This window comes from Gordonibacter pamelaeae (genome assembly GCF_003340385.1).
Lineage (GTDB): Bacteria > Actinomycetota > Coriobacteriia > Coriobacteriales > Eggerthellaceae > Gordonibacter > Gordonibacter pamelaeae.
On sequence record NZ_PPTS01000006.1, the window covers coordinates 57,672 to 173,014 of the forward strand.

The 115,343-nt window shown below is 63.6% G+C and carries 101 protein-coding genes (2 of these 101 cut by a window edge); 22 read left to right on the forward strand and 79 right to left on the reverse strand.

The features are described 5' to 3' along the window. From C1877_RS10110 to C1877_RS10165, 12 genes are all read right to left on the reverse strand, one after another. Positions 1-236, reverse strand: partial view of a hypothetical protein gene (locus C1877_RS10110; protein WP_015539595.1) — the 5' portion only. The gene continues 118 nt to the left of window position 1, outside the view; only the first 236 of its 354 coding nucleotides appear in the window; the start codon lies at positions 234-236; its stop codon lies beyond the left edge, outside the window. Next, positions 233-1,519, reverse strand: a complete 1,287-nt coding sequence (locus tag C1877_RS10115; protein ID WP_114569096.1) for a radical SAM protein — start codon at positions 1,517-1,519, stop codon at positions 233-235. The genes C1877_RS10110 and C1877_RS10115 overlap by 4 nt, the downstream gene beginning before the upstream one ends. A 120-nt stretch (positions 1,520-1,639) precedes the next feature. Next, positions 1,640-2,866: an NrfD/PsrC family molybdoenzyme membrane anchor subunit gene (gene nrfD / locus C1877_RS10120; RefSeq protein ID WP_114569097.1), complete on the reverse strand. Its 1,227-nt coding sequence runs from the start codon at positions 2,864-2,866 to the stop codon at positions 1,640-1,642. A gap of 15 nt (positions 2,867-2,881) precedes the next feature. Then, on the reverse strand, positions 2,882-3,502 hold the full coding sequence (locus C1877_RS10125; protein WP_041239333.1) for a 4Fe-4S dicluster domain-containing protein: 621 nt from the start codon (positions 3,500-3,502) through the stop codon (positions 2,882-2,884). Positions 3,503-3,514: 12 nt separating this feature from the next. After that, complete coding sequence (locus tag C1877_RS10130) at positions 3,515-5,977, reverse strand: molybdopterin-containing oxidoreductase family protein (RefSeq protein WP_114569098.1); 2,463 nt, start codon at positions 5,975-5,977, stop codon at positions 3,515-3,517. Positions 5,978-6,299: 322 nt separating this feature from the next. Further along, complete coding sequence (locus C1877_RS10135) at positions 6,300-7,223, reverse strand: slipin family protein (protein WP_390624769.1); 924 nt, start codon at positions 7,221-7,223, stop codon at positions 6,300-6,302. Positions 7,224-7,311: 88 nt separating this feature from the next. Further along, complete coding sequence (locus tag C1877_RS10140; RefSeq protein WP_015539591.1) at positions 7,312-7,734, reverse strand: GntR family transcriptional regulator; 423 nt, start codon at positions 7,732-7,734, stop codon at positions 7,312-7,314. Positions 7,735-7,736: 2 nt separating this feature from the next. Beyond that, positions 7,737-8,705 (reverse strand): NrfD/PsrC family molybdoenzyme membrane anchor subunit, encoded by a 969-nt coding sequence (gene nrfD, locus C1877_RS10145; RefSeq protein WP_114569100.1) that lies wholly within the window; start codon positions 8,703-8,705, stop codon positions 7,737-7,739. 295 nt (positions 8,706-9,000) lie between these two features. Continuing rightward, positions 9,001-10,197, reverse strand: coding sequence for a molybdopterin molybdotransferase MoeA (locus C1877_RS10150; RefSeq protein WP_181813833.1), 1,197 nt, complete (start codon positions 10,195-10,197; stop codon positions 9,001-9,003). Between the two features lie 41 nt (positions 10,198-10,238). Next, complete coding sequence (locus C1877_RS10155) at positions 10,239-11,570, reverse strand: nitrogenase component 1 (protein WP_114569102.1); 1,332 nt, start codon at positions 11,568-11,570, stop codon at positions 10,239-10,241. Positions 11,571-11,576: 6 nt separating this feature from the next. After that, positions 11,577-12,863, reverse strand: a complete 1,287-nt coding sequence (locus tag C1877_RS10160; RefSeq protein WP_181813834.1) for a nitrogenase component 1 — start codon at positions 12,861-12,863, stop codon at positions 11,577-11,579. Next, the gene (locus tag C1877_RS10165; protein ID WP_015539589.1) at positions 12,853-13,734 is read right to left on the reverse strand and encodes a nucleotide-binding protein; all 882 of its coding nucleotides are present in this window, start codon (positions 13,732-13,734) and stop codon (positions 12,853-12,855) included. The genes C1877_RS10160 and C1877_RS10165 overlap by 11 nt, the downstream gene beginning before the upstream one ends. Positions 13,735-13,874: 140 nt before the next feature. Between C1877_RS10165 and C1877_RS10170 the strand changes: the two genes are divergently transcribed. Further along, on the forward strand, positions 13,875-14,543 hold the full coding sequence (locus C1877_RS10170; RefSeq protein ID WP_041239329.1) for a Crp/Fnr family transcriptional regulator: 669 nt from the start codon (positions 13,875-13,877) through the stop codon (positions 14,541-14,543). Between the two features lie 90 nt (positions 14,544-14,633). Here the strand turns inward: C1877_RS10170 and C1877_RS10175 are convergent, their stop codons facing one another. From C1877_RS10175 to C1877_RS10190, 4 genes are read right to left on the reverse strand one after another with little or no spacing between them, the layout of a single operon-like run. Next, the gene (locus tag C1877_RS10175; RefSeq protein WP_114569104.1) at positions 14,634-15,713 is read right to left on the reverse strand and encodes an ABC transporter substrate-binding protein; all 1,080 of its coding nucleotides are present in this window, start codon (positions 15,711-15,713) and stop codon (positions 14,634-14,636) included. Between the two features lie 54 nt (positions 15,714-15,767). Further along, positions 15,768-16,709, reverse strand: a complete 942-nt coding sequence (locus C1877_RS10180; RefSeq protein ID WP_015539587.1) for a Rossmann-like domain-containing protein — start codon at positions 16,707-16,709, stop codon at positions 15,768-15,770. Then, entirely contained in the window at positions 16,709-17,560 is an 852-nt protein-coding gene (locus C1877_RS10185) for an ABC transporter ATP-binding protein (RefSeq protein WP_114569105.1), read from the reverse strand. The genes C1877_RS10180 and C1877_RS10185 overlap by 1 nt, the downstream gene beginning before the upstream one ends. Further along, on the reverse strand, positions 17,557-18,579 hold the full coding sequence (locus C1877_RS10190; protein ID WP_015539585.1) for a FecCD family ABC transporter permease: 1,023 nt from the start codon (positions 18,577-18,579) through the stop codon (positions 17,557-17,559). Before C1877_RS10190 ends, C1877_RS10185 begins: the two co-directional genes overlap by 4 nt. Positions 18,580-18,940: 361 nt before the next feature. Here C1877_RS10190 and C1877_RS10195 point away from each other — a divergent pair, with 361 nt between their 5' ends. The 3 genes from C1877_RS10195 (at position 18,941) to C1877_RS10205 (ending at position 22,372) form a co-directional block, all read left to right on the forward strand. Next, positions 18,941-20,533 (forward strand): DEAD/DEAH box helicase, encoded by a 1,593-nt coding sequence (locus C1877_RS10195; protein WP_015539584.1) that lies wholly within the window; start codon positions 18,941-18,943, stop codon positions 20,531-20,533. Between the two features lie 193 nt (positions 20,534-20,726). Continuing rightward, positions 20,727-21,095, forward strand: a complete 369-nt coding sequence (locus C1877_RS10200) for a helix-turn-helix transcriptional regulator (RefSeq protein WP_015539583.1) — start codon at positions 20,727-20,729, stop codon at positions 21,093-21,095. 5 nt (positions 21,096-21,100) lie between these two features. After that, a complete protein-coding gene (locus C1877_RS10205) occupies positions 21,101-22,372 on the forward strand; it encodes a type II toxin-antitoxin system HipA family toxin (protein WP_041240289.1) in 1,272 nt (423 codons plus the stop codon). Between the two features lie 26 nt (positions 22,373-22,398). Here the strand turns inward: C1877_RS10205 and fdhD are convergent, their stop codons facing one another. From fdhD to C1877_RS10285, 16 genes are all read right to left on the reverse strand, one after another. Next, positions 22,399-23,223, reverse strand: a complete 825-nt coding sequence (fdhD, locus tag C1877_RS10210; RefSeq protein ID WP_114569106.1) for a formate dehydrogenase accessory sulfurtransferase FdhD — start codon at positions 23,221-23,223, stop codon at positions 22,399-22,401. Positions 23,224-23,324: 101 nt separating this feature from the next. Continuing rightward, the gene (locus C1877_RS10215) at positions 23,325-23,936 is read right to left on the reverse strand and encodes a 4Fe-4S dicluster domain-containing protein (RefSeq protein WP_041239328.1); all 612 of its coding nucleotides are present in this window, start codon (positions 23,934-23,936) and stop codon (positions 23,325-23,327) included. A 14-nt stretch (positions 23,937-23,950) separates the two neighbouring features. Beyond that, positions 23,951-26,680: a molybdopterin-dependent oxidoreductase gene (locus tag C1877_RS10220; protein WP_114569185.1), complete on the reverse strand. Its 2,730-nt coding sequence runs from the start codon at positions 26,678-26,680 to the stop codon at positions 23,951-23,953. 475 nt (positions 26,681-27,155) lie between these two features. Further along, positions 27,156-28,079, reverse strand: a complete 924-nt coding sequence (locus C1877_RS10225; RefSeq protein ID WP_015539580.1) for a slipin family protein — start codon at positions 28,077-28,079, stop codon at positions 27,156-27,158. 45 nt (positions 28,080-28,124) lie between these two features. Beyond that, the gene (locus tag C1877_RS10230; RefSeq protein WP_114569107.1) at positions 28,125-28,556 is read right to left on the reverse strand and encodes a GntR family transcriptional regulator; all 432 of its coding nucleotides are present in this window, start codon (positions 28,554-28,556) and stop codon (positions 28,125-28,127) included. A 47-nt stretch (positions 28,557-28,603) separates the two neighbouring features. Further along, on the reverse strand, positions 28,604-29,506 hold the full coding sequence (gene nrfD / locus C1877_RS10235; RefSeq protein WP_041239326.1) for an NrfD/PsrC family molybdoenzyme membrane anchor subunit: 903 nt from the start codon (positions 29,504-29,506) through the stop codon (positions 28,604-28,606). Between the two features lie 131 nt (positions 29,507-29,637). Beyond that, positions 29,638-30,561, reverse strand: coding sequence for a slipin family protein (locus C1877_RS10240; protein ID WP_015539578.1), 924 nt, complete (start codon positions 30,559-30,561; stop codon positions 29,638-29,640). 23 nt (positions 30,562-30,584) lie between these two features. Next, positions 30,585-31,013, reverse strand: coding sequence for a GntR family transcriptional regulator (locus C1877_RS10245; RefSeq protein WP_244909848.1), 429 nt, complete (start codon positions 31,011-31,013; stop codon positions 30,585-30,587). Between the two features lie 153 nt (positions 31,014-31,166). Beyond that, the gene (locus C1877_RS10250) at positions 31,167-31,793 is read right to left on the reverse strand and encodes a TorD/DmsD family molecular chaperone (RefSeq protein ID WP_227155457.1); all 627 of its coding nucleotides are present in this window, start codon (positions 31,791-31,793) and stop codon (positions 31,167-31,169) included. Between the two features lie 58 nt (positions 31,794-31,851). Next, positions 31,852-32,829 (reverse strand): NrfD/PsrC family molybdoenzyme membrane anchor subunit, encoded by a 978-nt coding sequence (gene nrfD / locus C1877_RS10255; RefSeq protein ID WP_015539577.1) that lies wholly within the window; start codon positions 32,827-32,829, stop codon positions 31,852-31,854. Between the two features lie 75 nt (positions 32,830-32,904). Then, positions 32,905-33,429, reverse strand: a complete 525-nt coding sequence (locus C1877_RS10260; protein ID WP_015539576.1) for a 4Fe-4S dicluster domain-containing protein — start codon at positions 33,427-33,429, stop codon at positions 32,905-32,907. Next, positions 33,429-35,849, reverse strand: a complete 2,421-nt coding sequence (locus tag C1877_RS10265) for a molybdopterin-containing oxidoreductase family protein (RefSeq protein ID WP_049784073.1) — start codon at positions 35,847-35,849, stop codon at positions 33,429-33,431. The genes C1877_RS10260 and C1877_RS10265 overlap by 1 nt, the downstream gene beginning before the upstream one ends. 468 nt (positions 35,850-36,317) lie before the next feature. Beyond that, positions 36,318-37,580, reverse strand: a complete 1,263-nt coding sequence (locus tag C1877_RS10270; RefSeq protein ID WP_114569109.1) for a helix-turn-helix domain-containing protein — start codon at positions 37,578-37,580, stop codon at positions 36,318-36,320. Between the two features lie 159 nt (positions 37,581-37,739). Further along, the gene (locus C1877_RS10275) at positions 37,740-39,392 is read right to left on the reverse strand and encodes an ABC1 kinase family protein (protein ID WP_041240279.1); all 1,653 of its coding nucleotides are present in this window, start codon (positions 39,390-39,392) and stop codon (positions 37,740-37,742) included. A 42-nt stretch (positions 39,393-39,434) separates the two neighbouring features. Next, on the reverse strand, positions 39,435-39,875 hold the full coding sequence (locus C1877_RS10280; RefSeq protein WP_015539573.1) for a phasin family protein: 441 nt from the start codon (positions 39,873-39,875) through the stop codon (positions 39,435-39,437). Between the two features lie 243 nt (positions 39,876-40,118). Continuing rightward, a complete protein-coding gene (locus tag C1877_RS10285; RefSeq protein WP_227155431.1) occupies positions 40,119-41,186 on the reverse strand; it encodes a DMT family transporter in 1,068 nt (355 codons plus the stop codon). Between the two features lie 203 nt (positions 41,187-41,389). Between C1877_RS10285 and C1877_RS10290 the strand changes: the two genes are divergently transcribed. The 3 genes from C1877_RS10290 to C1877_RS10300 all read left to right on the forward strand — a co-directional run bounded on the left by C1877_RS10290 (position 41,390) and on the right by C1877_RS10300 (position 44,027). Then, the gene (locus C1877_RS10290) at positions 41,390-42,292 is read left to right on the forward strand and encodes a LysR family transcriptional regulator (protein ID WP_015539572.1); all 903 of its coding nucleotides are present in this window, start codon (positions 41,390-41,392) and stop codon (positions 42,290-42,292) included. 119 nt (positions 42,293-42,411) lie between these two features. Next, positions 42,412-42,642 carry a helix-turn-helix domain-containing protein gene (locus C1877_RS10295; protein ID WP_114569110.1) on the forward strand — a complete coding sequence of 77 codons (231 nt, stop codon included), beginning with the start codon at positions 42,412-42,414 and terminating at the stop codon, positions 42,640-42,642. A gap of 389 nt (positions 42,643-43,031) precedes the next feature. Then, the gene (locus tag C1877_RS10300) at positions 43,032-44,027 is read left to right on the forward strand and encodes an HNH endonuclease (RefSeq protein ID WP_041239323.1); all 996 of its coding nucleotides are present in this window, start codon (positions 43,032-43,034) and stop codon (positions 44,025-44,027) included. Positions 44,028-44,108: 81 nt separating this feature from the next. On the opposite strand, the gene C1877_RS10305 is transcribed toward C1877_RS10300, so the two are convergent. From C1877_RS10305 to C1877_RS15180, 15 genes are all read right to left on the reverse strand, one after another. Then, positions 44,109-45,317, reverse strand: coding sequence for a nucleotide sugar dehydrogenase (locus tag C1877_RS10305; protein ID WP_114569111.1), 1,209 nt, complete (start codon positions 45,315-45,317; stop codon positions 44,109-44,111). 47 nt (positions 45,318-45,364) lie between these two features. Beyond that, on the reverse strand, positions 45,365-45,736 hold the full coding sequence (locus tag C1877_RS10310) for a serine O-acetyltransferase (protein ID WP_114569187.1): 372 nt from the start codon (positions 45,734-45,736) through the stop codon (positions 45,365-45,367). Positions 45,737-45,819: 83 nt separating this feature from the next. Further along, entirely contained in the window at positions 45,820-46,980 is a 1,161-nt protein-coding gene (locus C1877_RS10315; RefSeq protein ID WP_272867748.1) for an NAD-dependent epimerase/dehydratase family protein, read from the reverse strand. A gap of 554 nt (positions 46,981-47,534) precedes the next feature. Next, positions 47,535-48,941 carry an O-unit flippase-like protein gene (gene wzx, locus C1877_RS15175; protein WP_147274546.1) on the reverse strand — a complete coding sequence of 469 codons (1,407 nt, stop codon included), beginning with the start codon at positions 48,939-48,941 and terminating at the stop codon, positions 47,535-47,537. Further along, complete coding sequence (locus tag C1877_RS10325) at positions 48,941-49,717, reverse strand: DUF2334 domain-containing protein (protein ID WP_181813835.1); 777 nt, start codon at positions 49,715-49,717, stop codon at positions 48,941-48,943. The genes wzx and C1877_RS10325 overlap by 1 nt, the downstream gene beginning before the upstream one ends. Then, positions 49,710-50,852 carry a glycosyltransferase gene (locus C1877_RS10330; protein ID WP_114569114.1) on the reverse strand — a complete coding sequence of 381 codons (1,143 nt, stop codon included), beginning with the start codon at positions 50,850-50,852 and terminating at the stop codon, positions 49,710-49,712. Before C1877_RS10330 ends, C1877_RS10325 begins: the two co-directional genes overlap by 8 nt. Continuing rightward, entirely contained in the window at positions 50,852-51,757 is a 906-nt protein-coding gene (locus C1877_RS10335; protein ID WP_041239320.1) for an ATP-grasp fold amidoligase family protein, read from the reverse strand. Before C1877_RS10335 ends, C1877_RS10330 begins: the two co-directional genes overlap by 1 nt. Positions 51,758-51,893: 136 nt before the next feature. After that, positions 51,894-53,009, reverse strand: a complete 1,116-nt coding sequence (locus C1877_RS10340) for a glycosyltransferase (RefSeq protein ID WP_083808997.1) — start codon at positions 53,007-53,009, stop codon at positions 51,894-51,896. Positions 53,010-53,025: 16 nt separating this feature from the next. Beyond that, entirely contained in the window at positions 53,026-53,901 is an 876-nt protein-coding gene (locus C1877_RS10345; RefSeq protein ID WP_114569115.1) for an ATP-grasp fold amidoligase family protein, read from the reverse strand. Positions 53,902-53,904: 3 nt separating this feature from the next. Then, positions 53,905-55,026, reverse strand: a complete 1,122-nt coding sequence (locus C1877_RS10350) for a glycosyltransferase (protein WP_114569116.1) — start codon at positions 55,024-55,026, stop codon at positions 53,905-53,907. Next, the gene (locus C1877_RS10355; protein WP_114569117.1) at positions 54,977-56,065 is read right to left on the reverse strand and encodes an EpsG family protein; all 1,089 of its coding nucleotides are present in this window, start codon (positions 56,063-56,065) and stop codon (positions 54,977-54,979) included. The genes C1877_RS10350 and C1877_RS10355 overlap by 50 nt, the downstream gene beginning before the upstream one ends. 3 nt (positions 56,066-56,068) lie before the next feature. Continuing rightward, entirely contained in the window at positions 56,069-56,887 is an 819-nt protein-coding gene (locus tag C1877_RS10360; RefSeq protein ID WP_114569118.1) for a glycosyltransferase family 2 protein, read from the reverse strand. After that, positions 56,884-57,606 carry a sugar transferase gene (locus C1877_RS10365; RefSeq protein WP_220149911.1) on the reverse strand — a complete coding sequence of 241 codons (723 nt, stop codon included), beginning with the start codon at positions 57,604-57,606 and terminating at the stop codon, positions 56,884-56,886. The genes C1877_RS10360 and C1877_RS10365 overlap by 4 nt, the downstream gene beginning before the upstream one ends. A gap of 16 nt (positions 57,607-57,622) precedes the next feature. Further along, entirely contained in the window at positions 57,623-58,147 is a 525-nt protein-coding gene (loaP, locus tag C1877_RS10370) for an antiterminator LoaP (protein ID WP_114569120.1), read from the reverse strand. A gap of 324 nt (positions 58,148-58,471) precedes the next feature. Next, on the reverse strand, positions 58,472-58,744 hold the full coding sequence (locus C1877_RS15180) for a hypothetical protein (protein WP_147274547.1): 273 nt from the start codon (positions 58,742-58,744) through the stop codon (positions 58,472-58,474). Positions 58,745-58,921: 177 nt separating this feature from the next. On the opposite strand from C1877_RS15180, the gene C1877_RS10375 reads away from it, so the two are divergent. The 6 genes from C1877_RS10375 to C1877_RS10400 all read left to right on the forward strand — a co-directional run bounded on the left by C1877_RS10375 (position 58,922) and on the right by C1877_RS10400 (position 63,965). Beyond that, complete coding sequence (locus tag C1877_RS10375; RefSeq protein WP_015539562.1) at positions 58,922-59,479, forward strand: hypothetical protein; 558 nt, start codon at positions 58,922-58,924, stop codon at positions 59,477-59,479. Between the two features lie 160 nt (positions 59,480-59,639). Further along, positions 59,640-60,482: a class B sortase gene (locus C1877_RS10380; RefSeq protein WP_227115055.1), complete on the forward strand. Its 843-nt coding sequence runs from the start codon at positions 59,640-59,642 to the stop codon at positions 60,480-60,482. A gap of 142 nt (positions 60,483-60,624) precedes the next feature. Continuing rightward, complete coding sequence (locus tag C1877_RS10385) at positions 60,625-61,668, forward strand: LCP family protein (RefSeq protein WP_041239314.1); 1,044 nt, start codon at positions 60,625-60,627, stop codon at positions 61,666-61,668. A gap of 48 nt (positions 61,669-61,716) precedes the next feature. Next, positions 61,717-62,379 carry a YveK family protein gene (locus C1877_RS10390; protein WP_041239312.1) on the forward strand — a complete coding sequence of 221 codons (663 nt, stop codon included), beginning with the start codon at positions 61,717-61,719 and terminating at the stop codon, positions 62,377-62,379. Position 62,380: 1 nt separating this feature from the next. Beyond that, entirely contained in the window at positions 62,381-63,307 is a 927-nt protein-coding gene (locus C1877_RS10395; RefSeq protein ID WP_114569121.1) for a CpsD/CapB family tyrosine-protein kinase, read from the forward strand. 25 nt (positions 63,308-63,332) lie between these two features. Beyond that, on the forward strand, positions 63,333-63,965 hold the full coding sequence (locus C1877_RS10400) for a tyrosine-protein phosphatase (protein WP_015539559.1): 633 nt from the start codon (positions 63,333-63,335) through the stop codon (positions 63,963-63,965). Positions 63,966-64,080: 115 nt separating this feature from the next. Here C1877_RS10400 and efp read toward each other — a convergent pair whose 3' ends face one another. The 20 genes from efp to C1877_RS10500 form a co-directional block, all read right to left on the reverse strand. Further along, positions 64,081-64,641: an elongation factor P gene (efp, locus tag C1877_RS10405; RefSeq protein ID WP_015539558.1), complete on the reverse strand. Its 561-nt coding sequence runs from the start codon at positions 64,639-64,641 to the stop codon at positions 64,081-64,083. A 79-nt stretch (positions 64,642-64,720) separates the two neighbouring features. Beyond that, a complete protein-coding gene (locus tag C1877_RS10410) occupies positions 64,721-65,902 on the reverse strand; it encodes a M24 family metallopeptidase (RefSeq protein WP_114569122.1) in 1,182 nt (393 codons plus the stop codon). Beyond that, a complete protein-coding gene (gene aroQ / locus C1877_RS10415) occupies positions 65,883-66,311 on the reverse strand; it encodes a type II 3-dehydroquinate dehydratase (protein ID WP_041239309.1) in 429 nt (142 codons plus the stop codon). Before aroQ ends, C1877_RS10410 begins: the two co-directional genes overlap by 20 nt. Continuing rightward, a complete protein-coding gene (aroB, locus tag C1877_RS10420) occupies positions 66,308-67,426 on the reverse strand; it encodes a 3-dehydroquinate synthase (protein WP_114569123.1) in 1,119 nt (372 codons plus the stop codon). Before aroB ends, aroQ begins: the two co-directional genes overlap by 4 nt. Then, the gene (locus tag C1877_RS10425) at positions 67,411-67,989 is read right to left on the reverse strand and encodes a shikimate kinase (protein WP_231847605.1); all 579 of its coding nucleotides are present in this window, start codon (positions 67,987-67,989) and stop codon (positions 67,411-67,413) included. Before C1877_RS10425 ends, aroB begins: the two co-directional genes overlap by 16 nt. 5 nt (positions 67,990-67,994) lie before the next feature. Beyond that, positions 67,995-69,167, reverse strand: coding sequence for a chorismate synthase (aroC, locus tag C1877_RS10430; protein WP_114569124.1), 1,173 nt, complete (start codon positions 69,165-69,167; stop codon positions 67,995-67,997). A gap of 375 nt (positions 69,168-69,542) precedes the next feature. Continuing rightward, positions 69,543-70,475 (reverse strand): shikimate dehydrogenase family protein, encoded by a 933-nt coding sequence (locus C1877_RS10435; protein WP_114569125.1) that lies wholly within the window; start codon positions 70,473-70,475, stop codon positions 69,543-69,545. Next, positions 70,472-71,209, reverse strand: a complete 738-nt coding sequence (locus tag C1877_RS10440) for a YqeG family HAD IIIA-type phosphatase (RefSeq protein WP_015539552.1) — start codon at positions 71,207-71,209, stop codon at positions 70,472-70,474. Before C1877_RS10440 ends, C1877_RS10435 begins: the two co-directional genes overlap by 4 nt. A gap of 54 nt (positions 71,210-71,263) precedes the next feature. Continuing rightward, complete coding sequence (gene mltG, locus C1877_RS10445) at positions 71,264-72,418, reverse strand: endolytic transglycosylase MltG (protein ID WP_015539551.1); 1,155 nt, start codon at positions 72,416-72,418, stop codon at positions 71,264-71,266. Between the two features lie 26 nt (positions 72,419-72,444). Continuing rightward, positions 72,445-72,855, reverse strand: a complete 411-nt coding sequence (ruvX, locus tag C1877_RS10450) for a Holliday junction resolvase RuvX (protein WP_015539550.1) — start codon at positions 72,853-72,855, stop codon at positions 72,445-72,447. Between the two features lie 109 nt (positions 72,856-72,964). Next, complete coding sequence (alaS, locus tag C1877_RS10455; protein ID WP_114569126.1) at positions 72,965-75,613, reverse strand: alanine--tRNA ligase; 2,649 nt, start codon at positions 75,611-75,613, stop codon at positions 72,965-72,967. A gap of 126 nt (positions 75,614-75,739) precedes the next feature. Further along, entirely contained in the window at positions 75,740-77,035 is a 1,296-nt protein-coding gene (locus C1877_RS10460; protein ID WP_181813836.1) for an AI-2E family transporter, read from the reverse strand. Positions 77,036-77,050: 15 nt separating this feature from the next. Then, complete coding sequence (locus tag C1877_RS10465) at positions 77,051-77,815, reverse strand: DUF948 domain-containing protein (protein WP_227154885.1); 765 nt, start codon at positions 77,813-77,815, stop codon at positions 77,051-77,053. Between the two features lie 109 nt (positions 77,816-77,924). Further along, positions 77,925-79,271 (reverse strand): replication-associated recombination protein A, encoded by a 1,347-nt coding sequence (locus tag C1877_RS10470; RefSeq protein ID WP_114569188.1) that lies wholly within the window; start codon positions 79,269-79,271, stop codon positions 77,925-77,927. Positions 79,272-79,739: 468 nt separating this feature from the next. Next, the gene (locus C1877_RS10475; protein WP_114569127.1) at positions 79,740-81,158 is read right to left on the reverse strand and encodes a sensor histidine kinase; all 1,419 of its coding nucleotides are present in this window, start codon (positions 81,156-81,158) and stop codon (positions 79,740-79,742) included. Between the two features lie 52 nt (positions 81,159-81,210). Beyond that, positions 81,211-81,900, reverse strand: coding sequence for a response regulator transcription factor (locus tag C1877_RS10480; protein ID WP_015539548.1), 690 nt, complete (start codon positions 81,898-81,900; stop codon positions 81,211-81,213). 119 nt (positions 81,901-82,019) lie between these two features. Then, on the reverse strand, positions 82,020-82,889 hold the full coding sequence (pstB, locus tag C1877_RS10485) for a phosphate ABC transporter ATP-binding protein PstB (protein ID WP_114569128.1): 870 nt from the start codon (positions 82,887-82,889) through the stop codon (positions 82,020-82,022). Further along, a complete protein-coding gene (gene pstA / locus C1877_RS10490) occupies positions 82,882-83,859 on the reverse strand; it encodes a phosphate ABC transporter permease PstA (RefSeq protein ID WP_220149912.1) in 978 nt (325 codons plus the stop codon). The genes pstB and pstA overlap by 8 nt, the downstream gene beginning before the upstream one ends. After that, on the reverse strand, positions 83,856-84,716 hold the full coding sequence (pstC, locus tag C1877_RS10495; protein ID WP_114569129.1) for a phosphate ABC transporter permease subunit PstC: 861 nt from the start codon (positions 84,714-84,716) through the stop codon (positions 83,856-83,858). Before pstC ends, pstA begins: the two co-directional genes overlap by 4 nt. A gap of 31 nt (positions 84,717-84,747) precedes the next feature. Further along, positions 84,748-85,656 carry a substrate-binding domain-containing protein gene (locus tag C1877_RS10500; RefSeq protein WP_015539546.1) on the reverse strand — a complete coding sequence of 303 codons (909 nt, stop codon included), beginning with the start codon at positions 85,654-85,656 and terminating at the stop codon, positions 84,748-84,750. Positions 85,657-85,920: 264 nt separating this feature from the next. Between C1877_RS10500 and C1877_RS10505 the strand changes: the two genes are divergently transcribed. Then, positions 85,921-86,133 (forward strand): TOBE domain-containing protein, encoded by a 213-nt coding sequence (locus tag C1877_RS10505; RefSeq protein WP_015539545.1) that lies wholly within the window; start codon positions 85,921-85,923, stop codon positions 86,131-86,133. Between the two features lie 91 nt (positions 86,134-86,224). Here C1877_RS10505 and C1877_RS10510 read toward each other — a convergent pair whose 3' ends face one another. Beyond that, the gene (locus C1877_RS10510) at positions 86,225-86,818 is read right to left on the reverse strand and encodes a hypothetical protein (RefSeq protein ID WP_015539544.1); all 594 of its coding nucleotides are present in this window, start codon (positions 86,816-86,818) and stop codon (positions 86,225-86,227) included. Further along, positions 86,815-97,425, reverse strand: coding sequence for an InlB B-repeat-containing protein (locus C1877_RS10515; protein WP_114569130.1), 10,611 nt, complete (start codon positions 97,423-97,425; stop codon positions 86,815-86,817). The genes C1877_RS10510 and C1877_RS10515 overlap by 4 nt, the downstream gene beginning before the upstream one ends. 551 nt (positions 97,426-97,976) lie before the next feature. On the opposite strand from C1877_RS10515, the gene C1877_RS10520 reads away from it, so the two are divergent. The 7 genes from C1877_RS10520 (at position 97,977) to C1877_RS10550 (ending at position 102,995) form a co-directional block, all read left to right on the forward strand. Then, positions 97,977-98,984 (forward strand): transglutaminase-like domain-containing protein, encoded by a 1,008-nt coding sequence (locus tag C1877_RS10520; protein ID WP_114569131.1) that lies wholly within the window; start codon positions 97,977-97,979, stop codon positions 98,982-98,984. Positions 98,985-99,049: 65 nt separating this feature from the next. Next, complete coding sequence (locus C1877_RS10525) at positions 99,050-100,102, forward strand: type II secretion system F family protein (RefSeq protein WP_015539542.1); 1,053 nt, start codon at positions 99,050-99,052, stop codon at positions 100,100-100,102. A gap of 10 nt (positions 100,103-100,112) precedes the next feature. Next, complete coding sequence (locus C1877_RS10530; RefSeq protein WP_015539541.1) at positions 100,113-100,439, forward strand: hypothetical protein; 327 nt, start codon at positions 100,113-100,115, stop codon at positions 100,437-100,439. 38 nt (positions 100,440-100,477) lie between these two features. After that, positions 100,478-100,978, forward strand: a complete 501-nt coding sequence (locus C1877_RS10535) for a DUF4860 domain-containing protein (RefSeq protein WP_114569132.1) — start codon at positions 100,478-100,480, stop codon at positions 100,976-100,978. 1 nt (position 100,979) lies between these two features. Next, positions 100,980-101,447 (forward strand): hypothetical protein, encoded by a 468-nt coding sequence (locus tag C1877_RS10540; RefSeq protein ID WP_015539539.1) that lies wholly within the window; start codon positions 100,980-100,982, stop codon positions 101,445-101,447. After that, the gene (locus C1877_RS10545) at positions 101,444-101,911 is read left to right on the forward strand and encodes a S4A5 electrogenic sodium bicarbonate cotransporter 4 (protein ID WP_114569133.1); all 468 of its coding nucleotides are present in this window, start codon (positions 101,444-101,446) and stop codon (positions 101,909-101,911) included. The genes C1877_RS10540 and C1877_RS10545 overlap by 4 nt, the downstream gene beginning before the upstream one ends. 10 nt (positions 101,912-101,921) lie before the next feature. After that, positions 101,922-102,995, forward strand: coding sequence for a type IV pilus twitching motility protein PilT (locus C1877_RS10550; protein WP_015539538.1), 1,074 nt, complete (start codon positions 101,922-101,924; stop codon positions 102,993-102,995). Between the two features lie 172 nt (positions 102,996-103,167). Here C1877_RS10550 and C1877_RS10555 read toward each other — a convergent pair whose 3' ends face one another. From C1877_RS10555 to C1877_RS10590, 8 genes are all read right to left on the reverse strand, one after another. Then, positions 103,168-104,253 carry a DUF2804 domain-containing protein gene (locus C1877_RS10555; RefSeq protein WP_181813837.1) on the reverse strand — a complete coding sequence of 362 codons (1,086 nt, stop codon included), beginning with the start codon at positions 104,251-104,253 and terminating at the stop codon, positions 103,168-103,170. Continuing rightward, positions 104,250-105,215 (reverse strand): mechanosensitive ion channel family protein, encoded by a 966-nt coding sequence (locus C1877_RS10560; RefSeq protein WP_114569134.1) that lies wholly within the window; start codon positions 105,213-105,215, stop codon positions 104,250-104,252. Before C1877_RS10560 ends, C1877_RS10555 begins: the two co-directional genes overlap by 4 nt. A gap of 222 nt (positions 105,216-105,437) precedes the next feature. Next, complete coding sequence (locus C1877_RS10565; RefSeq protein WP_015539537.1) at positions 105,438-106,235, reverse strand: zeta toxin family protein; 798 nt, start codon at positions 106,233-106,235, stop codon at positions 105,438-105,440. Beyond that, a complete protein-coding gene (locus tag C1877_RS10570; protein WP_114569135.1) occupies positions 106,232-106,801 on the reverse strand; it encodes a helix-turn-helix domain-containing protein in 570 nt (189 codons plus the stop codon). The genes C1877_RS10565 and C1877_RS10570 overlap by 4 nt, the downstream gene beginning before the upstream one ends. Before the next feature lie 83 nt (positions 106,802-106,884). Continuing rightward, a complete protein-coding gene (nrdG, locus tag C1877_RS10575) occupies positions 106,885-107,430 on the reverse strand; it encodes an anaerobic ribonucleoside-triphosphate reductase activating protein (protein ID WP_015539535.1) in 546 nt (181 codons plus the stop codon). A gap of 177 nt (positions 107,431-107,607) precedes the next feature. Then, entirely contained in the window at positions 107,608-109,959 is a 2,352-nt protein-coding gene (locus C1877_RS10580; RefSeq protein WP_015539534.1) for an anaerobic ribonucleoside triphosphate reductase, read from the reverse strand. A gap of 273 nt (positions 109,960-110,232) precedes the next feature. Beyond that, the gene (locus C1877_RS10585) at positions 110,233-110,502 is read right to left on the reverse strand and encodes a hypothetical protein (protein WP_015539533.1); all 270 of its coding nucleotides are present in this window, start codon (positions 110,500-110,502) and stop codon (positions 110,233-110,235) included. A 4-nt stretch (positions 110,503-110,506) separates the two neighbouring features. Beyond that, positions 110,507-111,463 (reverse strand): homocysteine S-methyltransferase family protein, encoded by a 957-nt coding sequence (locus C1877_RS10590; RefSeq protein ID WP_244909849.1) that lies wholly within the window; start codon positions 111,461-111,463, stop codon positions 110,507-110,509. A 1,151-nt stretch (positions 111,464-112,614) separates the two neighbouring features. Between C1877_RS10590 and C1877_RS10595 the strand changes: the two genes are divergently transcribed. Then, positions 112,615-113,577: a D-2-hydroxyacid dehydrogenase gene (locus C1877_RS10595; RefSeq protein ID WP_114569136.1), complete on the forward strand. Its 963-nt coding sequence runs from the start codon at positions 112,615-112,617 to the stop codon at positions 113,575-113,577. A 67-nt stretch (positions 113,578-113,644) separates the two neighbouring features. Here the strand turns inward: C1877_RS10595 and hisS are convergent, their stop codons facing one another. After that, positions 113,645-115,006: a histidine--tRNA ligase gene (gene hisS, locus C1877_RS10600; RefSeq protein WP_114569137.1), complete on the reverse strand. Its 1,362-nt coding sequence runs from the start codon at positions 115,004-115,006 to the stop codon at positions 113,645-113,647. 135 nt (positions 115,007-115,141) lie between these two features. Then, positions 115,142-115,343, reverse strand: the 3' end of a protein-coding gene (locus C1877_RS10605; protein ID WP_114569138.1) for a cobyrinic acid a,c-diamide synthase CobB. It continues 1,226 nt past the right edge of the window; the window shows 202 of its 1,428 coding nt (coding positions 1,227-1,428); the start codon falls outside the window, past its right edge; it ends in the stop codon at positions 115,142-115,144.

Here is a 115,343-nt window from a genome sequence, read left to right on the forward strand (position 1 = left end):
GCATGGCACTCGACGCTCGCGCAGCCCGCCTCGGGGCACATCATCTCGGCCACGCCGTCGGGCTCCGGCACGTCGTCGAACCCGTGGCACGCACCGCTCGCGCACGCCGCCACCGGGCAGGGCGACTCGGCCGTCACCGCCTGCACCCCCGTCGCCGGCTCGACCGCTTTGCCCGCAGCCAGCACCAGGCCGCCGGCGAGCGCGAACACCGCGAGCGTCATCAGGAGCTTCCTCATCGCAGGTGCCCCGATTCGTCAACCACCTGGAGCTTCAGTTCGCGAATATACGCATCGGCGCCCTGTCCCTCGACCACGTTCCACGAGAGAACGGGAAGGACGCCCAGTCCGACCGCCTCGGCAACGCGCGCGGGATGAAACGACACGCAGTCTTCCTCCACGCCGTAGCGCGCACCGATCCCGTCCAGGTAGGCGCTGACCTTTTCCTTGTCGCCGTCGAACGCCTTCGCCGTGCGGTAGAAGCAGTCGTCGCCCAACTCGTAGACCTCGGGGTCCAGCGCAACGGCGCGGTTTCTCTGCAGCACCTGGTCGCGGTTCTTGTTGTCCAGCGTGCAGCAATGCACGCCCAGGGAAAGCCCCTCGTCAAGAGCGAACAGCACGAGCTCCAGGCACGCCTCCTCGCTGCCGGCCACGGCCATGCCGCCCGCGTAGCCGTAGTCGTAGAGCACCTCGAAGGGCGGGTTCTTCAACGCAAGCCCGCGCCGGGCGAAGTCGCCCCAGTTGCGGTGCGGATAGCACAACTCCAACAGGTTGATGCCGCGCACGCCCAGATCGTCCAGCTGCCGCAGCAGCAGCTTCATGCGCTCAAGCTCGGCGGGAACGACCGGCATCTCCACCATGGCATCGAAGGGGAACCGACGCGCGAGCGCGATGGCCGCGAGAGCCTCCTCGACCGCGCCCTCCCCTTCGTCCAGCTTCACGCTGAAGCGGATCTCGTTCAGCCCGCACTCGGCTGCCTTAGCGCAAAAAGCCTCGTCAAGACCCATGCCCGATGTATAGAGACGCAGATGCGCGTCCGGATAGAGCTCGCGGGCGCGGGCGAAGAACGCCAGCGCCTCGTCGCTGCAAAGCAGGGGTTCGCCACCCGTCAGGCCGACATGGGTGACCTCCGCCACCTCGCGGCCGAACGCCTCCAGCTCCTCCCTCCACGGGGTGTCGCGGGCGCAGTGCTCTTCGAAGTCGGCCTGGTTGGGATTGAAGCAGAAGTAGCAGTTTCGATTGCACCGCAGGTTGATGTAGAACGTGCGGCTTCCACAGCCTCCCACGCATGCGGCGCACGCGCTCGACAGGAACCCGGTCGACACGCTGGCCCCGCCGTTCATGAAGCGCGCACCCCGCTCGCGCAGGGTTTCCCGCAGCTCGTCGGCACGCGGGCGCCCGGCGGCGCGCGGCGCGAAGACCGGCCCCTCCGCGGCCATCGCGGCGACGAACTCGCGCTCGATGGCGGCGTACTCCTCAAGCCATGCGGCCAACGTGGGACGGGCGGAAACCATATCGTCCATGAGCTCCCCCTCCAAGGAACGAGCCGTGTATCCGACAGGCGGATGCGGCCGCCACCAGCCGCATCCGCCTGTCGGAGCCCGCCTCGGGGCGGGCTCCTGTTCGCTGCCTGCGGAGCGAACCTAGTGCGACTTCTCCGTCGGCTTGAGCGGCAGGTACTTCAACCCCACCAGCAGCAGGAGCGCGCCCAGGCCGATAACACCCAGCGTCACGCCGAACTCGAGCGGGGTCGGGAAGTACACCATGCCCTGATAGGCCGCGGTCATGCCGGATTCCCAACCCGTCACCGTGTACGGCGACACGGGACCGGCATAGTCAAGATTCGGCAGCTGGAAGCCGCCCACCAGCAGCTGCACGCGCTTGCAGAAGATGCCGACGATGGCCAGGAGGCCGGCGGCCACGATGAGCGGGTTGGTACGCAGCTTAGGCGTGAAGCACACGATGGCAGTCAGCGCACAGCCCACGACCTCGATCCAGAAGAACGGGGCGAGCGGACCGGTCGTCAGCATGGACACAACCTCCACGCCATGCCCGCCGGGGAAGCCCTCGGTCAAAAGATCGCAGGCGAAGAAATACAGGTCGACGCACACGAACACGCCCAAAAGCTTGGCCATCTTCACGACGAAGGACTGGTCGAGCTCAAGGTAGCCCGCCTTGCGCAGAGCGATGACCACCACGAGCACGAGGGCCACGCCGCACACGAGCGCCGACGACACGAACCAGGGGCCCAAGAGCGCGGTGTGCCACATCTCGCGGCCCTGCTGCAGACCGAAGATCCACGCGGTCACGGAATGGACCAGGATGGCGCAGACGAGCGCGATGGCGCTGATCACGCGCAGGGACGTGGCCGAGCCCTTGCCGCCCTCGAAACGCAGCGTGGCCCACAGGTACACGATGGACAAGATGAGATACGTGCCCAGCACGATGATGTCCCACATCAAGGGAGAGCCCAGGTTCGAGTACGCGAACAGTTCCCACAGGCGAAGCGGCTGGCCCAGGTCGACCACCACGAACCCGATGGCGAGCACCGTGCAGCAGATGGATGTCCAGACGGCGATCTTCGAGATGCCGCCGAAGCCCTCCACCCCGAACACGCGCGGCGCGCTCGAGATGATGAGGCCGCCAGCGGAAAGGCCCACGAGGAACATGAACATGGTGATGTAGAGCCCCCAGGAATCAAGGTTGCGCATGCCGGTCTGGACCATGCCGCCGGACAGCTGCATGACCCACAGGGCCAGGCCCATGATGGTCAGCAGGGCCGCGACCACGATACCGATATTGATGCCTTTGCCCCCAAACTTGGCGGCGGGAGCCTTGGGCGACTTCGTCGCCGAGGTGTTCTCAGTCATGATTCTCCTTTCGCCTTATACGAGATAGTAGACGGAGGGCTTGGTTCCCTCGCTCGGCAGCAGCTGCTCGTACGAGCGTTCCTTGAGGAGCTTCGACACCTCGGAGTCCGGGTCGTCCAAGTCCCCGAAGTGGCGAGCGCGGGCAGGGCACAAGTCCATGCACGCGGGGGTTTCACCGCGTGCAAGCCGCTGATAGCAGAAGATGCACTTCTCCACTACGTGCTTTTGGTGCTTGGGAGCATCCGCGTCGCCGAGGGCGAAGTCCATGGGGTAGCGTGGCTCTTCCCAGTTGAACGAGCGCACGCCCGTATAGGGGCAGGCCGACATGCACATGCGGCAGCCGATGCACTTGTCGTAGTCCTGGCGCACGACACCCGTTTCCGGGTCCTTGTAGGTGGCGCCCACCGGGCACACTTTCGCGCAAGCGGGGTTTTCGCAGTGCTGGCAGGAGACCGTGATGTAGCGCAGGGAGACATCGGGGAACTCGCCCGCCGGCGTGTCCATCATCTCACCGCCGTCGGTAAGCGCGCGCGTCCAGAATATATCCTGGGGCACGTTGTTCGCCATCTTGCACGCCACCGTGCACGCGTTGCAGCCAACGCAGCGCTTGGTGTCAATAACCATTCCGTAATGCATGCTTGCACCCCCTTAGTACTTCTCGACTTCGCACAGGAAGTCGTAGAATGCGCTGTTCGAGCAGAAATCGTTCATGAACACGTTCGTGAGGTCCTGCGTATGGCCCTCGACGTACTGGGCAGCCTGGAAGCCATGCGGGATCGAAACCACGCCGGGCATGATACCCTCGGTTACCAGCGCCTTCACGACCGCATAGCCATGGTCGTTATACGCGCGCACCAGATCGCCCTGTTCGATGCCGCGGGCAGCCGCGTCGGCTGCGTTGATCTTGATCATGGGCTCGGGCTCGAGCTCGCGGACAACCGGCGTCACGGCGAGCTGGGAGTGCACATGGTACTTGTTGTGCTCGCTGCAGCCCAGGAGCGGGTACTTTTCGCGCAGCGGATTGTCCAGATACGCCTCGTTCGCATGCTCGTAATAGGGAAGCTTCTCGAAATCGGCGATCTCCTGGCCGAAGCTGTTGCGAGGGGTCGGCTTCTCGATGTAGTACTTCAAGCGCGTACCCTCGGAGGGGCCGTACGTCGGAACGAGGTTCTCCGGCTTGGTCATCGGGTTGCGCACGAACTCACCCGTGGCGAAGTCATCGTAGCTGACGCCGGCCTTCTTGTTGGTCTCCGTGTTGTACACATCGCGCAGGAAGTCCTGGTCGCTCTTCGCATAGATCTTGCCCATTCCCATCTTCTCGGACAGGAGGCGCATGATCTCGACGTCGGTCTTGCACTCGTACAGAGGCTCGAGGCCCTTCTCGTAATAGGCAGGGAACGGCGTGGAGCCAACCGGATCGATATCCTCCATCTCGAAGGCATGCGGCACGGGGAGCACGATATCGGCCCACTGTGCCGAGTCGTTCATGTTCACGTCAGCACACACTACGAGATCAATCTTCTTCACGGCCTCGATGAGGTCCAGACGCCCGGACTCGCAGGAGAGCACGTTTCCGTTATGGATCCACAGCACCTGCAAGTCGATGTCGTCTTTGCCGAACTTCTTGTTCGCCACAATCTCGGGAAGGTACATGCCGCAGATGCGCGGCCCGGGCATGCCGGCCATGAACGCCTTCGTGTTATAGGGGATCATGCTGAACGGGGCGGGATTGCCGCAGATGGCTGCTCCCGGCTTGCCGGCATTGCCGGTCAAGGCCGCCAGGAACGCAAGGTTCTTGTAATTGTGGTGCGAGTTCGCGTGGTGGCCCAGGCCTTGGAACGTCATGACGTAGACAGGGCCCTCCGTGGCGTAGATGCGCGCAAGCTCCTCGATCGTGCTCTCGGGAACGCCGCAAATGCCCGAAGCCTTGGCGACGGTGTAATCCTTGATGTGGTCCTTAACCGTTTGGTACACGGTCCGGTAAGTCGTACCGTCGATCTCGAACGAGCCCTCGATGGCGGGGTCGACGGCCTTCGGAAGCGGCGCCTTGTCGCCCGCGGCCTCGTCCCATACCATAACCGGATCGATCATGGTCGGCTGACCGGTCTGCGGATTTACCGGGCCTTCCGTAGGGGCAACGCCGAAGTCGCTCAAGCGCAGGTAGGTGCCATCTTCCTTCACCAGGAAAGGAGACACCGTGCTGCTTTTCATATACGCCACGTCCACCAGGTCGTTCTCGATGATGTAGTTGGCCATGGCCAGCATCATAGCGCCATCGGTGCCGGGGGTGATGGCCACGTAGGTGTCGGAATGCGCGGCGGAAGCCGTGAACTGCGGATCGATGGTGATGAGCTTCGCGCCCTTCTCGCGCGCCTGGCACACGTACTGCCACGCGTGCACGTATGCCTCGGCCGGATTGCCGCCCCAGGTGATGATGGTCTTGGCGTTGACCGCATCGGCGAAGTCGTTTCCCTTGTTGCCCAGCAGCGTGGATTGCACGTGCTGCTGTGCCGTATCGGCGCCTGCACCGAAGATGACTGCGCCCGTAGCCGTGCAGAACCGGCCGTAGGCGATCGACATGAAGCCGCCCATAGCGCCGTTCAGGGATCCGTACGAGCCGTACGAGGACCAGAAGCCCAGCGACGTGCCGCCGTGCTCGGCCAGGGCCGTCTTCATCTTTCCGGCAATGATCTCGAGCGCCTCGTCCCATTCGATGCGCTCCCACTCGCCTGCGCCTCGTTCGCCGACGCGCTTCAAGGGGTACTTCAAACGGTCGGCATCGTAGACGCGCTGCGGCTGGCTGAAGCCCTTCACGCACAGGCGGCGGCGATGAGCGTCCTCGCCCGGATATTCCATAGCCGTGACCTTCACCGCACGGCCCTCGCGCACAGTCACCTTCAGCGGACAACGGCTGCCGCAGTTGCCGCGACACTGGCTTCTGAACGTGCTCTCGGCCTGGGCTGCCTCGTCCGCTGCCGCCTCGCCCGCCTCGGCAAGGCCGACCAGAGTCGCGCCCGAGCCCACCGCTGCGGTTGCTGCTGCAACGGCGCCGGTCGTCTTCAGGAAGCTCCTGCGCGTGAGTCCGCCGTGCGGGCTCTTCGTTTCCGACATGTCTCCTCCTCCATTCTTGATGCAGAATGCCTAGGGGCGCATCGGACGAAGGCGAGCGTTCTGCGAACGGCAGTCCCCTTCGGTCACATGGCGGGCGCAGGCGCGCCCGGTGCGTTTTCCGAGATGTCCCCCTCATATCAGAAATCGGCCGATTCCCTCTGTGTCATAGTCTGCCATACGTCACTATGATTATCAACAAGGAAGTATGACAGACTATGACAATATATTATTCTATTTATAGAATAATATTAGCTGAACAGGGATTTTACACCATGATATGATCAGTCATGATATCGGGGGGCATATGACAGCGAACGATTATCTACGCTTGATGGCCATCCCTGGCTGCCTTCTCGGCCCCGCCCTCCACGAATCCCTCGCTGAAGGCGCTCGGCACCACGAGCGTGCCGCCGGACTTCTCCACGCTCTCGTAGGCCAGGTGCATGGTGCGCAGCTTCATGGCGTCGGCGTCGCCGGCGTACACCTCGGATGCATCCATGAGCATCTCGGAGATGTCCTTCTCGGCCTCGGCCAGCACCATGCGGGCGTTCTTCTTGCGCTCGGCCACGGCTTCCTGCGCCATGGCCTCCTGCAGCTCCTTCGGCAGCACGATGTCGCGGATCTCCACGTCGATGATGGTGATGCCCCACGGGTTGAGCTTCTCCTCGATGGCCTCTTTCAGCTCCTCGTCCAGTTGGTCGCGGCGCGTGGCCACCTCCGCCACCGTGGCCCGGCCGATGGCCTTGCGCATGGCCGTCTGCGCGATCCACGACACGGCCGACGCATAGTCCTCCACCTCCACGGCAGCGCTCTTCGCGCTCCACACCATCCAGAACACGACGGCGTCCACGTTGATGGGCACAAGGTCGCTCGTGAGCGTCTCCTCGGCACCGAAGTACGTGGCCGACACGCGCTGGTCCACCCGCAGCGTGTAGAACTCCACGATGGGCAAGGTGAACACGATGCCCGGCCCCGCCACGCGGTTGAACTTGCCCAGGCGCAGCACCACGGCCTTCTCCCACTCCAGCACGATGTGCACGGATGACGAGGCCAGCCATCCCACGATGGCCGCCGCCACGAGCGCACCCAGGCCGATGCCGCCGAGCAGGACCTGTGTCGCGGCCAGCACCAGACCGAACGCGACGGCGAACACCACGATGGCGAACACGACGGCGCCGTTGCGCGAGGCGCGGCGCTTTCCCGTGTCGATGTGCCCGGCCGTGGAGAACTGCGTGCCCGTCGCCATCGACGGCGCGCTGGCCGCCGCTCCCTGCGCCCCGCCGTGCGACGCGCTTGCGCGCTTGCTGCGTCCCATGCTTGCTCCCTTTCCGTTCTCAGGCCCGCGCGCCAACGGCCGCGTCCCGCTTGCTCTTCTCGTCGCTCATGCTCTGCGCGAACTGCTCTTCGATATCCTCCAGCGACATGCCCAGCTCGAAGCAGCGCTTGAGGTACTCCTGCGTCACGATCTCGGCCGTGGTGGATATGCTCACGCCCGGCTTGCCGCTCACGTCCAGCACGAACGCGCCCTGGCGGCGCTTCGACTGGATGTAGCCGTCCTGCTCCAGGCTCATGTACACCTTGCTCACGGTGTTGTAGTTCACCTCGACGTCGGCGGCCAGGCCCCGCACCGTGGGCAGCTGGTCGCCCGGCTTGTAGTACCCCGAGGTGATGAGGTAGATGAACCGGTTCTTCAGCTGCAGCCAGATGGGGATGCTGCTCTTCTCGTTGATCTCGAACAGGGCCACGTCGTCCGCCATTTCTATTCCAATCTAAGCGCCTGCGCGCTCGGCTCTTCAAGCTCCAGGTCGCGGTGCATGCCCGCATCCACGATGGCACTGCGCATGCTGAACCCGCCCACCAGCACGAGCACCGCCGCCACGGCCAGGGCCGTCCGCAGGGCCGGCGGCAAGGCCCGCGCCTGCGACCGTTCGCGAACGGCGAATGCCAGCTCAACGGCGAGGGGCACCGCCAGGCCGCACAGGACGAAGCCGCCCCACCACGCCGGCGCCCCGCTGCCGTCCACCAGCTGGACCGCCGAGGCCGCAGCGCCCGGATGGCCGCCTGCAAGCGCCAGCCCCGCGAACAGCGCAGCCGCCGCGGCCTCCAGCACGATAAGCGCGGCGTCTGCCCGCACGAGCGGGCGCACGATGCGGCCCGCCTCCCCCTCCGGGTCGGCGAAGAACGCCGCCACCAGCACCACGGCGATGCCGCACGACAGCGACGACAGCGTGAACAGCACCGGCACGAACGGCGACCTCCACAACGCCACCGCTCCCAGCCCCTGCAGCAGCAGGCCGGTGTACACCATGACCACCAAGCCCACCGCCACGGCGACCGCCTCGACGGCAACCGCCGCCGCACGCGGCACGGACGGCAGGTACGCGAGCCGCACAAGCGTCAGGAACGCCCCGCACGCGGCCAGCACGGCCAGGGCGAAGGAGCCGACGGTCAGATACGTAGGCGACGGCCGCAGGAACAGGTCGAGCACCCGGTCGATGCGCCCCAAATCGAACAGCAGGCACAGCACGCCCAGCGCGAGCGCGGCGAAGCCGGCAAGCAGCGCGAAAGCCGCCACCCGCTCGCACGGCGGCGCCTCGTCCACGGACACGCGGGCATCCGTCCCGAAGGGCGCACGCACGAGGGCCAGGTCGAGCCCGGACGCGACCACGATCGCCCCGGCCCCGGCACCGCCGAGGAACAGGTAGCCCACCGCCAACGTTCCGAGCACATCCCCTCCCCTCATCGCAGCCGCAGGACGCTCCGCTAGGCGGCGGCGCATCCAGACACGGGAGCCACGTTGCTTTTGCAGATCGCACGCTTCCCTCTGCATCCCCGTCAGTATCCCACAAAACAGGCGTGCTGCATATGACAGGGTGTCATATGCGCAACAGCGACACGATCCGGGACGCCACGCGTGACGCCGGAGCAGCACGGAGAACATCGCACATGGGGAACAGGAAAAGGCTGGGGTCCTCAACGACCTCCAGCCTTTTCTTAATGAGCGGCGCTCGTCGGCCTGCGCCCTACCCTGCCTTCGTGCCCAGCAGCTCTATGTCGGCCTTATCGCCAACCTCGTAGCGCACGCCGGCTGGGACGGCCAAGAAGGCGTTCGCCGAGCGAATGTTCTCGGCCAACGTTGCCGAGTTCGGAACCGGCGCCGCATGCAGCACGCCGTCCATGTCACGAGCCACGAGACGCGCCAGGTGCTCGAAACCGGGGCGGGCGCCCAGCGGCGCATCAAGCACGGCGGGCACCTTCACGCGCTGCGGCACCGGCTGGCCATAGTAGTGGCACACCAGGCCCCTCACCAGCCAGTCGGCCGCCAGGTAGGCCGCAATCATGGGTCCGGGAACGTTGATGGCCGGCTTGCCTTCGATAACTGCCAGGCCGATGGGACGTCCGGGAACCGCCTTCACGCCGTGCGAGAACCACGACGCGCGCTCCTGCAGAAGCTCCGAGTTGAAATCTTCCGAGCCGCGCGACGAACCCCCGTTGACCAGCACCACGTCGGCCTCGGCCAGCGCACGGTCGATGGCGATGCCCAGGGCCGCGCGATCGTCCGCCACAATGTCATAGGCAACCATCTCCGCGCCCCATTGCGCGAAATAGGCGCCCAGCATAAGCGAGTTCGTCTGCACGTTCTGCCCACGCTCGGGCACCGTGCCCACAGGCACCAGCTCCGTGCCGGTAGGAAGGTAGGCCACCTTCAAGCGCGCAACCACGGGCGCCTCGGCCCAGCCGTCGGCCGCCAGAATAGCCAGGGCCTCGGGCCCGAGCAGCGTGCCCGCCTCGTAGAGCAGCTCGCCCTTGCCCATCGTGGCGCCCGCGCGCTTGATAGCGTTGCCCGCCTTGACCTCGAGGGCAGGATCGAGCATGAGCCGCCCCGCCTCGTCGTATCCCACGTCCTCCGCCGCTATGATCGTGTCGAACTCGTCGGGGAAGTCATCGCCGGTATCGGCCTGGGCGAAGTGCATGCCACGCACCCATTCGCCGGTGTCGGGGACGCCCTGCGCAAAGTCGGCCGCCCGCACGGCGATGCCGTCGAACGACGAAACGCGATGTCGCGGCAGATCGTAAGCCGCATGGCAATCCTGCGCAAGCACGCGCCCGCATGCCTCGCCCACCGGCACGTGCTCGGTACGCTTCTCGAACTCCCAGCGCGCTTTCAGCGCCTCCAGCGCCTCCGCGCGCGTCAGCGCCTTCCCATGATCGAATTTCATCATCGTCCTCCTTGTTGTCTGCCGGTATGCGGGTGCAGGGCCTAGAACCTCCGCACGATATCGTCAACGAAGTAGCGTGGCACCTCCTTGGCGAAAAGATTGCTGGATACGGCCGGGTGCGCCGTCCTCACGTGACGCGCACCCGGCACGCCGGGGATGCGGGCGAGCAGCGGGTCCCCCACCACAACGGAGAACCCGCCGCGTGCCACGAGGGCTGCTAGGTCGGCATCGCCCGCCAAGGCAACGTCGCCCGGCTCGGCGAAGCCGGGACGCTGCCCGCACAGGCTCGCCACCGTCACAGGACCGCTCCAGCCGGAAAGGCGCAGCGCCGAGCGCACCGAGGCGGCGCACACCCAGTCGCCCACCACGAGTACCGCCTCGCCCCCTGCGCCGGACGCATCCATCCGCGCGTCGAATACGGTTCGCGAAGACTCTGGCAGCACCCCCGCATCGCAGCTTTCAGCATGCGGACCGCCTGCGAACGCGTACGACGACGCGCCGCCACGTGCGGCCCGGCGCAGCGCCTCGCACACGAGGCCGGCCTGCGCGCCCGCCAAGGGCAGACCCACCACATACGGCGTGCCGTACGCTCGCTCAAGGACCTGGGCGACCCCGAGTGCCCCCGCCGATACCACAAGGTTGACCGAAGCCTTCCCGACCTGCGCCACGCCTTCAAGCGACAAGCCCATGCACCATGTGGCATTCACCGCAAGCCCGGCGCCATCAAGGCATTCCCGCAGGTCTTCCGCATTCGGGCCCCCTCCGAAATCGAGCGGCGTGAGCCCGAGCACGTTCACGGCCGGCCGTTCCGGGGAGGCTGCCAGCCCGCACGGGCCCGTTCCCTCCGGCCGCCCGTCCGCAGTCGGCCTGGCTGGAGGGGCGAGCGCAGGACGTCCGTCGCCCGCGCCGCGCAGCATCCCGTCGCCTGCGGGCCCGAACCGCTCCGCCAGCTCCCGGTGCGCCAGATCCAAGCCGCGCTCGTAGGTGGCGAAGCCCGTGGTGGCGAAGCCGAGCGCCGGCACGCCCGTCGCGTCTTCGATGTCATGCGCCATGCCGCGGAAGTCCATGCCGGTGATGGCCGGCACCGGCGACCCCAGCAGCGCCACCATGCGCGGCTCCAGCTCGCGCGCCGCGGCGGCCACCTTCGCCACGGTCTTGGCCTCGTCGCCCATGACCACGTCCAAAGTGCGCAGTTGCGCGCACAGCGTGGTGGTCTTGCCGCGCGACCAGCGCGGCTCGTCGTAGTCGATGTAGTTGCGCGTGCAACATGCAGCGTCAGCCACCACCACCAGGGCATCGAGGTCGAACAGGCACGAGCACACGCCGGAGTAGTCGGCGGCGAACGAGGGCAGGAACAGGGACAATCGGGCCATAGCGCATCACTCCCAAACCGTATCGCCGTCGAGTGCGGCTTCCATCAGCCGCATGAGCCGCCGCACGGCCTGGTATCCGAACAAGCCCTCGTCCTTCTGCACGTCCACGAAGCGCCGCGCCTTCAGCAGGTAGGCGCAGTCGAAGCCGATGCACACGGCGTCGGCGGGCAGCCCCAGATCGAGGATGCCCTCGTAGCTCTCGCCACGCACGACGGCAATGCCGGGCACCTGCGCGGCAACCCAGGCACGCTCCTCGGCGTCGTCGTCCTTCTCATGCAACGCGAACACGGCGCACACGGAGAACCCGTAACCCGCCAACGCCTTCGCCAACGCGAACGGGCGCATGGCGGCAGAGGAGTCCACGATGACCGGCGTGTCGCCCAAAGCCTCGCGCGCACGCGCGACCGCATCCCACGCCGCACCCTCGGCCTGCGCAAGCAGGCGGGCCGCCTCGTCATCGGCCGCCGATGACGGTGCCTGGCGCCCCTCGAACGCCCGACCCTCTTGCGAGCACGTCCCATCGACCACCCCGCCGGCCTGTCCAAGCGCTGAGCCGATCGCGCGGTACTGCCGCCCTATCTCGTCCAAGTCGTAGGACACCGGCGCGTCGACGCGCGGAATGCCCAGGCGCCTCTCCATGTTCTCCGCCGCATACGAGCCGATGTGCGCCAACACCACGTTCAGCCGGCTTGACGCCAGCCGCCGGTACGCCTCGAAGTCCGCGCACGAGAAAAGCTGGCGCACCTCGCGCACGCCCCAGGCCCGCATCACCTCGAACAACTCGCAGTCGCCCCCGATATCGGCGAACGTCCCCACGAGGTTCACGGCGCTATCGCGGTGCGACGTTGGCTGAAGCATGCTGTAGAGCCTATCGTGGATGCGCAGCCCCGTGGACAGCCCCCGGTCGGCGGCAATGGGGTTCATGTGCACCACGGCGAATCCGAGGCCCGGGAACCGTGCGCGCAGCTCGTCGAGCAGGGCGTCCTCATCAGTGCCGAGAAAGTCATCGATACAGTTCAGATGGATGAAGAACGCACGCGGAGGCCGTTCGAGCGTTGTAAGCGCCTCGGCGACAGCCTCGGCAACGGCGTGCTCGTACGCGCCGGTGGCCACGTCGGCCTCGGTGAGGAACAGAAAGCCCATCGCCCCGCGCGTGTCGTTGCGCAGCGCACGGATCGACACGCGCCGCACGCAGGAGGGAGGGCACACGTACAGGTTGAAGCTCTCCGGAATGCACAGCGACACCTTGGGACGGCCGTGGTGCGGGATGAAGTACGACAGGTCAGAGGCCACGGCTGACCCCCTCTGCCTTGGGCCCGCCCGCAAACGCCGCCGCAGCGGCCGCCTTCGCATTCGACGTCGGCACGGCAGCCTTCTCGCTCGGCCCCCCTGCGATTCCCGCCTTCGCGCGGGGCAATCCCGCCTCGTCCAGCACGGCATCGGCCAAGGCCCCATAGGCACGCGCCGCCGCGCTTGCAGGGGCGCCCTCGACCACCGTGAGCGTTTCCTGCTCGCACGCGTGGACGTCTGCCGAGCGCGGAACATCGGCCACAATGCCCGTCCCCAGCTCGTCTGCCAGACTCTCAACCAGTGCGCGCTCATCGGCCACGTCGCGCCGGTTCAGCACCAGGCCTCCGAAGCGCGCGTAGTCGCGCGCCTTGAACCGCTCAAGGGCCTGCGCGATGTTCGAAGCCGCATACATCGACATCATCTCGCCCGACGTGACCACGTACACCACGTCGGAGCGCTCGCCGCGCAGCGGCAGCGAGAAGCCGCCGCACACCACATCTCCCAGCACGTCGTACAGCACGATATCCGGCGCGAGCTCCTCGTAGGCGTGCAGCGCGGCAAGCTGCTCGAACGCCGTGATGACACCGCGCCCCGCGCATCCCGTTCCCGGTGTCGGCCCGCCCGCCTCCACGCACAGCACGCCTGCGAAACCGCGGTGCACGGCGTCCTCGAGCGTGGGGTTCGCCGTCTTCCGCATGAGGTCGAGCACCGAGGGAATGCGCTCGCCGTGCATGAGCACGTACGTGGAGTCAGCCTTCGGATCGCACCCGATCTGCATGACCGTGTACCCCCGCAGCGCCAACACGGCCGCCAGGTTGGACACCGTCGTCGACTTCCCGATGCCGCCTTTTCCGTACACCGCGATTCTCAACATCGCGTCCCATCCCTTCCCCGTGCGCTTCCCTGCGAAATACCGAGCCATTCTTGCCTCTTATTAATCCTTGAAGTAAGATAATGCAGGAACCAGGATAATTTCAGTTGGTTTTACCACCAAAAGCCGAAGGAGCTGCCCCCGTGTCCGACCTTGCCGCCCTCACCGCCGACCTCCCGCTGTTCGAAGGCGTTCCGGTCGAGAAGGTCCCCCATGTGCTCTCCTGCCTCAATGCGACGCTTGCCACGTTCAGCAAACGCGAGCGCATCCTGGGCCGCGGCGAGACGCAGCGCAGCACCGGCTACCTCTGCGAGGGGCGCGCCCAGCTTGTGAGCAACGACTACTGGGGCAACCGCCCCATCTTGGGCGAATACGCCGCCGGCTCGGTACTCGCAGCCGAGCAGTTCTTCAAGCTGAACCTCCCTTTGCCCGCCGACGTCGTTGCCAGCAGCCCGTGCACGCTGCTGCAGTTCAACCTCGAGCGGCATGTGGAAGCCAAGCCGTGCTGCATGGTGCACGTCAACCGTATCCGCGAGAACCTGGCCCGCATCACCCTGCAGATGAACGCCGATTTACTGGGCAAGCTGGGCATCGTATCGAACCGCTCCACGCGCGAGAAGGTACTTGCCTACCTATCCGACCAGGCAGCGCTCCACGGCAGCTCCGCATTCGACATCCCCTACACCCGGCAAGAACTCGCCGACGCGCTCTACGTGGAGCGCAGCGCCCTTTCCCACGAGCTGAGCCGCCTCCAGAAAGACGGCTACCTCACCTTCTCCCGCAAGCATTTCGAGCTCCACCGCCTGCCGTAGCCGCCTCCCGCGTCCCCGCAGCTGCTTGCGCCCCGGGCGGTGCGGCGGCTTCGGCACAGCACCCGGGGCCGTTCCAGGGAAGGGGAACGCTTAGAAGAACGACGCGTACTCGTCGTCGGAGAGATCGTAGCCGTAGAACTCCTTGAAGAAGTCCTTGGTCTCTGCCGCCAGATCGACGTCCCCCCTATACTCGGGATACACCGTCTGGGCCAGCCACAAGAAGCCGAGCGTCGCCTCGGGGCTCGGGCGATCCCACCAAAAGCCGCCGATGGGGATGGAGAATACCTGCTTGTTCTTGATGGCCTTGAGATCCTGCACCTGCTCGGCGCCGTAGAGCTCGTCGAGATTGCTGCCGCCCTGCACGACGATGACATCCGGATCCCATTCGAGCGCCTTCTCCACAGTCACGTCGCCGTTGAGATCGGCCTCGGGCACGGCGAAGTCGGCGCCTATCGCATTGATCCACGTGCGGCCCCAGTCGCCGGTGTTCGCCTTCGTGATGTCGGCGCCGCTTAGGTAATATACCTTTTTGCGGTCGCCCGCAGGTATCTTCGCAACCTTCTTCTCCAAATCGCCCAGCGTGGCATTCCAGTGGTCGACCAGCCGTTGCGCCTTCTCCTCGTTGCCGAGGATCTTGCCCACGTTCAGGAACTCCTGCTTGAGCGTATCGATGGCCGCCCATCCGATGAGCATGACGTAGGTGGGGATTCCCACTTCGGCGATCTGCGCGTTGCCCTTGTCGGAGCTCACGCCCACAAGCGCCACGTCAGGCTCGGTTGCCACCAGGGCCTCGATATTGAGGTCATCGAACGAGCCGGCGTTCACCACGTCGTTGAACTGCGGGTACATTTTCAGCAGCTGCGGGAACTTCTTCATGGAGGGCTGTGCCACGATCTTGTCCGCCGCGCCGAAGATGGCCACCTCGTGGGTGGTGCCGCCGTTGCACGTGATGGCAATGCGCTCCACGCTCTCGGGGATGGCGAACTCGTTGCCCTTCGCGTCCACGACGGTACCCGAGACCGTCTCGGGGGCCTGGCCGTCGGCCGGCTTCGGTCCCTCTTCCTGCTGCGCGCAGCCGCCCAACGCCATAGTGCCCGTCGCAGCCACGCCGGCCGCAGCCAGCAGCTCGACGAAGCGCCTACGCGTGAGCAGGTTCATGTTCTGACTCATCGACAATGCATCCTTTCCTCCCGCGCCCGCGGACGAACCTACGGGCGCACGCCGTTACTCCCTGCCCTGCTCGGGCATGGTCACCACAGAGCCTTCGGTCGCGCTGCGCGGTCCGGCGGCGTCGAAGGCCTCCAACATGCCCTCGATAAGGGCATCCGCATCCACAATGCGGCTCGCCAGGACGCGTGTTGCACCCAGAGCGGCGAACAACTCCATCGGCGCTTGCGCGGACGGCCCGAACACCACGAACTCCCGCGCGCGCCGCGGCAGGCGGGCGATGTCGAACAGGCTGTCGTTCTCCAGCGCGCATCCCGTTATACCCACGACATCGGCCTGCGCGACAAGCGCCGCGGTATCCTCCACGCCATGGAACCGCACCGTGCCCGGACCGGTGTGCACGCCATCGGCATCCAGGAGCACGCTCTGCAGCGCGGCACGCGGACGCAGGTCCACCACGTCGAGCGAGGCGCACATGGCGGCCGCCTCCCGCAGCAGCATGCCCGCACCCACCAGCACCACGGCGTCGTCGGAACGTAAAAACGACCGGTCGAACGGATCCGAGACGGCAAAGCCGCGCTCAGCCAGCGCCTCGGGTGCATTCACCTCGCACGAAAGCGCATTCGCAACCGCCAGCGCCACGCTGCGGCGAAGCGAGCAATACGCCGCATCATCGGCCGCCCCCGGGGTAATCCCACACACGCCCTCGTCCAATAACTGCGCCACCGCATCGTCCGCATGCACGCCCGTTAAGCTCTGCAGGCTCCTCATGTACTCGAAGTCGAGCGCCCCATACACCGCATGCTGGCCGTTGAACGTGAACGCACGCCCCGCGCGTCCATCCGACAGCTCAACTACGGCCCACCGCGCACCGAAACACAAGCGCCTCACGGTAGGTATCAGACCATCTGCGCAGGTGATGCGCAGCGTTTCCTCTATCAGCTCATGCAAGCTACGAGGCGCGTCTGCTGCCACGAAGCCGTTCGGCTTGCCGCACATCACCGTACCCTCCCGTCAACGCCGAACAAGCCCTCTTCCCCGCACGGACACGGATGCGCCTTCGTCTTCAACAGCGGCACGCACGTGGTCACCGTCCCGTCGGGATGCTCCGGCACATCGAGGGACGCCACCTTCACGGGAATGCCGTACGCCTCCTCCAAAGTCTCCTCGCACACGATGTCGCCCACATCCGCCACGCGAAACGGGCTCGTGCGGCTCATGACGGCCGCCTTGTCGCAGCACAGGAACGCATGGTCGGGGAAGTGCGACGTCATGATGATCCCCACGCCGCGATGGGCGAGCGCGCAGATCTGCGCGAGCACCCGCATCTGGTTGCCGAAGTCCAGGCTGGACGTAGGCTCGTCCATCATGAGGAACGACGGGTTCTGCATGAGCGCGCGGGCGATGAGCACCATTTGCCGCTCTCCGCCGCTGATCTCGGTGTACACACGGTTGCGCAGATACGCTATGCCCAGCAGCTCCAGCAGCTCGTCGGCTTCGTCGAACGCGTCGCGTCCCGGCCCCGCGAACGCATCGGTCCGCGCGATGGAACCCATGACCACCACATCGATGACCACGAACGGAAACGGCGGCTCGTGCACCTGGGGCACGCAGCCGATGAGCAAGACCGTCTCCTTCCGGCGGCGGTGGTCCACCGCGCGCCCGTCCACATACAGCCCGCCTGCCGAGAACGGGATGAAGCCCAGAAGCGACTTGAACAGCGTCGTCTTCCCCACGCCGTTAGGTCCCAGCAGGCACAGCACCTCCCCGCTCTCCAGCTCGAAGCTCACGTCGTGCACGATGCCGACGTCGCGGTACCCGGCGCATACGCCGCGTGCCTCCAAGATCATAGCTGTTCCTTCTTTCTCTTCAGCAACAGGTAGAAGAAGAACGGCGCGCCGATAATGGACGTGAGAATGCCCAGCGGGATCTCGACGGTGAACAGGTTGCGCGCCACGTTGTCCACCAGCAAGAGGAAGCTGCCGCCCACCAAGAACGACATGGGCAGGAGCACCTTGCAGTTCGGCCCCACGATGAACCGGGCCATATGCGGGATAATGAGCCCTATCCACCCTATCATGCCGGCGATGGCCACCGAAGCCGCCGTGAGCAGCGTCGCGCACAGGATGAACAGCCCGCGCAGCCGCTTCACGTTCAAACCCATGGCCTGCGCCTCCTCGTCGCCGAAAGCCATGGCGTTAAGCTGCCAGCGTAGGAAGGCCAAAGGTGCGATGCCGATGAGAAGGGGCGGCAGCAAGAACAAGATGTCTTGAAGGTTCACCGTGGACAGGCTGCCCATGAGCCAGTACGTGATCTCGGGCAGCTTGCTGTCAGGATCGGCCACATACTTCGTCAACGTGATGAACGACGAGAACAGCGTGGACACTATCATGCCGCCCAGCACCAGCATGAGAATGGCATCCTTGCCACGGCTGACGCGCTGGCACACGAAGTAGGCCAGCCCCACGGCCACGATGCCGAACGCGAATGCGTTCACCTGGATGAACGCATAGGGAAGCGACAAAAGGATGGCCAGCGCCGCGCCGAATCCCGCGCCCGACGAGGCGCCCAATATGTCGGGCGAAACCATGGGGTTCTTGAAAAGCCCTTGGTACACGGCGCCGGCAATGGAAAGCGCCGCGCCCACCAGCAGCGCGGCACAGATGCGAGGCAGGCGCACTTTCCACACAATGGTCTGGGCCATGTCGCTTTGCGAGCAGTCGAAGCCGAACAGCTGGGCGCCGATGATCTCGACAACCCCCACCGGATCGATGGGATACTGCCCGACCATGAACGAACCGAAGAACAACACGACCATCACGGCCACCGCGATGACGATCGCTCCCGCTGACGAACGTTTCGAAGCCATAGTCCCCTTGCCTCTCCAAAATATATACTAGTATGAGAATAATATTTATTTCGGAATAATCTGTTGGAAAAGCCACGAACCGAGAAATTTTTCGACACGGCTCGACCCCTTCGCCATTTGTGGAGTTTCGCGCACAACCGGGGCTTTCGCCAGATTCCCATCGCCGCATACCCCGCGAACCCCCATACTGGTAAATCGCTTTGCACGAAATTCTTTCTTGTTTCTCTTTTGCGCACGCTGATGACGCTCACGGATGCAGAAAGCGGCTCGAGTCAAGCGCAAGGCACGCCGCTGGAGCGGGTGCGACCACGGAGCGGTTCCGCAGAGGCGGACGCCCGTCGAAGAGAAACGGAATACCCTTATGACGAAATTCGCCGACCTCGGCTTGTCCAAAGACGCCCTCGCGGCGGTGGAGAAGCTGGGCTACGAGAACCCCACGCCTGTCCAGGAGCAGGCTATCCCGCTGGTTCTGGAAGGCCGCGACCTCATCGCCGCCGCCTCCACCGGCACCGGCAAGACGGCCGCGTTCCTGCTGCCCATCTTGAGCACGCTTCCCCGCGTGAAGGGCCGCAACCGCGCCCCGCGCGTGCTGGTGGTGAGCCCCACCCGCGAGCTCGCCCAGCAGATCGCCCGCACGTGCATGCAGATCTCGCGCCAGACCCGCCACTTCACCACCACGGTGTTCGGCGGCACGCCCTACGGCCCCCAGATCAAGGAGCTGCGCGGCGGCACCGACGTGCTCATCGCCACGCCCGGGCGCCTGAAGGACCTCATGAAGCGCGGCGTGGTGAACCTGTCCAGCGTGGAGGTGCTCGTGCTGGACGAGGCCGACCGCATGCTGGACATGGGCTTTCTGCCCGACGTGACCACCATCGTGGACGCCACGCCCGAGTGCCGCCAGACGCTTCTGTTCTCGGCCACCATCGACCAGTCCATCCAGAAGAACCTGGGCTCGCTTCTGAACGACCCCGCCATGGTCGAGATCGCCCGCAACGGCGAGACGGCCAAGACGGTGGAGCAGTTCATGATGCCCATCAAGAACTTCAACAAGCCCGAGCTCTTGGAGGCCGTGCTGCGCGAGAAGGGCTCTGAGCGCATCATCGTGTTCGCCCGCACGAAGAACCGCACCGAGGACTGCGCCGAGGCGCTGTGCGACGCCGGCTTCCGCGCCGAGTCCATCCACTCGGACAAGAGCCAGGGCGCCCGCCGTCGTGCGCTGGAGAACTTCCGCCGCGGCAAGACGTCCATCCTCGTGGCCACCGACGTGCTGGCGCGCGGCATCGACGTGCCCGACGTGGACCATGTGATCAACTTCGACCTGCCCGACATGCCCGAGGACTACGTGCACCGCATCGGCCGCACGGGCCGCGCGGGCGAGAAGGGTTACGCCATCTCGTTCGTCACCCGCGAGACCAGCCGCACGCTGCGCGACATCGAGCGCCTGATCGGCAAGGACATCCCGTTCATGGAGCTGGAAACCTACGAGCTTGACCCGACGCTGCTGAAGCAGAAGAAGGGCGGCGCGCGCCAGGGCGGCTCCAAGAGCGGCGGCTCGAAGCCCTACGGCAAGCGCTCTGCGGGCAAGTCGTACGGCAAGCCCGCCGGCAAGGGCGGCTACCGCAAGTCCGACGACCGCAAGGACGGCAAGCCGGCCGGCAAAAGCTACGCTGCCGAAGGCGGCGAGTCCAAGGGAAGCAAGCGCTTCGAGCGTGCCGAGGCCCCGCGCTCCGGCAAGGGCGGCTTCGACCGCGCGAATGCCGGCAAGCCGGGCAAGCGCTCCGACCGCTCCGGCAAGCCCGCCTCCGCCCGCGGCGAGAAGAGCTTCGACAAGCCGTACCGCGAGGGCGGCAAGCCCGCGAAGAAGCAGCGCTCCAAGAAGGGCAACGGCACCGGCGGCTACGACTACAGCCGCTTCGCCAAGAGCGAGAAGCACGAGGCCGCCGAGCGGTTCTAAGAACACAGCAAAACGCGCACGCTAACGAGGACGAGCCGCCGACGCGGCTCGTCCTCGTTTTGCAGGCAAAGCTGCCCCGCAAAATGCGCAACATAGTGCGCATATCGTAATGAGCAAAATATTGCGCTTTTCTCTATGTGCAGTATAATGCGCATAAACAACGAATGCATTCCGACCACGCAAGGAGGATCCCATGCCCTCAGACGTCATCGGGCTTCCCCGTCGCCTCGGCCAAGCCGTGCGGAAAAGACGCTTGCAGCTTGGTCTCTCCCAAGCCAGCCTCGCCGAGGCGGCTCAGGTATCGCGACGGCTTATTACGAGCTTGGAAATGGGCGATGCCGATGGCATCGCCTTCGACAAGGCACTCCGTATTCTCGAAGCGCTCGGCATGACGATATCGATCGCGTGGCCGTCGGAGCCGGAAGAGGGCCAGCGGCCCGCAGCCCAAACCGCACACGCGCCGCTGGTGGAAGATGACCGGAAGCCGTCCTACCAAGACGCCTACGACGACATAGCTCGAGCGGCCTTGCGCCAAGCGGCTTATGCGCAAGAAGGGCGGTGACCGACATGGCCGAAGCATCTCTGCTCGTCTTCATCTGCGGCCAGCCTGCCGGAGAGCTCGCACAAGGCAGCAGCGGCCAGATCAGCTTCCGCTACGATCTTGATTACGATGGCATCCCGCTGTCGTTCTCCATGCCCGTGTCCAACCGCACGTTCCCCCATCGCGTCGTGCAGCCATTCCTTTTCGGGCTGCTGCCGGACGACAGGAGCGTGCGCAGGAACATCGGCCTCGAGTTCGATGTGCGAAGCGACAACCCCTTTTCCCTGTTGGAGAATATTGGCCTCGACTGCCCGGGCGCCGTGCAGTTCTGCAAACCCTGCGAGACCGCAATCCTCGCCACACGTCAGGAGAAGCTCGAGCCCATTGATGACGAAACCATCGCGCGGCGACTCGCCACCTTGCGCGAACACCGTGAAGACTCGTGGCTCGGCACGCACGAGCATTGGTCCCTTGGCGGCAACCAGGGAAAATTCGCACTCGCACGCCATGACGGCCGATGGTTCGCCTGCCATGGCTCAGCGCCAACGACCCACATCTTCAAAAACGGCGTGCATGGCTTCCGCCTGCAGGCCCTGAACGAGTTCGTCTGCATGCGTCTTGCCAGCCGGTGCGGCCTTCCCGCCGCAAACACAAGCTACGAAGTGTTCGAGGGCGAGCCCGCTATCGTTATCGAGCGCTATGACCGCGTGAAGGCGCCGGACGGCCGCATCGTGCGTCTCCATCAGGAAGATTTCTGCCAGATACTCGGCATACTCCCCGAGAACAAGTACCCCGAATACGGAGGTCCGGGAGCGTCGGACATCATCCGCGTCATAAGCTCGACCACGCAAGCAGCGAGAAACGTCCACCTATTCACCGCGATGCTGTTCTTCAACTGCCTCATCGGAGCGCCGGATGCCCATGCTAAGAACTTCTCGCTGCTACTCGGCACTGGACGCGATGCCCTTGTGGCCCCTCTTTACGACGTCGCCTCCGGCCTCGCCTACGACGAGCTGCGACGCAAAGCGCGTCTGGCGATGAGTATCGGAGGCGAGAACAGGGTTGGCCACACCTCGCGAAACGCCCTCAAGCGCTATGCCCAGGCCAATGACCTCTCGCGCTTCGGCCTCGGCGAAGCCGCCTGCGTGGAGCTCATGGCGGAACTCGCCCAAGACGTGCTGGACAACCTTGATGGCGCTTTCGACGACGCGCAGGCTGCTCCAGGAGCCGACGAGTTACGCGAGCATCTGGAGCGCCCGCTGGTGGAACTCTGCAAGGCAACGCTCAATCGGCTTTGAAAAAGGCTTCGTCAACCTCGGAAGCCTCACCTCTCCCATTCCACAATACGCTCGGGGTGGGAATACACGTTGAAGCGACCATGCTTGGCGAAACCGACAAGGGTAAGGCCGCTTCGCTCGGCAAGCTCGATGGAGAGGTTTGTAGGAGCTCCGGGCGACACTACAAGAGGACAGCCGAGCGCGGCCACTCTCGCCACGATCTCTAGCGGCACACGCCCACTGAACAGCACCATACACTCGGCCGCACGCTCGCCAGAGCACACGCACCAGCCGACGAGCTTATCCAAGGCGCTGTGTCGGCCGATATCCTCGCGCCAAGCCAGCACGCGACCACGCATGTCGGCCAAAGCAGCACTGTGCACACCGCCCGTTTTCCTGAACAAGAGCGACTGGCGCTCCAACAGCGCGATGGCAGCGTTCACCGTGGCAGCCGCCACCTGCATGTCGGACAGCGGGCGCGCCGCGACCGGCACGCCTGCCGGAGCACGCCCCGGCAGGCTGCCAAATGGCACGATGACGCACCCGTCCCCGGTCCGACGGCCACGCGGGCGGGTGAGCACATCAACACGCCCGCCCTCCAAATCGACCTCAATCGACACGACGTCGTCCATCTCGACGATAGCGCCCTCCAAGAACAGGCGCCCCACCACGAGGTCTTCGACATCCCACGGAGAGCAGGTGCCGCGAAAGGTCGGGCGACCGTCCAAGAACACCTCGATGCTCACTTCCTGCACGACGAAGTCGGGCCGCTCGGCGAACCGCCCGCCGTCGAAACGCTCCACGAGCAACACCGCATGCGCGTTCTCTCGCGATCGGGAAACCTCCATGATCGCATTGCTCACGTGCCTCATCGCGCATCCCCCTCTCCGTCACCATCGTCGTTTCCCTACAGTAGGGCGGCAAACCAGCCACGATGCCTGCCGCCCCAGGGAGGGAAGGGAGTAGGTCTCTCTTACTCGTTCCTCACGTTCGGCACATACCACACGGCCGGGTTCGTGCCCTCTTCGGGCAAAAGCTGGAAGCCATCCTTCTCTACAGCCTGCTTCTTGAGCTCTTCCAAGTCACCGAACACGCGCGCGCCGGCCGGGCAGGCAGCCACGCACGCTTGCACCTCGCCCTTGCCAGCATCGATTCGCTCGACGCAGAATGTGCACTTGTCGACCGAGCCTTTGGGCATGGTGGGATACATAAGAGCCTCGTACTCATTGAGCTCGGAACCGAAATAGCCGCCCTCGCTCTCGACATAGTACCGGGCCGCATAGGGGCAGGCCGTAATGCACGCCTTGCAACCGATGCACTTCTCCTTGTCGATCATCACGATACCGTCATCGCGCTTGTACGTAGCACCCTCCACGGCACAGGCCGCGATACACGGTGCATTTTCGCAATGCATGCACAACATGGGCACAACATGCTTCACCGCTTGAGGGTACGTTCCCTCGAACGCACGCTCCACATGCGACCTCATCACAGCAGGAGGCGTTCCATGCGCTTCCTTGCAGGCCACCGCACACGCATGGCAACCGACGCATTTCTTCAAATCGATAAGCATTCCGTACGTCATGGTTCTCACCCCCTCTACGCGATCTTCTCGATTTTGATGCGGACGCACTGGTCGAACGCCGAACACACATGGTCCATGCGGTCAGGAGTCTGACCGGGAACAAGATGCACCACAGGAACTCCCTTGTCCTTCGCATTGGGCATATAGGCCGACTTAGAGCCCCAATGTCCACCGATGACGGCCACACACTCTGCGTGCACGCCCTCAGACGTGGCCAGCACCCCCTCAACCGATACGCCTTCGGTAGTGACGAGCCGCACCTTGTCGCCGGTGGCAAGCCCCTTCGCCGCAGCCGTAGCGGCGTTGATCTCGATGGTGTAACCATAGGGATTGGCCTCGTTGATCTCATTGATGTAAGGGTTCTCCATGAGCCACGAGTCGGTATTGATAGCGTCGGTGTAATACACGGGCAAAATGTCGAAGGCGTGATCGACCACCTCATGCCCACAGCCGGGCTTCCAATCGGGCAGAGCCTGATAGTCCTCGGTCTCCCATGGTATGCCCAGTTCAGCCGCCTTAGCCTCTACCTTTCCCTTCGCTTCCAGCATGAAGTCAAAGTAAAGGGGCACGCGTCCTGGATCACCGTTCGCCCAGATGTACACTTCGTCCACCGTTCGCGGATGATCGTACACCGCATGCTCCTTAAGCCATGCGAAGTCGTGCTTCTCGTCAATGTTTGATTTCAGAATAGAGTCGGCAAAGGCCTCTACGTCAAGCTTCTGATCGAGCGGCACGGAGTACTCGTCCTTAACGCGGAACATGCCGTTGAGCGTTGCAATGAACTCGGCGTTCTTACCGGCACGACTGGCGAGCTCGCTAAAAAGCTCCCAGCTCGACGGCGCTCCGTCCTTCGGCTCGACAACTTTCTGCCACACGGGCACGGTCCATGGATTCTCCAAACCACCGATGACGCGATGGTTGCCTGAGGCGTGCGGCAGCGGCTCGGTGCGCTCAAGATAGCAGCACTCGGGCAGGAACACATCGTAGAAATAGGACGACTCGTTCAGAAACATATCGATGCCCACCACGTACTGGTAGCCCTTGAATATCTCGGCCTGCTCATCGTAGTTGCCCCACCACTTGATAGGATTGCACGCGTAGCAGAGAGCCACCTCGGCCGCTTGCGTGTGGTACAGATCAGGATGCGCTTGGGCGATATGCTCGAAGTGGTTGTCCTCGGAGATGGGCTGCAGCTCCATCATGCCCATGGTTGTGGGCGTATAGTCACTCTCGTAAACCTTCTTATAGTAGGAGTTGGGGAACGCGAGCAAGAGCCCTGCACAGTCGATGAGACCCTCGGGCTCCCACAGTCCGGGACGCCACGACATATTCGGATTGCTGTCTGTCCAACCATTGCAGATGGGATCGAAGCCGCAGAACCCACCGACCGCGTTCGTCGCGCCGATAAGGTTATTCAAGCTGAACACAGCCCAACAGGTAAGAAAAGCATGTTTGTGGCGCGTGATGCCGGAAAATGCATCCACGGCCGCAGGTCGGTAGGGCAACGTCACCCCGTCGATCTGGGTGGTCTGCCCGATACAGGCCGCCTCTCCGAGCTCTTTGGCAATCTGGCGAACCGTAGCGGCAGGCACCGTGGTTATCCCCTCTTGGTACTCGGGGGTATAAGTCCTTAGATGCTCTTTGTACAGGGTAAAACCCGTGGAACATTGCTTGCCGTCTACCTCGAAAGAGCCCTCAAGCTGAGGCGCACTGCATTGGTCGTAGGGTTTTGCCGCGCCGTCAGCGTCCATATAAAGCGAATGCCCCGTCTTCTCGTCGAAGACGATACGCTTGGTTTCCAAGTCAACGAGAGAAGGACCGTTGGTTCGGTTCGTGAGAAACTCCCTATCAATGAGATTCTCCTCATGCACAAGCACATAGGCAATAGCAAGGGCAACGGCAGCATCGGTACCGGGACGCAGAGGCACCCAAAGATCCGCCTTTTCTCCCGCAGCGCCCATATGGGGATCGAAAACCACATGGCGCAACCCATTCTTGCGACGCTCGGCAAACGGCTCGACAGTCATATTGAAACCATGTCGCGTGGCCGTTCCAGCATTGGTTCCGAACTGGATGACGTAGTTGCAGTTGGTGTAGTCGGGACGTGCATTGCCTGTTCCGGTAAAAAAGTATTCGAGCTGATGGACGCCCGCACCGCAGATGTCCGAGCAACTGCCCTCGGCATTGCCGTAGATCACGCCAAGCGCCGTGTGACGCACAAGCGAACCTATCTGGCTAGCCACCATGGACATGCCGGTAACGGCGTGAGGGCCGCTGCGCTCGATAGCCTCCTTCACATGTTTGTCCACCAGTTCGTAGGCCTCGTCCCAGCTGATCTCCTCCCAACCCGGATCCTCGTCGAAGCCCTTCTTGGGATTGGTTCGCTTCAAGGGCTTGGTCACACGGTTGGGATCATAGAGCTGCATGATGCCCGCAGCGCCCTTGCCGCAGATATGTCCACGACCGATTGAGCTGTCAGGATTCCCCGTCAACTCCACCACCACGCCATCGATGACGCGCGCCTTGATCGAGCAGTTGTTGAAGCACATGTTGCATGTCGTAGGAATCCATTCCCCGGCTTCCGGATCGTAGGCTTGCTGAACCGACAATGACGCCTCGTCCGGCTTTTTCTCACCTTTCGGCGCGCAACCGGCAATCGTGCCAGCCATACCGGCGCCCAACGCCGCCGCACCCGCTCCCGCCACGAAGCCGCGGCGACTGATGCTCACGCTCTCCTTGCTCATCGCTTCCTCCTCGTCCTCCTCTACATCGCTCACATTGCTCGTTGCCGGGGCGCACCTGCAGCGCCCTTTCGCCCACCATCCTTTCTCCTAGCGTTCTCGCAGGTCAACACTTGGCAGCACTTCGCCCACCGGCCACCGGGCGAACCATTTGGCCGGATGAGCATGTGCGAATTCAACCGAGGCAGTACCCCGATTTGCACTTTTGAAATTAGTCGTTGGAATTCTGCTAGTAAGAGATGAAGACCTCGCCCATGGTACCCCCTCCCCCGGCGAACATACGCCAGTTTCATTGGTGTCAGAGTATCATGGTCTACTATGACAGTCAATCAGATTGATTATTCTATCTTCTTATAGCGGTCTATCTGCAACACTTGCAACATCGGTCAGTAGCCCCCGTGCTCCCTTCAGGACAAGGAAGCCGAAGGCAACATCCATCGACGTCGGCATCGCGGCAGCCAGGGCGCTTAAGCCAAACTCACTTGAGGAACTTCTCGATATTGTTGAATGCCTCGCCAAAAGCGCTCGGCGCGATGACCAAGCCGCCCTTGTCTTTCACGCTCTCGTAGATCAGGCTCATGGTGCGCAGTTGGAGCGCCTTGTCGCTGCCCTCGTACACCTCGGCAGCCTCCACGAACATCTCGGAGATGTCCTTCTCTATCTCCGCCAAGAGCAGGCGTGCGTTGCGCTCGCGCTCGGCCTGGGCCTCTTTCGACATCGCGTCCTGCAAATCGGGCGGGATGGCAATGTCTCGAATCTCCACTGACACCACGGTAATGCCCCAGGTGCGCGTCTTCTCGTCGAGAATTTCTTTGACCTCATGGTCGATCTGCGCGCGACGCGTGGCCACCTCCGCGAGGTTAATGCGGCCCACCGCGTCACGTAAAGCCGTCTGGGCGGCCCACCAGATGGCCGACGAGTAATCCTCCACCTCCACGCACGCATCCTTCGGATTCCACACCATCCAGAACAGCACGGCGTCGATGTCGAGTGGCACGAGGTCTGCCGTGAGCGCCTCCTCGGCCACAAACGCCGTGGTGATGATGCGCTGGTCGACACGAGCGGCAACGTGCTCGATAATAGGGATGACGAAATAAGGCCCCGGTCCGGCCACGCGACTGAACTTACCCAGCCTGAGCACCACCACACGCTCCCATTGGGGTGCCACGCGCACGCTCAAGGTGGCGAGTGTGGCGACAACGGCCGCGCCCAAGACCACCAGCACGGACAGCATGGAGCTGAAAAGAGCAATCACCAGGCAGAACACCACCGCGAATACCGTGAAAGAGAATGCATACACGCCGTTTCTCGACGTCTTCTTCGCCTTGGGACCCGAGAATTCGGGCGCCCGGCGCCCCGCTGCGGGCACCTTGGCACCCTCGGCCTGCTTCCTGCTGCGCATATGACCAACCCCTCCTGCCGCCCGCGGCGGCGCCTGCGGCCCCGCCTACCGGGCCCGCCCCGTGAGCTGCACGATCTTCTCCCGTACCAAATCGACGAGGTCGTCCGCCTCCATGCCCTTCTCGAAAGCGCGGCCCACCAAATCCGTTGCAAGCGCCTCCACCTCGTCGTCGATGTCCAGCGCCTCGTACGCCGTGCGTTCGGCCACGTAGGAACCCTTGCCGCGCCGCGTGAAGATGAACCCGTCGCGCTCAAGGTCCTGGTACACCTTGTTAATGGTGTTGTAGTTGACCCCGAGCTGCACGGAGAGCTCCCGCACGGAGGGAAGGCGCTCGTTCTCGCCAAGCTTGCCGGAGCGAATAAGGTATACGAGGCGTTTGCGGATCTGAATCCAGATGGGAATGTCGCTGTTATCGTCCACTTGAAACTGGCCCATGGCGTCCATAGCGACGTCCTTGTCGATGATCGTGTCGGTCATAGCAATCTCCATGGTACCATGCACGCGTGCCCTCCCATGAAAAACACTCACAACCAAAACGGCAGCGGGGTCATCCCCACCAGGTTGAACCGGACGGCGGCCAAAAGCAGTACGTAGCGCAGGCAGATGCCGCCCGCCAGCGTGCAGCACGATCCTATGGCGAGCACAAGCGGATCGAAGGATCGCCGGCTGGCCACGTCTACCACGAAGGGAGCGGCCAACCCGAGTCCCACCGCCCCCAGCCAGAACGCGCCGGCGAAACGGCCCGTCATAAGCGCATCGGCCGACGCTCCTACCGCATCTCCCGCCTGCGCGCTCGCCAGCAAGAACGCCGCAAGCACCCCGGCCTCCACCACGACGAGCATAAGGTCGAGCATCACGAGCCCGCCAAGACCCTCCTCGACCTCGGGACGATTCTGGCGGCAGAAGCCCACCACGATGAGCACCGCGGCACCCGTTGCCAGGGCCGAGGCCGTGAACAGCACCGGCACGAACGGAGTATTGAGGAACGGTACGGCTGGCCACAGCGACAAGAACACGCCCGAATACCCTATGACGCACAACGCGGCCGCCATGGCGACAACCTGCAAAACGAACTCAACGGCACGTCCTGTGCGGGTGTCCTGCACGATACCCATCACGAGCGCCCCGACCGCCGCGAAGCAGAACACAGCGACGGACCAGGCGCCGAACCCAAGCACACTCGTAACCGGCGACAGGAACACCGCGAACGCCCGCTCGGGTGCACCCAGGTCGAGAACGAGGAATACGCTGCCGAGCGCAACGAGCGCCGGGCCAGCCACCAGACCCGCGTCGGTCACAGAACTCACACGTGCCAGACAGGCAGGATCCTTGAAGCGGAGTGCCAGGTCGACGAAGGCGCCGATGACGAAGGCGCCGCCGCCTGCGCCCGCCAAGAACAGGTACCACGCGATGTACGAGCTGGCCACGTCCTTAAGCCCCCTATCCTGCCACGTCGACACGCTGTCGACATCATAGCATGAAGCAGTGACCTATGATACTAGGACAGTTGGCGAATACACCTTTTGGAAATCCGCAGCGACGACGGGCTGCGCAGGTCCTACTCTCCCCCGCCTACCTGCCCCACGTTGAAGCCGTCCGCCAGCGCGCTGGGCGCGAGCAGCACGCCCTTCGAGTCCTTGGCGCCCTCGTAGGCCAGGTTCATGGCGCGCAGCTTCATGGCGCGGGGGTTGCGGTCGTACACCTCGGCAGCCTCCACGAACATCTCGGAGATGTCCTTCTCCACCTCGGCCAGGATGATGCGGGCGTTGCGCTCGCGCTCGGCCTGGGCCTCCTTCGACAGCGCGTCCTGCAACTCCTTGGGGATCATGATGTCGCGGATCTCAACCGACATGACGGTCACGCCCCACTGCTCGCACTTCTTGCCGAGGATATCCTCGAGGTCGCGATCGATCTGCTTGCGACGCAGGGATATGTCGGCCAGGTTGAGCTGGCCGATGACGTCGCGCATGGCCGTCTGGGCCGAACGCAGCACGGCCTTCGGGTAGTTCTCCACCTCCAGGCACGCCTTCTCGGCATCCCACACCATCCAGAACAGGATGGCGTCCACGTCCACCGGCACGAGGTCGGCTGTGAGCGCGGCTTCGGCGGAGAACGAGGCTGTCATGATGCGTTGGTCCACGTGGATGGCCGCGTACTCCGCAAACGGGATGCAGCAGTACAGCCCTGGGCCGGCTATGCGGTTGAACTTGCCGAAACGCAGGATAGCCACGCGCTCCCAATGGGGCGCCACCCGCACCGACGTGGCCAGCACGAACCCGGCCACCACAGATGCGGCGATGGTCAGCGGCGACACCCACGCGAACGTCGCGAAGAGCACCGCGAGGAACCCTGCGGCGAACATAGCCAGAAAGAACAGGTAAACGCCTCCGCGGGAGGCGTCGTTGGCCTCGAGCTCGGTCTCGGCCACCTTGCGGGAGGCGTCAGCCTCTGCTTCGCCCTTCGACCGTCTGAACAAACCCATCGCTGCTCCCCTCGAACGTCTTGCTATTCGGCTGCCGCCGCCAGCCTTCGCTGCAGCACGTCGGCTATATCGTGACGCGGAACGCCCAGCTCCCTGCACTGGCGTATGAACTCGTCGGTCAGAAAATCAACTTCGGTCTTGGCCTCTTCTGCCTGGGCGGGCCCTTGGTCTGCCACGAACGTGCCCTTGCCGCGTTTTGAAACGATGTAGCCGTCACGCTCGATATCCTGGTACACTTTGCTTACCGTGTTGTAGTTGATGCCCAGGTCAACGGCTAGCTCGCGCACCGTCGGCAGCTTGTCGCCCGCCTGGAACCTGCCCGAGGCAATCAGATAGATCAGGCGATTGCGCAACTGGAGCCACAGCGGGATACCGCTGTCGCTGTCGATGGTAATCTGCACGGTTTGGTTGGCGGCACTCACGCTCGGATAGTCCCCACCTTCATTCGCCAAGTAGTATCGTCATATGATAGCATTCTCGGCCCCGCCTGCCGCGCAGGGTCGCAAAGCGCATGAAGCCCCACACGCGGCCAGCCCGGGAGGGAGGGAAGGCCGACCGCGCGGGACCCGCGAGTAGACGTCAGCTGTTGAGGCGGAACATCGCCCTTACCCGACACCCAATTCCTCGCGCTCGAACACAAGGAATTGACGTGCCGTCTCGGCTAGGCCACGGTACAAGCCCGGCTTCGCGCGCTTCTCCAGATCATCACAGAGTTGCGGAATCCAAACCAGCAGGTGGTCGCGCAGAAAATCCTGCTGCGCAACACGCGCCGCATCGACTCCAGCCCCATCGTTAGCAGCCAGCGCTTCAGCCTCCTTACAACACAGACGCGCCATGAACTCCAGCTCAATACCGACGTGATCCTCGGGAACGTTCAGTTCGCCCGAGCGCTCAAATCCCTGCGATCTATACGCAGCAAGCACTTCATCGCGCGATCGCTGCATAAGCAGATGCTCGGCACTTGTATACACCGACTCATACGGGAACACGGGGTCGGCCGACATATTCAGCAACAGCGCCGCGAATTCGGCCGCCGCTTCCGCGCGCAACGCCGCTAAATCCGCCCCTGGAAGCTCGGCCGCATAGCGCCCGAGTTCGCCCTCAAGCGGAAGCGACTCCTCGGCAAGTCGCGAGAGAAAGTCCTCCGAAACCTCTTCCAAGAACAGGCGAGACAGGAGCGAGTATGTAAGTTCTCGAGCCTCGACCTCGGCAATGCGTTCACATGCGTCCATGATCACCCTCCCCCTCGCGGGGCGCCCGCCGAGGCGGGCGCCCCCATTCAACAATCGTCTACGAAATCAGCATCAGCGCGCCCTGCGCTGCCTGCAGCGCCGCCGGACTGACGAGTGCGGCATGCAGGCCGGCAGCCAGCACAACGAAGCGCAGCGTGAACCCACCGACGAGCGCGCACGCGGCTCCTCCCACCGGCACAGCAGGGCCAACCTTGCCCTTCTGTCTCGACGCCACAAGCTGGGTGATAGCCGCGATGAGCGGGCACCCAAGCCCCACGGCCACCACGAGCAGCCAGAACTGCACGCCTAGCGCGCCCTCTGTGAGCAGCCCGATCGCCCGGGCCTCGTCGGCGCCGGCGCCCTGCATGGTCAGCACAAACGCCGCCAGCACCACGGCCTCCAACACCACCAGGCCGATGACCGCCTTCTCCAACGTCGCACGCACACGCTCGATACCCTCATCGCGATCCATCGCAGCCGCGAAGATAGACACAGCCGCCACGCCCGTATCGAGCGCCGATACGGTGAACAGCGCCGGCAGCAGCCACGTTCCCCACAGGGGGATAGCGGGCGCCGCGCCCAGGAGCACGCCGGTGTACACCGCCACTGCAAGCGCGAGCGGTATCCCAATCACCGCGAGCACCTTGTTGATGCCGGCGCGAGCCCGCCCGAGGGGCTTGCACGCCGAGCCCAGCCAGTCGGCTATCTTGTCGGTGGTGAACAGCGCGCTCAGCACGAACACGACGAACGTAACCAACAGAAGCCACGCACCCACCGTCATCCACGACGAACCGTTCACGAAGCTCTTGAACAGGATCATAGCCTGGAAGGGCTTCTCCACCTCGGACACGAGCGCCAGCAATCCGATGGCCAGCGCCGCCACAGCCGTCCACACGCCGCCCGTCACGGTCTTCTTGAACCGTCCCGGCTTCGCCAGGCGCAGAACGGACACCGTCAGAAACGCGCCTGCGCCCAAACCGCCGAGAAACAGGTATATCGCCGGCAGCCAACTCCAGGTCGTCTGCAACTCAACCATGGTCGTTCCTCCTTTCCGTCATGTCGGCCGGGAGCGCCTCGGGGCACGCGGCCCCGCGCTCCCGGCATCGCATTTTCACGACACGACGACCGAGGGCTTCGCGTCGGCCGCCATCTGCTTGGCCTTCTTGTCGCCCACCTTCGCGGCCAGCTCGTCCATGGTGCCGAACTGCAGCGCCTGCGTCGGGCACGTGGCCACGCAGTGTGGCGTGTCGCCCGGCTCCACGCCATTGCCGATGCAGCAGTCGCACTTGTCCATGCCGGCGTCGGTGTACTGCGGCACGCCGAACGGGCAGGCGAAGAAGCAGTAGTGGCACCCGATGCACTTCTCCTTGTCCACCACTACGATGCCGTCCTCGCCGCGCTTAGTGATAGCACCTGCCGGGCACACCTTTGCACAGGCCGGCTCTCCGCAGTGCATGCACGACATTGAAACGAACGTGCGCGTGACGTTCGGGAACGTGCCGCTCTCCACCTCATGCACCTTGCGGCGTGCGATGGTCCCCGCCTCGATGCCGTTCCATTGCTTGCAGGCCACCTCGCACGCCCAGCACTTGATGCAGCGCTCGGTGTCCATGTAGAACCCGTATTGCTTGGCCATTATTCATCCCCTCCCTCGAGCTTGCTGATCTTCACGAGCGTCTGCTTAGACATGGCGGAGTTGAACGGGTCGAAGTTCTTCAGCTCGGCATCGTACAGCACGTTGATCTCACTGCCACCATCCAGATGCTCGTAACCAGGCAGATCGAGCTCTTCACAAGGCTGCCACCAACCTCGACGAGACATGAGCACATCCGGAGCGATGCTCTCCAGATACCGTGCGACCATTTTTACCCAACCATGACGCGATTCAATCTTCACCCAGTCGCCGTCTTCGATACCATACTGCTTCGCAGTAGACGGGTTGATCTTCACCCAGGGATAGGGCTGCAGCTCGCGAAGATAGGGGACGTCGACGTAATAGCTGTGGTTGCACAGGCGATACGCATGCACGTCGGAGATGACCAGAGGGTACTCTTTCGCTATATCAGGCGTACCCGCAATGCTCTCAGCCGGCCCATGGTACACAGGTAAGGGCGATATTTCTCCGGTATCATCACAGTTCGGCTTGTTGCCGATCCATTCGTTGTAGCATTGGACCTTACCATTCGGAAGGCTGGCAAACATCTTGGCATAATCTTGGTAGACCGGTTCCGTCGGCTTTGCGCCATCAGTACGCTCTACGAAGATACCCTTATTGGCAACGCGCAGCTCCTCAAGCGTGATGCCCGAACCATCAAGCTGCTCGCGCAGGCAAGCATCCATGTCACCGTTCCAGAAATCCTCGCCGTAGCCCATGCGCACGGCCAAGTCCAGGTAATACTCCCAGTCAGAGCGCGACTCCCCCATAGGCTCGGCGATCTTCTGGTTAATGGCGACGAACGTACCGGCAGCGCTGTTCTTCGTGCCGAACTGGTAACTGCTTTCGTAGTTCGTGCAAGCCGGCAGCACGTAGTCAGCATAGTCGCATGACGAGTTCCACTGCGTGTCCATGACCACATAGAAGTCGAGCTTCTTGAGGGCTTCCTCCACCTTCTTGGGTGAGCGCGTGGCGGAGAGAGGGTTCGACGATTGGCCGAAGATACAGCGGAGCGGATACGGATCTTCCGTCAAAATGCTCATGAGCCCTTTGTAATAGGCTGTTGTAGGACCAGACTCCTGCGTCGCCATGGTCTGGAACCAACGCGGCGTCTCGGGGCCCACGAGATCGGCAACACCTGCCATGTACCCCTTCTCCTCGTCTTCCTTACTTTTGGGAAGCCTGTCAGAAAGGATATCAATGCCCTTCGTCTTAACAAGAGAGGGAGGCGCCACCATACCGGCACTCCCGCCTCCGGCAATGCCCAAGTTACCGGTAATAGCCTCGATGAGGCAGGCGCAGGCGACTGTCCAGTGACCGTCGTTTTGCTGGTCACCAATGCCATTGCCGATATTGATGCCCATAGGCTTCACGGTGCCCATCAAGCGGGCGATCTCATAAATCTGCTCAATGGGAATTCCTGTAATGGGGGAAGCCCACTCGGGCGTGTACTGCTTCATATGTTCGGCCAGCTTGTCAAAGCCGTTGCACCAGTTCTCTACGAAGTCATGATCGTACAGGCCTTCTCCGATGATGACGTTCAAAATGGCCATAGCGAGCGCGCCGTCCGTGCCAGGACGAACCGGAACCCATATATCCGCCTTCGAGGCCAGGCCGTCCTGCATCGGACGGATATCGATGACCTTGAGACCCTTTTCGATGGCATTGAGGCGAGCATACGGATTGCCCTGGTTGATTGCGGAGTTTTCGCTGTTGTAGCCCCATACCACCAGAAGCTTCGTCTTGCCCAATTGTCCAGGAGCTGTATCCGTAGCTTGAGCATGCTTCGGACCGCCTATGGTCACCAAGCGCGAGAACATGCGCTGCGAGTTGCAAATAGCACTATGCATGTAGTTTGGGCTGCCATGTACATTCAGAAAACGACGTCCCATCGTACCAAGAACTGCGTAGAACTGAGGAGAGAGCACGCCATATGACTTTGCCCCGTACTGCTCCTTCTGCTCAAGCAGCTTACTAGCGATAGCATCCATGGCCTCATCCCAGCTGCAACGCTCAAACTTGCCTTCGCCCTTTTCGCCGGTACGCTTCATAGGATACAGAATGCGGCCGGGAGCATAGAGCACCGCCATGGCCGCATTCCCCTTTGCACAGAGGCTGCGACTGCCTCTACCCCAGTTGTTCCCTGCCTCGGGATTTCCTTCAACATTTGTCCAGCGGCCATCCTTGATGTAGCACAATGTGGAGCAGTGTGTGCGAGCCGGACCGCACATTTGGCACCAAGCGTGGCGCACTTCCACCTCACCCGATGCGACACCGGCCTCGCCGGCCGGGCTTGGCTTGAGTGCCTCTTGGCTTGCACAGCCAGACAATGCAGCCATCGCACCCAAAGCGGCCGTTCCCTGCAGGAACGCGCGCCTCGTCAGCTTCCCCTCCTGTTTCATGCCCTTCCTCCTGTCCTTCGTCTTATTTGCTTGCCCGCACTCCCTTCGTGCAGGCTGCTCGCCTTGAAGTGGATAACGCGCATCCGATAAAGCACGACGCGCAGAGGTTAGGAATCCGCGCACGAATCCATCCGGCCAAGGAGGCCGCAATCTGCGTTTTCGCGTTGATTCGACGATCGGATGCGATCGATGGGACTAATAGCTCACTCTCATAAGACCAACTCCCCCGAGCCCTCCCCCGGCTCACTTAGTTGTCTGATTGAACTATTGTCATAGTACCATAGTTTAATGGTTTTATTAAGGAGTCGTGCTATCCTATTTTGAGAATAAATACAAGCAGAATCATGTAATGCCCGATCGGATGAGGCGAATTATGGAAGAGGGCAGAGAAAAACCCGGGGCCGCGTCCAAACCGCCCCGGGTTAAAAATAACCGGCAAACGCCCCGAGCGCAGGCCGTACTCTTCCCCTACTGCGGCTCTACGTCGATGGGAGCGTTCTTCGCGGCCGCGCGCTCGCGCTTACGTCCGCGCCACCAGCGCGACAGGCTGTGCGCGAGCCATTCCACCAACGGGATGGTGAGGAACGCCACCCACGCGGGATGCGGCTGGTTCAGCACGAACGCCATGTAGCAGAACCACGCCGTGACGGCGATGGGGTACGCGCCTTCCACGAGCGGTGCGATGCGGCGGCGGCCGATGGCGTGGCCCACCATATAGTACACGGGGATGGTCAGGAACAGGAACAGCCCCATGCCCCATGCGCCGTTCAAGATGCCCAGCAGCAGGTACACCACGATTATCACCAGCGGATAGGGAAACTTCACCCACTCCTTCTCGAACGCGCGCAGGTAGTGCTTGCGCACGGGGATGGTGCGGCCCACCTCCGGGCCATACTTGGCCTTCGCGTCGTCGAGCGTGTCGAAGCGCTCGCCGTTCACCGTGTAGCCGCAGGGCTCGTTCCAGCGTTCTTCGTGGATGTGTCCGTAGCCGTAGCGCTCGTGAGCGTCGCGCCAGCTGTCGAAGTGCTCGCCGTTGATGACCACGCCGTCGCCGTCGATGACCACCTGGCTGCCGTCGTCGTCCTCAAGCGTGCAGCGGCTGCCGGGCTTCTTCGCGTCAGCGCCGGGTTCGGCGGCGCCCCCCTCGCACGCGCCCTGCACGTCCGCGGAGGACCCCTCCTTCACATGAATGCCGTCCCAACCCACATGCACCTCGTCGCCCTTCTTGGAGTCTTTCACGTGCACGCCGTCGCGCCACGAAACGTGGACGTAGTCGTCGCCGTCGAGCACGTGGATGCCGCCCAGCCCGATGCGCACTTTCGACTCCTTGCCGTCGGCGGGCCCCGACTCCGGAGCGTCCGCGCCGCCCGCTCCCCCCTCGGTGGAGGTCGACGTTTCCGGGCCGTCCTCTCCCGCCGACGGGGCCGCACACGCAGCAGTTCCCGGCCTCGGCTTCGGCGCGCCGGTGGCCGCCGCGCGCTCGGCGGCGCGGTCGACGGCCTCGAACGCCACGTCGTCGCGCATCTCGTCGTCCACATACAAAAGCTCGTCGAGCGACACGCCGTAGAGCTGCGCGAGCGCGATGAGGTTGTCGGTGTCGGGCGACGATTCCGAGCGCTCCCACTTCGACACGGCCTGGCGCGACACGCCCAGCTTCTCCGCGAGCGCTTCCTGCGACAGTCCCGATTGCTTGCGACGCGCCGACAGGCGCTGGGCGATCTCGACGTTCATGGTTCCGAACCCTTTCTCGTTTCATTCATCATAGCGTACTCAAAAGGGTACGGTTGCGGGAATCGCCGCGCGACCGCTTCCAGTTGGAATTTTCCGCAATTATTGGTTGCGGGCTATCTGATCTGGTTAAATGCAGGCTAAAAACAGGGAGGGCGCTCTTTACCTCTTCCGCGCGATGTCCACGACCACCCAGAGGGACAGGATCGCGGCGCCCAGGTAACCGAAGAACGCGAGCACCGGCACGCCCAGCAGGCGCGGTTCCATGCTCGAGAGCGACAGCATGCTCGAACCGATGAACAGCCCTGCGATGATGATGCCGATGGTCAGCCGGTTCACGATCTTGCCCAGGTGCGAGAGGGGCGCCTCGCTGCCCAGCACCTCGGTGTTCACCTTCAGCTGGCCGCGCGTGAGCATCTTCAGCGCCTCGCCGGAGTACTGGGCCGCGTCCATCGAGCCGCGCGCTGACGAGCGCAGCGCCAGCGCCAGGTCCTCCATGGCCCCCGCCAGCTCCTCGGCCGGGTCCTTCGTGCGCTGGATGTGCGCGTTGATGATGGACACCACGTTCTCGTTCGGGATGAACGGCAGGATGGTGCCCTCCAGCGTCACCAGGCCGCGCGACACGCTCGTGATGGACGACGGCAGCGTGACCTTGCACGAGCGCGTGAGCATGAGGATGTCGTTCAGGAACATGCCGATATCGATGTCGGCCACGTCGCACGAGCCGTAGTCCTCCAGCAACAGGTCGAGGTCGGCCAGGAAGCGCGTGTGGTCGATGGCCGCGTTGTCCTTCGCGATGGCGAACGACATGAGCGCGCTCTTGAGCTCGGTGGCGCTCTGCATGCCCACGGCCTGGATGATGTTGCCGAACCCGGCGCGGTCGTGCGGCGACAGGCGCCCCATGATCCCCAGGTCGATGTAGACGACTTTCCCGTTGCGGATCAGCAGGTTGCCCGGATGCGGGTCGGCGTGGAAGAACCCGTGGTCGAGGATCTGCGTGGCGTAGTTGTCGAGGATCTTCTCGCCGATCTCCTCCAAGTCGTAGCCGGCAGCCCGCAGCCGGTCGGTCACCAGGATGGGGATGCCGTCGATGTACTCCATGACCAGTACGTACTCGCCGCAGAGTTCAGGGTACACGTGCGGGCTGTCGATAAACGCCACATCCTTGTTCAACCGCGCGAACTCCTGGAGGTTCGCCGCCTCGCGCTGGAAGTCCGTCTCCTCGAGGAACGTGGCCCACAGCTCCTCCACCACGTCGCGCAGGTCGAGCATCTGGTCGTCCTTCATGAAGCGCGACGCCTGGCGTGCCACCATGCGCATGATGTCGATGTCGAGCGCCATGGTGGCCTTCACGCCGGGACGCTGGATCTTCACCGCCACGATGTCGCCGTTCGCGAGGCGCGCCTTGTGCACCTGCGCAAGCGACGCGCTGCCGAGCGGCGTGGGATCGATGGCATCGAAGATGTCGCCCTGGCGTTCGCCGTAGATGTCGTCGAGGGCTGCGAGCATCTGGTCGAACGGCAGAGGGTCGCACTCCATCTGGAGCTTCTTCAGCTCGTCACAATAGGCCTTCGGGAGGATCTCCGAGCGCGTGGACAGCGTCTGGCCGATTTTCACGAAGCTGGGGCCCAGGTCCTCCAGCATGGCGCGGAACTCCTCCGGCGAGAAGCCGCGCAGGAAATGGTGCTTCTGCAGGATGGAGTAGATCTCCTTCAGCCGGCGCGTGCGCGTCTTGCGGCTGAGATTGAACCGTCCCTCGGGGTCGATCTCCGCGCCTGAGCTGAAGAAGTATTTGAGCAGCGTGTTGTCGGCCATGGCCATGGCGGGCGCCTCTCTCGAACGCGCGCGGGGCCGGGGCTACGCGCCAGGCGTCTGGGGAGACGCAGGCGAGCCGCCCTCTATGGGGATCTCCACCGCAGGCGATTCCGCGGCCGACGTCTCCACGGGGGAGGCGTCGCCCACCTCCGCCTGGGGCTCGGGGGAATCGGCCGACGGCGCGGCAACGGGCGCCTGAGCGCTCTGCTTCGCCGCGATCTCGGCGGCCTTGGCCGCGAACGCCGCACGCTCCTCGGGCGTCATGACGGCCATGCGCGCCTCGAGGGCGTCGTAGCGCAGCGTGCTGGCCACGTCCTCGGCCTTGTGCTTGAGCTCGGTGTTGATCTGCTTGCCCTGGTCCACCGTGAGCTCGCCTTTCGAGATGAGCTGGTCCACCAGGTCCTTCGATTTCTCGGCGGTGATGGCCATCGCTCCGATGCCCGCCAGGAAGATGTCCTTGAATCCGTCGCCTATGGTAGCCATAAAAAGCCTCCTTCGTCGCGGTTCGGCCCACTCACGCCGCAGCGCTGTCGGGCTCTTTGAACCATGATGCACCAAATCCGCGAAAAGGGCAATGCGAGGTGGGAGTTTGTAGGGAAAAGAGAATACCGGGGAAAGATGCGGTCGAAACGGCCTGCGTGCGGGACGGCGGGCATCCGCCCCCGCCGCTCCTTCCAGCAGCGAGGCCCCGCGCCTTTGACGCGGCGCCTCGCTGCTGGAAGACTGCTAATCCTGCTCGTATGCCGGATGCGGAGGCACGAACGCCACGGGCAACGCCACCGGTCCCCGCACCGACGTGGCGGCCGCGTAGGCGGGCTCGCCCAACATCGCCGGCTCGCCGCCGAAAGCGGGCGCAGGCGCTGCCGCAGGAAGCGTATCCGCCGCAGCCCCTTCCGCCGCACCGGCTTTCTCGTCCAGGCGTCCGTCCACCCAGGTCTCCGCCACCACGCACACGACGATGACCGCCGCGCCCACGAGCCCCGCCGTGGAAAGCGTCTCGCCGAGCACGCCCCACGAGAACAGCGCCGTGAAGATGGGCTCGCCCGTGAGCAGCATGGAAACGGTGGCGGACGGCAGGCGCACGAGCGCCATGTTCTGCAGCGCGAACGTCAGGCACGTGCTGGCCAACGCAAGGAACGCCACGGTTCCCCATGCGAGGGGCTGCACCGCCGCCACGTCGAGCGGCTGGTCGAACAGCAGCGCGCCAGCCAGCGAGAACGCGAACGTCGCGAATATCTGGGTCGCCGACACCGTGACCACATCCATGCGCGCAAGCCCCCGCTCGCCGAACACGAGCGCACCGGCCAGCGACACGGCCGTGAGCAGCCCGCAGAGCTCGCCCCAACCGAACGTGAACGACCCGCCGCTCGAGCACAGCAGGTACAGCCCGCCCACGACCGCCACCTGGAACGGCAGGTGCACCAGCCGGTAGCGACGGCGCAGCACCACGGCCGCCAAGATGGGCGTGAACACCACGGGCAACGCCATGAGGAACCCCACGTTCGTGGCCGTGGTCAGGTCGAGCGCCACGTTGCAGGAGATGTACGAAGCCGCCATGCACAGCGCCGCCGGCAGCCAGTCGCCCAGGCGCGCGCCGCGCAGCCCCCGCACGATGCGCGGCCCGAACAGCACGGCGAACACCGCCGACGCCAGCCCGAAGCGGATGGCGAGCGCCCACAGGGGCGAGATGCTCTCGTAGGCGAGCTTCGTGAAGGCGCTACCGGAGCCGAAGATGACGGTCTGCAGCACGACGCTCGCAATGCAGATCCCGCGTATGTCCATGATGCGCGCCACGTCCCGCCTCCTCTCTCGCTTCGGCCCCGTCGTTTGACCGTGCAAGGCAACGCCCTGTCGCCTGGCAGGGCCCTCGGTCTCTGTTCCGGATTGCACCTATGGTATGCTTAGTCCAATTGAAAGTAAAACGAGACTTTCTTTAAAGAATTGTAAGAATTTCTTGTTTCTACCGATCATGACTTCGCGAGAAGGGGTCGAAAACCATGGCCAACCAGAAATACGAGGCGTTCCTGAAGGTTGTGGAGACCGGCAGCTTCAAAGAGGCCGCACGCGAGCTGGGCTACACGCAGGCCGGCATGAGCTATCTTGTGAACTCGCTGGAGAAGGAGCTGGACACCACCCTGCTGGTGCGCGACTACGGAGGCGTGCGGCCCACCGCCGAGGGCGCGGACCTGGCCCCGCTCGTCCAGGACGTCTGCAACGCCGAGCGCCGGCTGCATGCCCGTGCGGCCGACCTGCGCCACCTCGAGGGCGGCAACGTGCGCGTGGCCACCTTCACCAGCACGGCCATCCAATGGCTCCCCGGCATCGCCAAGGAGTTCGGGCGCCTGCACCCCTCAGTCGAGCTCGACCTCGCCTGCATCGACGACCAGGCCGAGCTCGAGGAGGCCGTGTGGCGGGGCGACTACGACGTCGGCTTCGCCGTGCTGCCCGTCAAACGGAACCTGCGCACCGTGCACCTCGCACGCGACCCGCTGCTCGTGGCCGTGGCGCCCGACCATCCGCTGGCAGGAGCGCCCTTCTTCCCCGCATCCGCCCTGTCCACCGAGCCCTACATCAGGCTGGAGAGTGGTGCGTCGTCCGAGATGGACGAGGTCTTCCGTGCCAACGGCGCCGAGCCGCGGGTGAGGTTCTCCATCGTGAGCGACTACGCCGTCATGTCGCTGGCGAGCGCCGGCCTGGGCTTCAGCGTCCTGCCCTCCCTCATCCTGAAGGACGCCCCCTTCCCCCTGGCCGCCCTGCCGCCCGAGGTTCCCGTCGACCGCGAGATAGCCCTCTGCCTGCGCCCCGGCGACGAGGCCAGCGCCGCAGCAAGGGCGTTCGTGGAGGTTGCGCAGGCGTGGGTTGGGGAAGAGCGCGTCAAAGGCGCGCCTCCCACCCGCTAGGGGCGCTCCCCTCCCGCACGTTCCCCCGATTCGCCCGACCCCGCAGAATGCCGCCCATAGCGAGTCAACTTATAGCGGGCCTTGGGGAATCATGGGAGGAAAAGGCGGAAGGGGACGGCATGCACGACTACGACATCCGGAGCAAGATAGGCCTGCGCATCAAGGAGCTGCGTGCCGAGCGCGGGGTGAGCCAAGAGGAGTTCGCCAATCTCATAGGCATGTCGCGCTCCTACTTCGGCGAAGTGGAGACCGACAAGCGCAACGTGGCCGCGGTCAACCTGGAGAAGATAGCCAAAGGCCTCGGCGTGTCGCTTGCCGAGTTCTTCGACTCGGAGTTCTTTGGAGAATAACGCGAGCGCAACCTGGATAATGCCCCGTGCTGCGACTCGTGGCATCACTGTCGCCGCATGGCAACGTGCCCCATTCCCGCATCGTTGCAAGCAAGGGCCTGGACTACCAGGGCCAAGCATCGAGACCATGAGGAAACGCGCCCAAGGGGATATGCGATGGCCGATGGTAGAAACCGCTTAGGCGCGCCGCATGCATGCGAGCCCGAACTCACGGTCGATGACGTGAGGATCGCCGCAGCGAGCGCCAGCGTCACCACCTTGCCCCTCCCCACCGCGGGAACTTGGAGTGGCCCGCCGGGGAACAGCGCCTTCCGCTTGTCCGACGACGCCGTCGTGTCTTATCGGAGCAACGGCGGGAAGACCATCAGGGAGCGGATCTCAACGCGCTCATGGAGAGGGAGTACGGAACGGCAAGCGTGGCGTACCGAAACCGGGAGCCGGACTTCTCCCCCTTTGAAGACGCCGTGATCGGCCATGTCGACCTAGAACGGTTTTCAGCGGAAAGCCGGCGGCACAACTTTCGGAGCGCGGAAAAGCAGAAGGCTTGCGAACTTGGATGCAGCACGGATGCGATCCGAGAGCGCATGAGAGAGCGCGGCCTTGTGTGGCACGAGCATTCCAACGGCAAGACGCTCTCGGCCGTCCCGGCACCCATCCATGCGGCGTTCGTGCACGGCGGCGGCATCGGCGTCGAACGGTCGAATGTCGTTATCGAAAAGCATCTGGCCGAACGTTTCCCGAACGGATTCAAGCTGGCCCGTCAGAGCGAAACGCTGCACGTAGAGGCCCACGAGCTCGAAAGCGCCTTGGCCAACCTGAAAAGGCACTACCAAGAGGAAAAGCGGGTACGATACCCGAGACGCAAGGAGCGAAGCATGCAGGAAAACCAAGAAGGGTCTTTGGCGAAGGGCTCCGAGCGCATCATGGACACGCAGGCAATGGCCGAGTTCTTCGGCAGGTCGCAAGGCACCGTCCAAAAATGGTGCCGGGAGGGGACGATTGCGAACGCCGTCAAGAAGGAAGGAAGATGGCTCGTGGAGGGCCTCCCTGTCAAGCGGTACCGCGTCACGGGCAGGAAGCGCTACGATGCCAGGAAGCGCTATATGGATATCCTCAAAGCATGCAATTCAGGAGAGCTCGCCACCCCGCAGGACCTCGTCTGCACCGAATGCGACTTCCTCGATTATGTCAACCTGCTCGTAGAGAAGAACCTGCTCCGGCAGAAGCAGGGTGCCAATGCCGAGCACGGATGCGACACGCTCGGATACCTCGTCACCCCCGAGGGAGCCGACCTCCTCAGCAAAGGACGAGCCGCCCAAGAAGCCTTAGCGAGGATCATAGAAAGCGTAGCCGCCGGCACCACCCGAGGCGTGCTTTCCCAATAAGCGCATTTACTGTAAATATCCTCCAACTAGAGCAAAAAGGAATCTGCTAGTCTCCGCTGCCGCTCCTCCAATTTTCACAGCTTAGTCTCTTTTAAACAGATCCCGCGTGTACACCTTCCCCACCACGTCGGCGAGCTCGTCGCTCCAGCGGTTGGCGACGATCACGCCCGCGCGCTCCTTGAAGGACTCGAGGTCGTGGGTGACCTCGCTGCCGAAGAACTCGGGAGCGCTCAGGGTGGGCTCGTAGACGAGGACGGGCACGCCCTTGGCCTTGACGCGCTTCATGACGCCCTGCACGGACGAGGCGCGGAAGTTGTCCGAGCCCGTCTTCATGGTGAGGCGGTAGACGCCGACGAGCGGCTCCTCCAGCGCCGAGGCCCGCTCGAGCACCTGGTCGGCCACGAAGTCCTTGCGGGTGCGGTTCGCATCCACGACCGCGCCCATGACGTTCTGCGGCACGTCGGCGTAGTTCGCGAGCAGCTGCTTGGTGTCCTTGGGCAGGCAGTAGCCGCCGTAGCCGAAGGAGGGGTTGTTGTAGTGGGAGCCCACGCGGGGGTCCAGGCACACGCCCTCGATGACGCGCGCGGCGTCCAGGCCCCGGGAGCTCGCGTAGGTGTCGAGCTCGTTGAAGTAGGCGACGCGCAGCGCGAGGAACGTGTTGGCGAAGAGCTTCACGGCCTCGGCCTCGGTGGAGCCCATGACGAGCACGGGGGCCTCGTCCTCCGCGCCCTCGGCGAGCAGGTTCGCGAAGCGCCGGGCTGCCTCCATGGACTCCGGGTCGGACTCGTCGGCGCCCACGATGATGCGGGAGGGGTGGAGGTTGTCGTGGAGGGCCCTCCCCTCGCGCAGGAACTCGGGGCTGAAGAGGATGCGACGATCGCCCAGGCGCTCGCGCAGCTGCGCGGTGTAGCCGACGGGGACGGTGGACTTCACGACGATCCACGCCTCGGGGCTCGCCGCGCGGATGGCGGCCACGGCCGCCTCCACGCTCGAGGTGTTGAAGAAGTTGCGCGCCGGGTCGTAGTCCGTCGGGGTGGCCACGACGGCGAAGTCGACGCCCTCGTACCCCTCCCCCGCGTCCAGCGTCGCCGAGAGCGCGAGCGGGCGCTCCCCCGAGGCGGCCCCGGCGAGCGCCTCCTCGATCTCGGCGTCCCGTATGGGGCTCTCCCACCTGGCGAGCGCCTCGACCTTCGCGGGGACGACGTCCACCGCCACGACCTCGCTCCCCCGCGCCAGCAGCACCGCCAGCGACAGCCCCACGTACCCGGTGCCCGCGACCGCTATCCTCATGCCTTTACCTCTTCCGTTGTCAAAGTTCTTGAACCCAACAAAACACGCTATACCCGGCTGTTGATGTACCCTTCCGTCGCATTCGCCCTCGGAATGATCTTGCAAGGACTCCCCAAGACGATGCTGTGCGAGGGAACGTCGCAGTTCACATAGCTGTTAGGAGCGATCAGCACGTCCGTCCCGATGCTGACGTTCCCGACCACCGTGCTGTTTGCGCCTATCCATACCCGATCCCCGATGCGCGGCGCCCCTTTCCTCTTGCCGCGGTTCTCCTGGCCGATGGTCACGCCCTTGTGCAAGTTGCAGTTCCTGCCGATGACCGCCGCCGGGTTGACGGTGATGTTGAAGGCATGGCCGAGGTACAGCCCGCCTCCGATGGTCGCTGCGGCGGGGATCTCCAGCCCGTATTTCCGCAACATGCGCCTGTGGACGAGCTTCAGCAAGACGCCCCCGCCGTCCTGCAGCCTGCGGAGAACCCAGAGAAAGCGAAGCTCGTGGCAAGTCAGCACCCCCCCCCGTCGCCATATCGCCGCCTGTCCTCGAGGAACGCGCTGCTCACAACTTGCCCCGCTTCCCGCAATACCCCTTGTACCAGCGGGCGAACTCCCGCAGCCCGTCCTCCAGGCGCGTCGAGGGCCTGAAGCCGAAGTCGCGCTCGAGCGCCGAGGTGTCGGCGTAAGGTGACCGGCACGTCGCCCGGCTGCATGGGCACGAGCTCGCGATGCGCCTCGAAGTCGTAGTCCTCGGGCAGGATTCCCTCCTCCACCAGCACGCGCTGCAGCGTGTCCACGAAGTCCAGGAGGCTCTCGGGGCTCGAGTTGCCCACGTTGTACACGCGGTGCGCAGCCAAGGGCAGCCCGTCGGGGCCGGTTCCTACCTCGGGCGGGTTCCCCATGACGCGCGCCACGGCCTCCACCACGTCCTCGACGTAGGTGAAGTCGCGCATGCAGTCGCCCATGTTGAAGATCTTGATGGACTCGCCGCGCACGAGCTTCTCGGTGAACCCGAAGTAGGCCATGTCGGGCCGGCCCATGGGGCCGTAGACAGTGAAGAACCGCAGGCCCGTCGCCGGGATCGAGTAGAGCTTGGAGTAGGCGTGGGCCATGAGCTCGTTCGACTTCTTGGTGGCCGCGTAGAGGGACACCGGCGAGTCCACGCGGTCCTCCTCGGAGAAGGGCACCTTCTCGTTGCCGCCGTAGACGGAGCTCGAGGACGCGTACACGAGGTGCCCGACCGGATGCCTGCGGCGCGCCTCCAGCACGTTGAAGAAGCCCACGAGGTTTGAGTCGACGTAGGCGCGCGGGTTCTCGATGGAGTAGCGCACCCCCGCCTGGGCGGCCAGGTTCACGACGACGTCGGGGCACGCTCGCTCGAAGAGCGCCTCGGCCGCCGCCTCGTCGGCGAGATCTCCCCGCACGAACTCGAAGCGCCCGCAGGAGAAGCCGTCCACGTCGGCATCCTCCGGCGACCCGCCCGCCGCCTCGGCGAGCATCCGCAGCCGGCCCTCCTTGATCCCGACGTCATAGTAGTCGTTAACGTTGTCGAACCCGACGACGCACGCATCACCCTCCTCGAGCAAGCACCTGCAGAGGAACGCCCCGATGAAGCCGGCTGCTCCAGTTACGAGGATCAACGCCTGCGCACTATCCTTCCTTTTAGGCATAGAGCACCCCTCTACCTTTCCTTCTTTAATTTGGAAAAACCTTGCGCGCCAGCAGTAAAACCATCTCGTTGCGGCAGACGATGCCAACCGTCGCGTAAACCGAAACAGTCACGACCACCGATATCACCGTGCAGGCAAGATGGTCCGAAACGAGAACGGCGCATAGCGCAAGCGTTAAAGACATGGCCAGGAGCCCCGCAAACGTGGAAGCCCAGAAGCGCTTGGGGGATCAAATAACTTTAGCCATAGCCTTATTAATTGCCAGCGCACTACTAAGCACATCAGAGCTCGTATACGGGAGGCCTATTAAATCAAGGTGCCCTTGGATACACCCATCCTCGCCATACACGCCATGAAGGCAAAGGGATACACAGTCAAAACCGCCATCCGCCAAACGCCTTATTCCGGCATACGTCGCAGGATCCACCATCCCAACGGCGTAGCCCAACTCTTCAAAAGCACTCATAACGCATTGCCCAGAAGAAAACGATACTTCCCGCTCCGAGTTCTTGCCGCTCATAACAACCGCAATTATCTTTGTTGACGCTTCTATGCTATCGACTTCTCTTAAATCTGGCAGTGAATGCTTTTACCCCTGCACGCAACAGACACGGATACGTGGTATCGTACAGCCGCCCCGCCTCGTGAGGCCACTTCCAGTTGTTGTAAACAAGCTGGGCAATGGCTTGCCCAGCTACTAAACCAAGCACACTGCCGCCACTTAAAATAAGAAAAACAACTGAGAGAGCGACTCCCAGCACAGCCGAAAAGACAAAAGAAGTTGCGTAGGGAACATGATTTGTATTGGAGATAAGCGTTGCACATAGCGAATGATGACGCCAGAGCAGCAGGTAGAGACCTAAAGAAATAGTAAGGAGGGGCATCGAATCGATTCCTGGCTTAAACAAGCCAAGCACCGGCATGCAAACAAACAGGACCAGCGTGAAACCAACCGAATAGAGAGCATAGAAACTGACTAGACACTTCCCCGCCAGCTTACGCCCAAGCTCCTTGTTACCGTTTACATATGCCGATTGCATCGATGGAGAATAAGTTGTCAGAGCAACCGTGCTCAAATTCACACAGGCATTCAGCACTTGAAGGGTCACTGAGAAGACAGAGGACTCCGACAATCCGATGAATGCAGCGCACAGGAGCGTATTTGATGTCGTAACGGCATAGTTCGCAAGAGAAACAGCCGTATCCTTGAAAGCGTTAACCGATAACGCTCTCCCAATCTCACAGACTTCGCTCCTCGTTGGCGTCGGGGCGCCTCCGAGCCCCTCCCTCATACCCTCCGCACGAAAGAAAAACAGTTTACACATGAAGCGAAACACTAAGCCCTGAACCAGAAAACCTACCGCGCACGAGAGAAGGCCCAAGTCTAATAACAGCATAACCGCTATAACAGCAATCTGCGTAAGGCTAGAGACAATGATAGCTTTATTCACACCCGCAAAATCGCCTATTCCCCTTAAGAACGAATCCCAATAGGTATATAGAACGTTAACAAAAACGCCAATGCAAAAAACTACCCAAGCAGCAGTGTATTGAGCAGGCGTCAACCCCTCGGAAACAGATACGACATATAGGCTTCCGAGAGAGGCAGCTCCGATCAACACAGCAAAAGCAATCATCCGATATATGCGTTTACATGAGCCAATTAGCGCTCGCAACACAGGGAAATTCACTTCGCCCCCATCAACTTTAGGAGCTCCTTCCACAAGAAACGCCGTGCTGCCACTCCAGCAAAAAGCAACGTTGCGACCGAAGGTCGGGCCGAAACCAGCCTGGAAAGTGGTTACGAAGCTGTTGACAGCCAGAAACACATACCACAAACCCACCAGATCATCTTGGAGCATCGACAAAACCATAGGAAGCAAAAGCAGCTGACCTGCCATTTTAAAAAAGAGGCCACTGTAATTCCAAATGAAATCGCTCGACTTTGAATATATCTGCATCAATGATTTCCAGAATCACAGCAATCAGCAAAGCTGTCTCTCATTTTTTGCAACCCGGGTTTCAAGCTGCTCCGCCACGCAAGGAAAGCTTTCTCCTCTAAAGGTCCGAGGATGTTGCGACATGGCGAATCGAGCAGCGAAGAAAAGTCGACCAAGCTCTGTCGCCATCTCTCTATGTAGTCTAGCCAGGGCTTTAATGGCTTATCCTCGCAAGGGTGAAGCGCCAGCGTGACAATGCCTCTCGGGTGCTTTGGCATGCCGTAGCTGCGGCACGAAATATGCTTGATGCCCTTACGTATATAACAATGCATAGAGCGACCGTCGGAAACGTACCTGAAGCCCGCTTCTTTCAGCGCTTCGAGAGTTACCGAATCAAAGGAGTGCGCCGGCGCAAAGAAAATATCTGTTTCAAGCTCATGCTCGGTTAGTATCCGCTTTCCTTTTTCTAGCAATTCAAATTGCGTACCATACGGCTTCCCAGCAAACTCACTCTTTGTCCCAGATGTAATGAGTGATTTTCCGTCCGAATCGAGATGGTGAGCGTAGCCGTGAAGGGCGACGGACCAACCCCTGTCTTTCATGCCGCGAAGCCACTCCCAAAAATGTGGATTGAAGTCGTTTTTACGCAAGTCTGGATCGGCACAGGCTGGAACGACTCCCAAGAGCCCCCGAACCCCACAGCTTTCCACCGCCGAAACAGCTTCCTGAACCTTCTCAATATCGTTCCATGGGCAGATATCGTCTATCCTAACCGTTATCACCGCGCGCTTAAACACCAAAACCCCTTTTCTGGTCTTTTGTGACGCGGATAAAATCAGCTTGAATATCTGCCGCTACACGGGCAATGTCAAAACCAGCATTCCTCACCTTTTCAGGGCCTTTTGAGTTACGTCCAAACGTCGCAACATGCTTGATCTCATCAGCCCATTTTGTAGCACCGTCGGCCAGATCAACAACCTGACACCCTTCGCAAATGAGAGCTCTAGAAGGAACGCCTTTCGAAACGACACAGGGAAGCCCCGCAGCCTGAGCCTCAATCAGAGCTAGCCCAAGTCCTTCCGCTTTTGAGGGAAAGGCAAAAACATCCATCGCTGAATACAATTCATCCGTATCCATCCGATCCTCCAGCAAAGTCACTTTCTCCCAGATCCCCAACTCCGAAGCCTTTGCTATTATCTCCGCCTTCATTGGGCCGGATCCCACTAACAGCAGCCTTGCTTTTGAGCAGCTCGATTGGAGAAAAGCGAAGGACTCTAATAGAAATATATGATTTTTTACACTAACCAGGCGCGCAACATTGCCGACAACAAAAGTTTCAACCCCGAAACCAAGCGCATCTCGCACACGATTGCGCTTCTCATCATCAAAAGCGAACCTTGCGACATCTATGCCGTTCGGCACAAACTTCCATTTAACAGCCTTCCCCGAACGGTCAAACCCAAACCAATCGGCCGCTTCAGGGGAGCAAGCGTAGAAATCAGTTGCCGCCCCAATCCTACGTCTGTTTACGGAGTGAATTGCATAGTTCATCGCCGACCTGATATCGAAAACAGACGAGGTGCTAGCGTGGGAGTGCAGTATCCTGCGAGGAACCCCGCTACGTTTTGCCGCAAACAATATTGCCATAGAATTCAAGGAGCCCTTGTTTTCCCATACTACGTCATAACAGTGTTCACAGAAAAACGCATCGAGCTTTTTTCGCATTTTAATGGGATGCTTCCTGCTCTCGTCGATGAAGTACAATCTACCGCCTCGATCACGGATTTCATCAGCAAAGAAATAATTGCGGTCATGCGGAAGCAAGAAGTCAAAGCGGACGAAACCCGGATCAATTTTGCGATAGACATTCATAATGAATGTCTCTATGCCGCCTAAGTCCATCCCACCGACAGCAACCAGAACATCTGCCATTACAAGACTCCAGAGTAATCGCAACGGGAGAGGTCAATCCAAGAGCCAGCTTGCATATCCCACTCAGGCGGCTGCCATTTGACGAATCCTCCTGCCGGGAATAGAGTCATTTCACACAGGCGAAGCAAGCCGTCTCGCGTCTTAATGAAATCAATTCTGACAAAGGGAAAATCTTGAGACAAATTACGCGACAGCTCGATAATCTGCATCAGCTCCACAGGCGCTTCGACCGGTTCCTCTAGTTTAGGCAATGACGAAACGAAGGGGCATTCTCTCCACTCAGCATCGTAGAATCTCTTTTTGTTGCATCCGTGAGGTTCTGTGATAACCCCAATAGCCTTAACATCACCATAACTGTTCCACGTCTGATACTCCCACTCGATGCGCTCTAGGTACTCCTCTGCAAACACTAGAGGCTTCACGTTTTTATAAGGCCATTCTCTAGAACCCCAGTAATAATTAGCATTCAAGTGCCTGCGAAGCTTTTCTTTCGCTAAAGCAATATCAAACGAGTCGGGGTTATTGCAAATGATTACACCCCCGCAGTCATGATTTGTTTTAAGCACATAATGCTTGGGCAATACAGACGGATCGATATCATCCACGTCCTGCCAAACAGCATACGTATCGTTAACATAGCCTCGGCCAACCCTCTCGCTTACCCAATCCTTAACCGCAAGCTTATCGACCACTTTAGAGTAGCTCTCCACATGATTGTGCAGCTTCAACCATTGCATTTTTTCATTGAAGGACCGTGGGTTGTCGAGATCGGGAGCAACGCCGAATAGCGCTTTGTACATCATCTTAAGATGCAACTCATCGGAAATCCAACGCGTTAGACCTTTAGCAGTAGCAAGGCAATACAGCAGCCTTGGGTTGTCAATATATTTTCTGAAGACACTCACGCTTAGAATCCTTTTCGATTAAAACCCTTTGAGGTAACGAGCAAATATATCTGCGACGGCTACTGATGTAGTTCGATAATTTGTTGGCAGTTTCTTTGATTGTCAAAATGTCCCTCATCTAGCGCATGCGCAAATCTCAGATGCTTTTCGAGAAATTTATATCCATGTTTTCTTCTATAACCCTTACAATCTCGCCAAATACCAAGTTAGGAGCATAGCTTCGAGAGTGATTGAGGCAGTTCGTTCTAATTGTCTCAATTTCCACCTCTCCGAGCAAAAGCTTCTCCAATGCCTCGAGAAGCAACTCTGGTTTATCGAAATCGTAACCAAAACCTGTAACACCATCCTCAAGCATCTCCGAATAGTAAGGCCATTTACTGGCAACAATTGGTACACCCGCCGAAAGGGCATCAATTATTGTGCCCGGCATGCCCTCTGCGGCCCATTTAGTGGGAAAGAGCAGCGCATAGTAATCCTTGATCACCTCGACGGACGACTCTGGGGCAACGATTCCCTTATATTTGGCATAAGGGCAGCTTTTTAGCGCAACCTCAAACTCATCTTTATAAGCATCGTCAATAGGCCCATAAATATCTAAAGTTGCGAAAGCAGAATCGGATGCGCCGGAAGAACCATCATGCCGTGGGGAGAACCCCACTTTTTCATTAAGCTGCGTAATTGCCAACAACGCTTCGTTGATTCCTTTTTTCTCTGTTACTCGACTAAAAGTGCACATTCGATAGGGAGGATGCTCGCTGAACTCCATTTGTTTCACTTCATTCAAATCAGCAGGGTGCAGTGTTTTGAAGTTCGGAAGATATCTTGCGTTTGCCAATCCGAGACGAGTCAAGCGCTCTTCGAGCTTCCGGCTTTCAACCCAATTAACTGCAAAAGAACTCAGATACCTCATATATCGGGGATTTTGCTGGAGCTCGTCAGCGAGCCTTCCGCCAATGAGATTATGGTAGATTCTTTTTTTCATGGTTCTCGCAGCAACGCTCAGAACGGGAAAGAAAACCCTTCGTCCATTCGAAGAAAGGAGAACAATCATGTCATCGCAGGTAAAAAGACAGGAAATGAGATCGGCAATTACCGAAAAGGGCCTCAGCTTATACTGCCTGGTATCAACACACTTAACAGCCGATGCCCCATACCTGTCTACAAGCAACTTGTAAATGGTTCGCGTCTTAATCGTCTGGCCGTCAAATAGCGTTTCCTCAGGGTCGATGCAGCCAATCAATCCTATTGTCATCCTCTTGTTCACTTTCTCAACTCACCAAAGACGAAATGACAAGTTTTTCCCCTTGTTCTTTTAAAAATTCATCCGTAAAGTACGGAAGAACACCTGACGCAGGAGTAAAAGTCAATTCTCCAAAATATATGCGCCCCTTAGTTTCATACAAATCAACCCTTACGAAGTCGAAATCCTCGCTGAGTCTTTTCGATGCGCGAATCATCTCATCCAAGTTTTCTGGCTTATTAACTTCTGCGGTTAAAGTTCCGGAGGTCAATCCGTCGATTTTTCGCCAATTCAAATCATATAGACCGAGCTTCAATTCCGTAGAGCGATCACAGCACGTTAAAATGAATTCCGGGTTGCCATTTATGCAATGTATTTTGTAGTCGACGATTTCGTCTGGCGAGGCTATCAAGTTTTCGCAAATAACACCGCGTTTGATTTTGCGATAATGGGGCTCGAAGTAAGCACCGACATAGTTTGAGCATAACCAAGTTTTTGCAAGCGAGAAAAGTTCTTCTCTTTTCGTGTTGGCCATATCAAGACAAATATGATTCATTTTGCAACCATGTGTCGCTTTCATTACGAATTGATTTGGAAGACCATCAAAGCTAATATCCGCCTCAGAAAACCATGGATCCGCGCATAGAGGAATCAAGTACTGTCCCATCTCTTTAATCTTGAGATAGTCTCTAACTAGATATTTGTCAGTGCAATCAACTTTAAGGCTACTTTGCTTATTGAGCTCAAGCCAGATGATCTTATCCGCCAAAGATACCGGGTGATCCAAATTGAGTTTCCTGCCAAAACGAATTCGAGCATCCATTCGTTTTGCATATGCTTCACCATTTTTTGCGCATACATGCTGATAAAAGCAGCAATAGAGTTTTTTAAATACCTCAGTCATGACTTAGTATCCATATACTAGAAATTGTTCCCATGCGTTTAATATCTCAAGCTGGTGTTTTTCGCAAGCAATGCTTTTTCCTTCGCATGAGAGTACCTCTGCAAGTTTTCGATCAACTGCTACCGCTATCATCGCTTCCGCTAGCGCCTTTCGATTTCCACGCTCGACAAGCAGTCCACGTCGCCCACCTTCTGTTAATAACCTAGCTCCCCCACCAAGGCAGTCGGTTGCAACGCAAGGAATCCCCATCGCCATTGCCTCCATGAGCGAATTTTGCATTCCTTCAAAATCAGAAGAGCTCACAAATATGGCCGCATCGCGTATTTCAGAATGAACATCATCGGAGTATGGGCGCAACTTGACTCTGTCCTCCAACTGCAAAGAATTGATATGCTGCTGCAGCTCAAAGCGCAGCGAGCCATCTCCGAATATGTCCAAACAATAGCCTGGCACTTTTTCACGAAAAAGATTGAATGCGTCAATGAGGAGCCTCAGATTCTTTTGCGGCTCAAGACGCGCTGCGGTGACTATTCTTTTGCTGCAAGGACCACCATATTCCGGCAACGCAGTCACAAGAGGATTCGGTATGACTTTAGATTTGCTTACAATATCAGTCGGGAAAAGCTGTTGGACTTCTTCGGTTTGGAACACTACCCGTGAGGCTCGCTCATAATTCTTAACGCAATCACAAAATTCCCTTTCAGAATAAATGCAAGGCGGATAATTCCGCTCGGATGCAACGGTTTGGACTTGCATTCCGCGAGTAACCGCCAGTACGTATTTCATGGGGCGGCCAAGAGCAACAACTATGTCGGGATCAAACTCCGATAGGACTCTTTTAATCAAATGTAACCTTTTAATTATATTGATATGCTTTTGGCGGCATGGCTGGCAACCGTACATCTTTACGCCCTGGCTCAATTCATAAGAACAATGATCTTCGTCTATAGACACGGCACCCGAACGGTAGCCTTTAGCGTAGAAGTGGTTGCAGAGAATAGACGTAACCCTCTCCGCACCGCCACCTCCAAATTTATTAGCTACGAATAATACTTTCGGATTGACATTCATAGAACTAAAAAATCGGTCCGAATATTGAAATGTACGGATCGAGAGTTGTTCCATATATCTGGTACGCAAGGAAAGGCAATAGTAAGCAGATCGCGCCCATTTTGCCTAAAACAGCTAGTCGTGGATCAGCCTGCCTTAAACAGACTGGAATAAGAAGGCTGACAAATATCCAAAGATATTCATCAGCACGCGCTAGAACTTCATTATTTAGCGATACCGAACAAAAGAGGAGACTTGCAGCTACTCCGCACAATGAAAGGTTCGCATTAAATTCTTCAGTCATTTTATCTACATCGAACAGAAGTAGGATCGCGACGACGATCACTATATGCAAAGTGATGAGACTATTCCATGAGAAACTTAAAGCAAGCCCCTCTTTTCCAAATACGCCGAGAATCATTTTCAGAACTTCTGGCAACACAAAAGCGGAAAGCGCACATAGCACAACGAACGCAATAAAAATATATGTGAGCTTCCTCTTTGTCATCTTGGTTCTAGATAGCGGATACAGCAAAGCCGCCAATATAACTGCTCTATGAAACATCATCGCCAAAAGTATAACCAACATAAATTTGATGGGTTTTCGCTTGACGATATAGATGATGCCGAATAGAAAAATCGATAAAGCGAGCATCTGTCTCAATATCGAAATCGAGTACCAGAGAAAATTCATGGTGCTCAAAATGAATAGAGTAAACCAAGGCGTATCTGAATAACGTAAAGAAAAGAAACAGAACGAGAACGATGTAACTGCCGCTAGAAATACAATTAATCCCTGATAGCTAAACCCTAAAGAAGCAAGTAGCCAGTTTAAAACGACCCATCCATTTTCGAAGTCGTATAGGTATATCAAATTCGCGTTGTCGAGAATATTGGGATTAAGGGCACCAAGCATTTGAGAAAAGGTGAGGCTTGAAATATATCTATACCCCGCAGCATAAATCTCAGCATCGGGCCCATACGATTCGGCTCGAAGGGCCAGGAGCAAAAACAGCTGAATGCCGATAAGCGTTACACAAACCTTCTTGCTTTTGCTTGACACAATAGGACCGTAGATAGCAATCAGGGCAGCGTTTATAAGCAGGACATACATTGCCTATTCGACTTTCAATGCGCCGCTTCTATTGAAATTCAATTCGAGCAGCTTGTCCACGCCATAACCAATGGATTTGCTTAGTGCCCAAATAACAAAAGCTAGTGCCGCTGACGCGATGGAAAGATGCTCTATTTCTCGGTAGAGATGCCACTGCCATTTTGGAAGATTGCGTTTGCCGGACGATAGACTACCCTCGCGCACCCGATAATTGGCAACTACTTCCCGAAGGCCGTAAACCTTTACGTCATTTTCTCGAAGGATGCTTAACCATAATGCGTAGTCATTTCGCTTCTTAATGCTGGGTGCGTAGCATTTCCCAAGCATCCGCTGACTATAAACAGCCGTGGAATTCCCTATCGAATCCCCTAGATATAGCAATCTGTGGTACCCAACGCTTCCCGGCGGCTTCTTTACGACACCTTTGTTTGCTCCATCTTCAGAAATAACCGCATATGACGCACAGCTGAATGCACAGAAATTCTCTTTCATAAATTGAACCTGCATTGAAAGCTTTTCGGGAAGCCAAATGTCATCGCAATCAAGAAATGCAATGTATTCCCCCTGCGCAAGGGAAATCCCCTCATTCCTTGCGTTGCTTGCTCCTGTGTTTTCAGCTAACTCTACTAGATGAATTTTCGGACTCGCGTCACAAAATGCTTTGACAACCTCTGCCGAGTTATCGGATGAGCAGTCATCGACAACTATCAATTCCCAATTCGAATAGCTTTGCGATAGTACGGATTCTATTGATTCGCTTATATAAGCTTCACAGTTATAATTAGGCATAATTACCGAAACAAGACCGGCGATAGTGCTCATCTTGCTTCCCTGTTCACACCGCGCCGGCTGAACACCACGGAGATCGTCCTGAAGAACACCCTCGCGTCGAAGGCGAGGGACATGTTGGCCACGTACTCGCCGTCAAGGAAAGCCTTCTCCTCGTCGGAGACGAGGTTGCGGCCGTTCACCTGGGCCCAGCCGGTGAGTCCCGGGCGCACAGCCTCGGCGTTGAGCGGGATCCTCAGGTCTATGAGCCGGCGCTCGCGGATGATGACGGGGCGTGGCCCGATGATCGACATGTCGCCCTTGAGGATGTTCGCGAGCTGCGGGAGCTCGTCGAGGGACCACCTCCGCAGGAAGTTGCCCACCGGCGTCATGAACGCCGCCTTGTCGGCGAAATCCTGGGCGGGCATGTCGGGCGGGGTCTCCACGAGCATGGTGCGGAACTTCCAGCACTCAAAGCGGCTCCCCGCCCGACCCCAGCGCTTCTGCTTGAAGAGCACCGGCCCCTGGGAGGTGGCCTTCACGGCCACCGCGCAGGCGGCGAGCACGGGCGACAGGGCCACGAGGCCCAGGGCCGAGAATACGATGTCGAAGGCGCGTTTTACGTGTGCATATGATTTGCTTGGAATACGCGAGAGGGGCGGACGAACTTCAATGCCCGGATGCAGGCGGGCAGCCATGCGGTCTCCAGCTGAATCGGCCGGATCGTCCTCAAGGCAGAAATCGTCCCCCGGTAGAGCCGTCTCAGCCGCCATAGCGGCAGCAGTTTCGTCAAGTTGATATATTCCTGTGTTTTCTGACAATCTCTAGTCCGACTTTGAGGTTCAGCTTGCGGCCGAACATCGTTGTTTCCACGTATGCCAGGCGCTTGTGGCGGTCGATCTTCTTGACCAGGGCGGTATGGTGGACCAGCGGGCCTTTCGTTATGCTGATCTCGTCGCCTTCTATCACGCCCTCCGACATTTCCACCACGCGGTGGTCTTTGGTCGTGAAGGAATCGATGAAGGCTATCTCATCTGCGTTAAGGAGAATGAACGCGTTGTCGTTTCCCAGGAGCTTGGTAAACGCGGGAACCTTGCGGAGCTCGTCCGCGGCCTGGTCAACCTTATCAGTGATAAGGAACAGGTATCCGGGGAGCAGGATCTCGGAGCGGCGCTTCCACTCGCCCTTGATCTTCTTCATGATCTCGTACTGGGGGATGAAGCACTCCTGCAGCACGTCATCATCGACGAGCTGCTCCACCAGATGGAGGACGCGGCGCCCCCTGCCGCCGACGACCTGCACGACATACCACATAGCCAGCCTCCTGCCGAAGGGCCTCTACAAAGGTAAGGCTTCGCCATGCGCCGAAAGGCGATGCGAAACGACAACGTTATTCATCCTCCTACTCGCAACGAGACGCGCACCCAGCGACGATCCCTCGCTTGTAAGATATGCCCGGCGGTTCAACCACCACGACCGAAACGACTCGAAAGAAGCGGAGGGACCCGCACGATCAGCTTGCCCTCGCGCAGCCCATTATGATTTCCGCGGATTCGCTTCGTCGTTTTGGAAAGCACGCCCTTACGAGAACGCAGATTCCAAAACCGGCCTTTTACCAGCCGCCATGGGGATACAACCTCAAATGCACAGCAAAAGATTATGTATTCCCTGATAAAACTGGCGGTTGTCATTATAAATGATAGGTTGAGGTTTACAGTTTAGCAACGCCAAATGTGGAGATTCTTTTTCTAAGAGTCGTTTTTCTCGGTTAAGCCCCCTTTTTTTGCTTTCATTAACCAACAATTTCAGAACGGTTGTACGAACCTGTCTTATGTGGTTGTCATATGGAGAGCCTGCAAGCCTCCTCTCCCCCTTGCCCGCCATCACCGCCGGCAAGCTGCCCGCAACCATTGCCGAATCCTTTTGATGCACAACACGAATAACACCCCGCTAAAGAGGAATTACAACGTTTACGAGGCAAAAGATCGATTTCTCATTGACAAACGCGTCGAACGGCCGCTATCATTCAGTGGAGTAAGGCTGTAAAACTGTGTTTACGTGAAGAGCACCCAAGGAAAGAAGGATTTAATGAAGAAGAGGATTGTAGCGATTGCTTGTGCTGCAGCTCTCATGCTTGCGCTTCCGACGCTTGCATGGGCAGCCCCGAGCCCGAGCAACAATGGCACCGCCACGGGCGACAATGGTGTGAGCGCTGTCGTCAAGGCTGGTTCTGGCACTATCGAGAGCGTGGCTTCTACCTCCGCGAAGGCCAGCAACGTTCCTGCCGGCACCGATATCGTTGCTTCTTTCGAAGTTAAGGGCGACGCCACCAACGTCGACCTTACGTTCAACGTTGGCGCCAAGTACGCCGGTTACGCTTACACGGTTTACGTGCAGCATACGGACGGTACGACCGAGACTTTGACGGGCACGGTTGCCGCTGATGGCACCATCGCAATCCATGTTGACAAACTGTCCATCTTCTCCATCGCCATCGGCGCTGCGGGTTCGACAGCTAACGCCAACACGGGTTCCACCTCCCCGCAGACCGGCGTTGACCTCGGCACCGTTGCCGGCGCCACCGTCGTGACGGCCATCGCCGCCGGCGCTGTCTTCGTGGCCCTGCGCAAGAAGGTCACCGAGTAGCAAGCACACCGCAAGTCTTATATAGAACTTGTATCGAAGAGACCTGTTTTACAACAGGTCTCTTCTTCTATGGGCAAACGGTTTGCTACCATAGCCTCAACACTTGAGGTACGAAACACCTTTACGAAAGCGAGCGGTCCTTCCTATGCCGAAAGCGCCTTTGGAACAACGAAGCGACGACCTCCAGCCCAAGCACGCGAAGGCCGCCAGCCCCCTCGAGGCGAGGAAGAAGAAGCGCTCCATTATCATCCTCGCGGTGCTCCTCGCCTTTCTCCTGTGCGGCGTCGCCGCCGGGTGCGGCTATCTGATCTGGCAGCAAGCCGAGCTCGACCGCGTGGCCGAGGAGATGAAGAACACGCCGGAACCGGTGGTGGAGCAACCCGCACAGGATACCGCCGACAACCGGGTGGAAAACCCCATCGACTTCACGTCGCTGAAGCAGGAGAACCCCGATATCTACGCGTGGATCCACGTTCCCGGCACCGATGTGAACCTCCCTGTGCTGCAGAGCGCCACGAACGACTTCCTCTACCTCGACCATAACAAAGACGGCGACTACGCCATCGAGGGAGCCATCTACACCGAGATGGCCAACAACACCGATTTCAGCGACCCCGTGACGGTGCTCTACGGCCACAACCTGCAGAACGGCACCATGTTCTCCACCCTGCACTACTTCGAGAACGAGGACTTCTTCAACGAGCATGACACGCTGTATATCTACACGCCGGGGCATGCGCTCACCTACCGCGTTGTCTCGGCCTACCTGTACGACGACCGCCATATCCTGAACTCCTACAACCTCTCCGATCCGACGGTGCGCCAGGAATACTTCAACTTCGTCATGCATCCGGATTCTCTGCTGGTTAACACCCGAAGCGACACGGAACTGTCAATTGATGATAAAATAGTGCAGTTGAGCACCTGCATGAGCGACACCAACCACACAACCAGCCGCTACATCGTTACTGGAGTTTTAATAGATGACCAACCGACCTACTAACCGACCGACGCCGCCCTCGCGTGCGCCTCGAAGCGGATCCCCCTCCACCCAGGCTCCCCAGCAGACGGCGGGTCAGCCAACGGAAGGGCGAGCCGACTCGTCCGAGTTCTTTGCCCAGCAGGCGGCCTCCCAGAACCAGGAAGTGCTGATCCGCAAGCGCAAGCGAAGCCACTCGAAACGCAAGAAACGCATTCGCGTCGCGCTTGTCGTACTGGTCGTGGTGGCCCTGGTGGGCGGCGGCACGGCCTGGGGCGTCATGAGCACCATCAAAGCCGGCGAAGGCGCCATCCACGAGGCCTCCCAAGCCGAGGACATCCAAACCGCCGAAAACGCCGTAGCCTACGACGAGGGCAAGACCGTCAAATACAACGGCCACACCTATGCGCTGAACGAGAACATGGTCTCCATCTGCATCATCGGCTTCGACCGCACGGCACCCGCCGAGGTGGGCGAGAAGGCCGGCCAAGCAGACGCCGTCATGGTGATGGCGCTCGATACGAAAACCGGCGAGGCCACCGCCATCGGCCTTCCCCGCGACAGCATGGTGGAAGTGGGCGAATTCGTGGGCAGCGCGTTCATCGGCCTTGACAAGATGCAGCTGTGCCTGGCGTACAGCTACGGCGACGGCAGGGAAACCAGCTGCCAGTACACCACCACCGTGGCCTCGCGCGTACTGTACAACATGCCCATCTCCTACTACTTCGCACTCGACTTGAGCGGCGTCGGCCCGCTGAACGACGCCATAGGCGGCGTGGCGCTCACGCCGCTGCAGAGCATCCCCAACACGGGCATCGTGGAGGGGCAGGACACCGTGCTGTTCGGCAACAACGCGCTGCGCTACGTGCAATGGCGCGACACGTCGGTGCTCACGTCCTCGCTCGACCGCCAGGCACGCCAGGTGCAGTACATCAAGGCTTTCGCCGCCCAGGCGCTCAGCATGGCGCAGGGCAACGTGGGCACGCTGCTGGACCTGTTCAACACGGCGAACGGGTATTCTATCACCAACCTGGGCGTCAGCGAGTTCAGCTACCTGGCCACCTCGGTGCTCTCGAGCGGCATCACGAGCCTCAACGTGACCACGCTCCCGGGCGAGATGCAGCAGGGCGAGAAATACGCCGAGTACTACCTCGACAAGAATGCCGTCTACGAGACGGTTTTGGACGTGTACTACCGTCAGGTCGACTAGCATTCGACCTGGAAACGCGATACCTGGGCTTATAAGGAGAGATAACCCGTGACCTTGCTAGAACTGCTCCACCTGCTTCGGAAGAAGTGGTACCTGGTCGTCGTGTTCCCGCTCGTTTTCGCGGGAGCCACCGCCATTTACTGCTGGGGATTCATGTCGAACGACTACACGTCCGACGTATCGCTCTACGTGCTCAACAAAACCGACGAGCAGAGCTCGAACATCACGAGCAGCGATACCACGGCCAGCCAGCAGCTGGCGAACGACATCGCCGTCATGGCCCAGTCGAACCGCGTGATCGACGCCACCGCCCAGTCGCTGGGCATGAGCACGCTCAAGGGCTACGACATCAAGGTGACCTCGGCCACCACGAACCGCGTGATCACGTTGAGCGTCACGGGCAAGAAGCCCGAGGCCGTGGCGCAGATTGCCAACGAGCTGGCCAAGCAGACGGCCGACACCGCCGTGGAGGTCATGGAGCTCAAGGCCGTCAACATCGTCGACGCCGCCCAGGTTCCCAACGCCCCCTCGGGCCCGAACCGCATCATGTACACCGCCGTCGCCTTCTTGGCAGGCCTGTTCTTCGCCGTGGCCCTTATCGTGCTGCTCGACCTCATCGATACCACCGTGAAGAGCCCCGAGGAAGCCGAGGAGCTTCTGGGGCTGCCCGTCCTGGGCCGCATGCCCGCGCTGAAGGGTAAGGGGAACTAACATGGCCAAGAAGAGCAAGAAGATCCTCGCGCGCTTCGAGCATCCGCAGTTTTCCAACGCGTCGAAGACGCTTCTGGCGAACATCCGCTTCGCCTCGGTAGACGAGAAGGTGAAGACCATCGTGGTCACCTCCTCGGAGCAGAACGAGGGCAAGACCATCGTGTCCACGAACCTTGCGAACGCCATCGCCACGGCGGGCAAGAAGGTGCTCATCGTGGAGACCGACATGCGCCGCCGCTCCCTGGGCAAGCTGCTCGATATCCACCCGACAAGCGGCCTGTACGCCGCCCTCTCGGGCTCGGCCTCGCTCAACGATGCCATCCTGCCGACGCACATCCCGAACCTGTACTTCCTCGACGCCGAGCCGAACATCCCGAGCCCCGCGGACATCCTGAGCACGAAGCGCTTCGCGTCGCTGGTGGACAAGCTGCGCGACTCGTTCGACTACGTGATCTTCGACACGCCCCCCGTGTCGCTGTTCGTGGATGCCGCCATCTTGAGCAGCCTGGTGGACGGCACGCTGCTGGTCATCCGCCAGAACCAGACGAAGCGCTCCCTCGTGGCGAAGTGCGCCCAGCAGCTCCGTGTGGCCGATGCCCGCATCCTGGGCACCGTCATGACGTTCTGCACCGATGACGAGAGCAGCTACTACTACGCCTACTACACGCAGGACGGCAAGCGCGTGAACAAGGAGGACCTTGAGCCGGCCGCCATGCCTTCCGACCTGAACAACCCGGTGGCCTGGGAGCAGGAGGGGCACACCTCGCCCCGGCGCGCGTCCTCGGGACGTTCGGCAGCGCAGCCGCGCCCGGGCATGGCAGACGTGCAGGGGGCCGTGGCGGGAGGCAATCCCTACGCGCCCAACGCGTTCAAGGCCATGACGCCGGGAGGCAAGACGCCGCGCCACAAGAACCGGACGCGCTCGTAAGCCGGAAGCTGGAGCGCATCTCGCCATGTTCGACCTCCATTGCCATATCCTGTTCGACGTCGATGACGGGTCGAACGATTTCGCCGAGTCGCAGGCCATGCTCAACGCCGCCCGCAAGTCGGGCATCGACAACATCGTCTGCACGCCCCACTGCCGGGGCTCGCGCTTCGACTACCAGCGCATCGTCGACCACTTCGACGTGCTTAGCCGGTTCGCGCATTCGCAGGGCTTTCAGATGACGTTGGGCTTCGAGGTGTACTGGGAGAACCTGATAAGCTTCGGCATCGACAACGCGTCGCACCTCTGCTTCGAGGGCACCAACCTCCTGCTGCTGGAGTTCGGCGTGGCCAGCCTGCCGCCGAATTGGCAGCGCATCATCTACAACCTCCAAGGGCAGGGCATCCAGCCCATCATCGCGCATCCGGAGCGCTACCGGCCCGTGCAGAACGACATCGGCATTGCCGAGGAGATGAAGGATCTGGGTTGCTTGCTGCAGTTGTCGGGGAACTTCGCCGCAGGCGGGTTCCGCAGCAACAGCAAGCGAGCGGCGCTCAAGCTGCTGGAGAACGACCTGGTGGATTACATTGCCTCGGACGCCCACTGCGTGGAGGACTACGCCGACTACCGCAAAGCCATCAAGATCGCCCAGAAGTACTAACGCAAAGACGCCGCCCCGAGGGGCGGCGTCTTCTTTCTTGCAGGTTTGGGCCAAAATCAGAGAGGCCTCCTGGTGCCGGGGATCGGCCTGTCAGCCGACAAGCCGACGGAACAGGCTAGACGCGCTTGATGAAGCGGCCGTCGCGGGTGTCGATCTGCAGGATGTCACCGATCTCGACGAACGTGGGCACCTGCAGCTCCACGCCGGTCTCGAGGGTGGCGGGCTTCGTCGTGTTCGTGGCCGTATCGCCCTTGAAGCCGGGCTCGGTATGCGTGACCTCGAGCTCGACGAACATCTGGGGCTCGATGCTGATCAGCTCGTCGCCGGCATAGAGCAGCGTGGCCTCGTCGTTCTCCTTGAGCCACTGGGAGGCATCGCCCACCACGTCGGCCGGGATAGCCGTCTGCTCGTAGGTGTCGTTGTCCATGAAGTTGAAGTCGGCACCGTCGTTGTACAGGTACTGGAGCTTCTTCGACTCGAGGCGCACGGACTCCACCTTCACGCCGGCGTTGAACGTGTTGTCGATGACGCGGCCGGTCTTGATGTCCTTGAGCTTCGTGCGGACGAACGCGCCGCCCTTGCCGGGCTTCACATGCTGGAACTCCACGATGGTGCACAGCTTGCCGTTGTACTCGATGCACATGCCGTTCTTGAAATCGGCGGTAGAGATTGCCATTCCCTTGGTTCCTTTCGATTGCTCGCGCCGACCGCGGAACTGCTCTCGTCTGGGGCGGCGGCACGCAGATATTTTGCCGCTATATTATAACCATGTCGTGCGTCGATTGGGTGAAAACTGCGAAACCATCATGGGTTATGACGCCGAAGTCCTCCAGGCGCATGCCGAACTCGCCGCTTAGGTAGACGCCCGGCTCCACCGTGACCACGTTGCCGGGAACGAGCGGGTGTGGGTTGCGCGGCGAGAGGTTGGGCTCCTCGTGGATGTCGATGCCCACGCCATGGCCCAGGCCGTGGCCCATCTTGCCCGCGAAACCGTGGTCCGCCAGCACGCGCTCGGCCAGCTCGTGCATGTCCTTGCCGGTGACGCCGGGGCGCAGCGCGGCCTCCACCTGCTCGTTCGCCTGCCGGATAGCCTCGTAGGCGGCGCGCAGGCGCTCGTCGGGCTCGCCCAGGAACACGGTGCGCGTCATGTCGGAGCAGTAGCCGCAGGCACGGGCCCCGAAGTCGAGCACGACGCACTGACCCGCCTCGAGCCGTGTGGCGCCCGGGATGGCATGGGGGCTCGCGCCGTTCGGGCCCGTGGCCACGATGGAGGGGAACGCGAGGCCCTCGGCACCGTGGCGGCGCATGAAGTCCTCCAGCTCTATCTGGACCTCCCGCTCGGTCATGCCGGGGCGCATGAACGCGACGATATGCGCGAACGCGGCATCGGTGACGGCCTGGGCGGCGCGCAGGCGCGCGACCTCGGACGGCTCCTTGACGGCGCGCAGGTCGAGGACGAAGCGGCTCGTCTCGTGCAGGCGCGGTACCTCGGCGGGTGCCTCGACGAGCGCGGCCTCGAGGGCGCGGAACTCGCCGAGCGCGAGGGAGTCCTCGATGCCGAGCACGAGGGAGGCGGCAGGCGCGTCGCCCTCGGCGTTCGCGGCGTCGCAGCGATTGCCGAGGGCGTCGGCGACGAACTTCGCGTGGGTCTTCCGCGCATCGTCGACGGCGACGGGACCGTCCGCGGCGGCGACGCGGGCCGCGTCGGCATAGCGCGAGTCGGTATGGAGCACCGCGGCGCGCGGCGTGACGAGCAGCGCATGGGCACCTTCGTCGTCGAACACGCCGTCGAAGGCGGTGAGCCAGGCGATGTTCGAGGTGTCGCGCACAAGGAATGCGTCGATGCCGGCGTCGGCGCAGGCGGCGCGCAGGCGGTCCAGACGGCAAGCAGAAGCGCCGGTCTGGGCGCAGGCGGCGCTATCGGCCGAGCAGCACATCGACGGCCTCCTTGTAGCCCTCCTTGCCCTTGCCCTTGATCTGGGCGATGCACACGGGTGCGATGACCGAGACCTTGCGGAAGTCCTCGCGCGATGAAATGTCCGAGAGGTGCACCTCCACGGTGGGCACGTCGATGGACGAGACCGCGTCGCGCAGCGCGTAGGAGTAGTGGGTATGGGCGCCGGGGTTGTACACGATGCCGTCGTAGACGCCGCGCGCCGCATGCAGGCGGTCGATGAGCACGCCCTCGTGGTTCGACTGGAAGCAATCGACGGTCGCGCCGCGCTCGGCCGCATAGGCCGCCACCTCGCGCTCGATGTCGGCCAGCGTCACCGTGCCGTACACGTCGGGCTCGCGCACGCCCAGCAGGTTGAGGTTCGGGCCGTTCAGCACCAGTATCCGCTTCATGAGCATTCCTCCTTCGAGCGCGCCCAGGCCTCCAGGTGCTCCAGGATGACGGCGTCGTCCACATCGCGCAGCTCCCAGGAGCCTACATCCCGCGGAAGGACGAAGCGCACCTGGCCGTGGCGCGCCTTCTTGTCGCGCTTCATGGCGGCGAGCAGGTCCGCAGGTTCGGCCGACCAGGCAAGCGCGGGAAGCCCCAGCGCGTCGAGCAGGTCGTCCTGCGCGGCCACGAACTCGAGGGACGCACCCGCGAGCGCCGCCGCGAGGCGCGCGGCGAAGCGCATGCCCTCGGCCACGGCGGCGCCGTGCGAGAACGTGCCGTAGCCCGCGAGCGCCTCCACGGCATGCCCGAGCGTGTGGCCGTAGTTCAAGCACTCGCGCACCCCGCGGCTCTCGGTCTTGTCCTCGGCCACGACGTCGGCCTTGAACACGACGCAGCGGGCGATGGCCTCGGACACGACGGCCTCCTCGCGCGCCGCGAGGGCATCGGCGGCCTCCACCAGCCAGAAGAAGAACTCGTCGGAGTCGATGACGGCCGATTTCGCCACCTCGGCGCAGCCGCACGCCCATTCGCGCTCGGGCAGCGTGGAAAGCGTTCCGGTGTCGGCGCACACGTACGCCGGCTGCTTGAACGTGCCCACGAGGTTCTTGCCGGCCGTGAGGTTCACGCCCGTCTTGCCCCCCACCGACGAGTCCACCATCGAGAGCAGCGTGGTGGGCACCTGCACGAGCGTCACGCCGCGCATGTACGTGGAGGCGGCGAACCCGGCCAGGTCGCCCACCACGCCGCCGCCGAGTGCCACCACCGCGCAGTCGCGGCCGAGCGAAAGATGTGCCATGGCCTCCCATATCTCGCCCGCCACCTCGACCGACTTCGTGTCCTCGCCCGCCGGGACCACGATATCCGGCACGCGGAAGCCCGCGGCCGCAAGCGACTCCCTCGCCCGGTCGCGGTAGAGCGGGGCCACGTTCTCGTCGGTGACGACCAACACGCGCTCCGCCTGCTCGAGCGACGGGACGCCGCGCATGCGCGCACCCAGCGCATCGAGCACGCCGGTGCCGATGCGCACGTCGTACGCCTCCTCGCCGGGAATGTTCACGATCACTTTCGTTGCCACAGGATTCCCTCCCTCTCCAACACGCCGCGCACCTCGCGCGCGATGGCCGCCACGCTCTTGCCGGACGTGTCCACCACGGCGTCGGCCACGTCCTCGTACAGCGGCAGGCGCGCCTCGATGGTCGCCCGCGCCGTGTCGAGGTCGCGGAACAGGGGGCGCGTGGACACATCGCTGATGCGCGAGGCCGCCTCGTCGGCGGTGACCTGCAGGTACACCACATATCCCCGCTCGGCCAAAATGGCGCGGTTCTCCGGCCGCAGCACCGCGCCGCCGCCGCAGGACACGAGCAGCGGCTCCTTCTCGGCCAGCTCGCGCAGCACGTCGGTCTCTATGGCGCGGAACGCGTCCTCGCCCGCCTCGGCGAAGAGCTCCCGCACGCGCTTGCCCTCGCGACGCTCCAGGTAGGTGTCCATGTCGACCGAGGCGATGCCGCACGTGCGCGCGAGCTTGCGGGCCACGGACGTCTTGCCCGCGCCCATGAAGCCCACGAAGAACACCGGCTTCGCCAGCTCGGACACGATGCGCGCGGGGCGGTTCTGCGAAGGCAGGCTCGTTGCGCTCATGCGCGTCACCGGGACAGCGTCCGCAGGCGCTGCCGGTAGGACTTCACGGCGGCCTTGATGTCGGTCATGTTGTCGTGCCCGAACTTCTCCAGGTAGGCGTCGGCCAGCACGATGGCCACCTCTGCCTCGGCCACCACGGCGCAGGCCGGCACGGCGCACACGTCGCTGCGCTCGCGCGAGGCCTCCTCGGGCTCAAGCGTGTCCAGGTTCACCGTGGCCAGCGGCGTCATGAGCGTGGGGATGGGCTTCATGGCCGCCGTCACGATGAGCGGCATGCCCGTGGTCATGCCGCCTTCCAGGCCGCCCGCGTTGTTGCGGGTGCGCGTGAAGCCGGCCTTGGGGTCCAGCTCGATGGGATCGTGCACCTGCGAGCCGGGACGGCGCGCCGCCTGGAAGCCCAGGCCGAACTCCACGCCCTTGATGGCCGGGATAGAGAACAGCGCCCCTCCGATGCGGCCGGTCAGGCGCTCGCCTGCCGTGGCGTAACCGCCCACGCCGGGCAGCAGGCCTGTGGCCACGACGCGGAACGTGCCGCCCAGGCTCTCCCCCGCCGCGCGCGCGGCGTCGATGGCGGCCTTCATGGCCTCGGTGGCCTCCTCGTCCGGGCAGCGCACGTCGGAGAGCTCGATGTCGAGCGGCTTGTAGTCGGGCGCGGCGAGCATCGGGTCGTCCTCGTCGAGCGACACGTCGCCGATGGAGGCCACATAGGAGAACACCTCCACCCCGAGCTCGGCCAAAAACTCGCGGGCGATGCCGGCGGCGGCGACGCGCGCCGCCGTCTCGCGGGCGCTCGCGCGCTCGAGGATGTTGCGGCAGTCGTCGGTGTTCGTCTTGAGGGCGCCCACGAGGTCGGCATGGCCGGGGCGCGGGCACACCTCGCGCACGAGGTCGGACGGCGTGTCGCCGAACGCGGCCATGCGATCGGTCCAGTTCTCCCAGTCGCGGTTCGCCACCGTGAGCGCCACCGGCGAGCCGATGGTACGGCCGAAGCGCACGCCGGAGGTCACGCGCACGCGATCGCGCTCGATGGCCTGGCGCCCGCCGCGGCCGTAGCCCGACTGGCGGCGCGCCAGGTCGCTGTTTATCTGGTCTTCGGAGATCTTGAGGCCTGCCGGCACGCCGTCCACGATGGCCGTGAGGGCCGGGCCATGGCTCTCGCCCGCTGTTAGGTAGCGCATGTTGGTCCGCTTTCCCGCTGTCGTCGTTTTGCGCCTATTGTACCGCAGCCGCGCGGCAAGGCGAACGACGGTTCGCCCGTCGTACCAGATCGCCATGAAGCGGGAGGGGAAGTATGGGAGCGGGACGGCCGCGCTTCGCGCGCCAGCGCGAAAACAGCCGCCCAGGTTGGCGCAGTAAGTCAGCGAGGCCGGCCGTGGCACCCGAGATCGTGGGGATGGCGGAGGCGACGCGTACAACGGGTACGCGAGCCTCCGGGATCGCCGCGAGATCGGGTGCCACGGCCGGCCGCCCCCTTCGGGGACTTGCTTCGCGGCGCAGCATGTCGGCTTCGTTCCGGCGGCCGTCAGGCCGACGGAACCGGGAGCCGCCGGAACCTAGAAACCTGCAGCGTCGGCCATCACGGCGAACAGGTCGATCGCGTCCAGGTCGACCTCGACGCCGGCGATGTCGCAGACGGTGCGCACGCTGGCCACGGCCTGGGCCACGAGCATGCCCGCGCCGTCCGACACCGTGCAGCCCGCGGCGCGGGCGCCGGCGACGAAGGCCGTCTCGCCGTGGCCGTACACCACGTCGAACGCGCGCTGCCCGGGCTGGAAAAGCGCCGTGTCGAACGGGGCCGGGTCGCCCTCCTGCATACCGAGGGGCGTGGCGTTCACCACGAGGTCGGCGTCGCGTATGGCTTGCGTGGACGTTGCGTAGCCACCGAACTTGAACGCGGTGGCGTCGTAGGCCTCGCGGAAGCTGCGATGGTGCTCGCTCGCCGCCGGCAGGTCGATCGCGGCCGACGACAGCCGTCCGAACTCGTCGACGTAATCCTGCAGCACGGACTGTGCACGCTCCCTATCGCGCCCCACGAGCACGACCTCGCGGGCCCCGGCGACGGCGCAGGCGTGCAGGATGGCGAGCGCCGTGGGGCCCGTGCCGCACACGGCCACCGACGCCCCGGCAAAGTCGAAGCCCGTTCGCTCGAGGAAGGCCACGCAGCCCTGGCCGTCCGTGTTGTACGCAAGCAGCGCTTCCCCATGCTTGACCAGCAGGTTCGCCCCGCGTGCAAGCTTGGCCGACGCCGCCTTGTGCGTGGCCGCCTCGTAGGCATGCGGCTTGTACGGCGTGGTGATGTTCACCGACAGGAAGTCCCGCGCGGCCAAAAACGCCCGCGCCTCGTCTTCGCAGGCCAGGTCGGCCAGCTCGTAGCACCACGGCAACCCCAGCCGCCCGTACACCGCGTTGTACATGACCGGCGACTTAGAATGCGCGATGGGATGCCCCAGCAGGTACAGGTTCTCGACAGTCTCCAGCGTGCTCATGAGGCCCCTCCCGTTCTAGCAGGTTCGTCAATCCCCCCACTCGCAGGTCCACCAAGGTCAGCGAGGGTTTCCCCGGCGCCCGAGGTCGTGGGGATGCCGGAGGCGAAACGCGCCCCGCAGGAAGTCCCCTTGGGGGATACTTCGGTACGCGAGTCTCCGGCATCGCCGCGAGATCGGGTGCTGGGGGAAGCCGCAGCGTCGGCAGCTTCCGGCGGCTGGCAAGCCGTCGGAACGCCAGCGCCCTCGGGCTTCCGCTCGCCCATGACCAGGCGCTCGAAGTTGCGCAGCAGCAGCGTGTGGGGCAGGTCCTGCTCCACGAGCGGGGCCAGCAGATAGGCCTTCATGCCCAGGAAGTGGGCGCCCAGTACGTCGGTGACCAGCTGGTCGCCAATGACGACCGTGGCAGCGCGCGTTGCGCCGATCTTGCCCAAGGCCCTGAGGAATGCGGGCGGCAGCGGCTTCACGGCCTTCGCCACGATGGGCAGCGACAGGCGGTTCGCCAGCTGGTAGACGCCCTCGTGCCAGTTGTTGGACACGAGGCAGAACGTGATGCCGGCATCGCGCGCCTTCGCGAGCCAGAAGCCCGCATCGCGCGGCACCTCGTGCGTGTCGCGCGTAAGGATGGTGTTGTCGATGTCGAGCAGCACGAAGCGGAAGCCGAGCGCCAGCAAGTCGCGCTCGATGTCGACGTGCGACAGGCGCGAGAAATAGCGGTCGGGTTCAAGAAGCGGCATGGTCGGCTGCTTTACATTAGGGACGGTCAGGCGTTCGGCACAGGCGCAGGCGGCCTACGAGAACGTGTTCATGTGGTCTTCATACGTCTCGGTGAAGTAGTAGCTGTCTCCCTCGAAGTAGAAGAAGAAGTACTTGCCGAGCGATTCCTGGTCAGGTGCGCACACGGCCTTGAGGCAGTCGAGGCTCGGAGAGCAGATGGGCGTGGGCGGCAGGCCCTTGTTCGTGTACGTGCTGTAAGGCGTCTCGGCATGCACCTCCTCGGGGGTGGGGTCATGACCCACCTCGTAGGCGGTCGTGGCATCGCTTTGCAGGAAGCCGTAGCTGGGCTCGCCCGTCGTCTCCAGACGGTTGTAGAACACGGCGGCCACCTTGGCACGGATCTGCTCGTCGCCGCTCGATTCCTTCTCCACGATGGAGGCCAGGTTTACGGCGTCGTAGATGGAGAGCCCCTGCGACTGCGGGTACGACCAGTCCAGGCTCGCCGTCTCCTTCTGGAACTGGTCGAGCATCATGCGGACGAGCGAATCGGCCGTGGCGTCGTCGGCCACCGCGTAGGTCTTGGGGAACAGGAAGCCCTCGAGGGAGTTCGTGCCCGCATCGGCCAGGAAGCTGTAGCTGGCCGCGTACACGCTGGCATCGGAGGCGGCGGCCGTGAAGGCCTCGGCCGTGATGCGGCCCTCGGAGGCCGTGGCGACGGCCGCGGCGATGTCGGAGAGCTTGTAGCCCTCGGGGATGGTGAGCGCGTTGCCCATATCGGGGCCCGCGGCGATCTGCCTGACGATATCATCGAGCGACGTGCCGCCCGCGAACGTGTAGGTGCCGGGCTTGAGCTGGGACTCCACACCCATCTCGCTCACGCGCTTCGCGAAGTCGGAAGCACTTCCCACCAGCTTCTCCTCCACGAGCAGCTCCCCGATGGCCTTGGCACCGGAGCCTTGCTCCACCACGACGGTGGCTTCCTGGCCCTCGGCAAGGAGCTCGACCGGCGCGGAGCCGGAGCAGCTGTTGAACAGGGTGAGCCCGCCCCAAGCCAGGCCGCCGATGACAACGACGGCGAGCACGGCCGCGAAGATCTTCGGCCCCTTGCTCTGCTTCGGGCGGATGTAGCTGGTATCGTAGGTGCGGAATTCGCGCTCGCCGCGCGCATGGGCCGACCGGGCTGCGTGGTTCGGGCGCTGCGAATACGTGACTTGCTTCCGTGGGGGCATGGACGTTCCTCTACCTTTCGGCTTGCCTAACGGCGCGCATCAAGCCACGCCTGCAAGAACAGACTTGCGGCTATCATATCTATTTTGCCGCGCATCTCGCGCTCGCCCAAGCCCTTTTCACGCAAACTCCGTTTGGCCTCCTGCGAGCTCAACCGCTCGTCGGCGAACTCATGCGGGATGCCGCACGCCTTCGTGACGGCATCGGCCGCTGCGCGGATGCGCGCGGCCTGCGGCCCCTCCTGGCCGGCCAGCGTGTAGGGCAGCCCGCACAGCAGCAGCTCGGGCTCCCAGTCCTCCAGCAGGCGGCGGAACGGCTTCGCGCACGAGAGCACCTCGGCAGCCGGCAGCACGCACACCGGCGACGCCACCCGCTCCCCCGGATCGCATACCGCGACGCCCACCCGCGTTTCGCCTATGTCGAGCGCCATGATGCGCATGCTAAGGGCCTTTCTTGATCGGTGTGCAAGCTGGCCCAGCAGCGGGCTGTTCGCGCGAGCCGGGACTGCCCGAGCGCCGTGATGCATCGGACAGCCCCAGCCGGGGGCGTTACAGCAGCATCTCCCGTGCGGCCTCGAAAGCCGCGTCGATCCCCGAGGCGTCCTTGCCGCCCGCCTGCGCCATGGCGGCCTTCCCGCCGCCGCCGCCCTTGATGTTGCCGGAGATGGCCTTGATGACGGCGCCAGCGTCGAAGCCGGCCTCCACCGCCTCCGGCGTGCCGGCGGCCAAAAGCGTGGGCTTGCCGTCCTTCTCGGTGGCCAGCACCGCGGCGCCCGGCTTGCCGAGGCGCGCGCGCAGCACGTCCCAGGCGTTGCGCATCTGCCCCGCATCGGCCTCGGGCAGGCGGCCGAAGACCACCGGATAGCCGCCCTTCGCCTCGACGGCGCCCTCGACCAGCGCCGAGATGCCGTCGTCGGCGATGGTCTGGCGGTTGCGCTTCATCTTCGTCTGCAGCTCCTTGAGCTGCTTCACGTTGGCGGCGGTGCGCTCGCTCACGTCGAACAGGGGCACGCGCAGCGCCTCGGCGCTCTCCTTGAGCTCCGCCTCCACGCGATTCATATACGCCAGGGCATCGAAGCTGGTCACGGCCTCGATACGGCGCAGGTTCGCGCCCACGCTCGTCTCGGACGTGATCTTCACGAAGCCTATCTCGCTCGTGGCCGACACGTGCGTGCCGCCGCAGAGCTCCTGCGAGAACCCTTCGATGTCCAGCACGCGCACGAACTCGCCGTACTTCTCGCCGAAGAGCGCCATCACGCCGGCCTCGCGGGCCGACGCGAGCGAGGTCTCGTAGGCGCGCACGGGATGGTTCTCCATGACCTTCTCGTTCGCCAGGCGCTCCACCTCGGCGATCTGCTCGGCCGTCATGGCCTCGAAGTGCGTGAAGTCGAAGCGCAGGCGGCTGTCGGCAACGTAGCTGCCGGCCTGCTTCACGTGGTCGCCCAGCACCTGGCGCAGCGCCCAGTGCAGGATATGCGTGGCCGTGTGGTTGCGGCGGATGCGCTCGCGGCGCGGCACGTCGATGACGGCATGCACGGTATCGCCCACCTGGATGCGCCCGCCTGCCGGCTCGTCCATCACCTTGACGGTATGCGCGATCAGGCCCTTCTCGGGCTCCTTGGTATCGAGCACCGCCACGACGACGCCGTCCTCGGCCAGAACGCCCGTATCGCCGATCTGGCCGCCCTTCTCGGCGTAGAACGGCGTGGCGTCCAGTACCACGCGGCCCTCCTCGCCCGCTTCCAGCACGTCGACCTGCTGGCCGTCCTTCACGATCGCCAGCACGCGCGCGTCCGCCTCGTTCTTCGTGTAGCCGAGGAACTCGGTGGGGCCCACGGCCTCCAGGATCTCGTTCATCACGCCGCCGTACGTGGACCAAGCCGCCTCGGCGTCCTTCGTGTTGGCCGCGCGGGCGCGCTCGCGCTGCTCGTCCATGCAGCGGCCGAAGCCCTCCATGTCCACCTCGATGCCGCACTCGCCGCACAGCTCGCGCGTGACCTCAACGGGAAAGCCGTACGTGTCGTGCAGCGTGAAGGCGCGGTCGCCCGGCAGCACCTCGCCCTCGATCCCGGCCAGCGCCTCGTCGAGGAACGCGCGGCCCTGGCGCAGCGTGGCGCCGAAGCGCTCCTCCTCGGACAGGATGACGCGGCGGGCCAGCTCGCGGTTCTCAACGATCTCGGGGTAGACGTCGCCCATGAGGTTCACGATCTCGTCGACGTACTCGTTGAGGAAGGGCTTGTCCAGACCCAGCAGGTGCCCCTTCATCACGGCGCGGCGCAGCAGGCGGCGCAGCACGTAGCCGCGACCCTCGTTGGAGGGCAGGATGCCGTCGGCGATCATGAACGTCACCGAGCGGCTGTGGTCGGCCATGATGCGCAGTGACAGGTCGGCGTCGGCATCGGCCCCGTACACGGCGCCCGTCAGGCGCTCGCCCACGCCCACGAGGCTGCGCAGCACGTCGGTCTCGTAGTTCGACTGCACGCCCTGCATGATGGCCGCAATGCGCTCCAGGCCCATGCCGGTGTCGATGTTCTTCTTCGGCAGCGGCACGAACGAGCCGTCCTCCTGGCCGTCGTACTGGGTGAACACGAGGTTCCAGTACTCCAGGAAACGGTCGCAGTCGCAGCCCGGCGCGCAGTCGGGGCTGCCGCAGCCGAACTCCTCGCCCTGGTCGTAGTAGATCTCGGAGCACGGGCCGCACGGGCCGGTGGGCCCGGCGCGCCAGAAGTTGTCCTCCTCGCCCAGGCGCGAGATGTGGTCCTCGGGCACGCCGAGGCCCTTCCAGATCTCGATGGTCTCGTCGTCGTCGAGGTACACGGTGAAGTACAGGCGCTCGGCGGGCAGGCCCAGCACCTCGGTGGAGAACTCGTAGGCCCAGGCGCACATCTCCTTCTTGAAGTACGCGCCGAAGCTGAAGTTGCCGAGCATCTCGAAGAAGCTCAGGTGGCGGCCCGTGGTGCCGATGATGTCGATGTCGTTCGTGCGCACGCACTTCTGCGCGGTCGTGGTGCCCACGTAGGGCGCCTCGAGCTGCTTCTGCTGCAGGAAGTAGGGCTTGAACTGCACCATGCCGGCACTCGTCAGCAGAAGCGACGGGTCGTCGGGGATCAGCGAGGACGAGGGCCACCTCTTGCAGCCCTTCGCCTCGAAGTAGCTCAGGTACTTCTCGCGTATCTCGGCAGTGCTCATATACTCCATGTCGTCTGTCTTTCTTTCCCGTTGGTCCTCTGGTCTGCGCATCGGCCACACCCCCCGATGCCCCCTATGCTCAAGGCGGCCGCGGCGCCGAGGCGCCGGGCCCGCCCAAAACGTGCTGGAGACAGTTTAGCGTTCTTTGTTCTGCCGCGCCTTCTTTTCTGCGTCGGCCTTCCGCTGCTCCACACGCTCGAACGCAGCCGACACGTCGGGGTGCGGCGCGATGGCGTCGGCTATGGGGTCGACGGCATCGCCGTCTGCCGGCGTGCCCTGGAAGAACACCCCGTCCTTGGCCACGAGCTGGCGGCCCGTGCGCTTCTCGAAGTAGTACACGAACACCGACTTCGCCACGGCCACGGCCGGAATGGAGGCCAGCATGCCCACGAGCGAGCCGGTGAAGCCGCTCATGGCGCCGCCGATGGCCGAGCCGGCCATCAAGGCGATGAGGGTGAGGGCCGGGTGCACGTCCACCGAGTTCGCCATGATCTTCGGCGACACGAACGTGTAGACGATCTGCTGGATGGCGATGGTGCCCAGCAGCGCCACAAGCGCGATCCACGGGCTCACGAACACGCCCACCACGGCCGCGAGCGCGCCGCCCAGCCACGGTCCCACGATGGGGATGATGTTAAGCAGGCCGGCGATGCCGCCCAAGGCAGCGTAGTTCGGGATGCCGATGACGCCGAACAGCACGACGCAGCCCACGCCGATGATGGCGCACTGCAAAAGCGTGCCCTTGATGTAGCCGCCCATGACGCGCGTGAACGTGACGTGCAGCATCTCCAGGTCCTCGCGGTGCTTCGGGCCGACGAGGCGCTCGCTCTCGCGGCCGAGGTCGGGCAGCTCCATGAGCATCCAGAACGCCACGACCAGCGCGAAGCCCAGCGCCACGAACGTGTTCACCACGCCGGTTCCGATGGCCACCACGCCCGAGGCGCTGTCGCGCGCGAACGTGGAGGCCCAGGCCACGAGGGCGTTGAAGGCATCGGTGATCCACCCTTGCACCGTGTCGTTCTGCAGCACGTCGGCATAGCGGGCATACAGGTCGTTGCCCCAGTTCGCGATGGTTTGGATGTAGCCGGGCACGCTTTGGATAAGGTTTGTGAACTGGTCGCCCACGCCGAAAGCCGGTGAGAACATGAGCAGGCCCACCAGCGCCAGCACCACGAACATGAGCACGTAAGCTATCGCCGTACCGGCCAGGCGGGGCACGCCCAGCTTCTCCAGCTTGTTCACGGGGCCGCGCAGGCAGAACACGATCACCACGGTCCAGATGACGATGCCCACCGGCACGCTCAACAGGTTGAAGAGGTACACGAGGACGCCCGTCAGCAGGATGGCCCCCACGATGGTCCACACCGTGAGGAAGCGGCGTCGTGCTTTCAGCGCCTTGACCTGCTCGCGCTCGTTCTGTTCGGGATCCACCGGATCGGCTCCTCGCTATGCCTCAGGTTTATCCTGGTCGGATACGCTGTCAGCCGCCTTCGCTCCCGCCGGAGCCGCCTCGGCGCCGCCCTCGTACGTGAAGTAGCGGGTTGCGGCGTCGGCATCGGACGCGGCGGCGGTCATCACGGCGTCGGTCATGCTCGCGGCGGCCTCGGAGGTCTTCTCGGCGGCGGCGCGCTTGGCGGCGGCCTTCTCCTCGCGCTCCGCACGCTGCTCGGCCATGTGCTCGCGCTGGTCGGCCACGGCCGCCCCGGCCACGGCTGCCGTGCCCTTCGCCACGCTCTTCACCGCGTCGCCCACCGTCGCGTCGGCGGCCTTCTCGCGGCCGAGCGCCACGGACTCGTCGCTCGCACGTTTCGGCTTGAACGCGCTGCGCACGCGGCTCGTCACGTTGTTCACCAGCTCCATGGGGGCGCTCGTGACCGTGTCGACGGCGTCGACGGCCGAGGAGACGGAATCGGTGATCTCGTTCACGTCCTCAAGGATCTGGTCCACGCGCATGATCTCGAGGTTTGCGGCGTCCACGGTGAGCGACACGCGCTCGACGAGCGGGTCGACCTTCGCCGCCACGGGCTCGAGCGAGGCCGTGATGCGCTCCACGCTGGCAAGCGTCGGCTCGACCTGCTTCTGGACCTCCTCGACGGTCTTGCGCGTCCTGCGCACGGTCATGACCAGCTCTATGACGAGCCAGATGAGCGCCGCACCGACGAGCACGTAGACGATGGGCAACGCTATGCTGATGACTTCGCTGATATCCATGGAAACGCCTCCTGAGCTTACGCGAGTTTTCACTATATCATTTCCACTTCGGATTCTATACAGATCGAGTCACGTTTTCACCCGGCTTACACAGGCGGTAGCCGATCGGTTACTTAGAGCGCGACGTGGGGTTTTGCCCGTTGCCGCCCTCCATGCGGTCGCGTGCGGCCGCATCGGCGCGGTACGCCTCCCAGCCGCGGTCGCTCGGGCGGTAGAACGCGCCGCGCTCAAGGCCGTCGGGCAGGTAGCGCTGGTCGACCCAGCCGCCGGGGTAGCTGTGCGGGTAGCGGTACGTACCGTAGCTCTCGGAGCCGGGGCGGTGGCGGTCGCGCAGGTGGTCGGGCACGTTGCGGGCCGGGCCGTTGCGCACCTCGGCCAGCGCCGCGTCGATGCCCGCCTCCGCCGCGTTGCTCTTCGGCGCGAGCGCCAGGTAGATGGCGGCCTGCGCCAGGTTGATGCGGCACTCCGGGTAGCCGATGACCTCGGCCGACTTGAACGCGGCTTCGGCCACGAGCAGCGCCTGAGGGTCGGCGTTGCCGATGTCCTCCGATGCGGCGATGAACATGCGGCGCGCGATGAACTTCGGGTCCTCTCCCCCGTCGATCATGCGGGCGAGCCAGTACAGCGCGGCGTCGGGGTCGCTGCCGCGCATGGACTTGATGAACGCCGAGATGATGTCGTAGTGCATATCCTTGTTCTTGTCGTAGGGCAGCGTGCGGTGCGGCGTGGCGGCGCGCACGTTGTCCTCGGTGATGCGTGCGGGTTTCTTCGCCGTGCCGGGCTCCACCATGCCGGCCGCCAGCTCGAGCGTGGTGAGGGCCCCGCGGCCGTCGCCGCCGGCCAGAAGGACGATGGCGTCGCGCGCCTTCGCGTCCAACCGGTACCGGCCGCCCAGGCCGCGCTCGTCGGCCACGGCGCGGTCGACCAGCTCGCCGATGTCGCCGTCCGACAGCCCGTGCAGCTCCACGATGCGGGAACGGCTGATGAGCGCCGAGTTCACCTCGAAGAACGGGTTCTCCGTGGTGGCGCCCACCAGCACGAGCACGCGGTCCTCCACGGCGTGGAGCAGCGCATCCTGCTGGCTGCGGTTGAAGCGGTGGATCTCGTCGACGAACAGGATGGTGCGCAGGCCGCCCATGGCCAGGCGCTTGTCGGCCGCGTCGATCTCCCGGCGCAGGTCAGACACCGTGCCGCCGATGGCCGACACCTCCACGAACGTGGCCTTCGTCGTCTCGGCCACGATGTGCGCGAGCGACGTCTTGCCCGTGCCCGCCGGGCCGAACAGGATGACCGAGCTCAGGCGGTCCTGTTCGATGGCGTTGCGCAGCCAGCTGCCGAGGCCCACAGCCTCGTCCTGCCCCACGAGCTCGTCCAGCGAGCGCGGGCGCATGCGCACCGCCAGAGGGGCGACCTCCGACTTGCGCTCGTTTTCCATTTCGGTGAATAGCGTATCCATGGCGTCCATGATACCATGCGAACGTCTGTATGGATAGAGTGTGACAAAGGGACGGGGATAATGTCACGTTCCCGAATGCTTTACGGCATCCCAGCCCATCGCGGAACGTGACATTATCCCCGTCCCTTTGTCACACCCCGCAGGGGGCTTGTGTACGTCTGTTGAATATCGGGTGACGGAGCATGTCAAGACTTTTCTTCGCCTGAAACGCACGTATACTCTGAATCAGGTCCTGCCCTCGAAGCCATACTTTGCGATGGACCGATGCTGTAACATGAGGGAGCTCAAGATAGCGCGCGGAATGGAGATTCGTGTCCGTTGATACGAAAGCCAGGAAACGGGCTGCGAGCACCCACCTTTTGAGGTGGGTTCATCCTCCTGGCCGGGGGTGGGGCTCTTCACGCAACGCAGAAGAGGCGTCGGAACCGCAAGGTTGCCGGCGCCTCGGCGTTTCCAGGAAGGGGCGCCCTACGCGGCCGGGAACCGCAGGACGAACGTGGTGCCGGCGCCCTCGGCGCTCTCCACCTCGATGGAGCCGTGATGGTAGAGCACGGCGTGCTTCACGATGGCCAGGCCGAGGCCCGTGCCGCCCGTCTCCTTCGAACGGCTCTTGTCCACGCGGAAGAAGCGCTCGAACACCTTCTCGCGCAGCTCCTCGGGAATGCCGGGGCCCGTGTCGCTCACGCGCACGACCACCTGGCCCACCGCGTCCTCGCCCGGCAGCCCGCCGCCCGGCCGAGCCGGCGGTTCCGCCTCCACGCGCATGACCACGCTGCCGCCCTCATGGTTGTAGCGGATGCCGTTCTCTATGAGGTTGTAGAGCATCTCCTCGGACAGCGTCTCGCTGCCGGCGATACGCGCCGCGGAGCCCTCCACGCGCACCTGCACCTGCTGGTCGGCGGCGAAGCTGCCAAGGCGGCCCGCCACGCGCTCGGCCACGGCGTGCAAGTCGATGAGCACCGCGTCGTCGCCGAACGCGGACTCGTCCAGGCGCGACAGCGTGAGCACGTCGTTGATGAGCGAGCGCATGGCCTGCGCCTCCTCATAGATGAGGGCGGCGAACTTCTGGCGATCGGCCGGCTGCACCATGTCGTTCTTCATGAGCTCGGCGTAGCCCGAGATGACCTGCAGCGGGGTCTTCATCTCGTGGCTCACGTTGCTGGAGAAGTCCCGGCGCAGGTTCTCGGCCTGGGCCAGCTCGCGGTTCTGCTGCTTGAGCAGGCGCTGCTGCTCGTCGATGCGAATGAGCAGCGGGTCCATCTCCTCGTATATCTCGTTCTCTAGCGGATCGGCGAAGTTGAGCGCGTCGATGGGCTTCATAATGCGCCACGTGAGCGTCTTGGACAGCACGAACACGAGGACGGCGGCCACGATCACGGCCACGAGCACCGGCACCAGCATATCGCCCAGGAAGGCCAGAAGCGAGTGGCGCGACTCGGACAGGCGGATGATGCTGCCGTCGTCCAGCTTCACGGCGGCGTACACCGTGTCGGTGCCCAGCGTGTCGGAGAAGCGCATGGTGGCCGCCTGGCCGTTCTCCCCCGCCTCGCGGACTTCGGGACGCCCGGCGTGGTTCTCCATGGCGGCAGGGTCGGCGGCACTGTCGTAGAGCACCTGGCCGTCGGCCGCGATGAGCGTGTAGCGGGTGAGGCCGGCGAACTGCTCCTCCAGCGCGGGGATGTTCGCCGTGGTGGGCGACGCGTTGAGGTAAGCCGCAGCGTCCTGCGCGCTGGCGGCGAGCTCGGCCTCGGCGTCGTGCTCGTAGGACATATAGTAGATAGTGGTCATGACCACGCCCAGCACGAGGATGACGCCCAGCGTGAACGCCAAAACGCCCGAGAATATCTTGCCGGAGAGGCTCTTGACCCGCAGGTGCGTAGGACTCATCGGGCGCTCCGTCCCGCGCCGCCCCGCCGGGGAAGGCCCCGCATGCGGAAGCTCATGGCTGCTTGACGCAGTAGCCCACGCCGCGCACCGTCTGGATGTAGGCGTCTGCACCCTCGACGGCCGCCGCGAGCTTCTGCCGAAGCGTCTGGATGTGCACGTCGACCGTGCGCGTCTCGCCCACGTAGGTCATGCCCCACACGTCCTCCAAAAGCTGGCGACGCGACAGCACATGCCCCTCGTTCTGCATGAGCGTGCGCAGAAGGTCGAACTCCTTGAGCGTGAGCGCAACGTTCTCGCCGTCCACGGAGACGTCGTGCGACGACACCGTGAGCGCAATGGGGCCGCACGAGAACTCGTCGTCGGCCGCCACGGCCGGCGCGGCGGCGCGACGCATGAGCGCGTTCACGCGGCTCACCAGCTCCATCATGCCAAACGGCTTGGCCAGGTAGTCGTCGGCGCCGGCATCGAGGCCGCTCACCGTGTCGAACTCCGTGCCCTTGGCCGTGAGCATCATGACGGGCAGGTGCTTCGTGGCCGGGTCCTCCCGCAGCATGTGCAGGATCTCCAGGCCGTCCACTTCGGGCAGCATGATGTCCAGCAGCACGAGCTCCGGCAGGCGCCGCTTGCAGGCGACGAAGAACTCCCCCGCCGCGGCAAAGCCCGCCGCCTCGAAACCGGCCTGCTTGAGCGCGTACACCGTAAGGTCGCGGATATTGGTATCGTCTTCAACGTAGTAGATCATCGCAGTTGCTCCATGGGGTCTCCCGGCCGTCCCGGCCGCGTGTTGGGCCTATTGTAAGCCAGGCGCCGCGCAGCCGCAGCCTCCGAGAGGTCAAATTTGCGTAAAGCGCCTCACTCCTTCTACCCGAACCGCCCGGCCACATAGTCGGCGGTGCGGGGGTCGGAGGGGCTGGTGAAGATGTCGTCGGTGTCGCCGGCCTCCACCATCTCGCCCAGCAGGAAGAACGCCGTCTTGTCGGACACGCGCAGTGCCTGCAGCATGTTGTGCGTCACCATGATCACCGTGTACTTGCTCTTGAGCTCGCCCACCAGGTCCTCGATCTTCGCCGTGGAGATGGGGTCGAGCGCGCTCGTGGACTCGTCCATGAGCAGCACCTCGGGGCGCACGGCCAGCGCGCGGGCGATGCACAGGCGCTGCTGCTGGCCGCCGGACAGGCCGAGCGCGTTCTTCTTCAGACGGTCCTTCAGCTCGTCCCAGATGGCGGCGTCGCGCAGGCTCTGCTCCACGATGGCGTCCAGGTCGGCGCGGCTCTTTATGCCGTGGGTGCGCGGCCCGAACGCCACGTTGTCGTACACGCTCATGGGGAACGGGTTCGGCTGCTGGAACACCATGCCCACGCGGCGGCGCAGGCTGTTCACGTCGATGTCGCGGTAGGCGTTGCGGCCGTCGAGGGTGATCTCGCCCTCGATACGGCAGCCCTCCACGAGGTCGTTCATGCGGTTCAGGCTCTTCAGCAGGGTGGACTTGCCGCAGCCCGACGGGCCTATGAGCGCGGTCACCTGGTTCTTCGGAAACTCCAGGTTGATGCCCTTGAGCGCCTGGAAGTCCTGGTAGTACAGGTTCAGGTCGCGCACGCCCATCTTGGCCGGAGCGTCGGCGGGCGCCTTGCGGGCCGCCTTGCGCTCGGCCGCCCGGCCCTGCGCATGCGGCAGGTAGGTGGCCGGGGCGTTCGCCTTGGCGGCAGCCCTCTCCAGAGTCGCGTTAGTCATTGGTGCCTCCCTTGTTCATCTTCTTGGCGGCGAAGGTGGCCATGAGGTTCAGCAGCACCACCATGACCAGCAGGACAACCGCCGTGGCGTAGGTTTCGTTCACATGCAGCCCCTCGCTCGATAGCACGTACATATGCACGGCCAGGGTGCGGGTGGAATCGAAGAGCGCGGCCGCGCCCTCGGCGAAGTTCGGAATGGCGGCAATGGAGCCTGCCGTGAAAATGAGCGCCGCAACCTCTCCCACGCAGCGCCCGAGCGCGAGGATCACGCCGCCCAGGATGCCGGGCACGGCGGAAGGCAGCACGCAGCGGAAGACCGTGCGCAAACGACCCGCGCCCAAACCGAAGCCGCCTTCGCGGTAGGCGTCCGGCACGGCCAGCAGCGCCTCCTCGGTGGTGCGCATGACCACCGGCAGCACCATGATGGCCAGCGTGCAGGCACCCGCCAGAAGCGACAGGCCCCACTGGAGCGCCGTCACGAAGAACAGCAGGCCGAACAGGCCGTAGATGATGGAGGGGATGCCCTGCAGCGTCTCGGTGGTGGTGCGCACCATCTGCACGAAGCGGCTGCCGCGCTTCGCATATTCCACCAGGTAGATGGCGGACCCCACACCCACGGGCACCGCCATGAGCAGCGAGAGCCCCGCCATGACGAGCGTGTTGACGAGCGCGGGCATGAGCGAGACGTTCGTGGAATCGTACTCCCACTCGAACAGGCTCGGCGTCAGATAGGGAACGCCGTTGACCAGGATATACCCTACGACGAAGGCGAGCACCAACGACGTGACGGCGGCCCCTGCGTACACGACCCCCCGCAAGAGGGCCGACACGATACGGCGCGTTTTGCTGTGGCGCGCCTCGGCAACCCGATACAGCGCGTCCAGGCGGTCATCCGGTTCGATCTGACCGGCAGAGAAGGCTGAAGGCGCGTCGGCCGCCTCGTAGGCGATGGTCAGCTTGCGGGTCGTCACTTCATCTCACCTCGTTTCTTGATGACGTTGAACAGCATGGTTATCAGCAGGATGAACACGAACAGCACCACGCCGGTGGCTACGAGCGCGCCGCGATGCAGGTCGGCCGCATAACCCATCTCCAGCACGATGTTCGCCGTCATGGTGCGCACGCCGTCGAAGATGCTGCCCGGAACGGCCGGCTGGTTGCCGGCCACCATGATGACGGCCATCGTCTCGCCGATCGCGCGGCCCACGCCCAGCACGATGCCGGCCATGATGCCGGACACCGCAGCGGGCACGATGACGCGGAACACCGCGCGCTCGTGATCGGCGCCGAGCGCCAGGGCCCCCTCGTAGTATTTCTTGGGAACGGCATCGAGCGCGCTCTGCGCCACGGTGATGATGGTGGGCAGGATCATGATGCCCAGCAGCACGGCGGCCGCCAGAAGCGAGAGACCGCGCCCCGGCATGTTGTCGCGAATGAACGGAACCATGACCACCAGGCCGAAGAAGCCGTAGACGACCGACGGGATGCCCGCCAGAAGCTCCACGCCGGGCTTGAGCACCGCCGCCACGCGCCCGCTGGCGAACCGCGAGAGGAAGATGGCGCACAAGAGCCCTGTGGGCACGCCCACGACGATGGCGCCGGCGGTCACGTAGATGCTGCCCACGATCATCGGGAAGATGCCGTAGACGTCGTTGGCGGGACGCCAGGTGGTGTCGAAGAGGAATTCCGGAAGGCCTATCTGGGCGATGGCCGGCACGCCATTCGCGAAGAGGAATACGCAGATGAGGGCTACCGCGAGGATCGAAATCCCCGCGGCAGCCACGAACAGCGCCTTCGCAATGCCTTCCTTGAGATGTACGTGAGACATGCGGGTTCCTTGTCAGTCGGGTCGCCGGGCTTTACGCCAGAACGTCTTCCCAGTTCGCAATCTCGCCGGTGTAGATGCCCTTCACCTGCTCGGAGGAAAGCCCGTCAACGGTGGAGGCATTGTTCACAATGATGGCGATGCCGTCCTGGGCGATGACCGTGGGGGTGACGCCGGTCTCGGAGTCCTTGAGCTCGCGGGAGACCATGCCGATGTCGCAAGTGCCTTCCGTGGCCATGTTCACGCCGGTGGTGGAGTCGGACTGGTTGACCTCGATGGCCACACCGGAGTTGATGGCCTTGTAGGCCTCGGCCAGCTTCTCCATGACGGGGGTCACCGAAGAGGAGCCCGCAATGACGATCTTGCCGGACTGGCCGGAGCCGGTGTACGCGGCGGCGCTATCGGCAACGGAGATGTAGCCCTCTTCCTCGACGATCTTCTGGCCGTCGGAGCTCATGATGAAATCGATGAAGTCCTGCGCCACATCGGACAGCCCGTCCTTCGTCACGATGTTGAACGGGCGGGCCACCTGGTAGTCGCCGCTCTTCACGTTGGCGGCCGTGGCTTCGGCGCCGTCGATCTTGAGGGCCTTGACCGTGTCGTTCAGCGAGCCGAGCGAGATATAGCCGATGCCGTTCTCGTCGCCTGCCACCGACGTCATCATGACCGACGTGGAGTTCGTGATGGCGGCAGACGTGGTGGTCATGTCGACCTTCTCGCCACTGGCATCCTTCTCCTCGATGCCCATGAGCTCGACGAACGCCCCGCGCGTGCCGGAGCCGTCCTCGCGCGAGTACACGGAGACCTCGCCGGTCGGAACCGTGCCCGCTGCGCTGTCGGCCTCGCCGGAGCCGGCGTTGCCGCCGCCGGAGCAGCCCATGAGGCCGAACGCGCCCAGCGCGAGCAGGGCCCCCATCGCCATCATCACCAAACGCTTCTTCATGCTCTTCCTTTCCTTGGCGCCCCTCCCGGGCGCGTATCTGTTCGCTTCGCGCAGTGCCGCCCCCGACGGAGCAGCGCCGCACGGAACATGATGAAGAAAGAGCATCAAGCCTCTGTCTCGGGCCGGTCAAATCTTGGTAAAGCCTCGGAAGGGCCGGCTTGCTCTCGCGAGTTGCGGTTCTGCTCGCACGAATGCACCAGGGGCGCTACAATGGAGAGGACGGTTTGGAACGAGGGGACGACCCGAAAGGGGTGCATTGATTCAATGAAGCTTTCTGCACGCAACACGCTGAAGGGCACCATCACGGCCATTCATCCGGGAGCGGTCAACGCCATCGTGATCATGGAGCTGGAGGGCGGCCAGCTTATCACGTCGACCATCTCCATGGGGTCGCTCAAGGAGCTGGAGCTGGAAGTGGGCAAGGAGGCCTACGCCATCGTCAAGGCCTCGTCGGTCATCATCGGGGTCGACGACTAGCGCAGCGCTTCTTCGGTCCTAACGGCAGGCGCCCCCTCGTTCGAGGGGGCGCCTGCTTTTTTGCACTTGGCTGGAAGGCTGGCTGGCGGGACTATGCCGCGAGAAGGGCGGAGAGCTCCTCCTTGCCCTTGAAGGGCGTGGCTTCCTGCGTCTTCACGTCCACGACCTCGCCCTCCCATTTGCCGGCGTCGCCCTTGTCGAACTTGTCCGTGCGCACGATGCGCTCGAACCTCACGGTGCCGCGGGGCTTGGCAGAGGCGGCCGCCTCGTCGGATGCGGAGAGGCCGCCCGCCATCGCGGCGGAGGGCACGGCGCCGTCGGGCGCCGCTGCGCCCTCATCGGCCGGGTCCTTGCGATCGAAGGAGTACTTCAGGTCGGCAAGCGTGTGCTCGAGCGCGTCCACGAGCGTGGTTCCCTCCTCGAACGCCGCAAGGTCGACGAACCCGGCCTCGCTGTTGAACAGCACGCCCGGCGCAAGGTAGGCCGTGCGCACGCGGCGCTGGCGCTTCCTCTCGGCGGCATGGATGCCCACGACCAACGCCACGACCACGGCCCACCACACCACGGCGAGCACCAAATCGAACGGATCGTCCACGAAGTTGAAGCCCAGGTAGTACCACAGCCACAGGAAGAAGCCTGCAGCCACGGCCAAGACGGCCAGTATGATCACGTTGCTCTTCCTCATGCTAGGCCTCCTTGCCTTCCGCCGCGAGCGGCGCAGGCCGGGACAGCAGCCGACTCGTCCTCGATGCCGAGCACGTCGTCCTCGAAGTCCTTCAGCTTGCGCGTGAAGCTGATGCGGCGCACCAGCACGCCCGCCCCGTAGAGCACCGTGACGATGATGCCCAGGATAAGGTAGTAGTGCACCCAGCAGTTCACCCGGTCATAGCCCGCGAGCGGCGTGCCGTCGTCCTCGATGGCTTGCTCCTGCGGTCCGGCAAGCGGCGTGACGGCGTCCTCAAGCACCTCCGCGATGGGGGCGAGGATCGACAGCGCATCAGGCGGCACCGTGCCGGGCGTCGGCGTGGGCGGCGTCGCAGGCGTCGCCGGAGTCGGCGGGGTCGCGGGAGGCACAGGCGGTACCACCGGAACCGGCACAGCCGTGATGGCAAACGTGCCGGGAACCACGGTCACCCTGTAATTCGGATTAGCCGTGTACGACGCCGTGATCACGTCGACGTACACGCCTGCGTCCTCGTCGGCGTTCGTGCGGCGGTACGTCACGTCGCCCAGGTCGCCCTCGGCCACCAAGCCCTCAACCGTGCCCGTGAAGGCGGGGTCTTCGGCACCGGCAACCTTCGAGGCGTCTGCCGCCGTGATGGTGACAGCGGCCGGAACGACCGTCAAGTTGCCCGGGACGACCTCGGCCGTGGGATAGTTGGCCGTCACGTCCTCGCCAGCCGCGTTTCGCACGACGTAGCCGGAAACCGTGCCCTGGCTCGTGCCCGCGTCGGTCTGCGACCCACCGTACACGACCTCGACCGTGTCACCCTGCTGTAAGCCGATCGGAGTCACGCCATCCGGCACGAGCGGCGTGCCGTCATAAGGCTTGCTCGCGTCGCCCACCACGAGGGTGAGCGCATCGGCCCGAGCGATGACGAAGCGACCGGGCTGCGTGGTAGCCGTGTAGTTGCCGTTCTGGGGCAGCCGCACCTTGTCCACGGTTATCTCGTAGGTGCCCGCGTTCTCGCCGGGAGCGCGCTCCACGTCGTAGGTGCCCTCGAACACGTCGCCCTCCATGAGGCCCTTCACCGTTGCAGACAGCGCCGGGTCGGCCTGGCCGTAACTCTTGCCGGCATCGTTGGCCGCAATGACGAGCGTAGCCGGTTCGATAGCGAAGCTCCCCGGGACCACCTTGACGCGGAACTGTTCGGAAACCAGGTTGCCGTCGGCATCTTTCACCACGGCCGCGCCCCGCACCGGGATGGATGCCACGGAGTCGGCCACGTTGGTGCCGGAAGCGTGCGAGGAGAGGCCGGTCACGTAGTAGGTGCGGCCGTCAGCCTGCACCGGCACACCCAGGGCCGTCTCTCCCCTGAATCCGGAAACCGTCTGCTCGCCGCCGTTGTAGGAGAACGTGCCCGAGTTGGCCGTCAACTCAACCTCGTAACGGGCATCACGGTTCTCGATGGACAGCTGACCCTCGGCCTTGCCCACCTGGTAGTTTCCAAGGTTCGTGCCAGCGTTCGCCTTGATGACGAACGCGTTCGCGGCAACCTCGCCCGGCAGCGCGACCGAGCCCGTGAACACGTAGGTCGCGCCCTCGCCCTCGGCCCAACCGTCTTCTGTCACCAGCGGCGTTGCGCCGTTCACGAGCGGCATGCCGTCGTAGGGCTTGGAAAGGCTCGCGGACACGAGCGTCAGCGGGCGCTGCTCGACCAGAAGCGTGCCGGCCTGCGGCGTAACCGCGAACTGGTCCGTCACGTCGTTGCCATCAGCATCCCTCACCGCAGGCGTGCCGGACACCGTCGTACGGTAGGTCCCGGCATCCGTTCCGGCAGCCTCGGCCTTAAGGCCCACCACATAGTAGGTGCGGCCGCCGGCCTGCACGGGAACACCCTGCTCGGTCTCGTCGGTGAAGCCGGACACCGACTGCTCGGAGCCGTCGTAGGTCACCGTGTTGGACTTCGCCTGCACGGAAACCGCGAACGCGGCATCGCGATTCGTCACCGTGAGGATGCCGAACCGCAGGTCTATCACGTAGTTGCCCGCCTTCGCGCCGCCCTCCAACGTGTAGGCGAACACATTCTCAGACGAGCCCACCAGGGTCTGGGAGCCGGTCACCGCATAAGCGGCGCCCTCGCCCTCGGCCCAGCCGTCGCCGGAGACGGTCACGGTACCGTTCACGAGCGGCGAGCCGTCGTAGGGCTTGCGATCCGTCGCGCTCTCCAACACCACATGGCGCGGCTCCACCACGAGCTTACCCGGTTTCACCGAAACCGCGAACTGCTCGGAAACGTTGTTGCCCTGGTCATCCGTCACCACCGGCGTACCGGTGCCTTGCAGCACGTACGTATCCGCATCGATGCCGTAGGCCGAGGCCGTCAGACCGGTGACATAGTAGGTATGTCCTTCGACCTGAACCGGCACACCCTGCTCGGTCTGGCCGACAAAGCCTTCGAGCACCTGGGTAGCGCCGTTGTAGAGCACCGTAGAGGAAACGGCCTCGAGGGCCACGTCCCATTTCGCCTCGCGGCTGGTCACGTTCAGCGAGCCCTCGATCTGCTTCAAATGGTAGTTGCCGGGCTTCGTGTTCGCGTTCAAAGCGTATGAGAAGTAGTTGAGCGAGGTGCCCACGAGCGTCTGCGAACCCATGTAGTCGTATGCAGCGCCCTCGCCCTCGGCCCAGCCGTCGCCCGAGACGGTCACGCCATGGGCGACCAGCGGCTCGCCGTTGTACTCGCGGGTAGCCGAGGCGCTGGTCAGCGTCACCGTGCGAGGCGTGATCTCGAACGTGCCCTGCTTGACCTTCACGTTGAATTGGCTCGACACGTCGTTGCCCTGGGCGTCGGTCACTACGGCGGCACCCGTTACGGCAACCGGCACGGAGTCGGCATCGGTGAGGGCGGCGCCCGCCGAGAGGCCGCTGACGTAGAATGTGCTGGAACCGACGGTCACCGGCACGCCGTCCTCGGTTTCGCCCACGAAGCCGGAAACGCTCTTCTCGATGCCGTCGTAGGTGAACGCGCCGGAGTTGGCTTGCACCTCCACCTCGTACTTGGCATCGCGGTTCGTCACCGTGAGGGTGCCGAACCGCAGGTCTATCACGTAGTTGCCCGCCTTCGCGCCGCGCTCCAGCGTGTAAGCGAACGTGTTGTCGGAGAAGCCTACCACGGTCTGCGAGCCTGTGACGTCATAGGCGGCGCCCTCGTCTCCCGCCCAGCCATCGCCGGAGACGGTCACGGCGTCGTTGGTGAGCGGCGTGCCATCGTAAGGCTTCTCGGCGCTGGCGCTCGTCAGCACCACCTGGCGCGGGTTCACTTCGAGGGCTCCCGGCACATAATCGATCTTGAATTGGCTGGTAACATCATTGCCCTGCGCGTCGAGTACCACAGCCTTGCCCCTGATGGGCACCGTCGTGGTTCCCGCGTCGGTGCGGCTGGCACGGGCTTCAAGGCCCGTTACGGCAAACGTGGCATCGCCGAATGCGAATGTGGTGGTCTTCAGTCCTTCAACCTGCTTCTCAAGGCCGTCGTAGAGCGTCTCGCCAGAGTTCGCCTCGATGGTTATCTCGTATTTGGCATCGGCTTCGCGGCCCTCGATGCTCAACTGGCCTTCGGTTTTCGCCAACTCGTAGTTGTCCAAGCTCGTACCCGCGTTCGGCACGATGGCGAACTCGTTTGACTGCGTCTCGCCCGGCAGCAGCACCGAGCCCGTGAACTGATAGGTGGCACCCTCGTCCTTGACCCAGCCGCTCTGCTCCGCCAGCGGCGTCTCGCCGTTCACCAGCGGCGTACCGTCGTAGGGCTTGGAAAGGCTAGCGGAAGCGAGCACGAGCGGAGCCTTCTTTATGGAGAGCATGCCGTTCTCCACGTCAACGACGAACTGACTGGTTACGTTGTTTCCAGCCTCGTCGGTGACCACCGGCGTGCCAACCACGTTCGCCGGATACTCGCCGACGTCCTTGCCTGCGGCCTCGGCGGTCAAGCCCGACACCGTGAAAACGGCCCCGTTGAAGGTGAACTGCGTCTGCTTGAAGCCGGAAATCGTCTGCTCCTCGCCGTTGTAGGAGGGAGCGGCCGAATTCGCCTCTACCTTGATCTGGTACTTGGCGGCATCATCGCGGCCGGTTACCTTCAGTCTGCCGAAGCTGGTCGCGATACGGTAGTTGCTTTCCTTCGTGGCACCGGTCAGCTCATAGGTAAACTCGTTCGGCGAGGAGCCTACGATGGTCTGACTGCCCGTGACCGCGAAGGTTGCGCCTTCGCCCTCGACGAACGCCTCGCTGCCGGTTACCGTATCGTTGACAAGCGCCCTGCCGTCGTACACCTTCTCGTCAGAGGCGCTGGCCAGCGTCACCTCGCGCTTGCCGATGGCAAGCGCGCCATCGACCGTATCCACCTTGAACTGGTCGGTTACGTCATTGCCTTCGGCGTCCCTCACCACAGGCACGCCCACCACGTTGGACGGGTAATCGCCGGCATCCGTGCCCGCACCGCGCGCCGTGAGCCCCGTGACGAAGAAGTCCTGCCCGTTCATCTCGAAGCGCACTCCGCGCTCGGTTTCGCCGACCAAGCCAGAGACTTCCTGCTCCGAGCCGTTGTACGTGGCCGTGCCGGACTTCGCCGTTACCGTCACGGCGTAGAGGGCGTCGGCGTTCGTCACCGTCAGCGAGCCGAAAACCGTCTTGATGTCGTAGTTGTCCTCGCTTGCGCCGCCCGTCAAGGTATAGGCAAACGAATTCTCGGAGAAGCCCACGAGCGTCTGGGTGCCCGTGACCTCGTACCGAGCCCCTTGGCCCGCAGCCCAGCTGCCCTCGGTCACCCGCACCGTCTTGTTCACGAGCGGCGTGCCGTCGTAGGGCTTGCTGTCCGTGGCGCTGGTCAACGTCACCTCGCGCGGCGTGATGGAGAGCGTGCCCGTGTTGGCGACCACGTTCGCATAGTTGGCCTTGTTCTCCAGCGACCAGGAGGTCACCTGGTTGTTCTCGGGTCTCGTATCGCCCACGTTCTTGACGCTGCCCTCGACCGTGGCAGACACCTTGTCGCCGGTGGGCAGCACGTACTCGCCGCTCTCGTTCGGAGTCACCGGCACGCCGCCGTACGTGACGGCGTAGGTGCCGTCAGCATGCGGCTGCCCGTCGTATCTCCACGACGTGGTGGCGGCCGTGATGACGAGCTGCGTCTCCGACGGCACGATCTTCAGCGTGCCCGGTTTGGTGGAAATGTCGTAGTTGTCGGTCACGTCGTTGCCCGCGGCATCCTTCACCGTCGGCGTCCCCGAGAAGATGCCGGTATAGGAGCCTGCGTCTGCGCCTGCAAGGCGATAGGCTGCCTCGATGGATTGCCCGCCCACCAATCCGCGCGTGCCGCCCGGCTGCATTTCAGAGAAGCCGCTGGGGAGCTCGGCGGCGTAACCCGACTTCACGTACTCCTCGCCCTTGTACGGCTGCGGTTCGATCCAGCCCTCGCCGGCAACTTCCACCGGGCGCTTTCCGATAACCAGCTTGCCCTCAACGTAGCTGACCTTGTACTGCTCGGTCACGTCGAGACCGTCGCGGTCCCTCAAAACGAGGTTCTCCTTGCCGCTGAACGCAACCGGATACCTGCCCGCGTCCGTCTCCTCGGCCGATGCCGTCAAGTTCTCCAGCGATAGATTAGGCGTTTCCTGGCCCACCACCTCGTATACCGTATCGGATGCGCGATGCGGCGTGCCATCGTACACGAACGTGTCGCCCTTGGAGGTGATGACCAGCTCCTTCTTCTTGGCGAAGTGCGCGACGAAAGCAGCGCCCTCGTACAGGCCGTCCTTCTTGGCATGCTCGTCGATGATCGCCTTGTCCAGCGTGGGATCTTCGGAGATGATGGCAGGGTCCGTGCCCGCGCTCCATCCCACGAAATAGCAGTCGGCCGCAGGCGTGGCAACGGATCCGACAGGCACGCCGGTCTTCACCGCAACCGTTTCGCTCTTGGGATCGACGGTGCCCAAGGACTCGTCAGCCGATGCATAGGCGAGCGTGGCCTCGTTCTCCATGAAACGCGCCGTGAACGTGGTCGACCGGTACAGGCCCTCGCCCGACTTGGCGTGCGCGTCGATAGCCGCGCGGTCGAGCCGCGCGGAATCGCTCACAAGCTGGCCGTCGACGAACCAACCGGCGAACGTATAGCCGGCTTCGGCCGTGGCGGTGGAGCCCTTCGGCTCGCCCGTTGCCGGCGCCACCTCCTCGCTCGCAGGGTCGACCGAGCCGCCCGTTTCGGCGACGAAGGACAGCGTCACGTTCTCCGACTCGGCGAACCTCGCCACGAAGGTCGTGGCAACGTAGAGGCCGCCCGTCTTGGCGTGCGCGTCGATGACCGCGCGGTCGAGCTGCGCGGAATCGCTCACAAGCTGGCCGTCGACGAACCAACCGGCGAACCGGTACCCGGCGTTCGGCACGGCGGCGGCGCCATGCGGCTCGCCCGAAAGCGGGCTCACCCGCTCCGTCGCCGTCTGGCCGGGCTCGCCATCCTTGCCGATGACGCTGCCGCCCGCGCCCTCCGCCACATACTCAAGGCTCACATCGGGAAGCGGCTGCCACTGCGCGGTGTACACCGCATTGCCCGTGACGGTGGGCGACACCGCCGGGTCCCATCCTTGGAACGTGTAGCCAAGTCTCGTTGGCGTATCGATGGCTGGCGTCAAAGCGCCGTACTTGACGCCGTCGAACGTCGTATCGGGCGACGTGGTATCGCCGCCGTCCAGCTCGTAGGCCACCTTGTAAGCGTTACGCTCGTAGTGCACCTTCAAAACGAGCGATCCGTCGCCAGCCACCGTGCCCTCGAGCACATTGGATGCATTGCCGGCATCGAAGGTGAAGCCTGGATAGGCCACGGACGTATCGGCGCTCACAAGCTGGTCGGTAGTGCCGACAAGCGTGCCGTCAGTATACGTTGCCGTGTCGGGATAGCTGCCATCGAGGTTCTGCAGGTAACGCTCCACCGTGTAGGGGGTATTGGTGTTGAGGGCCCACTGGGCATACAGGATATTGCCGTTCCCAACGAGATCGACCCGGACGGCGGTACCGCCGGCGAACGACGCCCCCGAGCCGTCGGGGGCCGTGTTCCAGCCGGCGAAGTGCACGCCAGCCCGCGGAGCGGCGAAGTCCAGGGCATCTGCTGTCTTGAGCGTCACCTCGCCGTTATTGGGAAGGCCCGTCTCGGTCAGGGCGTCGCCCGCTCCGCCGTTCGGGTCGTACGTCAAGGACGTCTGGGGCACGGACGGCCCCCACTGTGCGTACAGCGTGACGTTCGCCTCGCCCAGCTGCACCATGCCGCCGGGATAGTACGTGGCGCCGCTGCCGTCCTCCTTCGTGTTCCACCCGAGGAACCGGTCGCCGTCGGTCGATGCCGAGAGGGTGCTCTCGGCGACCTTGGCGAAGCTGCCCTGCGCATACGAGCGGTCATCCGTCGGCACCTCGCCTACGCCGCCGTTCGCATCGTAGGCAACCGAGCGTTTCTCGTCGTTGATGTAGTAGGGGTAGAGCTCGACATCGCCGTAAACCTGGGTGTCGAAGTTGAACACCCTGTAGGTGTAGTCGCCTTCGGAGCCCGAACGCGTCGTCCATCCGACCCACTTGTACCCTTCGGGAACGCTCGCGATCGACGAGGGCTCGTCGATCGCCGTCTCGCCGTAGCCGACCGCATTCTCTTTGGCCAAGGCCGTGCCGCCCATGTCCTGGTAATAGGTGACCTGGTACGTGGGGAGGATCCACTTCGCGTACAGGACCACGTTGTTGGCAGGCATGGTTGCACCATCGAAGGAGAACTCGGTCCCCGCGGCGAACGTCGGGGACGTGTACCATCCCGCGAACGTCGAGCCTTCCGGAACACCCGCGTCCTTCGCACTCGGCGCCGAACCTTCGCCCTCGATGGACGTGCCGTACTTGATGGGCGCGCTCGTGCTCATAGCGCCTTGATTGTTGAACGTGATGGTGTACGACTTGCGCTCGAAATAGTGGCGCGCCGTCCAGGTGTTCCCGATCTGGAAGAAGCCTTGGTTTTTCGCCAAGTCAGCTCCGACCCACTCGAAACCGTTCAAGGCGTTCACGTAATTCTGAATCTCCGCATGCACGCCCGCACCCCTGAACACGAGGGTGTCGTAGTTCTCGAACATGCTGGTATCGTAGTTGTTCTGATACCGGTAACCCGAGTTGTATTTCGGGAAGTTCGGATCGGTTTTCTTGATGGGGGTCGTGTTGCCAACCTTTTCCACGCGAAGTTCCAGGTGATGCAGCGCGCTGCCGTTGTTGACGTAAAAGAGCGTCATGTCCTCGGTCATCGTCCGGAAAGGAGCGACGACCGGGTTGATCGTCGTTCCGGGGTTCTTGGGATCCTCGACCCAAACGCGCGTTCCGTACTTCGCGCTCACCGCCTTCGTCGCCGCATCCCATTGGTCGGCGATGTCCGCGCCGTAATTCGCCGTGATCTGGTACGCGGTGACGTAATCTTTCTTGTTCCCGCTCTCACCCTTCGCCGAGCAGCGCAAATCGACGGTGAACTCCGCTCGGTCAAGGTACACGTTGGCAATGGCCGTGCCGTCGCCCTTCACCGTGACCGTCTTGTCGCTCGACTCGTTGCTCTCGTTCAGGATGTACTTGCCGTCGATCAGGAAGGCTACGTTCTGCTTGATGTCCGACGCGCTGGGGAGCGGCTCTTCCTCGTCGGTCGTCCCCTCGTAGTCGAGCGTGGTCACGTAATCGTACCGCGACGCGTCCCTCGTCGAATCGGCCGCCTCGAGCCACACGGCCACGCTGTACTTCGCCGTGGCCGCCTCCCATTTCGCATACAGCGTCGTGTCACCGCTCGGCGACGAGCCAAACTTGTAGGCCTTGGAGCACTCCTCGTCCGCGAACCAGCCGGCGAAACGGTAGCCCGCACGCGTCGGCGCGGCGGGCTCGACGGACGTACCCCCGACGCTCACGAACTCGGGCTCGGTGTACGAGCCGCCCTTGGCGTCGAACGTCATCCATACACCGGTCTCGACCTTGGGGTACAGCATGATGCTCTCCGCACCCAACGTCACCGAATCCACCTTGTTGACAAGCTCCTTTTCTGTGTACCATCCCGTCACGCTCTCGTTCGGAGCGAGAGGGAACGCCACATCGGCCGCGACGACATCGCCATCGGCCCCTGATTTGGTGGAGTAAACGCGACCGCCGTTGTCCATGAAGTACACGTAGCACGCCCCGGAAACTTTTGCGTACAGGTCGCTGGTGAACGATTCGGTAACGACTTGCGCACCGAAATCGACAAACCTGCCCGCCCAGTCTTCGCCGTTCTTTGCATACCAGCCCTGGAAGAATTGGCCATCGGCGACCGGAGGCGCCTCGGGCTCGAACAAGCTCTCGCCGGTCTTGACGATCTGCGTGCCGACAAGAGCTCCATCCACGCCGTAGAAGTTATAGGTGGCGAGCTTCGGCGTGCCCTCGGCCGTCACGACGTAGATGGAGAAGTGGCTCACGTCGAAACTCTGCGCGGCGGCGTCTGCCTGACGGGCGGAAACCGCGCTCACGCTCGAGCCGTCGTTCGCCACGTGGTATACGCCCATAGCCTCGCCGGAAACACCGGCATTGAAGAAGCACACGTTCACTGCGGCGTCGGGCTGTATGACGCTGCCGTCGGGGCCGAGGAGCGTTACGTCGACGGCGACGGCATTCTCCAGTTCCTTGCCCTTCTCCTCTACTGCGGCCTCGACCGCATCGATGACAGCGGAGCTGGTAATCTGCACGGCCTGCACGGTGGTTCCCTCGGGCAGCACGCCTTCGGCAGCAGTCACCTTCACGAGCACGTTGCCCGCTTGGGCGTAGCCCTCGAAAGCAGGGCTGCTCACGTCGGCCTCGACTTCGACGACATCGTCCTCGATCGCGTCGGGCCCACCGTTGTCGGAGCCGTCGGCCTCGGGCCCGCCTGCCCCATCCTCGCCGATCTTCATGTCGGAGGTGATGGGTTCGGCAGCAGGCGTCTCAAGCTCGGAAGTTTCGGCTTCCGCGGCTTTGGCCTCCACCTTCAGGATAAGGTTGCTCGTCACCTGTTCGGCAGGAACCTTGTACTCCCCGGTGGTCGCATCGGCCCGGAGCTCGGCTTCGACGCCTTTCGCAACGGCCTTGACCGCACTGATCTCGTAGCCTTCGTCGGCGTAGGCGGCGAACGAAAGCTCCTTGTTCAAGGGTACGTTGATGGAATCGGCAGGCAACGCGATGGTCTGCCCCAAGTATGCCACGTACGCATGCTGGAATTCCAAGCCCACCACAGCCACGCCGGGCTCGGCAGTGGGGAGGTCGGCTGCAGGAGCGGAGGGCTCGGCGGCAGGCGCCTGGCTTTGCGCAGCCGCCTCGGAGACAGCGGGGGTCTCCAGCGGGGCGGTGGCCTCGGACTCGGCCGCAGGGGCGGGTTCGGAAGCCGGGTTGTCGGCGACCTCGGTTGACGGGTTGTCGACCTGGGCCTCGGGGGCGTCGGTCGGCGCGCCGTTCTCGGCCGCGTCGGCGAGGGAGGAAAGGTTGACGAGGGAGAACGCCAGCACCGCCGCCATGAATGCGGCCAGCGCCTTGCCCTCGAACGTGTTCTTCGCGTCGCAGAATTTTTCCAACATGCTCATACGTATCACCGAATCCTCTGGCTGCAGGTACGCAGCGCCACCGCCCTTCGAGGCGTCGTCTACTTTGGTTCGCTTATACGTTTTCGCTCATGCTGGTTTGCGCAGGTTTCCATGGTAGGCTGCAGCGACGTACAGACTGCAACCCAGCAAGCAATTCTATCACAAACGTATTCCTATTCCGACCCCCAGCGTATCGCATCGTCCCATTTGAGAGGGCATTTTCACAAATGTTGCAAATTTAGCAGCAAAAATCGCTGGAACGGGGAACGAACACGGTGACGAGCAGGGATGCCTGCGGGTCGATAAGGGCCTTTCAAAACATGCTTCCCCGAAGGATAATCGATTCGTCGCCCCTACCGCGCGAAAAACGCGACACTCGGGCCGAGGCTCAATTTCTCGTTGAACCGCCAACTCGGCAGGCAGCCTGCGGGCGATGCGGTTGTGTGGGCGGGGAACACCCGGAACCCGCATCCGCGGACAACGCTATAATGAACGCGAAACGAGGCGGCGCGCCCGCGCGCCCCTTCCCGATGCGACCATGATAGGAACCCGTGAGACGCCAGCGCGCATGCAAAGCCCGCCCGGCGACGGCACTGCGCCGCGCCCGCGTCGCCACGCTCGCGCTCGCCGTGGCCGCGGCGCTGGCCGTCGGGCTGGGCATGCTCGCCGGATGCGGCGAATCGGGCGGCGGCGGGGGCGGCGGGAGCACCGTGGGCGCAGGCGACAGCGCGGGCACGACGAGCGGGCCCGCCTTCGAGCGTCCGTCCCTGGCCACCTCCCCGTTCGATGCCGATGCCGCGGTGGCCGACCACGACAGCATGATCGACGTCTCGCATGCCTCGCTCGGCTACGTGGCTGCCTCGGCGCAGAACCAGAGCCGCCTGAAGCTGCTGGTCACCAAGGACGGCGTGAAGCGAAACTACGACCTGCCCGGCGATGGCACGCCCGTCTCCGTGCCCCTCACCATGGGCGACGGCGCCTACGACGTGCAGGTCATGCAGAACACCGAGGGCGACCGCTACGTGCCCATCAACGGAACCACCGTCGACGTGGCGCTCGCGAGCGAGTTCGAGCCCTTCCTGCGCCCCAACGTGTTCTGCGACTACGACGCTGACAGCGCCTGCGTGGCGAAGGCGAGCGAGCTTGCCGCCGGCGCCCAGAACGAGGGCGACGTGCTGCGCAGCATCTACACCTGGATCACCGAGAACGTGAGCTACGACACCGAGAAGGCCGAGCGCCTGGCCGACGCAACGGGCTACGTGCCCAACCCCGATGCCACGTTGGCCGAGGGAAAGGGCATCTGCTTCGACTACGTGAGCCTGGGAGCCGCCATGCTGCGCAGCCTTGGAATTCCCACGAAGATCGTTACTGGATACGTTTCCCCTGATAGTATTTACCATGCTTGGAATTTGGTATATCTTGATGGCAGCTGGAAGAGCGTCGAGGTGAGCGTCGACCCCAACACATGGACGCGTATCGACCTGACGTTTGCCGCCGCCGGCGGGTCGGGGAAAACCGTGGGGGACGCGAAGGAATACACTGACCGGTACACGTACTGAGTGCGAGCCGAAGAGGACGCCGCAAGGCCCGGAAGCGCAAAGTCGGACAAGGAGCGAATGAGATTATGGCCACAACCGTGCTTGAGAGCAGCTCCGTAAGCGCGTTCTGCGAGAGCGTCGCCATCATGCTGGCCGCCGGCATCCAGACCGACGAGGCCGTGAGCCTGCTGGGCGAGAACATGGAGGACGGCGCGTTCAAGCGCGCGTGCGATGCCGTGTATCTTCGGCTCATCGCCGGCGAGCCGCTGGCGAAGGCCCTCGATGGCTCGGGCTTCTTCCCCCGCCACGTCGTGGACATGGTGGGAGCAGGCGAGGTGTCGGGCCGTCTTGAGCCCACGCTGCGCACGCTGGCCGTGTACTATGACGAGGAGGGACGCCTGTTCGCGAAGATGCGCTCGAGCATCGTCTACCCCGCCGCCCTGCTCTGCGTCATGTCCGTCATCCTGGCCTTCACGGTGGCCGTCATCCTTCCCGTGTTCGTGGACGTGTACGAGAGCCTGTCGGGCAACCTGGCGGCAGGGTCGTTCAACGCCGTGGGCGCATCCATCGGCATCGGGTGGGCGGCGCTGGCCGTGACGCTCGTATGCACCGTGGTCGTGCTGGCCATGGCCGTGGCCATGCGCAGCGAGGGCGGGCGCCGCAGCCTCATGCGCGCCGCCGAGCGCATGCCCCTCACGCGCAACACGATGTACCAGCTGGCGCTCAGCCGCTTCACGTCGGCGCTGGCAACCTACGTGGCCTCGGGCATCGACACCGACACGGCCATGAAGGAGGCTGTGGCCATGGTGGACCACCGTGCGCTGCGCCAGCAGCTGGAGGGCGCGCGCGAGGCCATGCTCGACCTGGCCGCGCCGAAGAGCCTGGCGCAGGCCGTTTCCGAAAGCGGCGTGTTCGAGCCCGTCTACGCCCGCATGCTCACCATCGGCGCGCGCTCGGGCAGCATGGAGGACGTGCTGGGACGCCTGTCGCTCACGTTCTTCGACGACGCCATCATGAAGATGGACCGCCTGGTGGACGGCGTGGAGCCCGCGCTCGCCGCCTTCCTGACCGTGGCCGTGGGCGCCACGCTCGTGTCGGTCATGCTGCCGCTCATCGGCATCATGGGATCGATCGGCTAGGGTGGCTCGCATGGACCGCGAGCATACGTCGAGGCAGCGGAAGCGCCGGCGGGGCATGAGGCTCGCCGCCCTGGCGCTCGTGCTGGCGCTGGCCGTGGGAGGCTGGTTCGCAGCAGGGGCCGTCGGGCAGAACCTGCGCGAGCAGGGCGCCGTGTCCGTGCGCAACGCCATCTTGGACAGCGCGAAGCAGTGCTGCGCCATCGAGGGCTCTTACCCGTCCTCGCTCGAGCACCTGGAGCAGGGCTACGGCCTGCGCGTGAACCGCGACGACTACGTGATAACCTACGAGGTGTTCGCCGAGAACATCATGCCGAGCGTCGTGGTGGTTCCGCGATGAGGGGCGAGCGCCCTTCCGGGCGGGACGAGGATGCGGTTATGGAGGCTTTGACGAGCAGGGGCATCGCACAGCGCGCGGAAGGCGGCCAGGGTTTCGGGCGCCTGTTCACGGTTCTGCTGTTCGCGCTGTTCATCGTGGCACTGCTCATAGCCATCATGACCGGCACGGGGCTGTACCGCGCGCTGGTGGAAGTGCGCGACCAGGCCGACGATACGCGTCTGGCCACGGGCCTCATCGCGAACAGCGTGCGCGCGGCCGACTCCGTGGATGCCGTCGGTGCGGGCAAGGGCCCCGAGGGCCGCTCCCTCGTGCTGACCGAGCGGCTGGACAGCGGCACGTTCGAGACGCGCATCTACGCCTACCAGGGCTCCATCGTGGAGGAGTACGCGCTGGCCGATGCGGCGTACACGCCGGAGAAGGCCACCCCCGTCGTCGCCTCGGAGCGCTTCGCGTTCTCCTACGAGAACGGGCTGCTCACCGTGGAGACGGATGACGGCAGCGTGCAGGTGGCGCTGCGCAGCGTGAGGGGAGGTGCCTAGCATGGCGAGGAAACCGGCCGAGACGCTGCTCGCCGCGCGCCGCGGGCCCGACGCCACCTGGCACGGCACCGCATTCGTGGTGGAGGCGCTGGTGCTGCTGGCGTTCCTGGCGTTCGCGCTGGCGATGTTCATGCAGCTGTTCGGCGCGGCGCACAACCGCGGCGTGGAGGAGCGCCAGCTTACGCAGGCCGTCCTGCTGGCCTCGAACGCCGCCGAGGAGTTCGCAGCGATGCCGCTCGCCGGCACGCAGAGCGAGGCGTTCGACGGCGACGGCGATGCGCTGGGCGCCGCAGCCGATGCCGGCGAGGGCGATTACCTCGTGACGCGCGAAGTGGTGCCCGAGCCCACGGAGGGCGGCACGCTGTACCATGCGAGCATCGCGGTGAGCCGCGACGGAGAGGTCGTCTACGAGCTGGAGACGGCCCGCTACGCGAGCGACGGAGCAGCGGAAGGGGGCGATGCCGCGTGACCACGCGGGGACGCGGATCGGTGCGCATAGGGCCCATCAGCCTGTTCGCCCTCGTCATCATCTTGTGCCTGGCCGTCATGGCCGTGCTCTCGGTGACGACGGCGCAGGCCACGTACGCCGCCGCCGAACGGCAGGCGTCCTTCACCACCGACACGTACGCCAACGAGCGGGCGGGCCAAGAGCTCGTGGCGGACGTCGACGCCGCGCTCGCGCCGGTGCGCGCAGCGCACGGGGGGCTGGCCGAGGCGCTGTCCGCCGTGCGCGCGGCGCTGCCGGAAGGTGCCGAGCTGGACGGATCGACGGTCAAGGCAGAATTCACTGCCGACAGCGGGCGCACGCTCGCCGTCGTGCTGGAGATACGCGCGGACGCCACGTACAGCGTGGCGTCATGGAAGGCAACGACGCTGTGGACGGAGAACGGCGCAGGCGAGACGCTGTGGTCGGGCGCTGCGCAGACACGATAGGAGCGATGAGATGAAACTTGAAGAGCTGCTGCGGGAGATGGTGGACGCGAAGGCGTCCGACATCTTCATCATTGCAGGCCTGCCGCTGTCCTACGAGGTGAGCGGACGGCAGATCCGCCTGGACTCGGCGCCGCTCATGCCCGATGACACCGAGACGTTCGTGCGCGCCATCTACGAGGTGAGCGGGCGCAGCATGCAGCGCTTCGTGGACAACGGCAACCACGACGACGACTTCTCGTTCGCCATCGCGGGCGTGGGGCGCTTCCGCGCAAACGTGTTCCGCCAGCGCGGGTCGTTCGGCGCCGTCATCCGCGTCATCCCGTTCGGGCTGCCGAACCCGGCCGACTTCCACATCCCCGACGAGGTGCTGCGCCTGGCCCGCCTGCAGAAGGGCCTCGTGCTGGTCACGGGACCGGCAGGCGCGGGCAAGTCCACGACGCTGGCCTGCATCATCGACAAGCTGAACCACGAGCGCTCGGGGCACATCATCACCATGGAGGACCCCATCGAGTACGTGCACAAGCACGGCAGCTGCATCGTGACGCAGCGCGAGGTGCCCACCGACATCGCCACCTACGGCGAGGCGCTGCGCTCTGCCATGCGCGAGAGCCCGGACGTCATCCTCCTGGGCGAGATGCGCGACTACGAGACCATCGGCACGGCCGTCACCGCCGCCGAGATGGCGCAGCTCCTGTTCTCCACGCTGCACACCACGGGCGCGGCCGGCACGGTGGACCGCATCATCGACGCCTTCCCCGCCTCGCAGCAGCGCCAGATCCGCATGCAGCTGTCCATGGTGCTGGACGCCATCGTGTCGCAGCAGCTCGTGCCCACGGTGGACGGCGAGGTGGTGCCCGCCTTCGAGATCATGGTCACGAACACGGCCATCCGCAACCTCATCCGCGAGGAGAAGACGCACCAGATAGACAGCGTGATAGCCGCCGGCGGCTCCGAGGGCATGCGCACGATGGACCAGAGCCTGTTCGACCTGGTGAAGAGCGGACGCGTGGCCAAGGAGATGGCATTGCAGTACAGCATCCACCAGGAGGCGCTGAAGAAGCGCTTCGAGGCCGAGGGGCTGTAGAGGCCAGCTGCCGCAAGCAGCCTGCCTGGATACCGAGGACATGACGAGCGGCCCGCCTATCCGGCGGGCCGCAGTGTGACAAGGGGACGGGGATAATGTCACGTTCTTGGACGCTTTGCGGCCTTGCGTCTCATTGGGGAACGTGACATTATCCCCGTCCCCTTGTCACACCCTAGTACACGTTGTGCACGACCTCGGCCGACCCTTGCAGGCCGGCGATGCGGAAGGGCGTGCCGTCGTCGAGCACCACCGTGCCGTCGAACGTGCCGAACACCTGGTGCTGGTCGGTGCGCACGACCAGGGCGTTGATGCAGTCCGCGCGGTCGAGCAGCGGGGTGAACGTCAAATCGAGGCGGCCCTCGTCGTCGGTGACGTGCCAGGGAGCCAACAGGTCGTAGCGGTCGGCGACCTTGCGGGCATCGGCACCGGCGGGCTTCTCGGGCACGCCGAAGTCCACGCGATGCAGCTTGTGGCACGTGCCGTCCACGAACGCCATGTTCTCCGAGGCAGCCGACGTGTCGCCGAAGCCGTAGCCCAGGTTCAGGCCGAAGCAGTGCGAGCCCGGCCGGGCTCCACCCTGCCCGTCCTGCCAGCCCTGCGCCACGCCCCAGAACCACGTGTTGTCGCGCGTCCACACGCCACGGCCCCAATCCAGCAAGCCGAACGAGTCGTCGGGTGCGAACCCGTGCACCAGCAGGCCCTTCTTGAAGCTGCCGCGGGCGCGCATGGCCACGATCTTCTGGTTGTAGTAGAAGGCGAGCGGGTCCTCGGCCCACGGCGTGGCGATGACCATGGTGTCCTCGGGCTCGTCGGAGAGCACGGCGTCGAACACGAGGTCATCGTCGCCGTCGAACTGTGCGAAGCGGGCGTGGAGTCGGCGCTCGCCGTTCCCCGCCTCGAAGCGGAAGGACACGCGTCCGTTCTCAAAGGACGAGATGCCTTCCCGCGAGGTGGAAGGCAGGCGGAAGCGTCCGAGCGGGAAGGGCGTGATGACGCTCGTGGTCTTGTAGGCGGCCTGCGCGAAGTCGATGACCGACGCCGAGACGAGACCGAGGTAGCCTAAGTCGCTCAGCGTGAGCGCCACCGCGTAGGCGCCGTCGTTCACCAGGTAGTAGTCCCATTCCTTGATGCGCCATCCGGGCGCCTTGATGCGCGTGCGGTCGTAGGCGAGCTCCAGCTGCGTGGCCCACCCGCATGCGGAGAGCGCGCCGTCCAGGCGGTGCAGCGGACCCGGCCCCTCGAGGCGTTTCTCGTTCACGATCGACCCCCTTTGCTCGTGCGGAACATGCGCGCCATGCGCTTGCGCAGGCTCGTGGGAGCGGCCTGCCTGCCGCTCGCTTTCAGCGCGGGCTTGGGCTTCGGCTTCGCAGCGGCCTCCTCCGACGCCTCCTCGGCTTCCTCGGCCTCCTGCCGGGCCTCCTCGAGCACCTTGCCAGCCGCCTCGGGCGCCCCGGCGCGCGTGAGCGGCGCCACGGCCCGCAGCACGGCATCGCCCGCCCGCGCGCTCGTGCGGCTGTCGGCCACCTTGAACGTGATGGACCCCACGTAGCCGCCGTCGGTGATGGCCGAGAAGGACAGCTTCGGCTCCTTCGTCAGCTTGGCCACCGCGCCCGCCGCCTCGGAGGCCTCGTGCTCGATGGCGGCCGCCACGTCGTTCAGGTGCTCGCCGGGCGTCACCACCACGATGGGCAGGCTCACCTGGTTCGTGGGCGGCAGGTGCGTGAGCGCCGTCTTGTTGATGATGGAGTTGGGGATGATGACTTCCTCCCCCTTGCTGTTCCTGATGGTGGTGTGGCGCCAGGTGATGTCCTTCACCACACCGGATGACGAGCCCACCTCGATGTTATCTCCGGGCTTGATGATGCGCAGCAGGCTGACCTGCAAGCCGCCGATGAGGTTCGCGATGGTGTCCTGGAAGCCGAGCGAGATGGCGATGCCGCCGATGCCGAGCGCGGTGATGGCGGCGCTCACGTCCACGCCATAGCAGGTGGACAGCATGATGCACACGCCCAGCAGCCATACGGCGCCGCGGGCGATGTTGACGAAGATGGAGCTGGAGGGAAGGTTCTTCTCCTCGTTGTAGTGCAGCATCTTGCGCATGAAGCGAACGGTTAAGCGCGCGAAGACGGCCGTGACCGCGAGGATGACGGCAGCCGCCAAGGCCGTGGTCAGCCAATCGACGTGCACGATGCCCTGTATATAGTGTTCGAGTTGTTCCATGCTTTTATCCTACCACGGAATGCCGCGAAACGAACCTAACGGGCGTGTTACCAAGTACGGGACGACACAAGGGCGACCCGCGGAAACCTCGGTGCGTCTCCCCGGCGACCCCGGCGCAGCCCCGGGGACCCCTGGGCGGTTCCGGGCGGCCTCGGCGCCCCCCTCCGGCCAACCTCGTGCACCTTCGGCCGGCCCCGTGGCCCGTCGCCCGCCCTCGTGATCCTACGACCGATCCGACGGGAGGGAAGCCCCTCCTTGCAGCGAGGCGAGCTTTGCCTCCAAGAACTCGTAGTGCTCTCTTTCCGTATGAGTCCACGGGCCGAAGAGCACCGCCTCGAGCACGTCGGCGGCGCGGCGCGCATCCCCCTCAACCGGGTACAGCTGCTCCCTTTCGCGCGAGTAGAGCCGAATCTCGTCGAACAGCCCCGAGCTCTCCAAGACGCCCAAGTTTTGGACGATGTCGGCGACGATCTTGTTGTGGTGGGCGGGGTCGGTCGCACGCGGCGTCGTTCCGGCCATGCGCATGAGCTCGTAGCGGATTTGGCAGCTGACGAGCGATATTTCGGGCTTGACAGCCATGAGCGCCAGCGACACGCGGTAGCCTTTGCCCCGAAGCAGCGCGGCCGTGTCCAGCGGCACCTGAGAAGTCCGCAGCGTCCCTTCTACGACGAGGTTGTAGCGAGCGGACGACAGGGCCTTGACCAGCGCCTCTACCATCTGTCCCGCCCATGCGGCGGTATACGCCACCGCCTCGGGCCCGTACTGGGCGTCCAGCTCGGCGAAGCGCGGATGTCGCGAACGGTACTCGTCGCCATTGATGACGATGGCATTCTTCCCCAGCTCATCCGTCAGCAGTTTGTGAAGATTCGTCTTGCCTGCACCGCTTTGACCACCGAGGAGGAACGCGCGCGGCTGTCGCTCTGCAAAAAGGTCGGGATCATCAACGAGCTTTTTGAAAACACCCGCGTAAGCCTTTAGAAATTCTGCGGACGAAAAACCGGCGAGGTCCCTGTGGTTCATGCAGCCCTCCGATGAACGCGCTTCGCCAAGCGTTCCAGCCCTTCGATGCTTCCCCTGATCTCGGCGAGCTTCGTGAAGCTATCGTTCTCCTTGTAGATGATCTGCCTCTTCCTCTCGGCGATCAGCGACATGACGTCGTCGTAGACCAGCATGCCCTCCTTGTCGCCCTTGCTCTCAGCCTCAAGGTACAGCCGCGACACTTCCGCCAGGATCTCGGCGGCCTTCTCGTTGAGGATTTCCTGCTCGAGCGTGAGCATGTACATCTCGTTGATATCCATGATCTCCCCCTTGTCGTCGAACGCGACCATCGCATATATGACCTTCTCTGCGCTCTCGCGCTGCGCGGGCGGGATGGACTCGCCGTCGCGTTCCAGGCACTCGAGCATGAATTCCTTGTGAGCAGCGGCGCGGATAAGGTTCGCGTTCGCCTTGCTGGGAGGCTGGCCGTTCTCGTAGCGCACCATGCTGGCCTCGCCGATTCCGAGAAGCCGGGCGAACGCCTGCTGCGTCAAGCCGTACTTCTTGCGGATGCGCTTGATTTCATCAGGAGTGATATCGTCGCTCATAGCCTATCCTTTCTATCAAATGATAGAAAGGATAGTATCACATGATCGGTCTGTTGTGCAAGAGGGAGGAGAGAATAAAGCGCTTACCAGGAAGGGGGCTTCGGCGGCACGACCTCGCGCGGCTCCCAGAGCACGATGCGGCCCTCCCGCTGCGTGGCGGGCACGTCCACGAGACGCTGGTTGGAGGAGCCGCGCCATTTGAGGTCGAAGGAGTGCTTCGCCTGTACGAACGGGCCGTCCACCAGCACGTCGGTCTGCGCGAGGAGGTCGCGCGCCGCAGGGTCGGGCACGCCCGCGGCCAGCTGCTCGTAGGTGTAGCCCGAATACGTCCACACGTTCAGGCCGAGCGCCCGGCAGCGGCGCGCCAGCTCGGCGCAGGCGGCCGCTTGCTCAAAAGGCTCCCCGCCCGAGATGGTCACGCCCTGCGCCAGCTTGTTGGCCGCGATATGGGCCACAAGATCGTCGATAGCGCGCACCTCCCCACCCGCGCGCGGCTGGCTCTCGGGATTGTGGCAGCCGGGACAGCCGTGCGTGCACCCCTGCACGAACACGGCGAAGCGCAGCCCCGGCCCGTCGACGATGGAGTCGGGAGCCGTGCCGAAAAGACGTATGATAGTGGGAGTAGTCATGGGTAGCCTCGCATGCGCCCGAAGGGCGCATAATAATCGAACAGGTTGGCGTAGTAAGTCAGCGAGACCGCCCGTGGTGCCCGAGATTCGTGGGATCGCGGAGGCGAAGCGTACTTCGGTACGCGAGCCTCCGCGATCGTGCGAAGATCGGGCACCACGGGCGGCCGCAGCGTCGGCTTATTGCGACGGCTGATCAGCCGACGCAATAAAGTGCTTCACGCGGTCGGCTTCCTCGGCGCGCTTGGCGTCGTTGAAGCGGTCGAGGGTGCCCACCAGGTAGCCGGTGATGCGGCGGATGCGCTCGAAGGCCATGCCGTGCTCCTCCTCGGTGCGACCGCACTTGGGGCACACGTCGCCGATGATGCCGTTGTAGCCGCACACCGGGTCGCGGTCCACCGGGTGGTTCACCGAGCCGTAGCCGATGCCGCTGTCCTTCATGTGGCGGATGACGGCCTCGAACGCCTCCAGGTTCTCGGACGGGTCGCCGTCGAGCTCAACGTAGGAGATATGGCCCGCGTTCGTGAGCGCGTGGTACGGCGCCTCGATCTCTATCTTGTCGAACGCGCTGATGTCGTAGTACACCGGCACGTGGAAGCCGTTCGTGTAGTAGTCGCGGTCGGTGACGCCCGCGATGGAGCCGTAGCGCGCGCGGTCCATGCGCACGAAGCGGCCGGACAGGCCCTCGGCGGGCGTGGCTATCAGGCCGTAGTTCATCTTGCGCTCGGCCGACAGGCGGTCCAGGTAGCCGCGCATATGCCCGATGATCTCGAGCCCTAAGTTCTGCGACGCCTGCGACTGGCCATGATGCTGGCCGGTGAGCGCCACGAGCGCCTCCGCCAGGCCGATGAAGCCCACGGACAGCGTGCCGTGCTTCAGCACCTCACGCTGCTCGTCGCCGGGAGCCAGCTTCTCGGAGTCGATCCACACTCCCTGGCCCATGAGGAACGGCGCGTTGTACACCTTCTTGCGCGCCTGTATCTCGAAGCGCTCGTCGAGCTGCCCCACCGTGAGCGCCAGCTTCGCGTCCAGCAGGTCGAAGAACAGGTCGAGGTCGCCCTTGCTGCGGATGGCCAGGCGCGGCAGGTTGATGGACGTGAACGACAGGTTGCCGCGCCCGGGCGTGACCTCGCGGTCGGGGTCGTACACGTTGCCCATGACGCGCGTGCGGCAGCCCATGTAGGCGATCTCCGTCTCCGGCGTGCCCTGGTAGTACTGGATGTTGAACGGCGCGTCCAGGAAGCTGAAGTTGGGGAACAGGCGCTTCGCCGAGCAGTGCATGGCCAGCTTGAACAGGTCGTAGTTCGGGTCCTCGGGGTTGTAGTTCACGCCCTCCTTCACGCGGAAGATCTGCACGGGGAAGATGGGCGTCTCACCGGAGCCGAGGCCGCCCTCGGTGGCCAGCAGCATGTTCTTCACCACCATGCGGCCCTCCGGGCTCGTGTCCATGCCGTAGTTCACGGAGCTGAACGGCGTCTGGGCGCCGGCGCGGGAGTGCATGGTGTTCAGGTTGTGCACGAGCGCCTCCATGGCCTGGAACGTGGCGCGGTCGGTGTCGGCGTGCGCGTTCCTCGCCGTGTAGGCGAGCGCCTTGTCCGCAAGCGCCTCGTCCACGCCGGCCGCGACGAGCGCCTCCCGCACGGCGACCTCGAAGCCCTCGTCCCTCTTGAGGCTGGCCCAGAGGCCCGTCTGCTCCTCGACGGCCGCGAGCGTGTCCTGAGCGAACGCGCGGGCATCGTCCACCACGCCGTCAGCCAAGAGGTCGACCGCCTCGGCCAGGTGCTTCTTGTACAGGCGGCGGTACGTCTTCTTCACACCCTCGGCCAGGCCGTAGTCGAAGTCGCAGATGGCCTGCCCGCCGTGCTGGTCATTCTGGTTGGACTGGATGGCGATGCAGGCGAGCGCCGCGTAGCTCGTGATGTCGTTCGGCTCGCGCAGCACGCCGTGGCCCGTGGAGAAGCCGCCCTTGAAGAGCTTCTTCAGCTCGATCTGGCAGCACGTGGTAGTGAGCGTGTAGAAGTCCATGTCGTGGATGTGGATGTCACCCTCGCGATGCGCCCGCGCGAACTTCGGGTCGATAACGCACATCTCGTAGAACTGCTTGGCAGACTCCGAGCCGTACTTGAGCATGGTGCCCATGGCGGTGTCGGCGTCGATGTTGGCGTTCTCGCGCTTCATGTCCGAGTCGCTGGCCTTGGAGAACGTGATGTCCTTGAGCGTCTGGATGAGGCGGCTGTTCACGTCGCGGGCGCGGCTGCGCTCGGCGCGGTAGAGGATGTAGGACTTGGCCGTCTGCACGAAGCCGGACTCGATGAGCGTCTCCTCCACGAGGTCCTGCACGCCCTCCACCGTGGGCACGCCCTCGATGGCGCCGCTTTCCAGCTTCTCCACCACCTTGCGCGCGATGTCCTCGGCGGCCGTGCGATCCTGCATGGCGCCGCACGCCTGGAACGCGCGCTCCACCGCCTCGGCGATCTTGCCCTCGTTGAATTCCGCCGTGCGCCCGTCGCGCTTGATGATGGTGGTGACCATGCGTGCTGTTCCTCTCTGCCGGTTTTTCCTTTTGCGAGCAGTGGTTATGCTGCGGTTATACCCCGAGTTTCCACTGCCTTTAAATCATTTTTCCACAATATGTTGTGGTTGGTTCTCGCTTTAGCGTGGACATATAGTACCGGGGAGCGGGAGAGAAAACAAGGGGGATAAATGTTACAAATCTACTTCCATTCGAAAATCACGAAGGGCATCACAGGAACTTCAGAAATGCGGGCATGCGGGAGCAGAGGGGCCGAGCGGGAAGGAGCGGCCCTACTCCACCGTGCCGTACACCTGGCCCCAGGCGTGGCCGCCGAGGGCGGAGTTGACTTGGTCGCAGAGGCGCTGGCGGGTGTAGGACCCCGGGGGGAGCAGCCTGACCACCTCCATGAGGTCGTCGGGAAGGTCGGCCGCCTCGGCGGCTATCACCGCGTCGAGCCGGCGCACGGTGTCGTCGGCCGAGGCGCCGGCGAACAAGCCGTCCACCATGTCCTGCAGGGCGCCGTAGTGCGGGCTGCGCTCGATGTTGGAACCAGAAGCCATGCGCCTACCTCTCCCGCGCGGCGGAAAGCAGCGTCGCCAGGTCGGCCTCGTCCTCGGCAGGGTCGGCGCCGCGGGGCGCCACGACGTCGAAGCCGTCCGTGGCCGCCGCCAGCGCGCCGGTGTAGGCCGGCGTGGCGTCGCCCACGGCGCGCAGGAACTGGGCGCCCGCCGCCCGCAGGCGTGCCGCGGCATCGACCATGACGTCGGGGCAGTAGTAGGGATTCTCGGGCGTGGGGGCTCCCTGCCGCGGCGCGTGCTCGGCCACGCGCAGCTGCACGAGCACCGGCAGGTCGGTCGCAGCGCAGGCGCGCTCGACGAGCGCCGCGGCCCGATCGGCGGGCGCGCCGGTAGTGATGCCCGCCACGGAGGCGCCGAACTCGCCCATGAGCGCCACGGCCTCCTCGACCGTCGTGCGGCCGTCGGCAACGCGGCCCTCGCCGTCCACGTCGATGGCCGCGAACACGGGCAGGTCGGTGGCCTGCCGCATGCCCATGAGCGCGCACTTGAGGTCGACGGGGCTCGCGAACCCTCCCAGCAGGAACGCGTCGAGCGCCGCGCCCTCGAACGCGCGCGCCGCGCGGGCGTACTGGCTGCGGTTCTCGTTGAGCGACGCCGCGCTGGAGCCGTCGAGCGGCAGCCCGCACGGCCCCACCTCCGCCAGCACGTGCTGGGGCTTGAGCGATTCCACGATGCCGAGCGCCGCGCGGGCGAGGTCTCCCAGGCGGTCCTCCATGCCGTGGTGGGCCAGGCGGGCGGGCGCGATGCCCTCCGTGCCGGCAACGAGGCACTGGGCGCCGGCGATGGACTCCAGGCGCAGCGCGTCGCGCACGGCCTCCGGCTCGATGAGGTTCAGGTACTCCAGGTCGCGCGCCACGTCGACGCCCTGGCGGGCGAGCACGGCGGCGAGGGGGGCGGACAGCACGAGCATGTCCTTGTGGAAGCGCAGCGCGATATCGGGCATGGAGGTTCCTTTCTTCGATTCCTCCATGATACCGAAACGACGCGGCGCGCGCAGCGGATGTCGGGAAAACCCGTCCCTTCGACAGAAGGAGCCGAAACAGCCGCACGGCAACCGGCCAGGCGCCGTGCGCGCGAGCGGTTGCCGCGCGTCCGCGAGCGGCGGCCATGCAGCCCCGGCCTGCAATTCACCGACCGTGCACGGCCGTTGCACAAGACGAACACGCCTGCACCATAGGTTTTTCAACCCCTGCCTCTATAATGGGCCCTGCAAGCGAAAGGCTCCCCTCCTTTTAGTTTGCACTGCTTGTACCCCTTACAAAGCAGTAGCGATGCCCAAGAGCATCGCATCATCCCCTCCTTGTGGCCCGGCGAGCTCCCCTCTCGCCGGGCCGATCTTTTTCTGACCGCCCCCCTTGGCAGCATGCGGGCAGGAGCGTTTGCGGGTAGCCGCGGAGCCTGCGGAAGGCGGACTTTACCTAATTGTTACTTTCAAGCCCTCTAATTCACAAAACGGCCACTCCTCCGTCATATGTTTTTCAAGGTCAACTTTTATACTGGGTGGCAGCAAACGAAAGGCTCCCCTCCTTTTTAGTTTGCATCTGCTTTACCCCTTAAAAGCAGAGTCGGTGCCCAATAGGCACCGCATCATCCCCTCCTTGTGGCCCGGCGGGCTCCCCTCTCGCCGGGCCGATCCTTTTCCCAAGCCTTCCCCTCGGGCCCCGCCGATGCGGGTCGGCAGCCGGCTCCGCCCACCGGCTCCCGCCAGGTAACGAGAACGTAACGCAAACGGGGCGATAATCGACAAAACGCGCACGTGCAGCCCATATGTTCTTCAAGGCCAACTTATATACTGATCCCAGCAAGTGAAAAGGCTCCCCTCCTTTCAACTTGCACTGCTTGTAACCCCTTGCAAAGCAGTAGCGGCGTCCAAGAACGCTGCACATCCCCCTCCTTGTGGCCCGGCGAGCTCCCCTCTCGCCGGGCCGATCTTTTTCAGGCCGCCCGCTTCCCTGCCCGCCCGCCCCGAGGAGCCGACGCCCGCCCGCGTTACCGCATCGCATCGCTTCGGCGCCCGGAAGGCCGCGCCGGGCGCGCGGTGCTACAATCGCCGGCAGAGCAAGCCGAGCAGAGCATCTGCGGGAAGGAGCGCCCATGAACATCGCGGTTCTCGAAGGATATGTGAACAATCCCGGCGACCTTAGCTGGGACGCCCTCGAATCGTACGGCACCGTCACCGTGTACGACCGCACGCCGCGCGACCAGCTGGCGCAGCGCATGGCCGACGTCGACGTCGCCGTATCGAGCAAGACGGTCTGGGACGCCGAGGCGCTCGGCTGGGCGCCGCGCCTCAAGATGATCGCGCTCACGTCCACCGGCCACAACGTGGTCGACCTCGATGCGGCGCGCGCACGCGGCATCGTGGTGTCGAACGTGCCGGCCTACTCCACGCCCGACGTGGCGCAGATGACGTTCGCGCTCCTGCTGGAGCTGTGCCTGCACGTGGGCGAGCATTCCCGGCTGGTCATGGACGGCGACTGGACGCGCGCCAAGGACTTCTCGTTCTGGAGCACGCCGCTCGTGGAGCTGGCGGGGAAGACGATGGGCATCGTCGGCATGGGCAGCATCGGACAGGCGGTGGACCGCATCGCCCGCGCCTTCGACATGCCCGTGGTGTTCGAGAACCGCTCCCCCAAGCCGCAGCTGGAGGGCGACGGCGTGCGCCAAGCGGGCTTGGACGAGCTGCTGGCCACGGCCGACGTGGTGTCGCTGCACGTGCCGGCCACGCCCGAGACCGAGCACATGATGGATGCCGCGGCGCTCGCCAAGATGAAGGACGGCTCCTACCTGCTGAACACCGCGCGCGGCTCCCTCGTGGACGAGCAGGCCGTGGTGGACGCGCTGCGCTCGGGCAAGCTGGCCGGCTTCGGCGCCGACGTGGTGTCGGTGGAGCCCATGCGCCCCGACAACCCCCTGCTCCAGGCGAAGGGCGCCAACATCGTCGTCACGCCCCACATCGCCTGGGCCACCCACGAGGCCCGCGAGCGCCTGCTGGCCACCGTCGCCGCCAACGTGGGGGCCTTCGTGGACGGCCGCCCGCAGAACGTCGTCGACTAGGACGGCTTGCGAACCACCGGGCAACGCGCGGGGGGGGCCGGCTCCCCGCGCAGGGCGCCGGGCCTCGCTACGCGCCGAACACCTCGTCGATGCTCGGGGGCTCGAAGCCCTGGGGCTCGGCGGACAGGCGGGCGAGCAGCGCCTTCGTCGCCGCAAGGTCTGCAAGGCGCTCCTCGTGCGTCTGCATGTTGCGCACCTTCACCTTGCCCTCGGCCAGCTCGTCGGGCCCGAGCACGGCCACCTGGGCAGCATCCAGCTTGTCGGCCAGCTTGAACTGGCTCTTGAGGCTGCGGTGCTGGTGGTCCATCTCGCCGGCGAACCCGGCGTCGCGCATGGCCTGCACGAGCGAGAACGCCTCCGCCCGCACCGAGTCGTCCACGCAGGCCACGAAGAAGTCGCAGCGCGCGGCCGGAGGGAATGCGCGGCCCGCCGCCTCGAGCGCCAGCACGCAGCGCTCGTAGCCGAGCGCCCAGCCGAAGCCCGGCGTGGGACGGCCGCCCACCTCTTGGGCCAGCTTGTCGTAGCGCCCGCCGCCGCCGATGGCGTTCTGGCTGCCCATGCCCTCGGTCACCTGCACCTCGAACACCGTGCGCGTGTAGTAGTCCAGCCCGCGCACGAGCTTCGAGTCCTCCACGTAGGCGAGCCCCGCGCCGTCCAGATAGGCCTTCACGGCCTCGTAGTGCGCGCGGCAGTCGTCGCACAGGTGGTCGGTGATCTTCGGCGCGCCCTCCATGACGGCGGCGCAGCCGGGGTTCTTGCAGTCGAACGCGCGTAGCGGGTTGATCTCCGCGCGGCGGTTGCACTCCTCGCAGAGCTCGCCCGCATGCTCGGCCATGAACGCGCGCACGGCCTCGCGGTACGCCGGGCGGCACGCCTCGCAGCCCATGGAGTTCACCAGCAGGCGCGTGGACTCCACCGGGATGCCGATAGCCGCGTAGAAGCGCATGAGCATGATGATGCCCTCGGCGTCCACGCTCGGCTCCTCCGCGCCCAGGCACTCGATGCCCACCTGGTTGAACTGGCGCTGGCGGCCCTTCTGCGGGCGCTCGGCGCGGAACATCGGCCCCGCGTACATGAGCTTCGCCGGCTGCGCGCCCTGCGGCACCAGATCGTGCTGCACCACGGCGCGCACGACGCCGGCCGTGCCCTCGGGGCGCAGCGACAGGCGGCTCTTCGCCTTGATGGAGCCGCCGTCCAGGAGCGTCTGCAGGTTCTGGCCCGAGATGGCGGTGAACATCTCCTTCGACACCACGTCGGTGGCCTCGCCGATGCCGCGCACGAACAGCTCCGTCTGCTCGAACAGCGGCGTCTCGATGGGCAGGTAGCCGTAGCGGCCGAAGATGTCGGCAGCCACGGCCTTGAAGTGCGCCCAGAACTTCGCCTCGTCGGGAAGCAGGTCGCGCGTGCCTTCGGGGGATTGTATCGCCATGGAGGGTTCCTTTTCGTCTCGTGCGTTTCGATTGCCCGCTATTGTAGCGCATCCGGAGACCGCGCACGAAGAAGGAACGGTGGCGGCATGCGCGGGGCCCAGGGGGAGGCCTGCCGCGCAGCCGCTTCGAAGTTGTTATCGCGCGCTGCGTCGCGCGCGGTAACGCTCGGCCGCCCGCACGAAGCTGGGGGCCCACATAGGCGAGGCAAGGGCGTTCACGTGCAGGTAGCCGGCCACCACGTTGCCGGTGCACGCGCCGTCGAAGCCGGGCACGATGCCGCGGCCGCGCTCCACCGCGTAGGCGAACCGCAGCGCAGGATCGAGGTCCGTCGCCTGC

Bases quoted from the DNA above. Each gene is read 5' to 3' on its own strand.
- C1877_RS10180 (WP_015539587.1), bottom strand. From the start codon at position 16,709: ATGTGCGGCAAGCCGAACGGCTTCGTGGCAGCAGACGCGCCTCGTAGC.
- C1877_RS10340 (WP_083808997.1), bottom strand. From the start codon at position 53,009: ATGACAATAGGATTGATTGGCTGCATCGACCCTGAGGAAACGCTATTT.
- C1877_RS10295 (WP_114569110.1), top strand. From the start codon at position 42,412: ATGCACGACTACGACATCCGGAGCAAGATAGGCCTGCGCATCAAGGAG.
- pstB (WP_114569128.1), bottom strand. From the start codon at position 82,889: ATGACTAACGCGACTCTGGAGAGGGCTGCCGCCAAGGCGAACGCCCCG.
- pstC (WP_114569129.1), bottom strand. From the start codon at position 84,716: ATGTCTCACGTACATCTCAAGGAAGGCATTGCGAAGGCGCTGTTCGTG.
- C1877_RS10550 (WP_015539538.1), top strand. From the start codon at position 101,922: ATGAAACTTGAAGAGCTGCTGCGGGAGATGGTGGACGCGAAGGCGTCC.
- C1877_RS10190 (WP_015539585.1), bottom strand. From the start codon at position 18,579: ATGGCTTCGAAACGTTCGTCAGCGGGAGCGATCGTCATCGCGGTGGCC.
- loaP (WP_114569120.1), bottom strand. From the start codon at position 58,147: ATGTGGTATGTCGTGCAGGTCGTCGGCGGCAGGGGGCGCCGCGTCCTC.
- C1877_RS10475 (WP_114569127.1), bottom strand. From the start codon at position 81,158: ATGAGTCCTACGCACCTGCGGGTCAAGAGCCTCTCCGGCAAGATATTC.
- C1877_RS10240 (WP_015539578.1), bottom strand. From the start codon at position 30,561: ATGGGTTTGTTCAGACGGTCGAAGGGCGAAGCAGAGGCTGACGCCTCC.
- C1877_RS10355 (WP_114569117.1), bottom strand. From the start codon at position 56,065: ATGTATGTCCTGCTTATAAACGCTGCCCTGATTGCTATCTACGGTCCT.
- C1877_RS10400 (WP_015539559.1), top strand. From the start codon at position 63,333: ATGTTCGACCTCCATTGCCATATCCTGTTCGACGTCGATGACGGGTCG.
- C1877_RS10540 (WP_015539539.1), top strand. From the start codon at position 100,980: ATGGCGAGGAAACCGGCCGAGACGCTGCTCGCCGCGCGCCGCGGGCCC.
- fdhD (WP_114569106.1), bottom strand. From the start codon at position 23,223: ATGAGGCACGTGAGCAATGCGATCATGGAGGTTTCCCGATCGCGAGAG.
- C1877_RS10560 (WP_114569134.1), bottom strand. From the start codon at position 105,215: ATGGAACAACTCGAACACTATATACAGGGCATCGTGCACGTCGATTGG.
- C1877_RS10220 (WP_114569185.1), bottom strand. From the start codon at position 26,680: ATGAGCAAGGAGAGCGTGAGCATCAGTCGCCGCGGCTTCGTGGCGGGA.
- C1877_RS10375 (WP_015539562.1), top strand. From the start codon at position 58,922: ATGAAGAAGAGGATTGTAGCGATTGCTTGTGCTGCAGCTCTCATGCTT.
- C1877_RS10115 (WP_114569096.1), bottom strand. From the start codon at position 1,519: ATGGACGATATGGTTTCCGCCCGTCCCACGTTGGCCGCATGGCTTGAG.
- C1877_RS10265 (WP_049784073.1), bottom strand. From the start codon at position 35,849: ATGAAACAGGAGGGGAAGCTGACGAGGCGCGCGTTCCTGCAGGGAACG.
- ruvX (WP_015539550.1), bottom strand. From the start codon at position 72,855: ATGCGCATCATGGCGCTCGACATAGGCGAAACGCGGGTGGGCGTCGCG.
- C1877_RS10515 (WP_114569130.1), bottom strand. From the start codon at position 97,425: ATGAGCATGTTGGAAAAATTCTGCGACGCGAAGAACACGTTCGAGGGC.
- C1877_RS10500 (WP_015539546.1), bottom strand. From the start codon at position 85,656: ATGAAGAAGCGTTTGGTGATGATGGCGATGGGGGCCCTGCTCGCGCTG.
- nrfD (WP_015539577.1), bottom strand. From the start codon at position 32,829: ATGGTTGAGTTGCAGACGACCTGGAGTTGGCTGCCGGCGATATACCTG.
- aroC (WP_114569124.1), bottom strand. From the start codon at position 69,167: ATGCGCTACCTAACAGCGGGCGAGAGCCATGGCCCGGCCCTCACGGCC.
- wzx (WP_147274546.1), bottom strand. From the start codon at position 48,941: ATGCAGATATATTCAAAGTCGAGCGATTTCATTTGGAATTACAGTGGC.
- C1877_RS10165 (WP_015539589.1), bottom strand. From the start codon at position 13,734: ATGTTGAGAATCGCGGTGTACGGAAAAGGCGGCATCGGGAAGTCGACG.
- C1877_RS10470 (WP_114569188.1), bottom strand. From the start codon at position 79,271: ATGGATACGCTATTCACCGAAATGGAAAACGAGCGCAAGTCGGAGGTC.
- C1877_RS10425 (WP_231847605.1), bottom strand. From the start codon at position 67,989: ATGAGCGCAACGAGCCTGCCTTCGCAGAACCGCCCCGCGCGCATCGTG.
- C1877_RS10200 (WP_015539583.1), top strand. From the start codon at position 20,727: ATGCCCTCAGACGTCATCGGGCTTCCCCGTCGCCTCGGCCAAGCCGTG.
- C1877_RS10130 (WP_114569098.1), bottom strand. From the start codon at position 5,977: ATGTCGGAAACGAAGAGCCCGCACGGCGGACTCACGCGCAGGAGCTTC.
- C1877_RS10125 (WP_041239333.1), bottom strand. From the start codon at position 3,502: ATGCATTACGGAATGGTTATTGACACCAAGCGCTGCGTTGGCTGCAAC.
- C1877_RS10465 (WP_227154885.1), bottom strand. From the start codon at position 77,815: ATGGATATCAGCGAAGTCATCAGCATAGCGTTGCCCATCGTCTACGTG.
- C1877_RS10595 (WP_114569136.1), top strand. From the start codon at position 112,615: ATGAACATCGCGGTTCTCGAAGGATATGTGAACAATCCCGGCGACCTT.
- C1877_RS10395 (WP_114569121.1), top strand. From the start codon at position 62,381: ATGGCCAAGAAGAGCAAGAAGATCCTCGCGCGCTTCGAGCATCCGCAG.
- C1877_RS10155 (WP_114569102.1), bottom strand. From the start codon at position 11,570: ATGGCCCGATTGTCCCTGTTCCTGCCCTCGTTCGCCGCCGACTACTCC.
- C1877_RS10360 (WP_114569118.1), bottom strand. From the start codon at position 56,887: ATGAGCACTATCGCCGGTCTTGTTTCGGTAATTATGCCTAATTATAAC.
- C1877_RS10260 (WP_015539576.1), bottom strand. From the start codon at position 33,429: ATGGCCAAGCAATACGGGTTCTACATGGACACCGAGCGCTGCATCAAG.
- C1877_RS10585 (WP_015539533.1), bottom strand. From the start codon at position 110,502: ATGGCTTCTGGTTCCAACATCGAGCGCAGCCCGCACTACGGCGCCCTG.
- C1877_RS10185 (WP_114569105.1), bottom strand. From the start codon at position 17,560: ATGATCTTGGAGGCACGCGGCGTATGCGCCGGGTACCGCGACGTCGGC.
- C1877_RS10140 (WP_015539591.1), bottom strand. From the start codon at position 7,734: ATGGCGGACGACGTGGCCCTGTTCGAGATCAACGAGAAGAGCAGCATC.
- C1877_RS10590 (WP_244909849.1), bottom strand. From the start codon at position 111,463: ATGCCCGATATCGCGCTGCGCTTCCACAAGGACATGCTCGTGCTGTCC.
- C1877_RS10150 (WP_181813833.1), bottom strand. From the start codon at position 10,197: ATGAAATTCGATCATGGGAAGGCGCTGACGCGCGCGGAGGCGCTGGAG.
- C1877_RS10480 (WP_015539548.1), bottom strand. From the start codon at position 81,900: ATGATCTACTACGTTGAAGACGATACCAATATCCGCGACCTTACGGTG.
- C1877_RS10230 (WP_114569107.1), bottom strand. From the start codon at position 28,556: ATGACCGACACGATCATCGACAAGGACGTCGCTATGGACGCCATGGGC.
- C1877_RS10135 (WP_390624769.1), bottom strand. From the start codon at position 7,223: ATGGCGACGGGCACGCAGTTCTCCACGGCCGGGCACATCGACACGGGA.
- C1877_RS10530 (WP_015539541.1), top strand. From the start codon at position 100,113: ATGGACCGCGAGCATACGTCGAGGCAGCGGAAGCGCCGGCGGGGCATG.
- nrfD (WP_114569097.1), bottom strand. From the start codon at position 2,866: ATGACTGAGAACACCTCGGCGACGAAGTCGCCCAAGGCTCCCGCCGCC.
- C1877_RS10365 (WP_220149911.1), bottom strand. From the start codon at position 57,606: ATGGCGGCTGAGACGGCTCTACCGGGGGACGATTTCTGCCTTGAGGAC.
- aroQ (WP_041239309.1), bottom strand. From the start codon at position 66,311: ATGAAGCGGATACTGGTGCTGAACGGCCCGAACCTCAACCTGCTGGGC.
- C1877_RS10225 (WP_015539580.1), bottom strand. From the start codon at position 28,079: ATGCGCAGCAGGAAGCAGGCCGAGGGTGCCAAGGTGCCCGCAGCGGGG.
- C1877_RS10565 (WP_015539537.1), bottom strand. From the start codon at position 106,235: ATGAACCACAGGGACCTCGCCGGTTTTTCGTCCGCAGAATTTCTAAAG.
- C1877_RS10175 (WP_114569104.1), bottom strand. From the start codon at position 15,713: ATGAGTCAGAACATGAACCTGCTCACGCGTAGGCGCTTCGTCGAGCTG.
- C1877_RS10330 (WP_114569114.1), bottom strand. From the start codon at position 50,852: ATGGCAGATGTTCTGGTTGCTGTCGGTGGGATGGACTTAGGCGGCATA.
- C1877_RS10275 (WP_041240279.1), bottom strand. From the start codon at position 39,392: ATGGCCGACAACACGCTGCTCAAATACTTCTTCAGCTCAGGCGCGGAG.
- alaS (WP_114569126.1), bottom strand. From the start codon at position 75,613: ATGGAGTATATGAGCACTGCCGAGATACGCGAGAAGTACCTGAGCTAC.
- C1877_RS10505 (WP_015539545.1), top strand. From the start codon at position 85,921: ATGAAGCTTTCTGCACGCAACACGCTGAAGGGCACCATCACGGCCATT.
- hisS (WP_114569137.1), bottom strand. From the start codon at position 115,006: ATGGCGATACAATCCCCCGAAGGCACGCGCGACCTGCTTCCCGACGAG.
- C1877_RS10580 (WP_015539534.1), bottom strand. From the start codon at position 109,959: ATGGTCACCACCATCATCAAGCGCGACGGGCGCACGGCGGAATTCAAC.
- C1877_RS10525 (WP_015539542.1), top strand. From the start codon at position 99,050: ATGGCCACAACCGTGCTTGAGAGCAGCTCCGTAAGCGCGTTCTGCGAG.
- C1877_RS10435 (WP_114569125.1), bottom strand. From the start codon at position 70,475: ATGAGCACGCTGGAGACTGTCGAGAACCTGTACCTGCTGGGGCATCCC.
- efp (WP_015539558.1), bottom strand. From the start codon at position 64,641: ATGGCAATCTCTACCGCCGATTTCAAGAACGGCATGTGCATCGAGTAC.
- C1877_RS10300 (WP_041239323.1), top strand. From the start codon at position 43,032: ATGGAGAGGGAGTACGGAACGGCAAGCGTGGCGTACCGAAACCGGGAG.
- C1877_RS10345 (WP_114569115.1), bottom strand. From the start codon at position 53,901: ATGACTGAGGTATTTAAAAAACTCTATTGCTGCTTTTATCAGCATGTA.
- C1877_RS10205 (WP_041240289.1), top strand. From the start codon at position 21,101: ATGGCCGAAGCATCTCTGCTCGTCTTCATCTGCGGCCAGCCTGCCGGA.
- C1877_RS10350 (WP_114569116.1), bottom strand. From the start codon at position 55,026: ATGGAACAACTCTCGATCCGTACATTTCAATATTCGGACCGATTTTTT.
- mltG (WP_015539551.1), bottom strand. From the start codon at position 72,418: ATGCCCCCACGGAAGCAAGTCACGTATTCGCAGCGCCCGAACCACGCA.
- C1877_RS15180 (WP_147274547.1), bottom strand. From the start codon at position 58,744: ATGGTTGCGGGCAGCTTGCCGGCGGTGATGGCGGGCAAGGGGGAGAGG.
- C1877_RS10270 (WP_114569109.1), bottom strand. From the start codon at position 37,580: ATGAACGTCGAGATCGCCCAGCGCCTGTCGGCGCGTCGCAAGCAATCG.
- C1877_RS10570 (WP_114569135.1), bottom strand. From the start codon at position 106,801: ATGAGCGACGATATCACTCCTGATGAAATCAAGCGCATCCGCAAGAAG.
- C1877_RS10410 (WP_114569122.1), bottom strand. From the start codon at position 65,902: ATGTGCTGCTCGGCCGATAGCGCCGCCTGCGCCCAGACCGGCGCTTCT.
- C1877_RS10440 (WP_015539552.1), bottom strand. From the start codon at position 71,209: ATGCCGCTTCTTGAACCCGACCGCTATTTCTCGCGCCTGTCGCACGTC.
- nrdG (WP_015539535.1), bottom strand. From the start codon at position 107,430: ATGACTACTCCCACTATCATACGTCTTTTCGGCACGGCTCCCGACTCC.
- C1877_RS10250 (WP_227155457.1), bottom strand. From the start codon at position 31,793: ATGGACGCATGTGAACGCATTGCCGAGGTCGAGGCTCGAGAACTTACA.
- C1877_RS10195 (WP_015539584.1), top strand. From the start codon at position 18,941: ATGACGAAATTCGCCGACCTCGGCTTGTCCAAAGACGCCCTCGCGGCG.
- C1877_RS10290 (WP_015539572.1), top strand. From the start codon at position 41,390: ATGGCCAACCAGAAATACGAGGCGTTCCTGAAGGTTGTGGAGACCGGC.
- C1877_RS10535 (WP_114569132.1), top strand. From the start codon at position 100,478: ATGGAGGCTTTGACGAGCAGGGGCATCGCACAGCGCGCGGAAGGCGGC.
- C1877_RS10280 (WP_015539573.1), bottom strand. From the start codon at position 39,875: ATGGCTACCATAGGCGACGGATTCAAGGACATCTTCCTGGCGGGCATC.
- C1877_RS10305 (WP_114569111.1), bottom strand. From the start codon at position 45,317: ATGAGGATAGCGGTCGCGGGCACCGGGTACGTGGGGCTGTCGCTGGCG.
- C1877_RS10510 (WP_015539544.1), bottom strand. From the start codon at position 86,818: ATGAGGAAGAGCAACGTGATCATACTGGCCGTCTTGGCCGTGGCTGCA.
- C1877_RS10315 (WP_272867748.1), bottom strand. From the start codon at position 46,980: ATGCCTAAAAGGAAGGATAGTGCGCAGGCGTTGATCCTCGTAACTGGA.
- C1877_RS10215 (WP_041239328.1), bottom strand. From the start codon at position 23,936: ATGACGTACGGAATGCTTATCGATTTGAAGAAATGCGTCGGTTGCCAT.
- C1877_RS10310 (WP_114569187.1), bottom strand. From the start codon at position 45,736: ATGTTGCGGAAATACGGGCTGGAGATCCCCGCCGCAGCGACCATCGGA.